Source organism: Croceicoccus sp. YJ47 (assembly GCF_016745095.1).
Taxonomy (GTDB): Bacteria; Pseudomonadota; Alphaproteobacteria; order Sphingomonadales; family Sphingomonadaceae; genus Croceicoccus.
The window spans coordinates 1,638,441-1,750,587 of record NZ_CP067087.1 but is presented as its reverse complement, the minus strand read 5'-3'; the positions used below and the strand labels follow the sequence as shown (position 1 = coordinate 1,750,587).

108 protein-coding genes, 1 tRNA gene and 13 pseudogenes (2 of these 122 only partly in view) are annotated in these 112,147 nt (G+C 65.5%); 67 read left to right on the top strand and 55 right to left on the bottom strand.

The window, feature by feature from the left end:
- Positions 1-582, top strand: the 3' portion of a protein-coding gene (locus JD971_RS08595; protein WP_202082620.1) for a glycerophosphoryl diester phosphodiesterase membrane domain-containing protein. Its footprint begins 267 nt before the window's first position; only the last 582 of its 849 coding nucleotides appear in the window; its start codon lies beyond the left edge, outside the window; its stop codon occupies positions 580-582.
- Between the two features lie 3 nt (positions 583-585).
- On the opposite strand, the gene JD971_RS08590 is transcribed toward JD971_RS08595, so the two are convergent.
- The 6 genes from JD971_RS08590 to galE form a co-directional block, all read right to left on the bottom strand.
- Positions 586-1,218, bottom strand: a complete 633-nt coding sequence (locus tag JD971_RS08590; protein WP_202082618.1) for a class I SAM-dependent methyltransferase — start codon at positions 1,216-1,218, stop codon at positions 586-588.
- A 102-nt stretch (positions 1,219-1,320) separates the two neighbouring features.
- Positions 1,321-1,665, bottom strand: coding sequence for an arsenate reductase (glutaredoxin) (gene arsC / locus JD971_RS08585; protein WP_202082616.1), 345 nt, complete (start codon positions 1,663-1,665; stop codon positions 1,321-1,323).
- A complete protein-coding gene (locus tag JD971_RS08580) occupies positions 1,662-2,231 on the bottom strand; it encodes a (2Fe-2S)-binding protein (RefSeq protein WP_202082615.1) in 570 nt (189 codons plus the stop codon). Before JD971_RS08580 ends, arsC begins: the two co-directional genes overlap by 4 nt.
- Positions 2,232-2,286: 55 nt before the next feature.
- A complete protein-coding gene (locus JD971_RS08575) occupies positions 2,287-2,865 on the bottom strand; it encodes an HAD family phosphatase (protein ID WP_202087492.1) in 579 nt (192 codons plus the stop codon).
- Between the two features lie 153 nt (positions 2,866-3,018).
- On the bottom strand, positions 3,019-3,144 hold the full coding sequence (gene ykgO, locus JD971_RS08570; protein ID WP_202082613.1) for a type B 50S ribosomal protein L36: 126 nt from the start codon (positions 3,142-3,144) through the stop codon (positions 3,019-3,021).
- Between the two features lie 177 nt (positions 3,145-3,321).
- On the bottom strand, positions 3,322-4,362 hold the full coding sequence (galE, locus tag JD971_RS08565; protein WP_202082611.1) for a UDP-glucose 4-epimerase GalE: 1,041 nt from the start codon (positions 4,360-4,362) through the stop codon (positions 3,322-3,324).
- A gap of 132 nt (positions 4,363-4,494) precedes the next feature.
- Between galE and JD971_RS08560 the strand changes: the two genes are divergently transcribed.
- The 5 genes from JD971_RS08560 (at position 4,495) to JD971_RS08540 (ending at position 8,971) form a co-directional block, all read left to right on the top strand.
- A complete protein-coding gene (locus JD971_RS08560) occupies positions 4,495-5,112 on the top strand; it encodes a DUF4136 domain-containing protein (RefSeq protein WP_236672007.1) in 618 nt (205 codons plus the stop codon).
- 9 nt (positions 5,113-5,121) lie between these two features.
- Positions 5,122-6,279: a M14-type cytosolic carboxypeptidase gene (locus JD971_RS08555; protein WP_202082609.1), complete on the top strand. Its 1,158-nt coding sequence runs from the start codon at positions 5,122-5,124 to the stop codon at positions 6,277-6,279.
- 41 nt (positions 6,280-6,320) lie between these two features.
- Complete coding sequence (locus tag JD971_RS08550) at positions 6,321-6,458, top strand: hypothetical protein (RefSeq protein ID WP_202082607.1); 138 nt, start codon at positions 6,321-6,323, stop codon at positions 6,456-6,458.
- Positions 6,459-6,519: 61 nt separating this feature from the next.
- Complete coding sequence (dapE, locus tag JD971_RS08545; protein WP_202082605.1) at positions 6,520-7,653, top strand: succinyl-diaminopimelate desuccinylase; 1,134 nt, start codon at positions 6,520-6,522, stop codon at positions 7,651-7,653.
- 79 nt (positions 7,654-7,732) lie between these two features.
- Positions 7,733-8,971, top strand: coding sequence for a dicarboxylate/amino acid:cation symporter (locus JD971_RS08540; RefSeq protein ID WP_202082602.1), 1,239 nt, complete (start codon positions 7,733-7,735; stop codon positions 8,969-8,971).
- A gap of 13 nt (positions 8,972-8,984) precedes the next feature.
- On the opposite strand, the gene JD971_RS08535 is transcribed toward JD971_RS08540, so the two are convergent.
- Both JD971_RS08535 and JD971_RS08530 read right to left on the bottom strand, forming a co-directional pair.
- Positions 8,985-9,287: a hypothetical protein gene (locus JD971_RS08535; protein ID WP_202082600.1), complete on the bottom strand. Its 303-nt coding sequence runs from the start codon at positions 9,285-9,287 to the stop codon at positions 8,985-8,987.
- A gap of 41 nt (positions 9,288-9,328) precedes the next feature.
- A complete protein-coding gene (locus JD971_RS08530; protein ID WP_202087490.1) occupies positions 9,329-10,036 on the bottom strand; it encodes an NAD-dependent deacylase in 708 nt (235 codons plus the stop codon).
- A gap of 60 nt (positions 10,037-10,096) precedes the next feature.
- On the opposite strand from JD971_RS08530, the gene dapB reads away from it, so the two are divergent.
- The 3 genes from dapB (at position 10,097) to JD971_RS08515 (ending at position 11,997) form a co-directional block, all read left to right on the top strand.
- Positions 10,097-10,828, top strand: coding sequence for a 4-hydroxy-tetrahydrodipicolinate reductase (dapB, locus tag JD971_RS08525; RefSeq protein WP_202082598.1), 732 nt, complete (start codon positions 10,097-10,099; stop codon positions 10,826-10,828).
- A gap of 4 nt (positions 10,829-10,832) precedes the next feature.
- The gene (gene nth / locus JD971_RS08520; protein ID WP_202082596.1) at positions 10,833-11,483 is read left to right on the top strand and encodes an endonuclease III; all 651 of its coding nucleotides are present in this window, start codon (positions 10,833-10,835) and stop codon (positions 11,481-11,483) included.
- Between the two features lie 64 nt (positions 11,484-11,547).
- Positions 11,548-11,997, top strand: a complete 450-nt coding sequence (locus JD971_RS08515; RefSeq protein WP_202082594.1) for a pyridoxamine 5'-phosphate oxidase family protein — start codon at positions 11,548-11,550, stop codon at positions 11,995-11,997.
- A gap of 48 nt (positions 11,998-12,045) precedes the next feature.
- Here JD971_RS08515 and JD971_RS08510 read toward each other — a convergent pair.
- Positions 12,046-14,315: pseudogene (locus tag JD971_RS08510) on the bottom strand (NADP-dependent malic enzyme).
- Positions 14,316-14,477: 162 nt separating this feature from the next.
- Between JD971_RS08510 and mutS the strand changes: the two are divergent.
- Complete coding sequence (gene mutS / locus JD971_RS08505) at positions 14,478-17,102, top strand: DNA mismatch repair protein MutS (RefSeq protein ID WP_202082592.1); 2,625 nt, start codon at positions 14,478-14,480, stop codon at positions 17,100-17,102.
- Positions 17,103-17,134: 32 nt separating this feature from the next.
- A complete protein-coding gene (locus JD971_RS08500) occupies positions 17,135-17,527 on the top strand; it encodes a YidH family protein (RefSeq protein ID WP_236672006.1) in 393 nt (130 codons plus the stop codon).
- Between the two features lie 6 nt (positions 17,528-17,533).
- On the opposite strand, the gene JD971_RS08495 is transcribed toward JD971_RS08500, so the two are convergent.
- The 4 genes from JD971_RS08495 to gluQRS all read right to left on the bottom strand — a co-directional run bounded on the left by JD971_RS08495 (position 17,534) and on the right by gluQRS (position 19,615).
- Complete coding sequence (locus tag JD971_RS08495; RefSeq protein WP_202082590.1) at positions 17,534-17,854, bottom strand: hypothetical protein; 321 nt, start codon at positions 17,852-17,854, stop codon at positions 17,534-17,536.
- 64 nt (positions 17,855-17,918) lie between these two features.
- Entirely contained in the window at positions 17,919-18,491 is a 573-nt protein-coding gene (locus JD971_RS08490) for a cob(I)yrinic acid a,c-diamide adenosyltransferase (RefSeq protein WP_202082588.1), read from the bottom strand.
- 6 nt (positions 18,492-18,497) lie between these two features.
- Entirely contained in the window at positions 18,498-18,725 is a 228-nt protein-coding gene (locus JD971_RS08485; protein ID WP_202082586.1) for a hypothetical protein, read from the bottom strand.
- 5 nt (positions 18,726-18,730) lie between these two features.
- A complete protein-coding gene (gluQRS, locus tag JD971_RS08480) occupies positions 18,731-19,615 on the bottom strand; it encodes a tRNA glutamyl-Q(34) synthetase GluQRS (protein ID WP_202082584.1) in 885 nt (294 codons plus the stop codon).
- 179 nt (positions 19,616-19,794) lie between these two features.
- Between gluQRS and JD971_RS08475 the strand changes: the two genes are divergently transcribed.
- Positions 19,795-20,403 (top strand): HNH endonuclease, encoded by a 609-nt coding sequence (locus JD971_RS08475; RefSeq protein WP_202082582.1) that lies wholly within the window; start codon positions 19,795-19,797, stop codon positions 20,401-20,403.
- On the opposite strand, the gene hemH is transcribed toward JD971_RS08475, so the two are convergent.
- The 3 genes from hemH to JD971_RS08460 are packed head-to-tail and all read right to left on the bottom strand — an operon-like array spanning position 20,400 to position 24,911.
- Complete coding sequence (gene hemH, locus JD971_RS08470; RefSeq protein WP_202087486.1) at positions 20,400-21,413, bottom strand: ferrochelatase; 1,014 nt, start codon at positions 21,411-21,413, stop codon at positions 20,400-20,402. The two genes, JD971_RS08475 and hemH, sit on opposite strands and share 4 nt — an antisense overlap.
- 32 nt (positions 21,414-21,445) lie before the next feature.
- The gene (locus JD971_RS08465; protein ID WP_236672005.1) at positions 21,446-23,908 is read right to left on the bottom strand and encodes a molybdopterin cofactor-binding domain-containing protein; all 2,463 of its coding nucleotides are present in this window, start codon (positions 23,906-23,908) and stop codon (positions 21,446-21,448) included.
- A complete protein-coding gene (locus tag JD971_RS08460) occupies positions 23,886-24,911 on the bottom strand; it encodes an Mrp/NBP35 family ATP-binding protein (protein WP_202082580.1) in 1,026 nt (341 codons plus the stop codon). The genes JD971_RS08465 and JD971_RS08460 overlap by 23 nt, the downstream gene beginning before the upstream one ends.
- A gap of 142 nt (positions 24,912-25,053) precedes the next feature.
- On the opposite strand from JD971_RS08460, the gene hflK reads away from it, so the two are divergent.
- The 3 genes from hflK (at position 25,054) to JD971_RS08445 (ending at position 28,737) form a co-directional block, all read left to right on the top strand.
- Positions 25,054-26,232 (top strand): protease modulator HflK, encoded by a 1,179-nt coding sequence (gene hflK / locus JD971_RS08455; protein ID WP_202082578.1) that lies wholly within the window; start codon positions 25,054-25,056, stop codon positions 26,230-26,232.
- On the top strand, positions 26,232-27,077 hold the full coding sequence (gene hflC, locus JD971_RS08450) for a protease modulator HflC (RefSeq protein ID WP_202082576.1): 846 nt from the start codon (positions 26,232-26,234) through the stop codon (positions 27,075-27,077). The genes hflK and hflC overlap by 1 nt, the downstream gene beginning before the upstream one ends.
- Before the next feature lie 121 nt (positions 27,078-27,198).
- Positions 27,199-28,737, top strand: coding sequence for a Do family serine endopeptidase (locus JD971_RS08445; RefSeq protein ID WP_236672004.1), 1,539 nt, complete (start codon positions 27,199-27,201; stop codon positions 28,735-28,737).
- An 80-nt stretch (positions 28,738-28,817) separates the two neighbouring features.
- Here the strand turns inward: JD971_RS08445 and JD971_RS08440 are convergent, their stop codons facing one another.
- The 5 genes from JD971_RS08440 to JD971_RS08420 form a co-directional block, all read right to left on the bottom strand.
- Positions 28,818-31,103, bottom strand: a complete 2,286-nt coding sequence (locus JD971_RS08440) for a transglycosylase domain-containing protein (RefSeq protein ID WP_202082572.1) — start codon at positions 31,101-31,103, stop codon at positions 28,818-28,820.
- Positions 31,104-31,235: 132 nt separating this feature from the next.
- Positions 31,236-31,637 (bottom strand): peptide-methionine (R)-S-oxide reductase MsrB, encoded by a 402-nt coding sequence (msrB, locus tag JD971_RS08435; RefSeq protein WP_202082570.1) that lies wholly within the window; start codon positions 31,635-31,637, stop codon positions 31,236-31,238.
- A 10-nt stretch (positions 31,638-31,647) separates the two neighbouring features.
- On the bottom strand, positions 31,648-32,130 hold the full coding sequence (locus JD971_RS08430; RefSeq protein WP_202082568.1) for an NfeD family protein: 483 nt from the start codon (positions 32,128-32,130) through the stop codon (positions 31,648-31,650).
- Complete coding sequence (locus tag JD971_RS08425) at positions 32,130-33,146, bottom strand: SPFH domain-containing protein (protein ID WP_202082554.1); 1,017 nt, start codon at positions 33,144-33,146, stop codon at positions 32,130-32,132. The genes JD971_RS08430 and JD971_RS08425 overlap by 1 nt, the downstream gene beginning before the upstream one ends.
- A gap of 56 nt (positions 33,147-33,202) precedes the next feature.
- The gene (locus JD971_RS08420; RefSeq protein ID WP_202082552.1) at positions 33,203-33,853 is read right to left on the bottom strand and encodes a hypothetical protein; all 651 of its coding nucleotides are present in this window, start codon (positions 33,851-33,853) and stop codon (positions 33,203-33,205) included.
- A gap of 108 nt (positions 33,854-33,961) precedes the next feature.
- Between JD971_RS08420 and JD971_RS08415 the strand changes: the two genes are divergently transcribed.
- Positions 33,962-35,476 carry a sensor histidine kinase gene (locus JD971_RS08415; RefSeq protein ID WP_202082550.1) on the top strand — a complete coding sequence of 505 codons (1,515 nt, stop codon included), beginning with the start codon at positions 33,962-33,964 and terminating at the stop codon, positions 35,474-35,476.
- A 4-nt stretch (positions 35,477-35,480) separates the two neighbouring features.
- On the opposite strand, the gene JD971_RS08410 is transcribed toward JD971_RS08415, so the two are convergent.
- Positions 35,481-36,989 carry a YifB family Mg chelatase-like AAA ATPase gene (locus JD971_RS08410; RefSeq protein WP_202082548.1) on the bottom strand — a complete coding sequence of 503 codons (1,509 nt, stop codon included), beginning with the start codon at positions 36,987-36,989 and terminating at the stop codon, positions 35,481-35,483.
- 215 nt (positions 36,990-37,204) lie between these two features.
- Here JD971_RS08410 and rpmH point away from each other — a divergent pair, with 215 nt between their 5' ends.
- The 7 genes from rpmH (at position 37,205) to JD971_RS08375 (ending at position 42,125) form a co-directional block, all read left to right on the top strand.
- Positions 37,205-37,339, top strand: coding sequence for a 50S ribosomal protein L34 (rpmH, locus tag JD971_RS08405; protein ID WP_202087482.1), 135 nt, complete (start codon positions 37,205-37,207; stop codon positions 37,337-37,339).
- Positions 37,340-37,348: 9 nt separating this feature from the next.
- Positions 37,349-37,795 (top strand): ribonuclease P protein component, encoded by a 447-nt coding sequence (gene rnpA / locus JD971_RS08400; protein ID WP_202082546.1) that lies wholly within the window; start codon positions 37,349-37,351, stop codon positions 37,793-37,795.
- Entirely contained in the window at positions 37,792-38,001 is a 210-nt protein-coding gene (yidD, locus tag JD971_RS08395) for a membrane protein insertion efficiency factor YidD (RefSeq protein ID WP_202082543.1), read from the top strand. The genes rnpA and yidD overlap by 4 nt, the downstream gene beginning before the upstream one ends.
- A 100-nt stretch (positions 38,002-38,101) precedes the next feature.
- Complete coding sequence (yidC, locus tag JD971_RS08390; protein WP_202082541.1) at positions 38,102-39,871, top strand: membrane protein insertase YidC; 1,770 nt, start codon at positions 38,102-38,104, stop codon at positions 39,869-39,871.
- Entirely contained in the window at positions 39,868-40,536 is a 669-nt protein-coding gene (gene yihA, locus JD971_RS08385; protein ID WP_202082539.1) for a ribosome biogenesis GTP-binding protein YihA/YsxC, read from the top strand. The genes yidC and yihA overlap by 4 nt, the downstream gene beginning before the upstream one ends.
- A 78-nt stretch (positions 40,537-40,614) precedes the next feature.
- Positions 40,615-41,280: a glutathione S-transferase family protein gene (locus JD971_RS08380; protein WP_202082537.1), complete on the top strand. Its 666-nt coding sequence runs from the start codon at positions 40,615-40,617 to the stop codon at positions 41,278-41,280.
- Entirely contained in the window at positions 41,277-42,125 is an 849-nt protein-coding gene (locus JD971_RS08375) for a S1/P1 nuclease (protein WP_371809514.1), read from the top strand. The genes JD971_RS08380 and JD971_RS08375 overlap by 4 nt, the downstream gene beginning before the upstream one ends.
- A gap of 15 nt (positions 42,126-42,140) precedes the next feature.
- Here the strand turns inward: JD971_RS08375 and thrS are convergent, their stop codons facing one another.
- Positions 42,141-44,147 (bottom strand): threonine--tRNA ligase, encoded by a 2,007-nt coding sequence (gene thrS / locus JD971_RS08370; RefSeq protein ID WP_202082535.1) that lies wholly within the window; start codon positions 44,145-44,147, stop codon positions 42,141-42,143.
- A 377-nt stretch (positions 44,148-44,524) separates the two neighbouring features.
- On the opposite strand from thrS, the gene JD971_RS08365 reads away from it, so the two are divergent.
- The 7 genes and pseudogenes from JD971_RS08365 to JD971_RS08335 all read left to right on the top strand — a co-directional run bounded on the left by JD971_RS08365 (position 44,525) and on the right by JD971_RS08335 (position 49,716).
- Positions 44,525-44,719: a hypothetical protein gene (locus JD971_RS08365; RefSeq protein ID WP_202082533.1), complete on the top strand. Its 195-nt coding sequence runs from the start codon at positions 44,525-44,527 to the stop codon at positions 44,717-44,719.
- Positions 44,716-45,333 carry a hypothetical protein gene (locus JD971_RS08360; RefSeq protein WP_202082531.1) on the top strand — a complete coding sequence of 206 codons (618 nt, stop codon included), beginning with the start codon at positions 44,716-44,718 and terminating at the stop codon, positions 45,331-45,333. Before JD971_RS08365 ends, JD971_RS08360 begins: the two co-directional genes overlap by 4 nt.
- A complete protein-coding gene (locus JD971_RS08355) occupies positions 45,330-45,527 on the top strand; it encodes a helix-turn-helix transcriptional regulator (protein ID WP_202082529.1) in 198 nt (65 codons plus the stop codon). Before JD971_RS08360 ends, JD971_RS08355 begins: the two co-directional genes overlap by 4 nt.
- A 49-nt stretch (positions 45,528-45,576) precedes the next feature.
- Entirely contained in the window at positions 45,577-46,362 is a 786-nt protein-coding gene (locus tag JD971_RS08350; RefSeq protein WP_202082527.1) for an alpha/beta fold hydrolase, read from the top strand.
- A gap of 58 nt (positions 46,363-46,420) precedes the next feature.
- Positions 46,421-47,314, top strand: a complete 894-nt coding sequence (locus tag JD971_RS08345; RefSeq protein WP_202082525.1) for a hypothetical protein — start codon at positions 46,421-46,423, stop codon at positions 47,312-47,314.
- Positions 47,311-48,296: pseudogene (locus tag JD971_RS08340) on the top strand (LLM class flavin-dependent oxidoreductase). The gene JD971_RS08345 and the pseudogene JD971_RS08340 overlap by 4 nt, the downstream one beginning before the upstream one ends.
- A 187-nt stretch (positions 48,297-48,483) precedes the next feature.
- On the top strand, positions 48,484-49,716 hold the full coding sequence (locus tag JD971_RS08335; protein WP_202082523.1) for an NAD(P)/FAD-dependent oxidoreductase: 1,233 nt from the start codon (positions 48,484-48,486) through the stop codon (positions 49,714-49,716).
- Here the strand turns inward: JD971_RS08335 and queG are convergent.
- Positions 49,694-50,791: a tRNA epoxyqueuosine(34) reductase QueG gene (queG, locus tag JD971_RS08330; RefSeq protein WP_202082521.1), complete on the bottom strand. Its 1,098-nt coding sequence runs from the start codon at positions 50,789-50,791 to the stop codon at positions 49,694-49,696. The genes JD971_RS08335 and queG overlap by 23 nt on opposite strands.
- A 92-nt stretch (positions 50,792-50,883) precedes the next feature.
- Here queG and msrB (JD971_RS08325) point away from each other — a divergent pair, with 92 nt between their 5' ends.
- Positions 50,884-51,384 carry a peptide-methionine (R)-S-oxide reductase MsrB gene (gene msrB / locus JD971_RS08325; protein ID WP_202082519.1) on the top strand — a complete coding sequence of 167 codons (501 nt, stop codon included), beginning with the start codon at positions 50,884-50,886 and terminating at the stop codon, positions 51,382-51,384.
- 83 nt (positions 51,385-51,467) lie between these two features.
- Entirely contained in the window at positions 51,468-53,390 is a 1,923-nt protein-coding gene (dxs, locus tag JD971_RS08320; protein WP_202082517.1) for a 1-deoxy-D-xylulose-5-phosphate synthase, read from the top strand.
- A 30-nt stretch (positions 53,391-53,420) separates the two neighbouring features.
- Here the strand turns inward: dxs and JD971_RS17160 are convergent, their stop codons facing one another.
- Both JD971_RS17160 and JD971_RS08310 read right to left on the bottom strand, forming a co-directional pair.
- Positions 53,421-54,113 (bottom strand): NnrU family protein, encoded by a 693-nt coding sequence (locus JD971_RS17160; RefSeq protein ID WP_371809513.1) that lies wholly within the window; start codon positions 54,111-54,113, stop codon positions 53,421-53,423.
- A gap of 75 nt (positions 54,114-54,188) precedes the next feature.
- Entirely contained in the window at positions 54,189-55,757 is a 1,569-nt protein-coding gene (locus tag JD971_RS08310; protein WP_202082515.1) for a peptide MFS transporter, read from the bottom strand.
- A 250-nt stretch (positions 55,758-56,007) separates the two neighbouring features.
- On the opposite strand from JD971_RS08310, the gene JD971_RS08305 reads away from it, so the two are divergent.
- The 4 genes from JD971_RS08305 (at position 56,008) to JD971_RS08290 (ending at position 57,817) form a co-directional block, all read left to right on the top strand.
- Positions 56,008-56,352 carry a GntR family transcriptional regulator gene (locus JD971_RS08305; protein ID WP_202087479.1) on the top strand — a complete coding sequence of 115 codons (345 nt, stop codon included), beginning with the start codon at positions 56,008-56,010 and terminating at the stop codon, positions 56,350-56,352.
- 164 nt (positions 56,353-56,516) lie between these two features.
- The gene (locus JD971_RS08300) at positions 56,517-56,801 is read left to right on the top strand and encodes an integration host factor subunit beta (RefSeq protein WP_202082512.1); all 285 of its coding nucleotides are present in this window, start codon (positions 56,517-56,519) and stop codon (positions 56,799-56,801) included.
- A gap of 148 nt (positions 56,802-56,949) precedes the next feature.
- Positions 56,950-57,034 (top strand) — tRNA-Leu (locus JD971_RS08295).
- A 105-nt stretch (positions 57,035-57,139) separates the two neighbouring features.
- Complete coding sequence (locus JD971_RS08290; protein ID WP_202082510.1) at positions 57,140-57,817, top strand: PilZ domain-containing protein; 678 nt, start codon at positions 57,140-57,142, stop codon at positions 57,815-57,817.
- 3 nt (positions 57,818-57,820) lie between these two features.
- On the opposite strand, the gene JD971_RS08285 is transcribed toward JD971_RS08290, so the two are convergent.
- The 6 genes from JD971_RS08285 to rpe form a co-directional block, all read right to left on the bottom strand.
- A complete protein-coding gene (locus JD971_RS08285) occupies positions 57,821-58,285 on the bottom strand; it encodes a Fur family transcriptional regulator (RefSeq protein WP_371809512.1) in 465 nt (154 codons plus the stop codon).
- Between the two features lie 46 nt (positions 58,286-58,331).
- Positions 58,332-59,012: a peptide-methionine (S)-S-oxide reductase MsrA gene (gene msrA / locus JD971_RS08280; RefSeq protein ID WP_371809511.1), complete on the bottom strand. Its 681-nt coding sequence runs from the start codon at positions 59,010-59,012 to the stop codon at positions 58,332-58,334.
- Complete coding sequence (locus tag JD971_RS08275; protein ID WP_202082507.1) at positions 59,009-59,149, bottom strand: hypothetical protein; 141 nt, start codon at positions 59,147-59,149, stop codon at positions 59,009-59,011. The genes msrA and JD971_RS08275 overlap by 4 nt, the downstream gene beginning before the upstream one ends.
- A gap of 66 nt (positions 59,150-59,215) precedes the next feature.
- Positions 59,216-60,802 carry a bifunctional phosphoribosylaminoimidazolecarboxamide formyltransferase/IMP cyclohydrolase gene (purH, locus tag JD971_RS08270; RefSeq protein WP_202082505.1) on the bottom strand — a complete coding sequence of 529 codons (1,587 nt, stop codon included), beginning with the start codon at positions 60,800-60,802 and terminating at the stop codon, positions 59,216-59,218.
- A 116-nt stretch (positions 60,803-60,918) separates the two neighbouring features.
- On the bottom strand, positions 60,919-62,838 hold the full coding sequence (locus JD971_RS08265) for a heparinase II/III family protein (RefSeq protein WP_202082503.1): 1,920 nt from the start codon (positions 62,836-62,838) through the stop codon (positions 60,919-60,921).
- Positions 62,831-63,493 carry a ribulose-phosphate 3-epimerase gene (gene rpe, locus JD971_RS08260; protein WP_202082501.1) on the bottom strand — a complete coding sequence of 221 codons (663 nt, stop codon included), beginning with the start codon at positions 63,491-63,493 and terminating at the stop codon, positions 62,831-62,833. The genes JD971_RS08265 and rpe overlap by 8 nt, the downstream gene beginning before the upstream one ends.
- 120 nt (positions 63,494-63,613) lie before the next feature.
- On the opposite strand from rpe, the gene JD971_RS08255 reads away from it, so the two are divergent.
- From JD971_RS08255 to JD971_RS08225, 8 genes are all read left to right on the top strand, one after another.
- The gene (locus JD971_RS08255; RefSeq protein WP_202082499.1) at positions 63,614-64,567 is read left to right on the top strand and encodes a hypothetical protein; all 954 of its coding nucleotides are present in this window, start codon (positions 63,614-63,616) and stop codon (positions 64,565-64,567) included.
- The gene (locus JD971_RS08250; RefSeq protein ID WP_202082497.1) at positions 64,567-64,842 is read left to right on the top strand and encodes a PqqD family protein; all 276 of its coding nucleotides are present in this window, start codon (positions 64,567-64,569) and stop codon (positions 64,840-64,842) included. Before JD971_RS08255 ends, JD971_RS08250 begins: the two co-directional genes overlap by 1 nt.
- Complete coding sequence (locus tag JD971_RS08245) at positions 64,839-65,282, top strand: lasso peptide biosynthesis B2 protein (protein ID WP_202082495.1); 444 nt, start codon at positions 64,839-64,841, stop codon at positions 65,280-65,282. The genes JD971_RS08250 and JD971_RS08245 overlap by 4 nt, the downstream gene beginning before the upstream one ends.
- Positions 65,283-65,382: 100 nt before the next feature.
- Positions 65,383-65,511, top strand: a complete 129-nt coding sequence (locus JD971_RS16860; protein ID WP_256435257.1) for a hypothetical protein — start codon at positions 65,383-65,385, stop codon at positions 65,509-65,511.
- Between the two features lie 64 nt (positions 65,512-65,575).
- Positions 65,576-67,462, top strand: a complete 1,887-nt coding sequence (locus JD971_RS08240) for an asparagine synthase-related protein (RefSeq protein ID WP_202082493.1) — start codon at positions 65,576-65,578, stop codon at positions 67,460-67,462.
- Positions 67,455-69,194: an ABC transporter ATP-binding protein gene (locus JD971_RS08235; protein WP_202082491.1), complete on the top strand. Its 1,740-nt coding sequence runs from the start codon at positions 67,455-67,457 to the stop codon at positions 69,192-69,194. The genes JD971_RS08240 and JD971_RS08235 overlap by 8 nt, the downstream gene beginning before the upstream one ends.
- Complete coding sequence (locus tag JD971_RS08230; protein WP_202082489.1) at positions 69,191-69,769, top strand: nucleotidyltransferase family protein; 579 nt, start codon at positions 69,191-69,193, stop codon at positions 69,767-69,769. The genes JD971_RS08235 and JD971_RS08230 overlap by 4 nt, the downstream gene beginning before the upstream one ends.
- A 39-nt stretch (positions 69,770-69,808) precedes the next feature.
- The gene (locus JD971_RS08225) at positions 69,809-70,573 is read left to right on the top strand and encodes an IS6-like element IS6100 family transposase (protein WP_001389365.1); all 765 of its coding nucleotides are present in this window, start codon (positions 69,809-69,811) and stop codon (positions 70,571-70,573) included.
- 52 nt (positions 70,574-70,625) lie between these two features.
- Here JD971_RS08225 and JD971_RS08220 read toward each other — a convergent pair.
- Both JD971_RS08220 and JD971_RS08215 read right to left on the bottom strand, forming a co-directional pair.
- A pseudogene (locus JD971_RS08220) lies at positions 70,626-71,456 on the bottom strand (acyl-CoA dehydrogenase family protein); the annotation flags it as partial.
- A gap of 64 nt (positions 71,457-71,520) precedes the next feature.
- Positions 71,521-73,659: a TonB-dependent receptor gene (locus JD971_RS08215; protein WP_202082486.1), complete on the bottom strand. Its 2,139-nt coding sequence runs from the start codon at positions 73,657-73,659 to the stop codon at positions 71,521-71,523.
- A 190-nt stretch (positions 73,660-73,849) separates the two neighbouring features.
- Between JD971_RS08215 and JD971_RS08210 the strand changes: the two genes are divergently transcribed.
- From JD971_RS08210 to JD971_RS08195, 4 genes are all read left to right on the top strand, one after another.
- A complete protein-coding gene (locus JD971_RS08210) occupies positions 73,850-74,914 on the top strand; it encodes a TetR/AcrR family transcriptional regulator (protein WP_202087173.1) in 1,065 nt (354 codons plus the stop codon).
- A gap of 32 nt (positions 74,915-74,946) precedes the next feature.
- Positions 74,947-75,711, top strand: a complete 765-nt coding sequence (locus JD971_RS08205) for an IS6-like element IS6100 family transposase (protein WP_001389365.1) — start codon at positions 74,947-74,949, stop codon at positions 75,709-75,711.
- A 66-nt stretch (positions 75,712-75,777) separates the two neighbouring features.
- The gene (locus JD971_RS08200; RefSeq protein ID WP_202087172.1) at positions 75,778-76,434 is read left to right on the top strand and encodes a nucleotidyltransferase family protein; all 657 of its coding nucleotides are present in this window, start codon (positions 75,778-75,780) and stop codon (positions 76,432-76,434) included.
- Positions 76,435-76,664: 230 nt separating this feature from the next.
- Positions 76,665-77,165, top strand: a complete 501-nt coding sequence (locus tag JD971_RS08195) for a DUF2141 domain-containing protein (RefSeq protein ID WP_202087171.1) — start codon at positions 76,665-76,667, stop codon at positions 77,163-77,165.
- Between the two features lie 75 nt (positions 77,166-77,240).
- Here the strand turns inward: JD971_RS08195 and JD971_RS08190 are convergent, their stop codons facing one another.
- The 8 genes from JD971_RS08190 to JD971_RS08155 form a co-directional block, all read right to left on the bottom strand.
- Positions 77,241-77,966: a sigma-70 family RNA polymerase sigma factor gene (locus JD971_RS08190; RefSeq protein ID WP_202087169.1), complete on the bottom strand. Its 726-nt coding sequence runs from the start codon at positions 77,964-77,966 to the stop codon at positions 77,241-77,243.
- Positions 77,963-80,083: a flagellar biosynthesis protein FlhA gene (locus tag JD971_RS08185; protein WP_202087475.1), complete on the bottom strand. Its 2,121-nt coding sequence runs from the start codon at positions 80,081-80,083 to the stop codon at positions 77,963-77,965. Before JD971_RS08185 ends, JD971_RS08190 begins: the two co-directional genes overlap by 4 nt.
- 2 nt (positions 80,084-80,085) lie before the next feature.
- Positions 80,086-80,994 carry a lytic transglycosylase domain-containing protein gene (locus tag JD971_RS08180; protein WP_236672351.1) on the bottom strand — a complete coding sequence of 303 codons (909 nt, stop codon included), beginning with the start codon at positions 80,992-80,994 and terminating at the stop codon, positions 80,086-80,088.
- Between the two features lie 80 nt (positions 80,995-81,074).
- Positions 81,075-81,389 (bottom strand): flagellar protein FlgN, encoded by a 315-nt coding sequence (locus JD971_RS08175; RefSeq protein ID WP_236672350.1) that lies wholly within the window; start codon positions 81,387-81,389, stop codon positions 81,075-81,077.
- 8 nt (positions 81,390-81,397) lie between these two features.
- Positions 81,398-81,646, bottom strand: a complete 249-nt coding sequence (locus JD971_RS08170; protein ID WP_202087164.1) for a flagellar biosynthesis anti-sigma factor FlgM — start codon at positions 81,644-81,646, stop codon at positions 81,398-81,400.
- Between the two features lie 139 nt (positions 81,647-81,785).
- Positions 81,786-82,298: a flagella basal body P-ring formation protein FlgA gene (locus JD971_RS08165; RefSeq protein WP_236672349.1), complete on the bottom strand. Its 513-nt coding sequence runs from the start codon at positions 82,296-82,298 to the stop codon at positions 81,786-81,788.
- A 44-nt stretch (positions 82,299-82,342) separates the two neighbouring features.
- Positions 82,343-82,807 (bottom strand): hypothetical protein, encoded by a 465-nt coding sequence (locus JD971_RS08160; protein ID WP_202087160.1) that lies wholly within the window; start codon positions 82,805-82,807, stop codon positions 82,343-82,345.
- Positions 82,804-83,541, bottom strand: a complete 738-nt coding sequence (locus tag JD971_RS08155) for a MotA/TolQ/ExbB proton channel family protein (protein ID WP_202087159.1) — start codon at positions 83,539-83,541, stop codon at positions 82,804-82,806. Before JD971_RS08155 ends, JD971_RS08160 begins: the two co-directional genes overlap by 4 nt.
- Before the next feature lie 265 nt (positions 83,542-83,806).
- Here JD971_RS08155 and flgB point away from each other — a divergent pair.
- The 9 genes and pseudogenes from flgB to JD971_RS08115 all read left to right on the top strand — a co-directional run bounded on the left by flgB (position 83,807) and on the right by JD971_RS08115 (position 89,032).
- Positions 83,807-84,153 (top strand): annotated as a pseudogene (gene flgB, locus JD971_RS08150) (flagellar basal body rod protein FlgB).
- On the top strand, positions 84,153-84,557 hold the full coding sequence (flgC, locus tag JD971_RS08145; protein ID WP_202087157.1) for a flagellar basal body rod protein FlgC: 405 nt from the start codon (positions 84,153-84,155) through the stop codon (positions 84,555-84,557). Before flgB ends, flgC begins: the two are co-directional and overlap by 1 nt.
- Positions 84,554-84,841 (top strand): flagellar hook assembly protein FlgD, encoded by a 288-nt coding sequence (locus tag JD971_RS08140; RefSeq protein ID WP_202087156.1) that lies wholly within the window; start codon positions 84,554-84,556, stop codon positions 84,839-84,841. Before flgC ends, JD971_RS08140 begins: the two co-directional genes overlap by 4 nt.
- Positions 84,842-84,867: 26 nt before the next feature.
- Positions 84,868-85,683 carry a flagellar hook-basal body complex protein gene (locus tag JD971_RS08135; RefSeq protein WP_202087155.1) on the top strand — a complete coding sequence of 272 codons (816 nt, stop codon included), beginning with the start codon at positions 84,868-84,870 and terminating at the stop codon, positions 85,681-85,683.
- 5 nt (positions 85,684-85,688) lie between these two features.
- Positions 85,689-86,279: a flagellar hook-basal body complex protein gene (locus JD971_RS08130; protein ID WP_371809730.1), complete on the top strand. Its 591-nt coding sequence runs from the start codon at positions 85,689-85,691 to the stop codon at positions 86,277-86,279.
- On the top strand, positions 86,246-86,428 hold the full coding sequence (locus JD971_RS17155; protein WP_371809729.1) for a flagellar basal body rod C-terminal domain-containing protein: 183 nt from the start codon (positions 86,246-86,248) through the stop codon (positions 86,426-86,428). Before JD971_RS08130 ends, JD971_RS17155 begins: the two co-directional genes overlap by 34 nt.
- 32 nt (positions 86,429-86,460) lie before the next feature.
- The gene (gene flgG / locus JD971_RS08125) at positions 86,461-87,249 is read left to right on the top strand and encodes a flagellar basal-body rod protein FlgG (RefSeq protein WP_202087154.1); all 789 of its coding nucleotides are present in this window, start codon (positions 86,461-86,463) and stop codon (positions 87,247-87,249) included.
- Positions 87,249-87,908 carry a flagellar basal body L-ring protein FlgH gene (locus tag JD971_RS08120; protein ID WP_202087153.1) on the top strand — a complete coding sequence of 220 codons (660 nt, stop codon included), beginning with the start codon at positions 87,249-87,251 and terminating at the stop codon, positions 87,906-87,908. Before flgG ends, JD971_RS08120 begins: the two co-directional genes overlap by 1 nt.
- 20 nt (positions 87,909-87,928) lie before the next feature.
- Complete coding sequence (locus JD971_RS08115) at positions 87,929-89,032, top strand: flagellar basal body P-ring protein FlgI (RefSeq protein ID WP_202087151.1); 1,104 nt, start codon at positions 87,929-87,931, stop codon at positions 89,030-89,032.
- Between the two features lie 148 nt (positions 89,033-89,180).
- Here JD971_RS08115 and JD971_RS08110 read toward each other — a convergent pair whose 3' ends face one another.
- From JD971_RS08110 to nylA (JD971_RS17145), 3 genes and pseudogenes are all read right to left on the bottom strand, one after another.
- Positions 89,181-89,945: an IS6-like element IS6100 family transposase gene (locus tag JD971_RS08110; RefSeq protein ID WP_001389365.1), complete on the bottom strand. Its 765-nt coding sequence runs from the start codon at positions 89,943-89,945 to the stop codon at positions 89,181-89,183.
- Positions 89,911-90,087 carry a hypothetical protein gene (locus tag JD971_RS17150; protein ID WP_371809728.1) on the bottom strand — a complete coding sequence of 59 codons (177 nt, stop codon included), beginning with the start codon at positions 90,085-90,087 and terminating at the stop codon, positions 89,911-89,913. Before JD971_RS17150 ends, JD971_RS08110 begins: the two co-directional genes overlap by 35 nt.
- A gap of 423 nt (positions 90,088-90,510) precedes the next feature.
- Positions 90,511-91,979 (bottom strand): annotated as a pseudogene (gene nylA / locus JD971_RS17145) (6-aminohexanoate-cyclic-dimer hydrolase).
- 192 nt (positions 91,980-92,171) lie between these two features.
- On the opposite strand from nylA (JD971_RS17145), the pseudogene JD971_RS08095 reads away from it, so the two are divergent.
- Positions 92,172-92,935, top strand: a pseudogene (locus JD971_RS08095) (IS6-like element IS6100 family transposase).
- Positions 92,936-93,261: 326 nt separating this feature from the next.
- Here JD971_RS08095 and nylA (JD971_RS17140) read toward each other — a convergent pair.
- Positions 93,262-94,729: pseudogene (gene nylA / locus JD971_RS17140) on the bottom strand (6-aminohexanoate-cyclic-dimer hydrolase).
- Between the two features lie 192 nt (positions 94,730-94,921).
- On the opposite strand from nylA (JD971_RS17140), the pseudogene JD971_RS08085 reads away from it, so the two are divergent.
- Positions 94,922-95,685 (top strand): annotated as a pseudogene (locus tag JD971_RS08085) (IS6-like element IS6100 family transposase).
- 324 nt (positions 95,686-96,009) lie between these two features.
- Here JD971_RS08085 and nylA (JD971_RS08080) read toward each other — a convergent pair.
- Positions 96,010-96,551 (bottom strand): annotated as a pseudogene (gene nylA / locus JD971_RS08080) (6-aminohexanoate-cyclic-dimer hydrolase); the annotation flags it as partial.
- A 63-nt stretch (positions 96,552-96,614) separates the two neighbouring features.
- On the opposite strand from nylA (JD971_RS08080), the gene JD971_RS08075 reads away from it, so the two are divergent.
- Positions 96,615-97,379: an IS6-like element IS6100 family transposase gene (locus JD971_RS08075; RefSeq protein WP_001389365.1), complete on the top strand. Its 765-nt coding sequence runs from the start codon at positions 96,615-96,617 to the stop codon at positions 97,377-97,379.
- A 324-nt stretch (positions 97,380-97,703) separates the two neighbouring features.
- Here JD971_RS08075 and nylA (JD971_RS08070) read toward each other — a convergent pair.
- Positions 97,704-99,170 (bottom strand): annotated as a pseudogene (gene nylA, locus JD971_RS08070) (6-aminohexanoate-cyclic-dimer hydrolase).
- Positions 99,171-99,362: 192 nt separating this feature from the next.
- On the opposite strand from nylA (JD971_RS08070), the pseudogene JD971_RS08065 reads away from it, so the two are divergent.
- Positions 99,363-100,126: pseudogene (locus JD971_RS08065) on the top strand (IS6-like element IS6100 family transposase).
- A gap of 319 nt (positions 100,127-100,445) precedes the next feature.
- On the opposite strand, the pseudogene nylA (JD971_RS17135) reads toward JD971_RS08065, so the two are convergent.
- Positions 100,446-101,917, bottom strand: a pseudogene (gene nylA / locus JD971_RS17135) (6-aminohexanoate-cyclic-dimer hydrolase).
- A 192-nt stretch (positions 101,918-102,109) separates the two neighbouring features.
- Here nylA (JD971_RS17135) and JD971_RS08055 point away from each other — a divergent pair.
- On the top strand, positions 102,110-102,874 hold the full coding sequence (locus JD971_RS08055) for an IS6-like element IS6100 family transposase (RefSeq protein WP_001389365.1): 765 nt from the start codon (positions 102,110-102,112) through the stop codon (positions 102,872-102,874).
- A gap of 324 nt (positions 102,875-103,198) precedes the next feature.
- On the opposite strand, the gene JD971_RS16850 is transcribed toward JD971_RS08055, so the two are convergent.
- Both JD971_RS16850 and JD971_RS16845 read right to left on the bottom strand, forming a co-directional pair.
- Positions 103,199-103,726, bottom strand: a complete 528-nt coding sequence (locus JD971_RS16850; RefSeq protein WP_256435302.1) for an amidase family protein — start codon at positions 103,724-103,726, stop codon at positions 103,199-103,201.
- Positions 103,727-103,915: 189 nt separating this feature from the next.
- Complete coding sequence (locus tag JD971_RS16845; RefSeq protein ID WP_256435301.1) at positions 103,916-104,665, bottom strand: amidase; 750 nt, start codon at positions 104,663-104,665, stop codon at positions 103,916-103,918.
- 192 nt (positions 104,666-104,857) lie between these two features.
- Between JD971_RS16845 and JD971_RS08045 the strand changes: the two genes are divergently transcribed.
- Positions 104,858-105,622: an IS6-like element IS6100 family transposase gene (locus JD971_RS08045; protein WP_001389365.1), complete on the top strand. Its 765-nt coding sequence runs from the start codon at positions 104,858-104,860 to the stop codon at positions 105,620-105,622.
- Positions 105,623-105,941: 319 nt separating this feature from the next.
- Here the strand turns inward: JD971_RS08045 and JD971_RS16575 are convergent, their stop codons facing one another.
- The 3 genes from JD971_RS16575 to JD971_RS16570 are packed head-to-tail and all read right to left on the bottom strand — an operon-like array spanning position 105,942 to position 107,414.
- Entirely contained in the window at positions 105,942-106,382 is a 441-nt protein-coding gene (locus tag JD971_RS16575; RefSeq protein ID WP_236672348.1) for an amidase family protein, read from the bottom strand.
- A gap of 22 nt (positions 106,383-106,404) precedes the next feature.
- Positions 106,405-106,641, bottom strand: coding sequence for a hypothetical protein (locus JD971_RS17130; protein ID WP_371809727.1), 237 nt, complete (start codon positions 106,639-106,641; stop codon positions 106,405-106,407).
- A gap of 23 nt (positions 106,642-106,664) precedes the next feature.
- Positions 106,665-107,414, bottom strand: a complete 750-nt coding sequence (locus tag JD971_RS16570) for an amidase (protein ID WP_256435301.1) — start codon at positions 107,412-107,414, stop codon at positions 106,665-106,667.
- A 192-nt stretch (positions 107,415-107,606) separates the two neighbouring features.
- Here JD971_RS16570 and JD971_RS08035 point away from each other — a divergent pair, with 192 nt between their 5' ends.
- From JD971_RS08035 to JD971_RS08020, 4 genes and pseudogenes are all read left to right on the top strand, one after another.
- A complete protein-coding gene (locus JD971_RS08035; RefSeq protein ID WP_001389365.1) occupies positions 107,607-108,371 on the top strand; it encodes an IS6-like element IS6100 family transposase in 765 nt (254 codons plus the stop codon).
- 56 nt (positions 108,372-108,427) lie between these two features.
- A pseudogene (locus JD971_RS08030) lies at positions 108,428-109,117 on the top strand (IS6-like element IS6100 family transposase); the annotation flags it as partial.
- 143 nt (positions 109,118-109,260) lie between these two features.
- A complete protein-coding gene (locus tag JD971_RS08025; RefSeq protein WP_202087144.1) occupies positions 109,261-110,127 on the top strand; it encodes an IclR family transcriptional regulator in 867 nt (288 codons plus the stop codon).
- Between the two features lie 161 nt (positions 110,128-110,288).
- Entirely contained in the window at positions 110,289-111,371 is a 1,083-nt protein-coding gene (locus tag JD971_RS08020) for an IS630 family transposase (protein ID WP_202087143.1), read from the top strand.
- 274 nt (positions 111,372-111,645) lie between these two features.
- On the opposite strand, the gene JD971_RS08015 is transcribed toward JD971_RS08020, so the two are convergent.
- Positions 111,646-112,147: the 3' portion of a CaiB/BaiF CoA-transferase family protein gene (locus tag JD971_RS08015; protein ID WP_202087142.1), read on the bottom strand. 722 nt of this gene lie beyond the right edge of the window; only the last 502 of its 1,224 coding nucleotides appear in the window; the start codon falls outside the window, past its right edge — the gene reads right to left on this strand; it ends in the stop codon at positions 111,646-111,648.

Below are 112,147 nucleotides of genomic sequence, written 5' to 3'. Positions count from 1 at the left end.
ATGCAGAGCGTGGGCGTGCTCGCCGTGATCGCGCTGCTCGCCGATCCGGCGCGGCCCACCGTGGGGGAGGCGATGAAGCAGGCGCTGCGCTATTTGCCGAGCTATGTCGCGGCGCAGCTCGTGCTTCTGTCGGGTATCGGCGTGGTCATGCTGCTCGTGCTGGTGCCGGTCGCGACGGCGGGGGCGGCGGCAGGCAGCGCCTCTTCGGCCGGGGCGTTCGGCACGCTCATTGCGCTGGCCATCGCGCTCTATCTCTTCATCCGGGCGGTGCTGACCGCGCCGGTCATGGTGGCACAGCGGGTGCGCAATCCGTTCGATGCCTTGCTGCGCGCGTGGCGGCTGACGCGGGGGAATGCGACGCGGCTGCTGTTCTTTCTCGCGCTGCTGACGCTGTCGGCGCTGATCGTCTATACGGTGGCGACGCTCATTCCGGGCCTGATCCTGCTCCCGCTCGTCGGGGCGGATGGCGCGGCGGTCGTCGTCGGCTTTATCGGGGCGCTGGTGGGCGCGGTCTATTCGCTGATCACGACGGCGGTGCTGACGGCGATCTGGGCACAGCTTGCGGCGACGCCCGGCGAGTGACGCTCAGCCCGCGTCTTTCCAGCCCCAGAACATCTTGCACGGCAGCACGTTGAGCGGTTCGAAATCGCTGTCGATCCGGCGGAACCGGCGGGCCATGAAATCGCGCGCCTTGGCCGAAAACTGATAGACGAGAAACGCGCCGCCGGGTCGCAACACGCGGTGGGTGGCGTCGACGATGGCCGGGCCCACCCCATCCGGAAGGGTCGAAAACGGCAGACCCGAAAGAACGTAATCCGCCCCGTCATGGCCATGCGCGGCGATGATCGCCTCCACATCCGCGGCGGAGCCGAGCACGGCGGTGAACCGGCTATCGGCGATCGTGCGGTTGAGGTAATCGATGTAGAGCGGGTTGGTGTCGATCACGATGAGCGCGGCATCCCGCTTCATCCGGTCGAGCACCGGTTGGCAGAACGTGCCGACGCCGGGGCCATATTCGACAAACAGATCGCACCGGCTCCAATCCGTGCGCGACAGCATGCGGTCGATGGTAAAGCGCGAGGACGGAATGATCGAACCGACCATTACCGGGTGCTGCACGAACCCTTTGAAGAACACGCCCCAGGGTCCAAGCGCCCGGGAAAGGCGGCGCTTTGCCCGGCGCGTGATGGTCTCGCGCGTCAATTCGGTACCCGCCATGAAATAATCGTCTCCGCCTCTTAACCGATCGTGGCGCGGGCGTGGCAAATCGCGGCCCGCTTTGCAAGCGCCGGGGCATACATCGGTGCAAACATCGGTAAGTTAAAGGATTTCGTGCACCGTATCCTGCGGCCGGCACAGACGGGCACCCTTTTCCGTCTCGACCAGCGGCCGCTCGATCAGCATCGGCTCGGCCGCCATCGCGTTGAGCACCGTATCATCGTCGGCATCGGGCAGGCCGCGTTCGGCCGCATCCGTGCCTCGCATGCGCAGGCCCTGCTGCGGCGTGATGCCCGCCTTTTCGTAGAGGCCGCGCAGGCGCGCCGCGCTCGGCGGGTTTTTCAGATATTCGACCACCTCGACCTCGACGCCTGGCGTGTCCTCCAGGATGGCGAGCGTCTTGCGCGAGGTGCCGCATTTCGGATTGTGCCAGATGGTGGCCTTCATTCGTCGTTCTCCTCACTTGCGATAGTCGGGTTGCCGGGCGCCATGGCGGGCACGTCGCGCGCGGCCTGCGCCGGGTCGATGCCGGGGGCGGGCACGTCGCCCGCAGGTTCGCGGCGGCGGAGCGACCGGCTCGCCCGTTCGAATGCCCGCACGATCCGCGGATGCGCGCCGCACGGGCACAGATTGCGGATCGCATCGTCGATCGCGGCGCGGCCCGGCGCCGGATCGCGGGCCAGCAGGGCCGCCCCCGCCATAACGATGCCCGGCGTGCAGAAGCCGCATTGAATTGCCCCCTCGGCCACCATCGCCTGTTGCAGCGGGTGCGAACGGTCGGGGGACAGCGCCTCGATCGTGGTGACATATCGCCCCTCCACCTCGGCCAGCGACACGAGGCAGGACCGGATCGCCTGCCCGTCGATGATGACCATGCACGCGCCGCAATCGCCATTGCCACAGCCATGCTTCGTACCGGTGAGATTCGCCGCATCGCGCAGCGCCCAGACCAGCGGCGTATCCCCATCCATCAGGAATTGGACCGGGCGATCGTTGACGGTCAGGCGAGTCATCGTGCGCCCGCCCTACCGCAAAGCACCCGCGCACGAAAGCACCCGACCCGCGCCATCACGAACCGAGCAGGCCCCGCCGCTCGAAATCGGCGCGCAGCGTGGGCGCATCGGTGAAATGATGCACCTGCCACCCGAGCGCGGCGGCGGCCTCGACATTGTCGCGGCGGTCGTCGATGAACAGGGCGGTCGCAGGCGCGATCCCGAAACGGCGCGCGGCAAGGTCGAAGATTTCCGGCTCCGGCTTGGCCAGCTTTTCCGTGCCGGACACGACGATGTCGCGAAACCGGTCGAAAACCGGCTGCGTCGCGCGGAACTGTTTCCAGAAGCTGTCGGCGAAATTGGTGATCGCCCAGAGCGGAACGCCGGCGGCGTCCAGCTCCTCGACCAGCTCGAGCGAGCCTGGAACCGGGCCGGGGATGGATTCCGTAAACCGCGTCGCATAGGCGTCGATGAGCGCGCCCTCGTCCGGGAACGCGGCCTTGCGCTCGGCGACCATCTCGGCGAGGTCACGCCCTTCGTCGTGGCCGTGGTGCCATTCGGGCGTCACCACATGGGTCACGAACCATTCGAGCCGCGCCGGATCGTCGATCATCGGGCGATAAAGATAGCGTAGGTCCCAGCGGAACAGCACCATGCCGACATCGAACACGACATGGTCGACCGTGCGATCATCTATCACCAGATCACTCCCGTCGCGCACGCATACGCGAAAGCGCCGCCCGGTCGCCCCGGCGGCGCATCTTCACGCAAGGCCACCGGGCCGGCAAACGGCCCGATACGCATGGGTTCAGCCCTGGCGGGCCTTGAACCGGCGATTGGTCTTGTTGATGACATAGACCCGGCCGCGACGGCGGATCACGCGGTTGTCGCGGTGACGGTTCTTCAGCGATTTGAGGCTGTTGCGAATCTTCATTGTCTCGTTCCCAATTGCCGGTGAGAGATCGACCCCACCGGGCGCATTCCGACAGATGACCGGGTGGGCATCCGTCTGTGGCGGGGGTGCGATCCATATGGACGCGAACCCGCCGAAATCAAGGTGGGGCGGATAGGTGCAGCCCAGCCTTGAGTCAAGGCACGTTTGGCGCGCGGGTTACCCGCCCTGCCCGCTACCTTGCCCCTCACGCAGGCCAGTCAGCCGCTTTTCCCATTGCAGCGCGTGACCGATGATCGTTTCCAGATCGTCGTGCCGCGGCTGCCATGGCACGGTGTCCATGATCCGGCTGTTGTCCGACACGAGCGAGGGCACGTCGCCCGCGCGGCGCCCCTCCATCACGCGCGGCACCGGCTGTCCCACCACCCGGTCCACCGCGTCGAGCACTTCGAGCACGGAAAAACCGCGGCCATACCCCACATTCATGGTCAGGCTGCGCTCCGGCTGCGCGATCAACGCCTCCAGCGCGAGGACATGCGCATCGGCGAGGTCGGACACGTGGATGTAATCGCGCACCCCGGTGCCGTCGGGGGTCGGATAATCGGTGCCGAACACGCCGACCGGCCCGCGCTTGCCCAAGGCCGATTCGACCGCCACCTTGATGAGATGGGTCGCCCCGATGCTGGACTGCCCGCTGCGCGCATCGGGATCGGCGCCCGCCACGTTGAAATAGCGCAGCACGCAATGGTTGAGGTCGTAGGCGCGCGAACAATCGGCAAGGATCCGCTCGGTCATGAGCTTCGACATGCCATAGGGATTGACCGGCGACAGCGGCAGATCCTCCTGCAGCGGTTTCAGGTCCGGCTCGCCATACACCGTGGCGGTGGAGGAGAAGATCATGTGCGGCACGCCATGTTCGACCGCCGCCGCGATCAGGGCGCGCCCTTTCACCGTGTTGTTGTCGTAATATTTCAGCGGGTCCGACACCGATTCCGGCACGATGATCGAGCCTGCGAAATGCATGATCGCGCGCGTGCCCTGCTCGGCAAAGATGCGGGACAGCAATTCGGCATCGGCGATGTCGCCTTGATAAAACGCGACCTCGTCCGGGATCGCCCAGCGAAAGCCGGTCGACAGATCGTCGATCACCGCGACGTCCCACCCCTTGTCGAGCAGGGCCAGCACGGCATGGCTCCCGATATATCCGGCCCCGCCGGTCACCAGCACCGGAACTTTTGCACTGTCGTCGGATTTCACCATCGCGGGCTCCTCGGCATTTGGTCCATAGTCGATGGGTGACCTATTCGAACCCGGCCTGCAAGTTAAGCGCGAATACACGATGCATCCCCTAATCGGACGCCTCACATTATTTCGCCGGTTCGGGAGACGATCATGACATTTCGCGCATTCACGCCAGGAACCCTGCCCATGCTGGCGCTCGCACTCGTGGCGCCGGCGATGCTGGGGGCGTGCGCCACGACGCCGCCCGTCGATGTCACGCGGTTCAGCGCGCCCGAACGATTGAACCTGGCCGACCGCGGCACGGTGGAGATCGTGACCCCCGACATGCCGGGCGGCTCGCTCATGCTGGAGCCGTGGCGCGCCGCGGTCGCGGCAGAGCTCGCCGAGGCGGGCTATACCCCGACGAACCGCGCCGACAGCGCGCAAGTCGCCGAAATTTTCGTGCGCCGCGACACGATGCGCCCCGAACGCCGCCGCGGCCCGGTCAGCGTCGGGGTCGGCGGATCGACCGGCGGATACGGTTCGGGCGTCGGCGTGGGCGTCGGCATCGACCTCAGCGGACCGCCGCCCGAGCAGGTGTCGAACGAGCTTTCGGTCGTGATCCGCGACCGGGCCAGCGGCGAATCGGTGTGGGAAGGCCGCGCCGATCAATATGTCGAGGCCAAATCCGGGCTTGCCGACGCGGCCACCGCCGCGCAAAGGCTGGCCGCCGCCCTGTTCGCCGATTTTCCGGGCGAACCCAGCGAAACCTACACCGTAAAGGACTGATCCGACCCCATGACCGATACCACCCACGAAAACGCCGATATTGCCATCAATGCCGCCTTCGATGCCGGCAATATCGCGGTGACGCGCGTTTCGGGGGCGGAGGCATGGCTGACCATCCGCAAGGACGAGCAGAGCGAATTTTTCCAGTGGTTCCATTTCCGCGTCGCCGGGGCGGCGGGGCGCGAACTGACGCTGCGGATCACCGGACTTGCGCAGTCTGCCTATCCGGATGGCTGGGCCGATTACAAGGCGTGCGTGTCGGAGGATCGCGCCGAATGGCTGCGCGCGGATACCGAATGGGCGCCGGGCGAGGATGGGGGCACGCTCACCATCCGCTACACGCCGATGGGCGATCTCGCGTGGTTCGCCTATTTCGCGCCCTATTCGATGGACCGGCACAACGATCTCGTTGCGCAGGCCGCGCTGACCGAAGGGGTTACCCATCGCACATTGGGCGAAACGCTCGACGGGCAGGCGATCGATTGCCTCGAAATGGGTGAGGGCGATACGCAAGTCTGGCTTTATGCCCGGCAGCATCCCGGCGAATCGATGGCGGAATGGTGGATGGAAGGGGCGATCGCCCTGCTCACCGATCCGTCCGACCCGGTGGGCCGCGCCCTGCGGCAGAAGGCGACATTCCATATCGTGCCCAACTGCAACCCGGACGGCAGCCGCCGCGGCCATCTGCGCACCAATGGCATTGGCACGAATCTCAACCGCGAATGGCAGGATCCTTCGCCCGAGAAATCGCCCGAAATCTTCGCCATCCGCAACGCGATGGATGAAACCGGCGTCGATTTCGCGATGGACGTGCACGGGGACGAAGCAATCGCCGCCGTCTTCCTCGCAGGGTTCGAAGGCATCGCCGACGCGAGCGAAGAGCAGGCGAAGGGCTACACCCTCTATTCCGACCTGCTGCTGGCGCAGACGCCCGATTTCCAGACCGACAAGGGCTACCCCCTCACCGCGAAGGGCAAGGCGAACATGGCGATCTCCACCAATCAGCTGGCCGGTCGGTTCGGCGCGGTGTCGATGACGCTGGAAATGCCGTTCAAGGATCACGCCCCGATGGCCGATGCGACCAACGGGTGGAGCCCGGACCGCTGTATCGAGCTCGGCCGGTCGTGCATGGCGGCGCTGTATCAATGGCTGATGCGGCGGGGCTGATTTTAACGAAGCGTTAGGAATTGGGCGCTACGTTCGGAGGCATGAACGCTTTCGTCTCCCGCGCCGATCATATTGTCCGGTCCCGCCTGGCCGCCACGCCCGGCGCCCTCGCGCGCAGCTGCGTCATCGCGGGCTGTGCCATGGCGCTGGCGGCGGCGGGGCCGTTTCTTCCGTTCTGATCCTGCGCTGCGTCCAACGACGCTGGCTTTTTCATGGGCGGCTGCGCTAACGCTGCGCGCCATGACCGATCTTTCCTCACCGCTCGACCTCGCCCGCCGTCTGATCGCATGCGAAAGCGTGACGCCGGCGCACGGCGCGGTATTCGATACGATGGCCGCGATGCTCGAACCGCTGGGCTTTGCCGTGACGCGCACCGTCGACGGCGCGGCGCCCGACGGGCCGGTGGAAAACCTCCTCGCCGTGCGCGAAGGGCCGGTGGGCAGCCGCCATTTCGCCTTTGCCGGCCATCTCGACGTGGTGCCGCCGGGCGAAGGGTGGTATTCCGATGCCTTCGCACCCGACATTCGCGGCGACCTCCTCTATGGCCGCGGGGCGGTGGACATGAAGGGGTCGATCGCCTGCATGATCGCGGCCGTCGCCGCCATCCCCGCCGATGCGGGCACGATCAGCTTCCTCATCACCGGCGACGAGGAAGGCCCCGCCGTCCACGGCACGCGCGCCATCATGGAACACATGGCGACTGCGAAGGTCGCGCCCGACCTGTGCCTCGTCGGGGAGCCGACCTCGGTCAACCGGCTCGGCGACATGATGAAGATCGGGCGGCGCGGTTCGGTCAATATCTTCCTCTCCGTCGCGGGGACGCAGGGGCACGTCGCCTATCCGCATCTCGCCGACAATCCGATCCCGCGGCTCGTCGCGATGCTCGCCGAACTCGATGCGCTGACGCTCGACGAGGGGACCGACTGGTTTCAGCCGTCGAACCTCGAAATCACCGAGCTGGAGGTTGGCAACCCCGCCCATAACGTCATCCCGGCACAGGCGAAGGCGCGCATCTCCATCCGCTTCAACGACATGCACACCGGCGCCGAACTGGGCGCGCGGGTGAAGGCGATCGCCGAAAGCCATGGCGGCACTGCGGTCCCGGTGATTTCGGGGGAGCCGTTCCTGACCCCGCCGGGCGAATTTTCGGCGCTGCTGGCCGAGGCGATCCGGGCCGAAACGGGGATCGACCCCGAATTGTCGACGAGCGGCGGCACGTCGGACGCGCGCTTCCTGCGCGCGCTGTGCCCGGTCATCGAATTCGGTTTGTGCAACGCCACCATGCACAAGCGGGACGAGGCGGTCGCGATGGCCGATCTCGACGTGCTGACGCGCATTTATGCGCGCACGGTCCGGGCCGCACTTAACGCATAACCGCCGCCGCCCACTTGCGGGCCGCGTCGGCGCAGGCCACAAGGGCCGCTTGCTCCAAGGCGCGAGAGGGATCGAGCCCATGTTCCGTATCTGGTTTAACATACCCTTGTGGCAGCGGGTGATCGCGGCGCTGATCCTCGGCGTGGCGGTCGGCATGTGGTGGGGGCCGGGTGCGGAAAGCATCAAGTGGATCGGCGATTTCTTCATCAAGTCGATCAAGATGCTCGTCGTGCCGCTCATCTTCTTCAGCCTGGTATCGGGCGTGGCGGCCATTGGCGACCTTCGCAAGCTGGGCGCGGTCGGCGGGCGCGCGATGCTGATCTTCGTGGTGACGGGGCAGATCGCGGTGTGGCTGGGGCTGTTCCTCGGCACGGTGCTGGCGCCGGGCGCAGGGGTCGATACCTCCGCCATCGAAATGGGCGCGGTGCCCGAACCGGTGCCGACGACGGCGGTGGACATGATCCTGTCCATCGTGCCCGAAAGCCCGGTGCAGGTGATGGCCGACGTCTCCGTGCTGCCGCTGATCGTGTTTTCGCTGCTCATCGGGATCGGCATCCTGATGGCCGCAGACGAAGGCACGCCGGTACAGAAGGTGTTCGATAGCGGCGCCGTCATCATGCAGAAGGTCACGATGGTGGTGATGGAACTCACCCCGTTCGGCGTATTCGCGCTGATGGCGTGGGTGGCCGGCACGCTGGGACTCGACGCGCTGATCGCTTTGTCGAAGCTGGTCGCACTCAATTACCTGGGCTGTCTGCTGATCATTTTCGTCATGTATTCGGCGATGATCAAGTTCCTCGCCCGGCTTCCGGTGCGCGATTTCTTTCGCGGGATCATCGATGCCATGGCGGTCAGCTATTCGACCGCATCGTCCAATGCGACGCTGCCGGTGACGATGCGCTGTGCCGAGCGTAATCTGGGCGTGTCGAATTCGGTGGCGAGCTTCGTCGTGTCACTGGGCGCGACGATCAACATGAACGGCACGGCGATGTATCTGGGGCTCGCCACCCTGTTCGGGGCGCAGATCTTCGGCGTGGATCTGAGCTGGGCCGATTATTTCCTGATTTCGATCCTCGCCACGCTGGGCGCAGTGGGGGCGGCGGGCATCCCGGGCGCGGGGCTCATCATGATGGCGCTGGTGTTCGGGGCGGTCGGCGTACCGCTGGAAACCATCGCCTTCGTCGCTGGCGTGGACCGGATCATGGACATGATGCGAACCACCACCAATGTGTCGGGCGATGCGGCGGTGGCGACCACCGTGGCGGTGATGACGGGCGAGATCGACCGGCGTGAGATGATCTCCGCCGACGACGTATAGGGCGCCGCGCCCCTTACCGGGTGGCGGAGCAATAGGCCGCGGCGGCGCCCGTCACCGCGATGACCTTCGGGTCGCCGACGCGGCGGGCGCGCTCGACATAATCGGCGATGGTCAGGTTTTCGGTCCGTTCACCATCGCGCGCCTTCGCCCGCGACAGTTTCCGCAATTGCGCGACCGACAGGCGATCGGCCATTTCCGCCGCCATGCACCGCGCGACCGGCGTGCGCACCCCCGCATCGGTGAGGCCCGACTGCACCGCCTGCTGCTTTACGCAGGCCGTGAGCGCGACGAACGAAAGAAGCAGTATCAGGCGCAAGCGTATCATCCTTTCATCAGGAAACCCTCGCGGTAAGGCGTCTATGCCCCGTGCGCCAGCACCGAATCCACCCATTCGGGCACGATGACCCCCGCCGGGCCAAGCCGGGTTTCGTCGAACCAGCCCGACCCCTGGCTGCGTTCGAGATTCAGCTCCAGCGTGGCCGCCCCCATCGCCTTTGCCTCCTGGACGAAGCCCGCGGCGGGATAGACCGCGCCCGACGTGCCGATCGACACGAACAGATCCGCCTCGCGCAGCGCGGCATAGATCCGCTCCATCTCATACGGCATTTCCCCGAACCACACGACATCGGGCCGGAGCGCCGCCTCCCCGCAGGCCGGGCACGCGGGCCGGTCGATCAGCGTCCCGGTCCACCGGCTCCGCACATCGCACGCGGTGCACCACGCATTGAGATGTTCGCCATGCATGTGGAGCACGCGGTTCGCGCCCGCCCGTTCGTGCAGATCGTCCACGTTCTGCGTCACGATCAGCAATTCGCCGTCGAATTCGCGGTCGAGCCGGGCCAGCGCATGGTGGGCCGGGTTCGGCTCCTTCGTCTGGATCGCTTCGCGCCGCATGTCGTAGAAGCGGAGGACGAGATCGGGGTCGCGGGCGAACCCTTCGGGCGTGGCGACATCCTCGACCCGGTGCTGCTCCCACAATCCGCCGGCGCTGCGGAACGTGTCGATGCCGCTTTCGGCGGACACGCCCGCGCCGGTGAGGATGACGATGTTCCGCAATGCGTTGATGTTGTCGTTCATGTCCCCCATGAAGCACGACAACACGCATCAAGGCAAAAGGCAAAACACATGGCACGGATCGGCATCGTCGGAATCAACGGCCGCATGGGGCAGGCACTGGCCAGCGCGATCGCCGCATCCGGCCACGAATGCACCGGCGGGGTCGATCGCGATACCGGCGACATCGCCGCCCTTTCCCGCGACAGCGACGCGCTCGTCGATTTTTCCTCGCCCGATGCGCTTGCCGCGACGCTCGATGCGGCAGTGGCGGGCGGGGCCGCCGTGCTGATCGGGACGACCGGCCTTGGCCATGCGCACCACGCCGCCATCGACGCTGCGGCGCGCGATATTGCGGTGCTGCAAACCGGCAATACCTCGCTCGGCGTGACGATGCTCGCCCATCTGGTGGAGGAGGCGGCCGCCCGGCTCGGCCCGGATTTCGATGTCGAGATCGTGGAAATGCACCATCGGAACAAGGTCGATGCGCCATCGGGCACCGCACTTTTGCTGGGCGAGGCGGCGGCGCGCGGGCGCGGCATCGACCTCGCGACGCAGAGCGAGCGCGGGCGCGACGGCCATACCGGCCGCCGGGCCGAGGGCGCCATCGGCTTTGCAGCCCTGCGCGGGGGAACGGTCGCGGGCGAGCATAGCGTGATCTTCGCCGGCGAGGAGGAGCGCATCACATTGTCGCATGGCGCGGAAAATCGCATGATCTTCGCGCGCGGTGCGGTGCGCGGGGCCGAATGGCTGATCGGGCGGGCCGCGGGACGCTATACCATGCCGGAGGTGCTGGACCTTTGATCCGATGACCAGGGACCAGATCTTCGAATTCTTCCGCCGCCTCGCCGAAGACAATCCCGATCCCGAAACCGAGCTGGAATATGGCAATGCCTTTCAACTCGTCGTCGCGGTCGCCCTGTCGGCGCAGGCCACCGATGTCGGGGTGAACAAGGCGACGCGCGCGCTTTTCGCAAAGGTGGAAACGCCGCAGCAGATGCTCGACCTCGGCGAGGACGGGCTGAAAGAGCATATCAAGACCATCGGCCTCTATAATTCCAAGGCGAAGAACGTCATCGCGCTCTCCCGTCTCCTGGTGGAGGACTATGGCGGCACGGTTCCCGATACGCGGGAGGATCTCGTCCGCCTGCCCGGCGTCGGGCGCAAGACCGCGAATGTGGTGCTCAATTGCTGGTTCGGGCAGGAAACCTTCGCCGTCGATACCCATATCTTCCGCGTCGGCAACCGCACCGGCCTTGCCAAGGGAAAAACCCCCGAAGCGGTCGAGGCAAAGCTTGAAAAGCGGGTGCCCGGCCCGTTCCGCATGGGTGCGCATCACTGGCTCATCCTGCATGGCCGCTATGTCTGCAAGGCGCGCACGCCCGAATGTTGGCGCTGCACCGTGGCGGATCTGTGCAGCTTTCGCGGCAAGGTGATGGAAAAACCGGCGAAGCGGTAGGCGCGCTGCGGAACGGGGCGCCCGTCCCGCCCGTTTCCACGGTCTATCCAGCAAAGGAACGACCATGGCGCAAACAGACACGGCACATCATCTCGACCATATCGCAAAGGCGATGAAGGACATCGATTTCGTCATGCTCAACACCCATACGAAGGGTGGCCGGATCGGCGCCCGTCCGATGAGCAACAACCGCCAGGTCGATTACGACGGCGACAGCTATTATTTCACCTGGGAAAAATCCCGCATGGTGGAGGATATCGAGGCCGATCCGAACGTCGGCCTGTCGCTCCAGGGCAAGGGATCGCCCGATGGCGCGCCCGGCATCTTCATCGCGATCGAGGGCGAGGCGAAGATCGTGCGCGACAAGGCCGCGTTTGCCGAACACTGGGTCGACGAACTCGATCGCTGGTTCGAGGACGGGATCGACACCGACGGCGTGGTCATGCTGCACGTGGCGGCCAGCCGCGCGGCCTATTGGGATGGCGAGGACGAAGGCGACTTCGAGATCGCATGAACGCGGGCGGCGGGGCGGGCGCGCAACGCCCCGCCCCGCCGGCCGCGATTACCCCACCACCTCGGCCGCGGCGAGCACAGCGAGGGTCAGCACTTCGGGCGCGATGCTGGTCATCGGCGCGATCTGCACCGGCTTTTCCATGCCGATCAGCATCGGGCCGATGGTCGACGCACCCGCCAGTTCGCGCAGCAGTTTCGCCGACAGGTTCGCCGATTGCAGCCCCGGCATGATGAGCACGTTGGTAGCGAGGACAGCCGGCTGAACGGATAAAGCTTCATGACGTCGGGGTTGAGCGCGGCATCGGGCGCCATTTCGCCTTCGTATTCGAAGCCGGGATCCTCCTCGTCGAGGATGTGCACCGCGTCGCGGATGTTCTCCAGCCATTTGCCCGACGGATTCCCGAAGGTGGAATAGGACAGGAACGCCACGCGCGGTTCATGGCCGAGCCGCCGGGCGACCTTGGCCGTTTCCTTCGCGATATGGGCGAGCATCTTCGCATCGGGACGTTCGTTGATCGTCGTATCGGCGAGGAACACGGTGTAATTCTTGCCCAGCATCAGGTGGACGCCGAATTGCACCTCGCCCGGCTTCGCATCGAGGACCAGCGCCACTTCGCGCGCGGTCTGTGCAAACGGGCGGGTGAGGCCCGTGATCATCGCATCGCCCTTGTCCAGCGCGAGCAGCAGCGAGGCGAACACGTTGCGGTCCTGGTTCACCATGCGGCGCACGTCGCGTTCGGTATAGCCGCGCCGCTGGAGCCGTTCGTACAGGAAATCGACCATGGCGGGCACATGCTCGCTATCGGCGGAATTCTGGATCTCGAAGCTTTCGGGATCGTCGACGCCCAGCTCGCGCAGCTTGTCGCACACCGCGCCGGTACGCCCTACCAGCACGGGTTCGCCATAGCCGAAATCGCGGAACTGAATCGCGGCGCGGATGACGACATCCTCCTCCGCCTCGGCAAAGACGACGCGTTTCGGGTTCTTCTGCAGGTTCTCGTACACCTTGGTCAGGACCGAGGTGGTGGGGTTGAGCCGCGCCTTGAGCGACATCTTGTAGGCGTCGAAATCCTCGATGCTGCCCTGCGCGACGCCCGAATCCATCGCCGCCTTCGCGACGGCGGCGGACACCCGCTCCATCAAGCGCGGATCGAACGGGGCGGGGATGATGTAATCCTCGCCGAACTGATGATCGACGCCATAGGCCGCGGCGACTTCTTCCGGCACGCGTTCGCGGGCGAGTTCCGCGATGGCCTCGGCGGCGGCGATCTTCATCTCCTCGTTGATGGCGGTTGCCCGCACGTCGAGCGCGCCGCGGAAGATGAAGGGGAAGCCGAGCACGTTGTTCACCTGGTTCGGATAATCCGAACGGCCGGTGGCGATGATGGCATTGGGCTTGACCGCACGCGCCAGTTCGGGGCGGATTTCGGGCTCCGGATTGGCCATGGCAAAGATGATCGGCCGGTCGTTCATCTTTGCCACCCATTCGGGCTTCAGTGCGCCCGCCGCCGACAGGCCGAGGAAGATGTCGGCCCCGACCAGCGCCTCTTCGAGGCTGCGCTTGTCGGTTTCGACGGCGTGGGCCGATTTCCATTGGTCCACATCGTCGCGGCCGGGATAGATCGGGCCGGAGCGGTCGCACATGATGACGTTTTCATGCCGCACGCCCATCGCCTTGATGAGAGCGGTACACGCGATGGCCGACGCGCCTGCGCCGTTCACGACCATCTTCACGTCCTCCATCCTGCGCCCGGTGAGGTGCAGCGCATTGATGAGTCCGGCGGGCGCGATGATCGCGGTGCCGTGCTGATCGTCGTGCATGACGGGAATGTTCATGCGTTCGCGAAGCGCCTGCTCGATGATGAAGCATTCGGGCGCCTTGATATCCTCAAGATTGATGCCGCCAAAGCTCGGCTCCATCAGCGCGACGGCGTTGATGAACGCCTCGGGATCCTCGGTCGCGAGCTCGATGTCGATGGAATCGACGTCGGCGAAACGCTTGAAGAGCACGGCCTTGCCCTCCATCACAGGCTTCGACGCCAGCGCGCCGAGATTGCCCATGCCGAGAATGGCCGTGCCGTTGGAAATCACCGCGACGAGGTTGGAGCGCGCGGTATAGATCGCCGCGGTCGACGGATCGTCGGCGATGGCCTGCACGGGTGCGGCGACGCCGGGGGAGTAGGCGAGGCTGAGATCACGCTGCGTCGCCATGGGCTTCGACGCGACGATCTCGATCTTTCCGGGTCGGATCGTGGAATGGTAGAACAGCGCCTCACGCTCGGTAAAGCTGCTGTTCCGATTGTCGCCGTCATTCGCCAAAATGGCCTCCCGTTGGAATTCACCTACTAATACGCCCTATCGCGCAAATCGCGTTCGGGATAGGGCGCGCGCCCAAGTTTTCGATTGTGCCGGCTTTTTCGGCGGGGGATAGCCAAACGCCCGGCTTTGGCGAATCGCGCATGCTGCGCTACGCGATGCGGCATGGCAGGCGGCCCCACCCCGATGATGGCGCAATATCTCGCGTTGAAGAGCCAGGCCGGCGATTGCCTGCTGTTCTATCGCATGGGCGATTTCTTCGAACTGTTTTTCGACGATGCGCGCCGCGCCGCCGCCGTGCTCGACATCGCCTTGACGAGCCGGGGCGAACACGATGGCGCGCCGGTGCCGATGTGCGGTGTGCCGGTGCATGCGGCGGAAAGCTATCTTGCCCGGCTGATCCGTGCAGGGTGCCGGGTCGCCATCGCCGAACAGGTCGAAACCCCGGCCGAAGCGAAAGAGCGCACCAAGCGCGAGGGTGGCGGCTCCAAGGTGCTGGTCCGGCGGGACATCGTGCGCTTCGTGACCGCCGGCACGCTGACCGAGGATAATCTGCTCGAATCGCGCAGGGCCAACATGCTGGTCGCGCTGGCGCCGCTGCGCGACCGGGTGGGTATCGCGGCGGTGGACATTTCGACAGGGTCGATGATCCTCGAAAGTCACGAGGCGGGCGGCGTCGCGGCGGCGCTGTCGCGGATCGGGGCGAGCGAGATCGTCGTGCCGGAAGGGTGGGAATTCGCACCCGATGGCGCGCCCGCCGATGCCACCGCGCGCCCGGCGGCGGAGTTTGCCTCCGACAGGGGGGAGGCGCGGCTGACATCGCTGCACGGGGTGTCGACGCTCGACGGGTTCGGCGCGTTCGACCGGGCGGCGCTGGCGGCGGCAGGCGGGCTGATTGCCTATCTCGACCATGTCGGACGCGGGCAATTGCCGCTGCTGCTGCCCCCACAGGCGCGGGCGGCGGACGGCCATCTCGCCATGGACGAGGCGACGCGGGCCAGTCTCGAAATTCTGCAATCGGCATCGGGCACGCGTTCGGGCAGCCTGATCGATTGCGTCGACAGGTGCCTGACCGGGGCGGGCGCGCGCCTGCTCGCCGAGGATCTGTCCGCCCCGCTGGCCGAGGCGGATGCGATCCGCGAACGGCTGGCGGCGGTGGACCGGCTTTACGGCGATGCCCTGCTGCGCGAGGATCTGCGCGGGTTGATGCGCGGCCTGCCCGATATTGCGCGCGCGCTCGGCCGGGTGGTCGCCGGGCGGGGCAGCCCGCGCGACCTCGGGCAAATTCGCGACGGGCTCGGCCTCGCCTACGATCTTCACCTGCTGCTGGAGGAAATGGGCGAGCGTCCGGCGCTGTTCGAACGGCTTCGCCCTGCGCTCACCGGCCATGGCGCCCTGGTGGAAACGCTTCTGCGCGCGCTGATCGAAACGCCGCCGACCGAGCGGGCACAGGGCGGCTATATCGCGAAGGGTTACGATGCCGCGCTCGACGAATTGCGCGACATCGCAAAGAACGGGCGGCAGGCCATCGCCGCGCTCGAACAGGATTACCGCGATACGACCGGCATCGCCGCGCTCAGGATCAAGCACAATGGCGTGCTCGGCTATTTCATCGAGGTGCCTTCGCGCCATGCCGATGCACTGATGGCGGCGGACAGCGGCTTTACCCATCGGCAGACGATGCAGAGCGCGGTCCGCTTCAACGCGCTGGCCCTCCACGAACAGGCGAGCCGCATTGCCGAGGCCGGCGGACGCGCGCTCGCCGCCGAGGATGCGCATTTCGAGGAGCTGGTCGCGATGACCGCCGCCCTTGCCGGCGAGATCGCCGCCACGGCCCATGCGCTCGCCCGGATCGACGTGTGCGCAGGACAGGCGGAGCGCGCCGCGGAGGGCGGATGGGTGCGGCCCGACATCGCCGATGCCCCCTGCCTCGACATTCGCGGCGGGCGGCACCCGGTGGTGGAGGCCGCGCTGGCCAAGGGGCGGGACCGTTTCGTCGCCAATGATTGCGCGCTGTCGGACACGGACCGGCTCTGGCTCATCGGCGGGCCGAACATGGGCGGCAAATCGACATTCCTGCGGCAAAACGCGCTGATCGTCCTGCTCGCGCAGGCGGGCGGTTTCGTGCCGGCCGAGAGCGCGACGATCGGCCTCGTCGACCGGTTGTTCAGCCGGGTCGGCGCGTCGGACAATCTGGCGAAGGGGCGCTCCACCTTCATGGTCGAAATGGTGGAAACCGCCGCCATCCTGTCGCAGGCGACCGACCGCAGCTTCGTCATCCTCGACGAGGTCGGGCGCGGGACCTCCACCTATGACGGGCTGGCGCTGGCGTGGGCGGTGGCGGAAAGCATGCATGGCATGGTGGGGTGCCGGTGCCTGTTCGCGACGCATTACCATGAACTTTCGCGCCTTGCCGAAACATGCGAGGCATTGTCGCTCCACCATGTCCGCGCGCGGGAGTGGAAGGGCGATCTCGTCCTCCTGCACGAGCTGGCGGAGGGGCCGGCGGATCGCAGCTACGGGCTTGCGGTTGCGCGGCTGGCGGGTGTGCCCGCGCCCGTCATCGCGCGGGCGAAAAAAGTGCTGGAAAAGCTGGAGAAAGGACGCGCGGAAACGGGCGGGCTCGCGGCGGGGCTGGGCGAATTGCCGCTGTTCGCTGCCGCCGCCGAAGCGGAGGAGCAGCAGTGCGACACGCTGCGCGACACGCTCGCCGCGCTCGACGTCGATGCGCTGTCGCCGCGCGATGCGCTCGACATGCTCTACCGGTTGAAGCGCGAGGCCGCCGATTGACCCTTGCGGCGGGGGCCGTCATGCTCTCGCCCATGACAGAGGACGAGATCAAGTCGCAGGACGCCTCCAGCCGGACCCATCTCGCCGAGGACCGCACGATCATGGCGGTGGAACGCACCTTTAACGGCTGGATGCGCACCGCCTTTGCCGCGATAGGAATCGGCATCGCGTTTCGCGCCCTGTTCGGGGAGCTGGACCCGCCATGGCTTGCCCGCGTGATCGCGACGATGTTCATGGTGCTGGCCGCGATGTTCGCCATCGGGGCGGAACGGCGGGCGTGCAGGGCGCTGACCCGGATGAACCCGCACGAGGTGGATTCGCCCGATATGCCGCGCCTGAAATGGATTGCCTATGCGGTGGCCGCCGGCGCGATCATCCTCGCCATCGCGATATGGCTGGCGCGGGACATCGGGGTCGGCGGCTGAGCCGGATCAGCTGTCGGAATTGCCCGGCTCGTCCTTCATGATGTTGGACTTGCCGTATTTCTTCTCGTTATCGTCGTGGTTCGGCTCGCCGCGATAGGCGCTCATGTCGATGCCGCCGGTGTCCATCTGCTTCATCTTGTCGACGAGATCGCCTTGCGTGCTTTCGTCGAGCGGGCCTTTTTCGGGCTTCTCGCTATCCTCGTCGAGCGAGTAGCTCGATACGCGGCGGCCCTGCGCCTGGCGCGAAACGGTCTGCGCCTGCGTATCCTTGTCGCGCTGTTCGGTGTTGAGATTTTCGTGGGCGTTGTCGTTGGTGGGGTCTGCCATGGTTCAATTCCTGTTTGCGTTTGCCTACAGGAACGGGCGGCAAGCCTCCCCGGTTCCGACGCGATCAGCCGCGATTGGCCCCCGGCACCCACAAAACGTCCGACCGCCCCTCGTCATTGAGCGCGCGTGCGGCCACGAACAGGTAATCCGACAGCCGATTGACATAGGACAGCGCCGCGGGATTGACGGCATCCTCGCGGCTCAGCGCCACGCATGCCCGCTCCGCCGAACGCACCGATGCCCGCGCCACATGCACCCGCGCCGCGGCTTCGCTCCCGCCCGGCAGGATGAAGCTCTTTAACGGCTCCAGTTTTTCATTGAGCGCATCGATCCGCGCCTCCAGCCAGGAGGATTGCGCGTCCGTCATGCGAAGCTGCATCTCACCCGGCGTGAAATCGTCGCCCGGCGTGGCGAGATCGGCGCCAAGATCGAAAAGGTCGTTCTGTATCCGGCGCAGATCGCCCGCAATATCGCCATCCGGCAGGGCGCAGACCGCGACCCCGATGGCGCAGTTGGCCTCATCCACGGTGCCGATCGCGGCCATGCGCGCCGCGTTCTTCGCGACGCGCGACCCATCGACCAGCCCCGTCGTGCCGTCGTCGCCGGTGCGCGTGTAGATCCTGTTGAGCCGGACCAAGTGCGATCAGCTATTGATGACGAGCAGCAGCGCCACGACGATGATCGCGGCGCCCTGATACTTGATGCGCGCGAACATGGCCTTGTTCTGGCGGATCTGCATCATCTCGATCCGTTCATCGCCGCCTTCGAGATCGAGTTTCGTCGTTTGCAGGAACGCGACGATCCCCTTCACGAGCGAGACGACGACCATGATGGCCAGGATGGCGATGACGATGGCGAGAATGGTGTTCATGCCATTCAAGATAGGGGCACCGACGGCGTATTTCCAGCCCCCGTTCCCTCGCCTCTTCCATCGCCCCAGAACAACCCGTCGCCAAGGCGCCCTGCCCGCAAATCCGCCGCCAGTGCGCACCCGTCCACCCCGGCATCCCGCATGTCGGCGAGCGAGGGCGAACCGCGCCGCTTCGCCAGCTTGCGCCCGTCCCCTTGCACGATCAGCGCATGGTGATGCCACACCGGCACCGGCAGGCCCAGCAAGCCTTGCAGCAGGCGGTGCACATGGGTCGCGGCGAACAGGTCCATGCCGCGCGTGACGCAGGTGACGCCGTCCGCCGCATCGTCGCACGTCACGGCGAGGTGATAGCTGCCCGGCGCATCCTTGCGCGCGAGCACGATGTCGCCGAAGATTTCCGGCGTCGCGCGTATTTCGCCGCGCCGCTCGTCATGCCAGGTGAGCGGCCCTGCGCGGTCCAGCGCCGCCGCCATGTCGATCCGCCACGCCGCCGCGCCATCGCCGGCCTCGTGGTCGCGGCCCCTGCACGTGCCGGGATAGAGCGGGCCGTCGGGACCGTGCGCCGTCGCCGCCGCCGCGATCTGCGCGCGGGTGCAGCGGCACGCATAGACGAGCCCCATCGCGCGCAGGCGGGCGAGCGCGTCGGCATGCGCGCCGATCCGCGCCGATTGCCGGATGACCGCCCCGTCCCACCCGAGCCCGAGCCAGCGCAGATCGGCGAGCGCCCCTTCGGCGAATTCCTCCCGGCTGCGCGCGCCGTCGATATCCTCGATCCGGAGCAGGAACCGCCCCCCATCCGCCCGCGCCCGGTCATGCGCGACGATGGCCGCATGGGCATGGCCGAGATGCAGGGGGCCATTCGGGCTTGGCGCGAAGCGGGTGACGATCATCGCTGTGCAGCATAGCGCCGGTGCGCCCTTGCGAAAGGGGCGATCATGCGTCCGTTACGCATATGGTCTTGACGGGATCGCCGCTTGCGGGCAGCAATGGCACTTACGATGCGTCATCAACCTGTCACGCCTCACTGCGATAGCGTCCCGGCACTCATTGGAGGAGGCCGGATAACGGCATGTTCAGCAACGCGCTGATCGAACAACGCGTCACGCTCGCCAGCGCAAGGGAGGATCCGACCCGCGCGCTCGGCCAATGTCCTGCCCTTGTCCTCAACGCCGATTATTCGCCGCTGTCCTATTACCCGCTGTCGCTTTGGCCGTGGCAGACCGCGATCAAGGCCGTGTTCCTCGACCGCGTCGATATCGTCGCAAGCTATGAACGGCAGGTGCATTCGCCCTCGCTCGACATGCAGATCCCGTCGGTCATTGCGCTTCGCGAATATGTGAAACCGTCGGAATTTCCTGCCTTCACCCGCTTCAACGTGTTCCTGCGCGACCGGTTCGAGTGTCAGTTCTGCGGCAGCCCGAAACAGCTGACCTTCGACCATGTCGTGCCCCGGCGGCTGGGCGGAAAGACGAGCTGGGAAAACATCGTCGCCGCCTGCGCGCCCTGCAACATGAGGAAGGGCGGACGCACGCCGAAACAGGCCGGCATGCAACTGAAACTCGCACCGATCCGCCCGACCAACTGGCAATTGCAGCAGCGCGGCCGGGAATTTCCGCCGCATTACCTGCACGAAACCTGGCGCGACTGGCTCTATTGGGACATCGAGCTGGAAGCCTAGATCCAGCCGGACAATTCCCGCCGGATCAGCGTTTCGAGCATCGCCATCCCCGGCTCCCCGTCGTTGAGGCAGGACAGCGCATCGAATTGCGTGCCGCCATTGCCGACAAAGCTTTCCCGCCCCCGGATCGCCAGTTCTTCGAGCGTTTCGAGGCAATCGGCGGAAAACCCCGGCGCCGCGATGGCAAGCCGCTTCGTCCCCCGCTTCGCCTCCTGCTCCAGCACCGTGTCGGTCGCCGGCTCAAGCCATTTGGCCCGGCCGAAGCGCGATTGAAACGTGGTGTCGATGCGCAGGTCCGGAAACGCGGGCGCCAGCGCCGCGGCCAGCAATCGCGCGGTTTTCCGGCAATGGCAGTGATAGGGATCGCCCAGATGCAGCGTGCGTTCGGGCATCCCGTGAAAGCTGAGCAGCAACACCTCCGGCATTTCGGCGAGCGCCGCGATCTGCCGCGCAAGATCCTCCGCCAGCGCCGCGATATAGGCCGCATCGTCGTGATAGGGCGGCAGGGTGCGGATCGCCGGCTGCCAGCGCATGTCGGCCAGCACGCGGCCAAGTTCGTCCACCGCCGTCGCCGTCGTCGCGCCGGAATATTGCGGATAAAGCGGCGCGAAAAGAATGCGGTCGTGGTCGGCATCCTTCAAGGCCTGCACCCGCGCGGGGATCGACGGATTGCCATAGCGCATTGCCCAGTCGACCGTGACCCCCTCGCCCAGCCGGTCCTGCAACCGCTCGGCCTGACGCTTCGTGATCGCGGCGAGCGGCGACCCGTCCTCCCCCCACACCTGCGCATAGGCGTGGGCGGATTTCGCGGGCCGCGTGTTGAGGATGATCCCGCGCAGGATCGGCTGCCACGCGATGGCGGGAATTTCGACGACGCGGCGATCGGACAGGAATTGCTTGAGGTAACGCTTCACCGCGCCCTTCTCCGCCGCATCGGGCGTGCCGAGATTGGTCAGCAGCACCGCAATGCGTGCCGTCGGCGCCGCCGGGTGATCGGCGGGGCGCGGCATGGGGGTTGCGGGCGTGGCGTCGTGGGTATCGGTCATGTGATGCTTTCATTCGAAAGGGCGGGATCGGCGCCAGAATCTTCGGGTGGGTCAACCGGCGGGGGGCCATCGCCCGGCTCTGCCGCGCCGGCATCGGTGGGGGCTGCCATCGGCGGCGGCGGCACCAGCGGTTCGGCAACCATCGGCAGGCGGCGGAACCGTTCACCCGTCGCGGCGTGCAGCGCATTGGCGATGGCGGGCGCAATGACCACGGTGCCCAGTTCGCCGGGATCGAAAGGCGGGAAATCGTTGCGGGCAAAGCCCACGGTAATCTCCGGCGCGCGCGACAATGGCGGCAGGTTCAGTGCGCCCATCGTCTCCTCCCGCGGCAATCCGCGCGCGTAGCTGGCGCGGGAGCTGAGCGCGAGGCCCATGCCATACAGCAATCCGCCCTCGATCTGTTGCAGCGCGAGTTCGAGATCGACGACGCGCCCGATGTCGCAGAAGGCCGCGATGCTGGCGACCTCGACGCCCATCGGGCCACGCCGGGCGCGAACGATGGCGGCAATCCGCCCGCCGCCATCGGCCCGGCCCGCAGGGTCGCGCATGTGCCAGCAGGCAATCCCCTGCCCCGATCCGGCGACGCCGCCGTCCCATTCGCCGATCTGCGCCGCGCCTTGAAGGCATTCGGCCAGCCGCACGTCCCCGCCCAGCATCGCCACGCGGTAGGACAACGGCTCCGCCCCCGCGGCGCCCGCCATCTCGTCCATGAAACTCTCGGTGATGAAACAGCATGCCGCATCGCCATTGCCGCGGATCCGCCCGACCGGAAGGCCGACCGCGGCGGGCACCGCCTCCACCCGCATGGCGGGAATGCGATAGGGCGGGGCCGCACCGAACAGCGCCGGCGGATCGACCGCGTCGTCGTTCGCCGCCATCGCCGCACCGGGTGCCATGCGCGCGAACAGCCGGTCGTGCATCTGCCGCGCCGGTGCCGGGGTGGCGATGCGCGACTGCCACGCCGCGATCAGCCCGTTGCGCCCCGGCACGGCGCGGACCTGCGCCGCGACCGGCGCGCGCGGCATTTCGGTCAGCATCTCCTGCCATCGCGAATAGCTCAGCTGTACCGGTCGCCCGGCCGCCCGCGCGATCAGCGCCGCCTCCCGCGCGATGCGAATGTCGAGCCGCGCATCGAAGCTCCCGCCCGCACCCACCGGATAGACGACGACATCGCGCGCCCCCATGCCGAGCGCGCCCGCCGCCGCGCGCCGCGCCTGCTCCGGCGCCTGCGACGCGATCCAAAGCTCCAGCCTGCCATCGGCGAGCCGCGCCGTCGCGCTCGCGGTTTCGAGGGTGCCGTGCCATGCCGGCGCAATGTCGTAGCGCGCCGCGATCGCGTCGGGCCGGTCGAGCAAAGGCACCGGATCGCCGGTTTCATGGACCGCGACCGCCTCACCCCTGGTCAGCGCGGTCTGCAACGCTGCCTCGATGCGAATATCCTCGGACAACTCCGCAGTCGGGGCAAAGCGGGGGGCGAGCGCCTTCACTGCCTTTTCCGCCGCCCACGTGCTGCGCGCCAGAGCGGCGATCCATTCGTCGTGGACCACCCGCCCTTCATATCCGGTGATGCGCCGCGCCGCCTCATGATCGAAACCCGTCAACCGCGCACCCGGCAATGGCCCGTGCGCGATGGCAGCAAACAGCATGCCGGGCAGGCGTATGTCCGCGGCAAAGGGAAAGCTGCCATCGACCTTGGACGGCGCGTCGAGCCGGGGGTAGCTTTCCTGCGGTCCGGTAAAGACCGGCGCGGCCGTCTCGCTCGCCGGGGTGGGGTTGAGTAGCGGGGGATCGGGCGCCTCGAACCCGGCGGCGTCATCGACCAGATCGGCGAAACGCACGCGCTTGTCGCCGTGGATGATGAAGCCGCCCTCGGCCCGGCATTCCTCGAACGCGACGTCCCACCGCTCCGCCGCGGCCATCGACAGCACCGCACGCAGCCCCGCCGCCGCCTCGCGCAGCGGCGTTTCATACGCGGCAAGCGCCGTACCGTCCGCCGTCGCCATCAGCGTCTCACGCTGTGCATGGAGTTTCGCCAGCGTATCGCCGGGCGTGTCCGCGATCCTTGCGAACCATCCCGCCCAGAGCTGCGCCCAATGCGCGGCGAGCACCGGATCGGCATAGGTCGCGCTGATCGCGGCGGGCTCCACCGCGATCTGCCGCCAATCCGCGCCCAGCTCCTGTGCCGCGATCCGGGGCAGCAGCGTCGTCGCCCCCTGCCCCATTTCGAGCACGGGCACCGCGATCGACACCACGCCATCGCGCGACAGCTTGATCCAGCTGCCGAAGGCGCGCTGCCCCTCGGCAGGCGGGATCGGCACCGGGTAGTCGCGCGGGATGAACGTCCACGCCGCGATCAGCCCGCCGCCCGCCGCCGCCCCGATGAGCAGGCCGCGCCGCGTCACGCGCACACGGCGCCCGCCGGAGCGCGATGCGGGATCAGGCTTTGGCGGTGTCGGCATCGGCGTCCACGCTGTCGGCAAAGGCCATGACCTGCCCGGCGAGGTCGGCGAACAGGTCCGAAATCTCGCCCGACCCTGCGGCGGGCGGCGTGCCCGCGTCGCTTTCCTCGCGCAGCGTCATGGTGAGCGGTATGCGCCCGAGGAAGCGGCGGCCGAGTTCGCGCGCCGCCGCCTCCGCCCCGCCGGCGCCGAACGGGTCGCTCACCTCCCCGCAATGGGGGCAGGCGAAACCGGCCATGTTCTCGACAATACCGATGGTGGGCACCGCCGCCTTGTCGAAGAACGCGATGGCGCGGCGTGCGTCCATCAAGGCGAGATCCTGCGGCGTGGACACGATCACCGCGCCAATGGGCTTGAACTTCTGGATCATGGTGAGCTGCACGTCGCCGGTGCCGGGGGGCAAGTCGATGACGAGATCGGTGACGTCGCCCCAATCCGCCTCGATCAGCTGCGCCAGCGCATTGCCCGCCATCGGCCCGCGCCATGCGATCGCCTGATCCGGCGTGGCGAGATGACCCATCGACAGCATCGGAATGTCGAGCACGCCGGTCACGGGGATGAGCTGCTTGTCCTTCGCCTGCGGCTTCTTGTCCTCGCTATGCATCAGGCGCGGCTGCGAAGGGCCGTAGATGTCCGCATCGACGAGGCCGACGCGGCGCCCGGCCCGCTTCATCGCCACGGCGAGATTGGCCGACACCGTGGATTTGCCGACGCCGCCCTTGCCCGAACCCACCGCGATGAGGCGCGGTTTCGGCTTTTCAGGGCCGCGCTCCGCCGTCATCGCAATGCGCAGCGGCGGCAGATCCATGCCCGCCAGCGCGGCGCGCATGCGATCTTCGAGCGAGGCGCGCGCGCCATCGTCCAGTCCGCCCACCTCGACGACCAGCGTCACGGCATTTTCGGTCAGGCGCACGCCTTCGACACGGTCGCCGGCCACCGGCGCGAGTGCGGCACGGATGGCGGCCTCGCGCCCCTGGTCAGCGCCTTGTTGGGCGTCATTCATGGTGTTTCCTTTACGATCATTCGCACCGGTTCGCATTTAACAGCGCAAAAAGCCACCGACAGCCCCTGTTTTTGCGCCTCTCAATAGCTATAAGGACATCATGGATAAAACGGGCGGGTCCCTGAAGGACAGGATTTTGGCAATGGCCGGGCGCAACCCCTGGGGGGGATCGTCGGGCGACGACGATTCGGATCGCGGCCCGGGCGGCGATCCGGACACCATGCCGACGGGCGATGGCAGCAAGCCGAAAAACCCCTGGCTGCCGGGCGGCGACCCCACGGGGCCAGGCGGCCCGGACGGTCGTGCGCCAGGTCGCAAGGCGTCGAATATCGAGGATATCTTCCGCGCCCGCCAACGGCGCGGCGGCGGCGGTGGCGGCGGTTCGCCGCAGTTTCCCCGCGCGCCGGGCGGCAGGAGCTGGACCCCCTACATCATCGTGGCGGTGGTACTCCTGTGGCTGTTCCTGAGTTCGGTTCACCAGATCAACGCCAAGGAACAGGGCATCGTCACCACGGCGGGCAAATATACCCGCACGCTGAACCCCGGCCTGCACCTTACCCTGCCATGGCCGATTCAAAGCGTGTCGGACATGGACGTCACCTCGATCCGGCGGGACAATATCCCCGACGGGACGGAGGAGAAGCTGATGCTGACCGGCGATCAGAATCTGGTCGACCTGTCCTATCTCGTGCGCTGGAACATCAAGGATCTGAAGCTCTACAGCTTCCAGCTCGCCGAACCCGATGAAACCGTGCGCGAGGTGGCCGAGGCCGCGATGCGCGCCAGCGTCGCCGAGGTGAAGCTCGACGATGCGCTGTCGGGTGCGGGCCGCGCACAGATCGAACAGGCCGTGCGCGCCCGAATGCAGCAATTGCTCGACGCCTATCGTTCGGGCGTCGCGGTGCAGGGTGTCGAGATCAAGAAGGCCGATCCGCCGACCCGCGTGATCGACGCGTTCAAGGAAGTGCTCGCCGCGCAGCAGGACGCGCAGTCCGACATCAACCGCGCCCGCGCCTGGGCCGAGCAGGTCACCGCCCGCGCCGAAGGCGAGGCCGAGGCCTTCAACCAGGTGTATAGCGAATACCGCCTCGCGCCCGAGGTCACGCGCCGCCGGATGTATTACGAAACCATGGAACGCGTGTTGAGCCAGACCCCGAAGACCATCGTGGAGGCCGACGGCGTCGTGCCCTACCTCCCCCTCCCCGAAGTGAGCCGCAGGCGCAGCGGCGGCGATGCCGCGCCGAACGCCGCCACGCCGGGTGCCTCCGCCCCGTCGCGGGGACCGGCCGCCAATGGCAACAATGCCGCGGGAGGCCAGTGATGGAACACATCTGGAACCGGTACAAGGCGCTCATCATCGCGGTGATCGTGCTCGCGCTGATTGCCGCCGCGTCGATCGTGGTGGTGCCCGAGACGCAGCAGGCCGTGATCATCCGCAATGGTAAGCCCGAACGGGTCGCGAACCGTTTCCGCCCCAATCTCGACTATGGTCAGACGGGCGCGGGCATCGTGTTCCGCATTCCGCTCATCGAACGGGTGGTGATGGTCGACAAGCGCGTGCTCGACGTCGACATGCAGCGCCAGGAAGTCCTGAGCCGGGATCAGCGCAGGCTCGAGGTCGATGCCTATGCCCGGTTCCGCATCATCGATCCCACGCTCATGGTGGAAACCGCCGGCAGCACCGAGCGCGTCGCCGAACAATTGCAGCCGATCCTGAACTCGGTCCTGCGCCAAAGGCTCGGCACGCGCAGTTTCCAGGCGCTGCTGACCGCCGAACGCGGCGAAGCGATGGAGGAGATCCAGCAAGGGCTCGACCGGCAGGCGCGCGAATATGGCGCGCAGGTGATCGACGTGCAGATCAAGCGCGCCGATCTTCCGCCGGGCCGTCCGCTCGAAACCGCGTTCACCCGGATGGAATCCGCGCGTAAGCAGGAATCCGACACGATCCGCGCACAGGGTCAGAAAGCGGCGCAGATCATCCGCGCCGGCGCCGAGGCCGAAGCGGCCAGCACCTATGCCGACAGCTTCAACCAGGATCCGGAATTCTACGATTTCTACCGCGCGATGCAGAGTTACGATGCGGTGTTTGCCGGCGACAATGAAAACAGTTCGATCATCCTGTCGCCCAACAACGAATATCTGCGGCAGTTTCGCGGCGGCCGCTGACGTTGAAATCGGGCCATTCAATGGCCATTCATGGGATGCGGTGTGAAATCACGCCCGACCGGGGATGGGACTACCGGACCTCACAGGTCCGGTGCAACAGAAACGAACGAGGATAGAACCTTTGCGCTACGCCTATTCGCTTACCACCGCGCTGCTGCTGGGCGGCGCCGCGGTTTCCCTCGCCACCGGCTATCCCGCCGGGGCGCAGATCGCGCAGAACGACGACGCCACGATGAGCCGGGTCGTCCCGCGCAGCGGTGCGCCCGCAAGCTTTGCCGATCTTACCGAACAGCTCGCCCCCGCGGTCGTGAACATCTCCACCCGTCAGCGGGTCGAGGTGCAGGAACAGAACCCGTTTGCCGGCACCCCCTTCGAAGGGATGTTCGGCCGGCGCGGCGGCGGCGGGGCACAGCCGCAGACGCGCGAGGCGCAATCGCTGGGTTCGGGCTTCATCATCTCGGAAGACGGCTATGTCGTGACGAACAATCACGTCGTCACCGCACAGGGCCGCGCCACGATCGAGGAAATCACCGTCACCCTGCCCGACGGGCGGGAATATGAGGCGGAGCTGGTCGGCGCGGATCCCGAATCCGACCTCGCCGTGCTCAAGGTCAATCGCGACGATCCGTTCCCCTTCGTCAATTTCGGCGATTCGCGCCAGGCCCGCGTCGGCGACTGGGTCATTGCCATCGGCAACCCGTTCGGCCTGGGCGGTACGGTCACGTCGGGCATCATCTCGTCCGTGTATCGCGCGACGGGCGGCGGCGGCGCCTATGACCGGTATCTGCAGACCGACGCGGCCATCAACCGGGGCAATTCCGGCGGGCCGATGTTCGACATGCAGGGCAATGTGATCGGCATCAACAACGCCATCTTCTCCCCCACCGGGGGCAGCGTCGGCATCGGCTTTGCAATTCCCGCCGAAACCGCCGCGCCCATCGTGCGCCAGCTCATCAGCGGCGAGGAGATCGAACGCGGCTATCTCGGCATCCAGATTCAGGCCGTCGACGACGATCTTGCCTCCTCGCTCGGCATTCGCCGCAACCGGGGCGAATTCGTGCAATCGGTGGTGCCCGGCGGCGCCGAGGCCGTAGCGGGCCTGCGCGCAGGCGACGTTGTGATCGAAATCAACGGCAAGGAAATAACGCCCGAACAGACCCTGTCCTTCGTGGTGTCGAATATCGAGCCGGGCACGCGCGTGCCTATCATCGCGATCCGCAATGGCGAGCGCGTGCGCCTGACCGCCCAGATCGCACAGCGCCCCACTGCCGAGGAGCTGGCGCAGCAGAACCAGTTCATGGCGCCGGAGGAAAACGGCGACAGCCTGGACCAGAGTGAGCCGAGCGGCGAGGATTCCTCCATCGGCGAGGCGCTCGGCCTGTCGACCACGCCTCTCACGCCGCAGATCGCGCGTCAGCTCGGCGTGTCCGACGACACCGGCGGGCTTGTCGTCGCAGGGGTCGCGCGCTCGTCCGACGCCGCGGCAAAGGGTCTTCGCCGCGGGGACATCATCCTCAGCGCCAATTACCGTTCGGTCAGCAGCAATGCCGATCTGGAGGCGGTGATCCGCATGGCACAGGACGAAGGCCGCGAGGCCGTTCTGGTGCGGGTGCAGCGCCGCGGACAGCAGGCGGTCTATATCCCGCTCCGCATTCGCTAAACCACCGTCCGCCTATAAAGAAAGGGCCGCTTCCCCATCGGGAGGCGGCCCTTTTTTCATGCATGGCCCTTGGCGGGTGATCAGGGCGACTGCGGCGCAATCGGGGTCCGGGTCGGGACAGGGGTGGGCGTCGGCAAGGGACGGGCCCGCGGCGGGGCGGCGGCAGTGCCGGACGACGCCCCGCCCTGCGTCCCCGATGCACCGCCATCGCCGCGTCCGGTCGCCCGGTTCAGGAAATCCTCATTCGCGGCGGGCGGCGGCGGCGGGGTGGACGGCAAGCGATCCCCTTCGTCCCGGTTCCGGCCGCGATACTCGTCGCGCGGGCGCACGACGCGCGGCTCATCCGGCTCGCTCCCGCGATACCGGTAATCCTCGTCATATTCGTCGCCGTAACCCTGCCCGTAACCCTGATCATAACGGCCCCAGCCATCGCCGCGCACGGGGTCGACCGGATTGCCGTCCTCGTCCATGAAATAATAATCGTCGGGATTGCCGAACCACGTCTCGTCATCGGGTTCGAGCTGCCATTCGGGAAGCTGCAATTCGGTCTGGAACTGTTCGACCGGACGTTTCGCAACGGCGCGCCGCATGAAATCGGCAAAGGCGCGGGCCGGCGCGGCGCCGCCCTGCAACCCGCTCACCGCCTTTGCATCGTCGCGGCCCATCCACACGCCGGTGGTGATCCCGCTCGAAAAGCCGAGGAACCAGCCATCCTTGTTCGAGCTTGTCGTGCCGGTCTTGCCCGCGACGGGTAGGCCGATCTGCGCCGCGCGGCCGGTGCCCGTGCTCACCGCGGTCTGCAACAGATCGGTCATCGCCGCCGCGACATAGGGCGCGACGAGCATCTGTTCGCGTTCCGGCTGACGGCGATAGAGGAGCGATCCATCGGCCCCCGTCACCTTCGTAATGCCATAGGGGGTGACCGAACGCCCCTGCGCCGACACGGCGGCAAAAGCGCGGGTCATGTCGATCAGCCGCGTTTCCGACGCGCCCAGCACCATTGACGGAAACGTCGAAATCGGCGTGGTGATGCCGAACCGCCGTGCCATGCTGGCGACCGTGCCGAAGCCGACCTCCTCGCCCAGTTGCGCCGCGACGGTGTTCTTCGAATAGGCGAAGGCGCTGCGCAGGTCGATCTGTCCGGCATAGCGGCCGCCGGAATTGCGCGGGCTCCACCCCTCGATCGTGACGGGCTTGTCGACCACCGCGGAATCGGGGGTGTAGCCGGCCTCCAGCGCGGCGAGATAGACGAACAGCTTCCACGCGGAGCCGGGCTGCCGCACCGCCTGCGTCGCGCGGTTATAGTTCGATTTGACGTAATCCGCACCGCCGACCAGCGCGAGCACGGCGCCGTCGCGGTCCATGCTGACCAATGCGCCCTGCGCGCCCGAGGGGGCGTTGTTGCGGATCGCGGCGGTGGCGGCGTCCTGCAATCCGGGGTCGAGCGTGGTCCACACCTCGATCGGCTCGAACGTATTGGGGAGCAGCATGTCGAGCTGCGGCAGCGCCCAGTCGGTGAAATAGCGGACCGAATTCTGTCCGTGGTCCTTTTTCAGTCGGACCGTTTCGGGGTCGACATTGCGCGCCTCATACGGGCTGATGACGCCTTCCTGCGCCATGAGGCGGAGCACGATGCTCGCCCGCGAAACGGCGGCCTCGGCATCGGCGGTGGGGGAATATTGCGACGGCGCCTTGACCAAGCCTGCGATGATCGCGGCTTCCGGCGTGGACAGCTCGGTCGCAGGATGGCTGAAGAACAGCCGGCTCGCCGAATCGATGCCATAGGCGCCGCCGCCGAAATACACCTTGTTGAGGTAGAGTTCGAGAATCTCCTCCTTGGTGAATTTCTGCTCCAGCGCGAGGGCGAGGATCGCCTCGCGCGCCTTGCGCTCGAACGTGCGATTGTTGTTGAGGAAGATGTTGCGCGCGAGCTGCTGCGTGATGGTGGAGCCGCCCTGCCGCCAGCGCCCTTCGCGCGCGCGGACCCAGAGCGAGCGCAGCACGCCGACCGGATCGACCCCGTAGTGCGAGTAGAACCGCCGGTCCTCGACCGCGATCATCGCCCCCTTCATCACCTGCGGAATTTCGCGGGAATTGAGCCATTCGCCATAGCTGGGGCCGAGCTGGACGATCTCCGTCCCGTCGCGCGCCCGCACGACGATCATCTGCCCATGCTCGCTCGCGCGCAGGGCGGCGTAGCTCGGCAGGGACCGCGCGGTAAACGCCACGGCAAGGAACAGGCCCACCGCGGCCAGAACCACGAGCGCGGTCCCCCAGCCCAGCACCCGGCCAAGCCAGCGCCGTTTCCGCTTTTCGGGTTTGCGCGGCCGGCGCGGAGTGGGTCGCCGCCTGCTGTCGTTCGCCATTCTGATCCGTCAATCTGCCGCGGGAAGGCCCCGCTTCGCGCCTGTGTCTAGCGACAGATGCACAGGCGTGCCACAACCTTCGATGAACGCAAGGCAGGAAGCGGGCGACGGGCGAAACGGGGTGCGCCGCGCTCAATCGTCCTTCGGTTCGAAGTCCAGGCTCGCGCTGTTCATGCAATAGCGCAGGCCGGTCGGGTTCGGCCCGTCGGGAAACACGTGGCCCAGATGCCCTTCGCACGTGGCGCAGCGCGCCTCGGTCCGGACCATGCCGTGCGAGGTATCGGTCTTTTCCTCGACCGCACTCTCGTCCAGCGGGGCGTAGAAGCTGGGCCAGCCGGAACCGCTGTCATATTTGGTGTCGGACGGGAACAAGGGCGTGCCGCAGCCCGCGCATTTGTAGATGCCGGGTTCCTTCTTGGCATTATATTCACCGGTAAAGGCCCGCTCGGTCCCGCCTTCGCGCAGGACGTGATATTCCTCTGGCGTGAGCCGGTCACGCCATTCCGCGTCGGAGAGGTTCATCTTGTCGGCCATCGTCAATTCCTTACGGCATGATTTCGCTGTTGCTGCCGATATGGGGAGCCTTCGGCGGTCCGACAACAAGCGTGGTGCCATCGTGCCCGATGACGGTAAGCCGCGTGCCCACCGGCGCATCGGGACCGCGTGCGGACCATTCGCTGTCCCCGTGGCGCACGCGCCCCTCGCCGCTTTCGATCGGTTGCGTGACGATGACGCCCTGGCCGATCAACCGCCCGCCGCGATCGTTCATCAACGGATCGGACGATTCGATGGGATAGGAATTGAGCCAGTTCTTCGCCGCCGCCACCGAGAATACGGAAAACACCGCAAAGCTGAGCAGCTGTATCTCGATCCCCACCGCCGTCACCGCCGCGATCAGCGCGGTGGCCAGCGCGGCGGCGGCCATCCAGATCAGGAAATAGCCCGGCACGATCAGTTCCGCCGTCGCCAGCACGATGCCGATCACGACCCATGCCCATTCCCCATCGAGTTCGCCGAGCCAGTCCATTACGCGCGATCGTCCCGGGTGGCGGGAACGGTGGGCCGCGGCGGGAACGGCGTGCCATTGTCGGAAGGCGCGGGCTGGGCGCGCGGCGCATCCGCCTTGGCCGCGCCGGCGGGCGGGGTCACCGCATCGCGCACCAGCTCGCCGATCCCGCCGAGCGAGCCGATGAGCTGCGTCGCCTCGACCGGGAACAGGATCGTCTTCGCATTGGGCGAGCGGGCGAATTCCTCCACCGCCGACACATATTTCTGCGCCACGAAATAGTTCAGCGCCTGCGTCCCCGACGACGCGATGGCATCGGACACGACCTGTGTCGCGCGGGCCTCGGCCTCGGCCTCGCGTTCGCGCGCCTCGGCATCGCGGAATGCGGATTCGCGGCGCCCCTCGGCATCCAGGATGCGGGCCTGCTTCTCCCCCTCCGCGCGCAGGATTTCTGCGGCCCGGCTTCCTTCTGCATCGAGGATCTGCGCGCGTTTCAGCCGCTCGGCCTTCATCTGCCGGGCCATGGCGTCGGAAATATCCTTGGGCGGGCGGATGTCCATGATCTCGACCCGCGTCACCTTCAGCCCCCAGGGCGAGGTCGCATGATCCACGACCGACAGCAGCCGGGCATTGATCTCGTCCCGCTTCGACAAGGTTTCATCGAGGTCCATCGACCCCATGACCGTGCGCAGATTGGTGGTGGTGAGCGCCTGTATCGCATTGTGCAGGCCGGAGATTTCATAGGCCGCCTTGCCCGCGTCGAGCACCTGGAAAAACACCACCGCATCGACGCCGACCATGGCGTTGTCCTTGGTGATGATCTCCTGCCCCGGAATGTCGAGCACCTGCTCCATCATGTTGATCTTCTGACCGACGCGATCGACGAACGGCACGATCACATGGAGGCCGGGATGCGCAGGCTTGGTAAACCGGCCCAGCCGCTCGATCGTGTAGACATAGCCCTGCCGGACCACGCGCACGCTGGAAAACAGGATGACGATCGCCAGCACGACGATCAGGATGAGAGCGATATACATGGCGGTTCCCGGTCCTCGCGCATCCCCTTCGATACGCGTTCGCCATCATGCGCGCTTCAATCCGGTTTGACCAGTTCCAAACCGGGCGCAGCGCCGCCCCCGTCGCAATCCGCGGGGAGCGAACCCGCACGGCCGTTCAACATGCCCTCACGCGCGGCGGCGATGGCGCGCTCGGCGGTTTCGGCCCCTTCGTCCCGGCGCAGCGTTTCGCCCAGCCGGGCCGCACGCGCGCGCAAACGTTCCGCCTCCGCGCCCGTCGTTGCGGCGGCGGCGATCTGCAACGATGCGACGCACCGGGCGCGGCTCGCGGTTTGCACAGGCGGCACCTCGGCATCGAGCAGCGCATTGCACGCCGGGGCCAGTTGCGGCAATTGGTAGGCCACCTGCCCCGCCGCATCGCGCATGGCGGCGGCGACATCGGCGCGGCTCCATCCCGCGGCGGTCAGGCGCGCGCCGGTGCGCACCATATATTCGCGCCCCCGCTCGCCGATTCCAGCATAGCCGGGCACGGGTTCGCCGCGCGCATCCGCCCCCGACGCCAGCGCAAACGCCGCGGCACAGCGCAAGGCCGCGCGGTCCTCCGCCACGGGCACGGCCACAGCGTCCGTATCCTGCGCCAGCGGAGCCGTGATGGCGGGGACGAGGAACGCGGCGCCGACCGCCATTCCGATCGCCTTTCGTGCAGAAAACTTGATACGAAGCAGCATGGCTATGCTATGGACCTGCCCCGTGGATAGCGTCAATTGCCTTGATAACCGCCGCGTCGGCTCCCGTGCCCATGCCGCCCGCCCACCATGTTACGATCGCCTTGCATCATGAGTTATACCGCAGACCCCTCCCGCGACGACGCGACCTCCGATACCGCCGACACGGCGCAGACCCCGCCGCCCGCACGGGACCGCGCGGCACGCAAGCGCCGGCGTGCGCTCGACGATTATCGCGTGCTCGACACCGCGGCCGAGGATGCGTTCGACGAGATCGTCTTTATCGCGTCACAGCTTTGCGACGCGCCGGTCGCCCTCATCAGCCTGGTCGAGGCGGACCGGCAGTGGTTCAAGGCACGCATCGGGTTCGAGGCGTGCGAAACCCCGATCAGCCAGTCGGTCTGCCGCCATGGCATGGACAGCGACCGGATGCTCATCATCGAGGATCTGACGAAGGATGCGCGCACCGCGCAAAACCCGCTCGTCCTGCATGATCCGCAGATCCGTTTCTATGCCGGCGCGCCGCTCATCACGCCCGACGGGACGATCATCGGCATGCTCTGCGTGATCGACACCGCGCCCCGCCCCGGCGGATTGACCCGCGAACAGCAACGCATGATGACGGGCCTCGCGAAACAGGTCGTCACCAGCCTGGAACTCCGGCGCGAGGTCGCCGATGCCGAGCGCGAAACCGCGATCATGCGCCGCACGGTGGAGCGCATGCGCCTTGCCGAGGAAGCCGGCCATGTCGGCGCCTTCGAAGTGGATCTGACAACCGGAATCGCCGAAACGACGCGCGAATTTCGCCGAATCTACGGCCTCGACGATGTGAGCGCGGTCGACGTGGCGATGCTGTCGGCGATGCAGCTTGGCGATGCGATGCCATTCGATGCGGTGGACGATGCCGACGATCTGCGCGTTTCGGAATATGAGATCGAGCAACCGGGCGGCGCGCGCCGATGGGTGCAAAGACGCGCGGAACTGGCGCCGGGCAAGAAGGGCGAGCCCGACCGGCTTTACGGCGTGATCACCGATGTCACGGAACAGCGCGCGATCAATCAGGAAATGTCCCACCGGCTGAAGAATTCGCTGGCGCTGGTGCAGGCGATCGCGAGCCATACGCTGCGCGGCGTGGCGGATGCGGAACCGGTGATGGAATTCAACCGGCGCATCGCCGCATTGTCGTCGGCGCACGACATATTGTTGAGCCGGACGCATGCGGCAGGCTCGCTCCGCGCGGTGGTGGAGGCGGTGCTGTCGCGGCTCGGCATGGAGGAGCGGATCGTGTGGTCGGGGGCGGATTTCAACCTTGCCTCGCGCCCCACGCTGCTGCTCTCCATCCTCGTGCACGAGCTGGCGACGAATGCGATGAAATATGGCGCGTTGTCCGTCGAAGGGGGCCGCGCCGAAATCGCGAGCCATGTCGAGGATCACGCCGATGAGCCGCAGCTCGTCATCGTCTGGCGCGAAATCGGCGGTCCGCCCGCCACCGAACCGGAGAAAAAGGGGCTGGGCATGCGGCTCGTGCAGAGCGGGCTCGACCCCGCCGGAAGCGCGAAGGTCGATTTCGGCGAGGAGGGCATGACCGTCCGCTTTACCGCGCCCGTCGCGCGCGTCGCGGGATAAGCGTTTACGCGCGCGGCGCCTGCCGGCGGTAGGACAGCGCCTCGGCCACGTGCACCCGCCCGATGTCGCGCGCGCCGGCAAGATCGGCAATGGTGCGCGCGACGCGCAGGATCCGGGTATAGCCGCGCGCCGAAAGACGCATCGCATAGGCCGCCTTGAACAGCAATTCGCGGCCCGCCTCGTCCGGCGTGGCGAACCGGTCCAGCGCCTCGCCATTGAGTTGTGCATTGGTGCGCGCGCCGGTCTGTGCCAGGCGTTCGGCCTGTATCCGGCGGGCTGCGGCGACGCGCGCGGCGACCTCTGCGCTGCCCTCCGCCGCGGGCGGCAGCGCCAGATCGCGCGCGGAGACCGGGTCGACCTCGATATGCAGATCGATCCGGTCGAGCAGCGGTCCCGAAATCTTGCCCTGATAATCGGCGGCGCATTTCGGCGCGCGCGAACAGGCCAGTGCTGGATCGCCCAGATGCCCGCAGCGGCATGGGTTCATCGCCGCCACAAGCTGTACGTCGGCGGGAAAGGTCACGTGGCCATTGGCGCGCGCAACGCTGACCTCGCCGGTTTCCAGCGGCTGTCGCAGCGAATCGAGCACCGCGCGCTGAAACTCCGGCAATTCGTCGAGAAACAGCACGCCGAGATGGGCGAGGCTGATCTCGCCCGGCTTCACCTTGTGCCCGCCGCCGGTGAGCGCGGCCATCGAGGCGGAATGGTGCGGGGTCCGGAACGGGCGGGCGCGGCGGATACGGCCATCCTCCAGCATGCCGGCGACCGATTGCACCATCGAGCTTTCGAGCGCCTCTGTCGAGGTCATCGGCGGCAATATGCCGGGCAGGCAGCTCGCAAGGAGCGATTTTCCCGCGCCCGGCGGCCCGATCATCAACAGGTTATGCCCGCCCGCCGCCGCAATTTCGAGCGCGCGTTTTGCCGTTTCCTGCCCCTTTACCTGCCGCATGTCGGGACCGGGCACCGGCTCCTCCACCATGCCGGGGGCGGGCACCGGCAATTGCTGCGTGCCTTTCAGATGGTTGAGCAGGCTGACCAGATCGGGCGCGGCGACGACCGATGCGCCGCCCGCCCATTGCGCCTCGGCGCCCTGCACGGCGGGGCAGATGAGCGCCTTGCCCGCCTGCGCCGCGTGGATCGCGGCGAGCAGCACGCCGGGCGAGCCGACGATCCGCCCGTCGAGCGCGAGTTCGCCGACGGCGACATAGTCGGACAATTGCTCGGCATCGGCCACCTCCATCGCAGCCAGGAGCGCGAGCGCAACCGGCAAATCGAAATGCGAGCCTTCCTTCGGCAGGTCGGCGGGCGACATGTTGATCGTGATCCGCTTGGCCGGAAGCGCCAGCCCCATCGCGGCCAGCGCGGCGCGCACGCGTTCGCGGCTTTCGCCCACCGCCTTGTCGGCGAGGCCCACGATATTGAACGCGGGCAATCCGGCGGCAAGCTGGCACTGCACCTCGACCCGGCGCGCGTCGAGCCCGAGATAGGCAACCGTAGATACCAGTGCGACCATATCGCTTCGTGCCCTTTTTCGCGCCGTCCCCCGGGCTTGTGACGCGCATCCCTGCCAATGTCGAGAGCGGCCTCGCCCTTGCTTCGCGCTTGACTCCGCGCCGCGCGGACCGTAACGGCAGCCCATCACGCGGTCGCCATTGTCTGGCGGCCCTGTTTATTCGTGCCGGTTTCGCGCCATTGCATCCCGGCCAACCAGAGATACAGGATTTCGCCATGAAGCGCACTTTTCAGCCGAGCAATCTCGTGCGTCAGCGTCGCCACGGTTTCCGCAGCCGCATGGCCACCCCCGGTGGCCGCAAGGTTCTGCGTGCCCGCCGCGCCCGCGGCCGCAAGAAGCTGTCGGCCTAAACCACTCTTATGCCGAATCGCCCGTCCGGATTGTCCCGGCGGGCCGACTATCTGGCCGCCAACCGGGGCGTGCGTGTCGCGCGGCCCGGTTTTGTGCTGCTTGCGCGGCCCAACGGGCTCGACCCGCAAACCATGCGCTATGGCATTACCGTCACGAAGAAGATCGGCAATGCCGTGGTGCGCAACCGGATGAAGCGCCGGTTTCGTGAATTGCTCTGGGCGATCCTGCCCGAATGCGGGCTGGCCGGGCACGATCATGTCCTGATCGGGCGCGACGGCGGGGTCGAACGGGATTTCGAGACGCTTGCCGGTGAATTGCGCGCCGCGCTGAAACGTGCGCGCGATGGCAAGGGCGATCCCCCGCGGGGGCGCAATCCACGCGGCAATGCGCGCGGACGCCGCAAACCTGCGACCAGCGGGCGGCACGGCGATGCACCGAAGGACGCGGGCCGATGAAATACCTGCTCATTGCCATTGCCCGGCTGTGGCAGATCGGCCCGTCGGCAATCCTGCCGCCGTCGTGCCGGTTCACGCCGTCCTGTTCCGAATATGCGATACAGGCGCTTCGCCGGCATGGCGCGATTAAGGGTGGCTGGCTGGCGGGCAAGCGGCTATTGCGCTGCCATCCGTGGGGCGGATGCGGCCACGATCCCGTGCCATGAGGCATGCGGACACCGGCAGGGCGGCCCCGCCACGACCGACGACGACAGGCGCAGACGGCCCGGCCGGTCCGCCTTTGCCATTGCGAATTAGGGAATTGACGTGAACGAGCAGCGCAACCTCCTCCTGGCCGTGGTGCTAGTCGCCGCGCTGCTGTTCGGCTGGGATGCCGCGACAGGCTATTTCTATCCGCAGCCGCGCGGCGAGGTGATCGAGAATGCCGAACCCGGCGATGCCCCGGTCAAGCGCACGCGCGAAGGCGGGCTGACCAATCCCGTCGCCATTGCCGAGGAGCAACGCGACCTCGCCACCGAACTGACGCAGGCGGACCGCATCCGCATCGACGGGCCGGAAATCGCCGGCTCGATCAATCCCGTCGGCGCGAAGATCGACGACGTCACGCTGAAAACCCATCGGCAGACCATCGAGAAGGACAGCGGCCCCGTTCGCCTGTTCTCCCCCGCCGGCACGCCCGCGCAATATTATGCGCAATTCGGCTTTCTGGGCGAAGGGGTGCCGACCCCCGGCCCCGATACGGTGTGGCAGGCCGATGGCGAGGTTCTCACCGCCGACAATCCCGTCACGCTGCGCTGGAACAACGGGCAGGGGCAGGTTTTCCAGATCCGCTTCGCCATCGACGATCATTACATGATCACCGCGACGCAGACGGTCGCCAACACCGGCGGCGGGTCGGTCGCGGTGCAGCCCTATGGCTTCATCAATCGCACGTCGACGACGGCGAGCACCGATACCTGGACCGTGCATTCCGGCCCCATTGGCGCGTTCGATGGGTCGGTCGCGTTCGACAATGATTACGACGATATCGACGAGGACCGGTTGATCGAGCCTGCGGGCCGGGCCGACTGGATCGGGTTCACCGACATTTACTGGCTGTCCTCGCTCGTGCCCGACGATGGCGCGCAGGCGGAGGCGGCGTTTCGCGCGCTGGGCGGCGAGAGCTATCGCGCCGACGTGATCTACGACCCCGTCACCGTGTCCGGCGGGCGGCAGTATTCCACCACCACCCGGCTGTTCGCGGGCGCGAAGGAAAGCAATGTGCTCGACGCTTACGAGGCGCAGGGCATTGCCAATTTCGGCCTCGCGATCGACTGGGGCTGGTTCCGCTGGTTCGAGAAACCGATTTTCTGGCTGCTGAAGCAATTGTTCGCGCTGGTCGGGAATTTCGGCGTGGCGATCATCCTGCTGACGCTGCTCGTGCGGCTGGTGATGTTCCCCGTCGCGCAGAAGCAGTTCAAGTCCATGGCCGCGATGAAGGCGTTGCAGCCCAAGATGAAGGCGCTGCAGGAACGCTATAAAGAGGACAAGCCCAAGCTGCAGCAGGAGATGATGGAGCTGTACAAGCGGGAGAAGGTCAATCCGCTCGCCGGCTGTCTCCCGATGTTCCTGCAGATTCCGGTGTTCTTTGCGCTGTACAAGGTGCTGATGCTGGCGATCGAGATGCGGCATCAGCCGTTTGCGCTGTGGATTCGCGACCTGTCCGCGCCCGATCCGGCGACGATCCTCAACCTGTTCGGCCTGCTCGATTTTCAGCCGCCGGGCTTCCTCGCCATCGGCGTGCTCGCGCTCCTGCTCGGCTTCTCCATGTGGCTGCAGTTCCGGTTGAACCCGGCGCAGATGGACCCGCAGCAGCAGCAGATCTTCATGTTCATGCCGTGGATCCTGATGTTCGTGATGGCGCCGTTCGCGGCCGGCTTGCTGATCTACTGGATCACGTCCAACACGCTCACCATCGCGCAGCAGAAATGGCTCTATTCCCGCCATCCGCAGCTTCAGGCGCAGGCGGAGGAAGCCAAATCGCCCGCCGCGCAGGTGGTCGAAAACGGTGCGTCCAAGCGAAAGCCGAAAAAATGAGCAATGCCACCGGTCCCGACGCCGAAGGGCTCCGCCTCGCCGAGATGGAAGAGCGCGCGCGGCGGCTTTTCGCAGGGCCGGTCGAATTCGTGAAATCGGCGCCCGCGCTGCATTTCCTGCCCGAACCGACGGTGCCGGAGATCGCCTTTGCCGGACGCTCGAACGTGGGCAAATCCTCGCTGCTGAACGCGCTCACCGGGCGCAAGGCGATCGCGCGCACCTCGGTCACGCCGGGCCGGACGCAGGAGCTCAACTATTTCGACGTGGGCGATCCCGCCGTCTTGCGGCTGGTCGACATGCCGGGATACGGTTTCGCCAAGGCGCCGCCGTCCGTGGTCAAGAAATGGCGGTTCCTGGTGAACGATTTCCTGCGCGGACGCGTGGTGCTCAAACGCACCTTGCTGCTGATCGATGCGCGCCACGGGATCAAGCCGGTGGACGCCGACATCATGGAAATGCTCGACGCGGCGGCGGTGTCCTATCGCATCTGCCTGACCAAGGCGGACAAGATCAAGGCGAGCGAGCTTGCCGCCGTTGCCGACCGCACCCGTGCGGAAATCCGCAAGCGTCCCGCCGCCCATCCCGAAATTTCGATCACCAGCGCGGAAAAGGGCATGGGCATTGCCGCCCTGCGCGGTTTCGTCCTCGACAGCGCCGAAGGCTGAACCGCAGAGCGCGAGGCCACTCTCGACTTGCCCGCCGCCAGCCGTTACCTCCGCCCCTGCAAACAGCGGGGCACATGCATGAAACTGGTCATCGGCAACAAGAACTATTCGAGCTGGAGCCTGCGCGGCTGGCTCGCGGCGAAGCAATCGGGGCTTTCGTTCGAGGAGCTGACCGTCAATATTTCGGGCGAGGATTGGGAAGCGCAGAAGAAGGAATGGGGCGACGTGCAGCCCTCCTCCGGCAAGGTGCCGATCCTGTGGGACGGCGATGCGGTGATCTGGGACAGCCTCGCGATCCTCGAATACCTCGGCGACAAGGTCGGGCGCGACCGCTTCTGGCCCAAGGATGACGTCGCGCGCGGCATGGCCCGCGCGATGGTCGCCGAAATGCACAGCTCCTACCTGCCGCTACGCCGCGAAATGCCGATGAACGTGCGCCGCCGCATCGAAGGGCACCGTATATCCGACGACGCGACCGGCAATATCGTGCGCATTCTCTCCCTATGGGCGGAGGCGCGTTCGCGATTCGGCGGGGGCGGGCCTTTCCTGTTCGGGGCGTTCTGCGCGGCGGACATCTTCTATGCGCCGGTGGTGTCGCGCTTCATGACCTATGGCGTGGGCGTGCCCGGTTTCGCGCAGGCCTATATGCAGGCGGTGTGGGAGCATGACTGGATGCAGCAATGGATCAATGCCGCCGAAGACGAGGATTGGGTGATCGAAAGCTTCGAGATGGAGGAGGCATGATGCGCGCCCTCGCACTGATGGCGGCTGCGATGGCGGCGATGGTCGCGGCCCCGGCCTCCGCGTGGAGCGGGTTCGGCCATCGCACCGTTGCCGACATCGCGATGGAAAATGTCGCGCCCCCCACACGCGCAAAGATCGACGCGCTGTTCCGCCAAGCCGATGGCGACGTCGGCGCCGGCTGCGACCTTTCCACCATGGACGATGCCGCGACATGGCCCGATTGCATCCGCCGCGTGGACGGGTTCCGGAACACCGCGGCCTGGCATTATCAGACGCATGACGTGTGCCTCCCCTACGCCCCCGACGACAATTGCGAGGATGGCGATTGCGTCAATGCCGCGATCGGGACGCAGGCGGCTCGGCTCGCCGACCGGACGCTCCCCGCGAACGAGCGTCTGCGCGCCTTGTCCTATGTCGTGCACATGACCGGCGACGTGCATCAACCGCTGCACTCCGGCGATCACGAGGATCGCGGCGGCAACGATGTCGAGGCGAGCTATGGCATCGTGCCCGGCTTCAACCTGCATGCCGTGTGGGACGGCCCGTTGGCCGAACGCGCGATCAGTGCGGGCGGGCGCGATCTCGTGCGCCGCTACAGCCCGGCGGAACGGCGCGCCATTGCCACGGGCGGGCCGGGCGACTGGGGCCGGGAAAGTTGGGAAATCGGGCGCGGGCTGATCTACCCGCGCGCCGCCGACGGTGCTCCGTGCTCGCAAGACGGCCCGATCCCCGCAACCGCATGGACCGAGGCCGACATCGAGGCCAGCGTGCCGGTCGTGCAGGACCGCATCCGTCAGGCCGGCCTGCGTCTCGCCCGATTGCTGGACGAGACGCAGGCGGACTGAACCGCGCGCCGCCCGTCAGGCGAGATCGGGCGGCGTCGCCTTCGCTTTCAGCACGGCGATGGCCTCGTCGAGTGTCATCATCTGCTGCGCCTGCTCGCCCAGCGTGCGGACGGCGACGGTGCCTTCCTCCGCCTCCCGCTTGCCGACGACGAGGATGTGCGGAACCTTCGCGTGGCTGTGTTCGCGCACCTTGTAATTGATCTTTTCGTTGCGCAGGTCCGATTCGACCCGGATGCCCGCGGCCTGCAATTTCGCCGTGGCCTCCTTCGCATAATCGTCGGCATCGGACACGATGGTCGCCACGACCGCCTGCACCGGGGCGAGCCATACCGGCAGGCGCCCGGCGAAATGCTCGATCAATATGCCGATGAAACGTTCGTAGCTGCCGAAGATCGCACGGTGCAGCATGACCGGGCGATGGCGCGCGCCATCCTCCCCGACATAGCTCGCGTCGAGCCGTTCGGGCAGCACGCGGTCCCCCTGTATCGTGCCGACCTGCCAGGTGCGGCCGATCGCGTCGGTGAGATGCCATTCCAGCTTCGGGGCATAGAACGCCCCCTCGCCCGGCAATTCTTCCCAGCCATAATCGTCATTCGCCATGCCGGCCTCGGCCACGGCGTCGCGCAATTCCTGCTCCGCCTTGTCCCAGTCGGCGTCGCTGCCGAACCGTTTTTCCGGGCGCAACGCGAGCTTTACATGATAGCTGAACCCGAAATCGCGATAGACTTCGTCCGCCAGCTTGCAGAAGGCGCGGACCTCGTCGACGACCTGTGCCTCGGTACAGAAGATATGCGCGTCGTCCTGCGTGAACTGCCGCACCCGCATCAGCCCGTGGAGTGCGCCATGCGGTTCGTTGCGATGACAGCATCCCATCTCGCCCAGCCGGATCGGCAGGTCGCGATAGGAGGTGATGCCCTGCTTGAACACCAGCACGTGGGCCGGGCAGTTCATCGGCTTGATCGCCATCCAGTCGGCATCCTTCGCCACGCTGGGATGCGATCCTGCGCCGCTGTCGTCCACTTCGGGCACCATGTCGGGCACGGCGAACATGTTCTCCGCATATTTGCCCCAGTGGCCCGATTGCTCCCACTGGCGCACGTCCATGAGCTGCGGCGTCTTGATCTCGCTATAGCCGGCGCCGTCCATCTTGCGGCGCATGTACGATTCCAGCTCGCGCCAGATGCGGTATCCCTTGGGGTGCCAGAACACGCTGCCCTGCGCCTCGGCCTGAAGGTGGAACAGGTCCATTTCATTGCCAAGCTTGCGGTGGTCGCGCTTCGCCGCCTCCTCCAGCCGGACGAGATGCGCGTTCAGCTGCTTCTTATTCAGCCAGCCGGTGCCGTAGATGCGGCTGAGCATGGCGTTCGACTGATCCCCGCGCCAGTATGCGCCCGACACGCGGGTCAGCTTGAACGCGGCCGGATCGAGCTTCCCCGTGCTGGCCAGATGCGGCCCGCGGCACAGGTCGAGCCAGTCTTCGCCCGAATGATAGACGGTGAGCGCCTCGCCCTCGGGCAGTTCGCCGGCCCATTCGGCCTTGAACGTCTCGCCATGGTCGCGAAACCACACGATGAGCCGGTCGCGGTCCCATTCCTCGCGGCGGAGCGGCTTGTCCGCCTTGATGATCTCCCGCATCTTGTCCTCGATGACGGGCAGGTCCTCATCGGTGAACGGGCCGCGTTCGCCCGGCGCGAAATCATAGTAGAACCCGTCGTCGGTCGAGGGGCCAAAGGTGATCTGCGTATCGGGCCAGAGCGCCTGCACCGCCTCGGCCAGGACATGCGCGTAATCGTGGCGGGCAAGATCGAGCGCGTCGGCCTCGTCCTTTGCGGTGACGAGCGCGAGTTGCGCATCGCCGTCGAAGGGCCGCATGATGTCGCGCAATTCGCCATCGACGCGCGCGGCGATCGCCGCCTTGGCCAGCCCCGGCCCGATGGCGGCGGCGATGTCGGCAGGCGTGCTGCCGGGCGCGACCTCACGCACCGAACCGTCGGGCAGGCTGATCTTCAAAAGCTCACTCATGACACAGGATCTCTCATTCCGGCCCGTTCGGGTCCGCGTTCGCGATGCCCATGACACAGGCGCGCGGCAACCGAAAGGTGCGGCATCGCTAGGGTAGAATCGAATCGGTCGCGAAACGGATGGGGATGCCGTCCACCCGCAACGCCGGGCGGCGGTATCGCGCCGGCTTTCAGGCCGGGCGGACCGTGCCCGGACGGATCCGGGTGGTAGTCGTAAAAGGTGCAAACATCCGCATGCGCCAAGCGTTTAGCAGCACGGATCGCCGCTGTCATCCGGGATCGGAAAGACAAGCGATCGCTTCCTTTTGTAAACCACGCTTGACACCAATTTTGCCGGTTGTTAAGTAGGCTTTACACAACAGCAAGGGAACTTGTCCTATGTCACATTGCCCGATCCCGAAAAAGCCGGTGCCGAAACATATCGCCATGGCCTGGGGCCTCGCCGTCATTCTCGTCGCGCTTCTCAACATTCTCGACGTGCTGCCCGACTGGGCCACCTTCGCCGCCATTCTGACGATGCCGTTCTTCACCGCGCGCCGTTGCGGGGCGATCCGCCGGGACGCGCGGCCATGAACCGCGCCGGACGCTTGCGCGACGAATCCCCGCGCGATCCGGCAAGGCCGGGCCTGTGGCTCGGCCTGATGATGGGGTGCATCGGCATCGTGGCCGGCCTTCGGTTGAGCGGCGTGATCGGGGCACCTGTCGGTTTCATCCTGCTCGCCCTCAGCTTTACCCTGCTCATCCCCGCGACCCGCGCCATGAACCGCAGCCGCAATTGCACGACGAGCACGGCGGGCCGGCGCTACAACACGGGCATCATGGTCGCCGCGCTCGCCTATGTCGCAGGGCTGGGCATCGCAGTGCGCATCCATGACCAGATGACGCTGAGTCCGTCGGTGATGTTCTTCGTCGCCTTGCTGCCGACCATTCCGACGCTGGCCGTCATCTATGTCATGGGGCGATACGTGGTGGAGGAGCAGGACGAATATCTGCGCCACCGGGCGATACAGGCCTCTCTGATCGGGCTGGGCGCGGTGCTCGCGGTCGGGTCGTTCTGGGGCTTTCTCGAAACCTTCGAACTGGTGCCGCATGTGCCGGGCTGGTGGACCGTTCCCGTCTACGCGATGGGAATGGGCCTTGCGCAATGCTGGATGTCGCTGCGCAATCGCGCGGACGGCGAATCATGAAGAACCGGCTGAAAGTGCTCCGCGCCGAGCGTGACTGGAGCCAGCAGGATCTCGCCGACCGGCTGGAGGTCAGCCGGCAGAGCGTGAACGCGATCGAGAAGGGCCGCTACGACCCGTCCCTCCCGCTGGCCTTCCGCATCGCCGACCTGTTCGCCATGCGGATCGAGGAGATTTTCCTGCGCGAGGCGGATTGAACCCGTGCCGCGCATTGCCAGCCGTGCGGCCCCGCCCTATCCCACACCCATGACCCAGACCGCCGAAACCGCCCTGCCCCCCGTCCGCCATTTCACCGTACCGAATGCGGATGACATCGCCTATCGCCACCATCCGGGCGATGGGCCGACGATCGTGTTCCTGCCCGGTTACATGTCCGACATGGAGGGCGGCAAGGCGACCCGCGTCATGGCCGATGCCATGGCGAAGGGCCGCGCCTGCCTGCTGCTCGATTACGCAGGCTGCGGGCAGAGCGGGGGCGATTTCGCCGATGGCACGTTGTCGCGCTGGTGTGCGGAGACGATCGCCCTGCTCGACCATGTGGCGGGCGGGGCGCGGTCGGGGCCGGTGCTGCTCGTCGGCTCGTCGATGGGGGGATGGCTCATGCTGATGATCGCGCGCGCATTGGTGAGCCGGGGCGGCGATGCGGCGGTCGCGGGCATGGTGGGCATCGCCGCCGCGCCCGATTTCACCGACTGGGGTTTCGACGACGCGCAAAAGGCCGCGCTGGCCGCCGGTGAAACCGTGTTCGAGGAGAACAATTACGGCTACGATCCGATGCCGACCCATGCGCGGTTCTGGCGTGACGGACAGGCGCAGCGCATGCTTGGCGACACCATTGCGCTGTACTGCCCCACCCGCCTGCTCCATGGACAGGACGATCCCGAGGTGCCGGTGGGCATCGCGCTGCGGCTGGCGGAACGGCTGGAGGGCGGCGATGTCCGCATCACGCTGGTGAAGGGCGGCGACCATCGTCTTTCGCGCGAATCGGATATCGCGCTGCTGCTCGCCACGCTCGACGAACTCGCCGGCTGATCCCGCGCGGGACGGCGCCGACACTTGGGGTTCAGCGCAGGCTCCCTAAATAGGGGGCATGACCATTCTTCCCCTGCTTTCGCCGCTGCTGCTCTTGATGCAGGGCGCGCCCGCCGAACCGCCAGCCGCCAATCCGCCCGCCAATCCGCCTCAGGCCATGACGCTGGCCGATGCGCGGCTGTCGGGCTGTCTTGCGCAGGCGCGCAGCGATTCCGCCGCCGCCATGGCCGAGGCGGATCAATGGCGGGCCGAGATCACGTCCGGCTCGCGGGCGCTTCCGCTGCAATGCCTCGGCACTGCCTATGCCAACCGGTCGATGTGGGCCGAGGCCGAGGCCGCCTTTGCCGAGGCCGCCGCCGATCTTGCCGCGCGCCCCGCCCCCGATCCGCGCCGCCTGTCCGCGCTGCATGCGCAGGCGGGCAATGCCGCGCTCGCCAATGGCGATGCGGCCGGCGCGCTCGCCCGCTTTAACGCAGGGCTTGGCGCGCTTGCCGGGACGGCGGTTCCGGGGCGCGTGGCCGCGGGGCTGCACGTCGACCGCGCCCGCGCGCTCGTCGCCCTGTCGCGCGATGACGACGCGGCGCAGGCGTTGATCTTCGCGCAGGAAGGCAATCCGCAGGATGCGACGGCGTTCCTCCTCGGCGCGACGCTCGCCCGGCGCACGGGCAGGCTGGCCGATGCCGCGCGCGCCATCGCGGTTGCCGACGCGCTTTCACCGGGCAATCCGGACATCATGCTCGAAGGCGGGCTGATCGCGGCGCTGGCGGGCGACGACATGACCGCGGCCAGTGCGTGGCGCCGCATCGTGGAAAGCACGCCCGGCAGCGAAACCGCCGCACGCGCGCAATTCTATCTGCAACAGCTCGACGCGATGCGGGCAGACGAACCCGCCGCCCCCGCGACACAGGCGACCTCGCCACAGGCGCCGGATTCCCAGGAGATTGGTCGATGACCGTCCTTTCCATACTCGATTTCGCATCCATCACCGAAGACGGCAGCGTGGCCCAGTCGCTCGACGACAGCGTGGCGCTTGCAAAAAAGGCAGAGGACGCCGGCTTTCACCGGTTCTGGATGGCGGAGCATCACGCCATGCCCGGCATCGCCAGCGCGGCGGTCTCGGTCTGTCTCGCCCATGTGGGCAAGGCGACCTCGACCATCCGGCTCGGCGCGGGGGGGATCATGCTGCCCAATCACAACCCGTTCGTCATTGCCGAGCAATTCGGCACGCTCGACGCGATCTATCCGGGGCGCATCGATCTCGGGCTGGGACGCGCGCCGGGGCCGACGGCCGCATCGCCCGTGCCCTGCGCAAGGATCTCCACCGCAGTGCCGAGGCGTTCCCGCAGGATGTCGTCGAATTGCGCGCCCTGTTCGAAGGCGACCCGCAATTGCCGTTGCAGGCCACGCCCGGCGCCGGCGCGAAGGTGGAAATGTGGATGCTCGGAAGCAGCCTGTTCGGCGCGCAGCTCGCCGCCATTCTCGGCCTGCCCTACGCCTTTGCCGCGCATTTCGCGCCCGCCGCGCTGGACGAGGCGCTCGCCACCTATCGCGAACGGTTCGAGCCGTCCGAAACGCTCGACCAGCCGCGCGTGATGGTCGCGGTCAATGCCTATGCCGCCGATACGCGGGAGGATGCGTTCTATCATGCATCCTCGATGGATCAGTCTTTCGTGGCCTTGCGCACCGGGAACCCCGGACGGCTGCCGAAACCGGTGCGCGGCTACCGCGACGACCTGCCCCCGCAGGCGCATGCCATGTTGCAGGCCACCCGTTCGGTCAGCGCCATCGGCACGCCGGACGAGGTGCGCGAATCGCTGCAATCCATCATTCAGCGCACCGGCGCGGACGAGCTGATGCTGTCGGGTTCGACCTATGATCCGCAGGCGCGGCATCGGTCGCTCGACATCATCGCCGGGCTGGCAGGCGCGCTGTAACCTTGGGTGTCCGGGGGCGGGCATGCGGCGTTTCGGGACCAACCAACCATGCGTCGCCCTGCCCCCTGATCCCCTTATAGTCGTCGCCGCACGTTCGCGGGCGCGGGCATGAAAATCATCCCGCACTCTTGCCCCTTTCCCGCCCGCGCCCTAGCAATCGGCACAAACAGGGAGAGAGAGGGCTCTTATGGATCATGCAAATGTCATCATCGTCGGCGGGGGCCACGGCGGCGCCGCGGCGGCACTCGCGCTGCGTCAGAACGGTTTTGAGGGGACCATCACGCTGATCGGGCGCGAACAGGAACCGCCCTACGAACGGCCGCCCCTGTCGAAGGAATATCTCGCGCGGGAGAAGGAATTCGAACGGCTCTATATCCGCCCGCCCTCCTTCTGGGACGACAAGGACGTGACGCTCATGCTCGGGCGCGAGGTGACCGCCATCGATCCGCAGGCAAAGCGCGTGACCGTCTCCGACGGGAGCGAGATGGGCTATGATCACCTGATCTGGGCGGCGGGCGGCGATGCGCGGCGGCTGTCGTGCGCGGGCGCCGAGCTTGCCGGGGTGCATTCGGTGCGCAATCGGGCCGATGTCGACCGGATGATGGCGGAAATCGACGCGGGCGCGCGCCGTGCGGTGATCATCGGCGGCGGCTATATTGGGCTGGAAGCAGCCGCCGTCCTGCGCAAGCTCGGCGTCGAGGTCGTGCTGCTCGAAATGCTGGACCGCGTGCTGGCGCGCGTCGCGGGCGAGGATCTGTCCCGCTTCTACGAAGAGGAGCATCGCAAGCATGGCGTCGATCTCCGCCTCGAAGCGGCGGTCGATTGCATCGAGGGCGATGGAGAGAAGCTCAACGGCGTGAAGATGGCGGACGGGTCCATCGTGCCCGCCGACATGGTCATCGTCGGCATCGGCATCGTGCCGTGCATCGGCCCGCTCATCGTGGCGGGCGCGGCGGGCGCGAACGGGGTCGAGGTGGACGAATTCTGCCGCACGAGCCTGCCCGACGTCTACGCCATCGGCGATTGCGCCGCGCATGGCAACGATTTCGCCGATGGCGCGGTCATCCGGCTCGAATCGGTGCAGAACGCGAATGACATGGCCACGGTCGCGGCCAAGGCGATCTGCGGCGAGGAAGCGCCTTATGCCGCGACGCCGTGGTTCTGGTCGAATCAGTACGATCTGAAATTGCAGACGGTCGGCCTGTCGATGGACCATGATCGGACCGTGCTGCGCGGCGATCCGGCGGACCGCAGCTTTTCGGTGATCTACCTGAAGGACGGTCGGATCATCGCGCTCGATTGCGTGAACAAGATCAAGGATTACGTGCAGGGGCGCAAGCTGGTCGAACGCCGCGCGGTGATCGACCCCGACCTGCTGGCCGACAATGATGTCGCGCTCAAGGAGATGAAGGCGAGCTGAGTTCCTCCCATGCCCAGCGCGCCGCGTCGGCCACCACCGGGTCGGCATCGGCGCGCAGGGCATCGATCTTCTCTAGCAAGGCCGGATCGCCTGAATTTCCCGCCGCGATCAGGCAGTTGCGCACGAACCGACCCCGCCCGATCCGCTTGATCGGAGAGCCGGAAAACAGCGCCCGGAACCCCGCATCGTCAAGGTCGAGCAACGCATCGAGCGGTGGCGCGGACAGTTCGGCGCGCGGCAGGAAGGCCCGGTTCGCCGCCGCCGCATCGGCAAAGCCGTTCCACGGACAGACGGCGAGACAATCGTCGCAGCCATAGATGCGATTGCCGATGGCTTTGCGAAATTCGGTCGAGATCGGGCCCTTGTGCTCGATCGTGAGATAGGAAATGCAGCGGCGCGCATCGACCGTGCGGGGCGTGGGAAACGCGTCGGTCGGACATGCGTCGAGACAGCGGCGGCACGATCCGCAATTGTCGGCATGGGCGGCGTCGGGCGCGAAGGGCAGGTTGGTATAGATCGCGCCGAGGAACAGCCAGCTCCCGTGGCGGCGGCTCACCATGTTGGAATGCTTGCCCTGCCAGCCGATCCCGGCGGCGGCGCCAAGCGGCTTTTCCATGACCGGCGCGGTATCGACGAACACCTTCACCTGAGGGTCGGGATACCCGTGTTTCGGCGCCTCCGCGACCAGCCACCGCGCCAGCCGTTTCAGCGCCTTTTTCACCGTATCGTGGTAATCGCGCCCCTGCGAATAGACCGAGATCCGCCCGGTATCGCCCGCATCCGCCAGCGCGAGCGGATCGCGGCCGGGGGCGTAGCTCATGCCGAGCGCGATGACCCGCTGCGCATCGGGCCACAGGGCTTGCGGGTCGGCGCGCTGTTCGCGGCGTTCCTCCATCCAGGCCATCGTCGCGTGGTGACCATCGGCGAGCCATTGCGCGAAACGGGCGCTGCGTTCGGGGTTGGCGGCGGCATCGGCGATCCCGACGCTGGCGAACCCTTCCTCCGCGGCCTGCGCCAGCAATCGCGTGCGCAGATCGGCGAGCGTGGCGGTTTGGGCGTGGGCGGTGTCGGTCATGCGGCCTCCTATGCCGCATTGCCCGGCGCGGCGCGACCCCGCAAGCCTGCCTCGACGCTGAAGGTTCATGGACGGGTCAGCCGCCCTCCTCTATGCTCATCCCCATGAAAAACAGTTCACGACGCAGCGTTCTTTCCTGGCTTTCGGCCTGTGCGGCGGCGCCATTCGTATCGGCATGTGGCGGCGGCCCGGCCCAGGCAAAGGATTTCCCCGTTTCGATGAGCGAGGACCGCTGGCGCGCGAAGCTGTCCGCCTCGGAGTTCCGCATCCTGCGCAAGGCGGGGACGGAGCGGCCCTATTCCTCGCCGCTGAACGCGGAGAAGCGCGCCGGCACCTATATTTGCGCAGGGTGCGACAATCGCCTGTTCGCGAGCGAGACGAAATTCGAAAGCGGCACCGGCTGGCCGAGCTTCTATCGCCCGCTGCCGGGCGGGGTCGGCACGTCCACCGATTACAAGATCGGCATGCCCCGAACGGAGGTCCATTGCGCGCGCTGCGGCGGACATCTCGGCCATGTGTTCAACGACGGGCCCAAGCCCACCGGCAAGCGTTATTGCATGAACGGCGCGGCGATGGACTTCCGTCCGGCGTGATGCGGCGCGAAAACTGCAACCTTTGCCGCCGCCGATCCACTTACCCATTCGACAAGCGTGAATTGGCCGTATAGGACAGGGGGATGACTGCCGAACCGGCCACGCCTCTTCTCGATACCGTCGACACGCCTGCTGACCTGCGCAAGCTGAAGCCTGCGCAAATGCGCCAACTCGCCGATGAGCTGCGGAGCGAGATGATCGCCGCGGTGGGTCAGACCGGCGGGCATCTCGGCTCCGGCCTCGGCGTGGTCGAGCTGACCGCCGCGATCCATTACGTATTCGACACGCCGCGCGACCGGCTGATCTTCGACGTCGGGCACCAGGCCTATCCGCACAAGATCCTGACCGGACGCCGGGACCGCATCCGCACCCTGCGGCAGGGCGGCGGGCTGTCCGGATTTACCAAGCGCAGCGAGAGCGAATACGACCCGTTCGGCGCCGCGCATTCGAGCACGTCGATCTCCGCCGCGCTGGGCTTTGCCACCGCGAACAGGATTTCGGGCGCGCCGGGCAAGGCGATTGCCGTCATCGGCGATGGCGCGATGAGCGCGGGCATGGCCTACGAGGCGATGAACAATGCGGAGGCGGCGGGCAATCGCCTCGTCGTGATCCTCAACGACAATGACATGTCCATCGCGCCGCCGGTCGGCGGATTGTCGAGCTATCTGGCGCGGCTGGTGTCGAGCGGGCGCTTCCTCGGCTTTCGCGAGCTGGCGCGCAGGTTCGCGCGCAAATTGCCCCGCCCGTTGCAGAATGCGGCGCGCAAGACCGACGAATACGCCCGCGGCATGGCGATGGGCGGCACATTGTTCGAGGAGCTGGGCTTCTATTACGTCGGGCCGATCGACGGGCACGACATGGACGCGCTCATCCCCGTGCTCGAAAACGTGCGCGACGCGGGCGAGGGTCCGTGCCTCGTCCATGTGGTCACGCAGAAGGGCAAGGGATACGGCCCGGCCGAAAAATCCGCCGACAAATATCACGGCGTGCAGAAATTCGACGTCGTCACCGGCGAACAGAAGAAATCCGCCGGCGGTCCGCCCAGCTATACCAACATTTTTGCCAGGGCGCTGATCGCCGAGGCGGAGAGCGACAACCGCATCTGCGCGATCACCGCCGCGATGCCGTCGGGCACCGGACTGGACAAATTCGCGGAGAAATTCCCCGAGCGCAGCTTTGACGTGGGTATCGCCGAGCAGCATGCGGTGACCTTCGCCGCGGGCCTCGCGGCGCAGGGAATGCGCCCGTTCTGCGCGATCTATTCGACCTTCCTGCAACGCGCCTACGATCAGGTCGTGCACGATGTCGCGATACAGAATCTGCCGGTGCGCTTTGCCATCGACCGGGCCGGGCTGGTCGGGGCCGACGGGGCGACCCATGCGGGCAGCTTCGACGTGACCTATCTCGCCTCGCTCCCCAACATGGTGGTGATGGCTGCCGCGGACGAGGTCGAACTCACCCACATGGTCCACACCGCCGCGCAATATGACGACGGACCGATCGCCTTTCGCTATCCGCGCGGTTCGGGCGTGGGGCTGGACCTGCCCGAAGTGCCGGAGCGGCTCGAAATCGGGAAGGGCCGCATCGTGCGCGAAGGGTCGAAGGTCGCGATCCTGTCGCTGGGCACCCGTCTCGGCGAGGCGCGCAAGGCGGCGGACGAGCTGGAGGCGAAGGGGCTTTCGACCACCATCGCCGACATGCGCTTTGCCAAGCCGCTGGACGAGGATCTCATCCGCAAGCTGATCGCCTCCCACGAGGTCGTCGTCACGGTCGAGGAAGGCAGCATCGGCGGGCTGGGTGCGCATGTGCTCACCATGGCGAGCGACGAGGGGCTGACCGATGGCGGGCTGAAGATCCGGACGATGCGCCTGCCCGACGCGTTCCTCGACCATGATGCGCCGGACAGGCAGTATGACATCGCCGGGTTGAACGCGCCGCAGATCGTCGACACGGTGTTGAAAGCGCTGCGCCACAACAGCGCCGGCATCGCGGAAGCCAGCGCGTAGGCGGCCCTCTCCCGCGTGAGAGGCGGCGCATTAAGGCCGCCTCACAACCAGCGCCAGAGCCCGGCGGGAATCCCGCCGACCGGCCCGTGCGCCCGAGTAATGGCGAGCCAGAGCACCGCCGCCCCCACCCAGAACGGCCAGCGCACCGAACCCAGCCGCGATAGCCGGGGCCAGAAGGTCGTGCGCGCCCGCCATGCCGCCCATGTCTTGCCCATGTGGCGCGCCTTGCGCCCGTCCTGAAGCGCGGGAGCCGGCGAGGGCGAGAAACCCGAGCGCGCCGGCAAGGACCAGCGTGCGCGGATTGGGCGCGACCACGATATGCGCCGCGGCCCACAGGGCGATGCCCCACATCATCGGATGGCGGGTGACGGCAAAGATGCCGGTCGCCTCGCGCGCCTGTGCCACGGCCTCCGCCTCCGGGTGCGGGAGGGCCGGATTGCGCACCACGCTGCCGAGGAGGAAGACCAGCGCCAGCAGCGTCAGCACGCTCCCCGCAAGCCAGCTTGCGATATGCCACCCGTCCCACAGCATCGGCGCGGCGGGCGCATGACGGAACGCGCGCACCATCCAGCCCAGCGTGACGAGCGCGATGAGCGAGTAGGCGATGGCAAAGCCGCGCTCCCCCAGCCACCCGGCCACAAGCGGGCGAAGCGGGCCGGAGAGCAGGATATGCGTGCCCACGAACACGATCGCGGCGGAGAGCAGGAGAGAAATATCGGTCATGGCCGGTCCTTGTAGCAAAACGCCCCCCGGCGCGCGGGGCGGCGGGGGCGTCGTGGTTCGGCAGGGCGGCCGGGTTTAGCTGGGCCGGGTTTCGGGGTGAACCCCGGCGGCCTGCTGCTCGCCGACTTCGGCCTGACCCAGGAGGTCGTCGCCGACATTGTTATCGGCCAGCGTGTCGAGGTGCATCAGCTTCTTGATCAGCGGCGAAATCACCAGCACGACCACGCCGACGCCGATGGAGATCCAGCCGATCTGGCTGTACACGCCCATCACCGTTTCGCGCGCCGCACCTTCGCCGCTCGCCGCCTCGGATCCGGTCGCCGCCGCGATCAGGCCGGCGACGAAATTGCCGGTCGCCGATGCGAAGAACCAGGTCCCCATGATGAGCGAGGCCATGTGCGCCGGGGCCAGACGGTTCATCGCCGACAGACCGACCGGCGACAGGCAAAGCTCACCCGTGGTGTGCAGCAGATAGATGAGGAAGATGAACAGGACCGGCACCAATGCCGGCCCCGCCGCCGCCGCACCCGCGACCAGCACGAGGAAACCCGCGCCTAGTTGCAACAGCGCTAGGCCGAACTTGGCCGGAGCCGAGGGTTCGAGCCCCTTGCGGCCGAGTAGCGTCCACAGACCCGCGAACACCGGGCCGAGCAGCACGATATAGATCGCATTGATCGACTGGAACATGGAGGCCGGAACGCCGCCGCGATCGACATGGCGGTCGGTGAACAGGTTGAGCGAGGAGCCCGCCTGCTCGAACAGGGCCCAGAACAGGATCGACCCGATGATGAGGAACATCGCGGCAAAAATCCGGTCGCGATCATGCCGCTCCAGCTTCGTCACCGCCACGATCAACACGTAGCCCACGAGGATGACGCCCGCCACCATGAGCAGCCAGCCGACCATTTCCTGATACTGGATCAGTGCCCACAGGACCGCGATGCCCGCGACCGAAACGGCGTAGATGGTAAGTTCGCGCGCCTTCGACAAAGCGATCGGCGGTTCGCCGCGGCCCAGCAGCAGGGGGCGGAAAATGGTGAACACGATGAGGCCGGCCAGCATGCCGACACCCGCCGCGCCAAAGCCATAGGCCCAGCCATAGGTCTGACCCAGATAGCCGCAGAGCAGCGAACCGAACGCCGCGCCGAGGTTAATGCCGACGTAGAAGATCGTATACGCGCCGTCGCGGCGCACGTCGGTGCGGGGATAAAGCTGCCCCACCATGACCGAGATGTTCGCCTTCAGAAAGCCGGTGCCCATGATGATGAAGCTGAGCGCGAGCCAGAAGATGTTGATCGTTGCATCGTCCTGGCCGCCGGTCCCTTCGAACGCCATCAGGAAATGACCGAAAGTCAGCAGCATCGCCCCGAACGCGGTCGCCTTGCGCTGCCCGATATATTTGTCGGCGAGATAGCCGCCCAGAACCGGGGTGATGTAGACGAGCGCGGTATAGGCGCCGTAGATGACGCCGGACTGGCTATCGGAAAAGAGCCAGTGCTGGGTGAGGTAGAAAATGAGCAGGGCGCGCATTCCGTAATAGGAAAAACGCTCCCACATCTCGGCGAAGAACAGCACGAAAAGGCCTTTGGGATGGCCGAGAAACGTGCCGGCTGCGTCGCCGTCCTGCGCGTATTGGGTCGCCATGAGCGATCGATCCCCCGATTATATTTTCACAAGCGCGCGACCCTAAAGCATATTGCGTTGATGTGAAGCGCATTTGTTTCGTCCGAAACCGGGTTGATCGCGAAGCCGCAGCGCACGAAGCGTCACCTGCGCAATTGACCGACTCGCTGTGTTATGGCACTATACCACCATGCCCGATCGAGCCGCCACGACCGCAAACCGCCCCGCCGGTACCCGGTCCGTGGCGCCCTTGCCGGGTGCGGGGGCTGGTATGGCAAAGCCTGTCTACATGCGCCTGCGCGAAATCATCGCGGCCGCCATTATCGACGGGACGTTCTGCGAAGGGGAGATGCTGCCATCGGTGCGCGCCTTCGCCGCGGATCAGGGCGCCAATCCGCTCACCGTTGCCAAGGCCTATCAGCAGTTTCAGGACGACGGCCTGATCGAGGTGCAGCGCGGCATCGGCATTCGCGTGCTCGAAGGGGCACGGCAACGTTTGAAGCAGGCAGAACGCCGCCAGTTCCTGAACGCCGAATGGCCTGATATCGCCGCACGGATGCGGTTGCTCGACATCGATATTGCGGATCTTACCGCATCCGACGCCTTTGCGGATTGATATTGCGGGATCTATGGAAGTAAGGGCGTTTCTGTTCTAGGTAGAAATCCCTAGGAGCAGGGCATTCAGGATCTTTCGATCCATCGGCCATGGAGGGGGGCTCCACCTGCCATGACACAAATCGAATCTCGCGGGTCGCGCACAAACCATACCCAAGGAATACGATGATACGGTCCGAACTTGTTCAAGAACTAAGCGCCGAGAATCCGGAGCTTCGTCCCGACGAAGTCGATGCGATCGTGACCGTGTTCTTCGACGCCATCAGCGATCAGCTGGCCAAGGACGGGCGGGTCGAACTGCGCGGGTTCGGCGCCTTCTCCACACGGCAGCGCGACGGCCGCACGGGGCGCAATCCGCGCACCGGCGAAGCGGTGGACGTCCCGGCAAAGCGCGTCCCCTATTTCAAGCCGGGCAAGGAAATGCGCGAACGGCTCAACGACACCGATTGACGCGCGCCAGGCCCCGGGATTGCCGCGAGGCAGGCGTTTTCCCGATGCTCCGGCCTCGCTGGTTCTCCGCGAAAAGAGCCCGAAACCCTCACTCGAAGTCACCGATTGCGGCGCGGCTGGCGGGCGGCTAACACGGGGCGCGCAGCGTGCGGGCGTGGCGGAATGGTAGACGCCGGGGACTTAAAATCCCCTGAGCTGTGCTCGTGCGGGTTCGAGTCCCGCCGCCCGCACCATGCGCATCCCATACCCGGTTCCGGACCGATCTTTAGGATTTGCAAACGCCTCCTTAACCAATTCCCCTTACCCCCGATGGAGGATGGGTTTCGCTCTTCGGTGCGATGAGCCTGTCGACGGGGCGCGAACAGGGGCAATGCGAAACCATGCAGCAGACGAACAGCTTTACCCGGCCCGCCCCCTTCGACGGCGGCGGGGACGGCCGGACCACGATCATCCGCTTTGCCAAGCTCGTCGGCGAGGGCGGCGAATTTCCCTGCGTCCTGCGCGAAGTGGGGGAGGACCGGCTTCGGGTGCGGCTGTTCGGGCCCTTGCCGATGCGCGTATCGCCGATGGAGCTGGCGTTCGGCGACGGGGAGACGATCGCCGTCATGCTGATCTGGCAACGCGGGACCGAAGCGGGGTTTCGCCTTTGCGAGCAGGCCGACCGGCAGAGGTTGCTGTGTCCGCAGGGGCCTTATGAAAAACGTGCGATCCGCGTCGCCGTTGCGGTTCCGAGCCATGTCCACGCACTCAGCGGGACGCAGGACGTCACCATCCGCAATCTCTCGCACGAGGGGGCCTGCATCCTATGCGCCGCCCATTTCGCGATCGATCAGCGGCTCAAACTCGCCATTCCCGAACTGGGCGATGTCGTCGCGACCGTGCGCTGGCGCAAGCAAAGGGAATATGGCCTCGCCTTCGTGGAGACTTTCCGGTTCGAAGCGATGGCGCGCGCCGTGCGCGTGATGCAACAGCAGGCAGGCGGAGACGCGGGCGAAAATTACGGCGAAGACGCGTAGCGCCTAGTTGCAGGCCGCGCACGTCCCGCGCAGCTCGACGACCGGGCGCACATCGGAAAAACCCGCCTTGTCCGCCGCCTCGCGAAGCGAATGGGTCAGCCGGTCGTCATCGACATGCTCGGCCCGCCCGCAATGATCGCAGATCAGGAAGATGCAATCGTGCCGGCAACCGGGATGGCTGTTCACCAGATAGGCGTTGGCGCTTTCAATCCGATTAGCCAGATTGGTTCGTACGAACAGGTCGAGAATGCGATACACGCTATTGGCCGCAACGCGTCGCCCCTCCGATGCGGAGAGTGTTTCCGCAATGTCGTAAGCCGATGCCGGCGCATCGCGATTCGCCAGCGCGTCGAACACCCGCGCCCGCATGTCGGTCCATTGTTCGCCCGCGTCGGTCAGCACGCCGCGCGCCTCGGTCACGAGGGCGGTTCCATGGTGTTCGACATGCGCGTGGGCGGAGCAGGACATGCCCTCCATATAGGTGGCCCGGCGCGCGCTGGCAAATGGGGCGCGCTTATCCGGTGACGAAACGGACCCGGTAATCGTCGGGGTACATCGCCTTCAGATTGCGCACCTTCGGCGCATCCCACCGCACGATATAGCCATGGCGCGGGTTCTTGAGCGCGAAATCCTGATGATAGGTTTCCGCCGGGTAGAAGGTCTGCAACCGCTCCAGCCGCGTCACGATGGGACGGTCCCACAACCCCACCTTGTCGAGCTGCGCGATATAGCCGCGGGCGATCTTGGCCTGATGGCGGCTCGTCGGGACGATGGCGCTGCGATATTGCGGCCCGCGGTCGGGGCCCTGCCGGTTGAGCAGGGTCGGGTCGGCCACGACCGAAAAATAGATCCGCAGCAATTCGTCGTAGCGCACGACGGCCGGGTCGTAGGTGACCTTGACCGCCTCAGCATGGCGGGTGCCGCCTGCGCTGACCGCGCTGTAATCGGCGTCGGCCTTCGTCCCGCCGTGATAGCCGGAAACCGCGCTCTTCACGCCGTTTACATGGCTGAACACCGCCTCCACGCCCCAGAAACAGCCGCCGGCAAATATCGCCGTCTGCGTGCCATGCTCGCTCGCCGGGGCGGTCGCGGCCGGTGCATTCACCGGTTCCTCCGCCGCCATCGCCGGGGTCATGCACGACGCCAGCACCGATGCTGACACGCCGAGCGCGACGCCTCGTGCCCAACCCATCATGACGCCACCATCGCCGCGACGGGCGCAATGAAGGCATGGCCGTTGATGAAGGACAGCAAGCCCGCGCCAAGGCCGAAGCCGAGCGCAAGGCGGGACACAAGGGCGGTATCGGACAGGGAAGGGTTTTCGGTTTTCATGGCGACCGTTCTACACAAGTCGCCATGAGCGCGCGCTGAATGCCGCCCTGCCCCAACCCGTTTCCATCAGTGGCGAAAATGCCGCATGCCGGTGAACACCATGGCGAGCCCGGCCGCGTCCGCGGCGGCGATCACCTCGTCGTCGCGGATCGAACCGCCTGGCTGAATCACCGCGGTGGCGCCTGCCTCCGACGCGGCGAGAAGCCCGTCGGCAAAGGGGAAGAACGCATCCGACGCCACCGCGCTGCCGACCGTCTTCGCCTCGCTCCAGCCGTAGGTTTCGGCGGCCTCGGCGGCTTTCATTGCGGCGATGCGCGCGCTGTCGCGGCGGTTCATCTGTCCCGCGCCGATACCGGCGGTCTGCCCGTCCTTGGCATAGACGATGGCGTTCGATTTCACGTGGCGGGCGACCGTCCATGCGAACAGGCAATCCTTCAGCTCCGCATCGGTCGGCGCGCGCTTCGTCACGACTTTCAGATCGGCCGGGCTGACATGGGCCGCGTCGCGGTCCTGCACCAGCAATCCGCCCGCTATCACGACCTGCGTCACGCCGGCGCGGCGCGCATCGGGCAGACCGTCGGTGAGCAGCAGGCGCAGGTTCTTCTTTTTCGCGAACACGGCGCGGGCGTCGTCATCGGCGCCGGGGGCCACGACCACCTCGGTAAAGATTTTCGCGATACGCTCCGCCGTCGCCACGTCGAGCGGGCGATTGACCGCGACGATGCCGCCGAATGCCGACACCGAATCGCAGGCCAGCGCCCGTTCCCACGCCTCGGCCAGCGTATCGGCGGTGGCGACGCCGCACGGGTTGGCATGCTTCACGATGACGACGGTCGGCGGGCCGCCCGCGAATTCCGCCACCAGTTCGAGCGCCGCATTGGCATCGTTGTAATTGTTGTAGGACAAGGCCTTGCCCTGCACCTGCTCGGCCTGCGGCAGGCCGGCGACATGCGGCCCCTCCGGCACATAGAGCGCGGCCTTCTGATGCGGGTTTTCGCCATAGCGGAGCGAGGTGACGAGCCGGCTCGCCATCGCGCGTCGGGGGGGAAAGCGTTCCTCCTGATCGACATAGGCGAACCACTGGCTGATCGCGGCGTCATAGGCGGCGGTGGCGGCGAACGCCTTGGCGGCCATGCGCTTGCGGAACGACAGCTTCGTGCCGCCCGCATCGATCTGGTTCAGCAATTCATCGTAATCGGCAGGATCGGTGAGCATCGCGACATAGGCATGGTTCTTGGCCGCGGAACGCACCATCGACGGGCCGCCGATGTCGATATTCTCGATCACCGTGTCGCGGTCCGCCCCGCTCTTCACCGTTTCGGCAAAGGGGTAGAGATTGACGACGACGAGATCGATGGCGCCAATGCCGTGCTCTTCCATCGCGGCGGCATGCTCGGGATTGTCCCGCACGGCGAGCAAACCGCCATGCACCATGGGGTGCAACGTCTTCACCCGCCCGTCCATCATTTCGGGGAAGCCGGTGATGTCGGACACGTCCTTCACGGTCAGTCCCGCCTCGCGCAGCGTGCGCGCGGTGCCGCCCGTCGACACCAGCTCCACCCCCCGCTCGGCAAGCGCCTGGCCAAGATCGGCGAGGCCCGTCTTGTCCGATACGGACAGGAGAGCGCGGCGGACGGGGACGAGATCGGTCATGGGGCTTGCGGTTCCTCTGGCGTCGGGACGGGGGGTCACGCTGCGCCCATAAACCCCGCCGCCCACAGGTCAAGCGCCCGGTCGCGCGGGGCGCGGCTTTGACCTGTGGGCCGCGTTCACTTCATCCGTTCAAAGCTCCAGCGGATCGCACCGCCCTTGCCATCGACGGTTTCGGACAGGACGAGCTGCTGCACGTTCTGCGGACGGCCATCGGCATCGACCCAGAGGCTTTCTTCCACCGCGACCGGTACGTCCGGACTGTGAAAGCGCCAGAAGCTGCCGTCGGGTAGCGACAATGTCATGCCCCCGCCGTGCAGCGCATGGTCGACCCCGACGCCGGGGCCGAGGTGAAAGCGGATGTCGAACGGGTGCGTGCCCTTGCGCGCGCGGCGGTTTTTCGGCGTCAATATGTCGATGCCTTCGAACAGGAGCCCGGTCTTCGCCAGCGACAATTGCCGTTCGTGGACCAGCCCCCACCGCGCGAGATAGCCGTCGTGGATGCCGCACATCGCCTCGCCCGCCTCGGCGCGGTCGCGTTCGAGCTGCACCTCGCGCACGCCCGCGCCCATGGTGCCGTCCTCGCGAAGCTCGGTCGAATCGGCATCGTGAAGGACGAGCGTCGAATGCGCGGCGGTGGAGCGCAGCCCGTCGCGGATGCGCATCGGCACGGCCCCGCCCACGACCGCCGCGCCGCCGCAATTGACGACGATACGCTGGTCCCGGTGGCTGAATTCGATGGCGAGGGTGGAGGCGCAGGCCGCCGCCGTTTCCTGCCCATGCCCCGTCCGACCGGCGGGCGGCGGCGCGCTGTCGAACTGCACCACGGCCTGTCCGGCGGCCATGCGCTGATACCCCCAGGGCCCGGCATCGCGCAGCGGCCGGTTGCGCAGGTTCGCGGCATTGAGCAGCTGCCCGATGCGGCCCGCGGCGACCGGGAGCGCGCCCTGCCAGCTGCCGAGCGAACCGTCGGCATGGGTCAGCGCGAGCAGCGCGCGCATCATCATGGTGAGGAACGCCTCCATCTGCGGCGGCGGTTCCATCCGGCACGCGCGATAGCAGGCCATCACGCGCAGCAGCAGGACGATCGTTTCCAGCTGATCGGTGGGGCGACGCGACAGCATGCCGCCATCCTCGCCCACCGCGTCGCCCAACGCGGAAATCAGCCCCGCCTCGGCATAAAGCCGGCGCGGCTTGCCTTCGGGCAGGAGCAACCCCGCCGCGGTCAGCCCGGCCCAGGCGGGAATGGCATCGGCCGCGGGGAGCGAGCGGCCCGTCTGCCGGTCGAGCCACGACGCCGTCGCCGCGACATGGCGCAGCAGGCTGGCGCGGAACATCTTGTCCCCGCCCGACAGCAGCAGCGGCGCATGCACGAGCCAGTTCATCAGCCGGTGCCCCGTATCGGCCACGCCCCATGCCGGCGTTTCGCCGATTTCGTGATGGACCAGCAGCCAGCGGCGCAGGATCTCCTCCGCCACCTCGGTAATGCGGTCGCGCGGGCCCGCCGCCTCCAGATCGGGCAACCACGCGAAACGATGGACGTAGGCCGCGGCCAGCGGCGTCAACGCGCGCCCGGTAAAACCGTCGATGGCAACACGCTTTCCCGCGACGAGGAAATGCCCGGCACGAAGCGCCATGCCCGCGGCGCGTTCGCCCGGCACCGGTTCCGCCACCGTGGCAAGCAGGCGCAGCCGCGCAGGTTTACGAAACGGATGGGTCAGCGTGCGGGCCGACACCCCCTGCGCATAGGCAAAACGGATGGCCCGGTCGATCGCGCCGAGCTGCGGCGGACGCAGATCGGGCAGCGCCGGTTCCCCCCGCATGTCGCGCGGCGCGGCCTGCGCCGGGGCATGCTCGGTATCGTGCGGGGTGTGAGGCGCGATGGGGGCGGATGCGCGTTCGTCCTGCGTCATGCGCGCGGCCCGTGGGTCGGGGCGTGGGTCGGGGCGCCGGTCCGCTCCGCCGGACAGCGACGGACGGTCCTCACCCGCGGTGCGCACCGGATCGTTGGGGTCGCCACCGGTCCACACCTTACCCATGATTCTTGAGCGCCGCGATATTCGCCGCGTAGTGATCGGCCCCGCCCTTGAAGGTGGCGGACCCGGCGACGAGCACGTCCGCGCCCGCATCGACGCATTGACGCGCGGTTTCGGCATTGACGCCGCCGTCGACCTCCAGCCTGATGTCGCGGCCCGATTTATCGATCATGCGGCGCACCGCCTCGATCTTCTTCAATTGCGAGGCGATGAAGCTCTGCCCCCCGAATCCAGGATTGACGCTCATGACGAGGACGAGGTCGATCTCGTCGATGAGATAGTCGAGCATCTTTGCCGGCGTCGCGGGATTGAGCGAAATGCCGGCCTTCTTGTCCAGCGCCTTGATCGCCTGCACCGTGCGATGGGTGTGCGGCCCGGCCTCGGGATGGACGGTGATGATGTCTGCGCCAGCCTCGGCAAACGCTTCGAGATAGGCGTCCACCGGGCTGATCATCAGATGCACGTCGAAGGGTTTGTCGCTGTGCGGGCGCAACGCCTTTACCACGGCGGGTCCGATGGTGATGTTGGGCACGAAATGCCCGTCCATCACATCGACATGGATCCAGTCGGCACCGGCGGCGTCGATGGCGCGCACCTCCTCGCCCAGGCGGGCGAAATCGGCGGACAGAATCGACGGGGAAATCAAGGGAATCGGCATGGCCTGCCCTTACCCCCCCACGGTTGAAAGGCACAAGCGGGATCATCGCGTTTTGAACACGGTTCGCGCCGCGTGCAGGGCGTCCGGTCGCAGCGCATCGCCGAACCCGTCCCGTGCGCCATGTCCCGCTTGCCTCGTGCCGCCGGGCGGGATAGCGCATCGGGCATGGCAGGATCGGGTTCGCAAGGTCGGGGACAACGCGCCGCCGCGCTGATGCGGCGGGAAACGCGCGTCCGCCGCGGCGCCGTCCCCGACACCATCGGCGGCGAGCGCGTCGCGGACGGGCAATGGGCGCTGATCGGGGAGGAATTCCTGCTCCGCGCGGGCGGCTGCACGATCTATTACCGCACGGGCCACGGCATTTGCGTGGATGTCGCGAGTGCCGACGCCGAGCGCAGGCTCGACCTCTATCTTTCGGGCACTACCCATGCGGCGATCGCGTGCATGAACGGGCTGTATCCGGTGCATGCCTCCGCCGTGGTGGCGAACGGCCGGGCGATCGGCATCACCGGGCCGTCAGGTGCGGGGAAATCCACGTTGAGCGCCGGGCTGGCATCGCGGGGGATGGGCCTTCTTGCCGATGATACGCTGATCCTCGCCATGCCGGATGGCGGGGCCGACGATGCCGGCATTGACGATGGCGGGGCAAAACCCGCGCCGGTCTGCTTGCCGGGGCACAAGCGGATGAAGCTGTGGCCCGATGCGGTCGCCATGACCGGGGCGCAGGCCGGGGACATCGTATCGCCCGATTATCGCAAGCATTATGTGGCGCAGGCGGGACCGGCACACGACGAACCCTGCCCGCTTGCCGGGATCGTCGTGCTCGCACAGGGGGAGGATTTCGCGTTCGAACCGCTCCATGGCGGGGAAAAGATCGCGGCGCTCAACGACGATCATTATATCGCCCGGCTGCACGAGGTCGCATCGGGCGACGGCCCGGCGGGGCGGTTGCGGGCACTGGTCACGCTGGCGTCGGCGGTGCCGTGCTGGCGGCTCACCCGGCCGATGGACAGCGATCGCTTCGCACAAATGCTTGATTTTACGCAGCGAAACCTTGAAGAACAGCTGTTGTGATGATCGTGACCGAAAAATGCCCCTCCGCCTATGTCGAAACCGAGATCGACGGCGAATCCGTGTTGATGAAGCTTTCGGACGGGAAGTTCTATTCCCTGCGCGACAGCGGACTGGCGATCTGGACCGCGATCGACGGGGTGCGTGACCGGGACGCGATCGTCACCGTGGTCGCGGACGATTACGACGTCGCGCCGGGGGACGTCGAAGCCGACGTGCTGGCCTTCATTAATTCGCTGACGGATGCCGGGCTCATTGCGGAGCGACGCCTTTCGTGATTCGCCACCGGCTGAGGGTCGCCGAGGCGATCGCGCTCCTCGCCGCGGCTCGTCTCTTCATCGGCCTGGTGCCTTTTGCGAACTGGAAAACGATGCTCGGCACGCCCGTCGCGCATGATCGCGAGGTCGCGCGCCCGGCGCGATCCGATGCCGACGAACGGATGCACGGGTGCCGCACCGCGATTCGGCGCGGCGCCCGCTACGTGCCCGGCGCGATCTGCCTGCCGCAGGCGATGGCGCTGCAATGGATGCTTTCGCGCCGAAAACTGCCGTCGGTACTGACCATCGGGTTCCTTCCGGGCGCCGCTGTCGATACCGAGGACAGGCTCCACGCCTGGATCAGGAGCTGGCGCGGAATCGAAATCGGCGACAGCGGCAAAAGGCATGTTCCCCTCATTTCAATGGCGTCCCGAATTGGAACAGGAATTTCAGGACGATAGCGCCAGCATTGCTGCAAAGCGGCAAAGCGGCAAAGCATGCATCTTGGGTTTAACGCTTTGTAAACCAAAGCCTGAGGCGTTTTATTTGAGGAATATTGCTATGACCAAGACCACGACGAAAGCATGGACCCGCCCCGAACTGCGCGTGCTCGGCACGATGGCCGATGTTGCCGGTAACGGCACCGTCCAGAACCAGGGCCGGAGCACGGGTTCGGTCGCGAACAGCTGATCGCCACGAAAAGGTTTCGGTACGCCCTGGTTGGGTCTATCGACCGGCAATGATTGCAATTGGAATGAGCTGGGGCGATTCGTCCTGGCTACAGCCGGAGCGCATTGCCCGATCGCTGGGACTCTTTGCCGGATGCGAATCCGATAGCCAGGTCACCGAAGGGGCGATTTTCGCCCAGTTAAAGACGCCACGCGGACGGCCCCGAAAGGGCTGGCGCGTGGCTCTTTCCTTGTCGGGTAGGCCGGTTCTGTTCGATGGCTGGATCGACAATGCCGATTCGCTGAAGGCCGAACTCGGTTTCGCGGGCGGTGACGATGCCGCGCTCTATGGCGCCGCGCTCGACACGTGGGGCGACCGTGCGGAACGCCGGATCGTCGGCAGCTATGTGGCGATCGTCGTGGAGCCGGACCGATCGCTCCGCCTCTCCCGTTCGCCGTGGAGCCAGCAGGCGCTGTTCTGGGCCGCGGACCGCGATGCCGCCGCCGCCGCGTCAATTCCCCGGCCGATCTTCGCCGCCGGCTTTCCCAAGGTGCTGCTGCCCGATCGCATGGCGGAAATGCTCCACGGGCCGGACCATGATATTGGCCGCACCGAATATTTCTATCGCGGCCTGAACCGCGTGCCCTTGGGCAGTATCGTCACCGTGTCGCCCGATGGTGCGACGATCGGCCGGTGGTACGATCCCCATGACATTCCGGCGATCCGCCTCAACAGCGATGCCGATTACGTCGATGCGGTCGCCGAAAAGCTTGGCGAGGCCTGTGCGGCCGCGCTGCGCCCTGCGAAAAAGCCGGGGATCATGCTGTCGGGCGGGCTCGATTCGGGGACGGTCGCCGATGCGATGATGGCGCAAATGCCCGAAAGCGCGCGGCTGGCGTCGTTCACTTTCACCACGCTCCCCGAATGGGACGGCCATGTGCCGGCGGGCAGTTTTGCCGACGAACGCCCGCTGGTCGAGGCCTATGCCGCGATGCATCCCCGGCTCGACCCGCATTTTACCGACAATCGCGACATCGGTTTCGACAGCAGGCTCGACCGATTGTTCATCGCGGCGGATACCGCGCACCGGCACATGAACCTGACGGCGGCCTATCACGGGCCGATGCAGGCGGCGGCGGACCATGGATGCGACTGGCTGTTTTCCGCCGATTTCGGAAACCAGACATTCAGCATTGACGGACGCTGGGCCTTTAGCGAGTTTCTGCGCACCGGCGAGTGGGGCGAGCTGTGGCAGATGCTGCGCGATCATCCGGGCGACAGCCGCCCGATGGCGCGCCGCGTGCTGGCCCGTTCGGTGATGCCGCAATTGCCGGCCCGCCTGCGCAAAACGCTGCGCAGGCTGGTGCATGACACGCCGCATGCCGATCATCTGATCCGGCCAGAGCTTGCCGAAACGCTCCGCCTGCGTGAACGGCGGGAGCAATCGCGCGGGCGGCTCGACGACGAATGGTTCCGTTCCCGCCGCGAATTCATCGACCATTGCTGGCAAATGGCCGACCTGGGCACCGAAATGGGCGCCGCGCACGAGCAGGTCTTCGGCATTCGCCTGCGCAGCATCCCGCGTCACCGCCCGCTGATCGAGCTGTGCCATGGGCTGCCCACCACGCAATATGTGCGCGGCGGAACGCAGAGATATCTCGGCCGGCGCCTGGCCAAGGGGCGAATGCCGGCGCGACAGGCGGAGATGCGCGATTACGGCCTGCATCACGCCGACTGGCACGCGCGCATGACCCCGCGCCTTTCCGAATTGCGCGCCGAGATCGACCGGATCGGCGACCATCCCGATCTGGCGCAGATCATCGACGTGGACCGTGCGCGCGCCCTTCTCGCCGACTGGCCGGAGAGCGAGCCGGTGACGGACACCGCGCGCAGCGATCTGTTCAACGCGATCAGCGCGGCGGTGGTCACCGCACGATTTGCCAATTACGTCGACGGGCGCAACGATGTCTGAGCCTTCACCGGATGCGGCGCGCGGGCTCGGGCCGCTCGCTTTCGTCTGGCGGATGGTGCCGCACGGGTCCGTCGTGCTGGTCTTCGCAGCGATCGTCGCGGCATCGCTGACCGAGGGGCTTGGCATCGTGATGCTCGTCCCGCTGCTCGCCATCATGGCCGATGGCCCGGCGCCGGGGGGGATCGTGGCGCATATTTCCGATGCCATCGCGGCGGTCGGCATACCGCTGCGCATCGGTCCGCTGCTGCTCGCGTTCGTGGCGCTCGTCGCTCTTCGTGCCGCGCTCAAATACGCGCAGGGGATGCAGGCGGCGCGGCTGGAACTCACGCTGGTCGACGGGTTGCGGGACCGGATCTACCGCGCCTTGCTGAACGCGGACCTGCGCTTTGCGGCCAGCCTTCGCCTCGCGGACAACAGCAGCCTTATCCTCGACCATGTGAACATGCTGGGCTTCGGCTTTCGCAGCCTGGTGCAGACCGTGTCGGCGCTCGTGGCGTTCGGCGCGCTCGGTCTCGCGGCGCTGCTGCTTTCGCCGTTGCTCGCGCTGGGCATCGGTGGGGGCGGGCTGCTCGTGCTCGCGTTCTATGCGCGCTTGCGGTGCCGGGCGCGCATGATGGGCAAGGAACTCAACCTCGCGCATCAGGCCGTCCACGCCCGCCTTGGCGAAGGGCTGGGCGCGCTGCGTCTGATCAAGAGCTTCGGGCAGGAGGAGGCGAGCGCCCACGCCCTCACCCACGGGTTCCGCTCCGTCCGCGAAACGCAGATCGCGTTTCAACGCATGGCAGGGCTGGGCCAGGCGATGCTCCATATCGGCGCGGCGAGCGTGCTCGCGCTGGTCGCGGGGATCGCGCTGTCCCGCGGGGTGGAGGCGGCCGTGCTGATCCCGCTGGTCGCGCTTTTCGCGCGCGCGGTTCCCCTGCTCGACACGTTGCAGACGAGCTGGGCGAACTGGTCCCATGCCATTCCCGCGGCGCAGGAGGCACAGCAGCTCATCGCCCGTGCCGATGCGACCGCGGAACCCGACGATGGCACCGTCGTCGCGCGGCCCGCACACACCATCGCGGTGCGGGGCGTGACGGTGCGGCACGACGGGCGCGATGCCGCCGCGCTGCACGATGCCGACCTTGCCGTCCGATCGGACGAAACGGTCGCGCTCGTCGGCGCGTCGGGTGCGGGCAAGACCACGCTCGCCGACATGCTGGGCGGATTGACGCGGCCGGACGCAGGCGCGCTCCTGCTCGACGGGCAGCCGGTCGGCCATGCGGAACGGCGGGCGTGGCGCCGACACGTCGCCTATGTCCATCAGGAAGCCGTGCTCTTCAACGCGAGCGTGCGGGACAATCTGCGCTGGGCCGAGCCGGATGCCGACGATGCGCATCTGGAACGCGCGCTGCGCATGGCCGCGGCGGAATTCGTGCTCGACCTGCCGATGGGCATGGACACTCCGGTCGGCGATGCGGGGCGGCAGCTTTCGGGCGGCGAGCGGCAGCGGATCGCGCTCGCCCGCGCGTTGCTGCGCAATCCGGCGCTGCTCATCCTCGACGAGGCGACGAGCGCGCTGGATACAGGGAGCGAGGCGGCGATCGCGCGCGCCATTCGCCAGGTGCGCGGAAGCCGTGCAATCGTCATCATCGGCCATCGCGGATCGCTGATCAAAAATGTCGACCGCATCGTCGAACTGTCCGAAGGGCGGATCGTCGACATACGAAGCGGCAGGGAGGATGCGGCATGAAACGCCCGATCGAGGAGCTCAAGGCGCTGTTGATGGCATTGATGGCCCTAGCCGTCGCCGATCCGGACCCTGCGACCCTGTCCGACCTGTCCGATGGCGACTGGCACGCGATCGACGCCATGGCGTTTCAGCACCGGCTCTATCCCTGGCTCCACATGCGGGCGGAGCATGCCGATCCGCAATGGCCGATGCCCGACGCCCTGCGCGAACGATGGCGGCGCGCGTATCAGGCAGGGGTGATCGGCGCGCTGACCGCGAAGGCGGCGATCGTGCGGCTGGCAAGCGGCTTTGCCGACGCGGGCGTGCCGATGGTGGCGCTCAAAGGCGCGCAGCTCGCCTTCTTCGACTATCCGAACGAGGCTCTGCGCCCGATGCGCGATGTCGACATACTGGTCGCGCCCGACGACCTGCCGGCGGCATTGTCGGTCATGGGCGCGCTGGGCTGCGTCATTCCCGACGATCGGGATGCGGCCATCGCGCGCGCGCTGCGGGAAAAACATGTCGATCCGATCTATTTTCCCGCCTTCGACCGCCATATCGAACTGCACCACCGGGCTCTGTTGCAAAAATCGTGAAGCTTGAGCATGCTTGGCGGAGATTGGACGGACGGAACGATGACGGATTTCAAGTGGCGCCATTTCCAGGGTGATGTGATCCTGTGGGCGGTGCGCTGGTATTGTCGCTATCCGATCAGCTATCGCGACCTTGAGGAAATGCTGGCGGAACGCGGCATTTCGGTCGACCATACGACGATCTATCGCTGGGTCCAGTGCTACGCCCCGGAGATGGAGAAGCGGCTGCGCTGGTTCTGGCGGCGTGGCTTTGATCCGAGCTGGCGCCTGGATGAAACCTACGTCAAGGTGCGGGGCAAGTGGACCTACCTGTACCGGGCAGTCGACAAGCGGGGCGACACGATCGATTTCTACCTGTCGCCGACCCGCAGCGCCAAGGCAGCGAAGCGGTTCCTGGGCAAGGCCCTGCGAGGCCTGAAGCACTGGGAAAAGCCTGCCACGCTCAATACCGACAAAGCGCCGAGCTATGGTGCAGCGATCACCGAATTGAAGCGCGAAGGAAAGCTGGACCGGGAGACGGCCCACCGGCAGGTGAAGTATCTCAATAACGTGATCGAGGCCGATCACGGAAAGCTCAAGATACTGATCAAGCCGGTGCGCGGTTTCAAATCGATCCCCACGGCCTATGCCACGATCAAGGGATTCGAAGTCATGCGAGCCCTGCGCAAAGGACAGGCTCGCCCCTGGTGCCTGCAGCCCGGCATCAGGGGCGAGGTGCGCCTTGTGGAGAGAGCTTTTGGCATTGGGCCCTCGGCGCTGACGGAGGCCATGGGCATGCTCAACCACCATTTCGCAGCAGCCGCCTGATCGGCGCAGAGCGACAGCCTACCTCTGACTGCCGCCAATCTTTGCAACAGAGCCGTTCGAGGCCATATCGGCGCGCGGCGGCATAGCAGGCTTCGGCTGCGCCGACCGCGCCCCAGGCGATCCCGAACCGGGCCCGGTTAAGGCAGCCGAACGGCCCCGCGAGGCCGCTCACGCCGGGGAGCAGCGCGTCATTGCTCACCTCGACCCCGTCGAAATGAATGCTGCCAGTGATCGATGTGCGGAGGCTGAGCTTCCCCTCGATCTTGGCGGTCGACAGGCCCTTGGCGCCGCGATCAAGGACGAAGCCGCGAATAACGTTCGTCTCGCTACACTTTGCCCAAACAATGAAGACATCGGCTATCGGTGCGTTGCTGATCCATGTCTTGCTGCCATTCAGGATATAGCCGCCATCGACCCGATCGGCACGCGTTCGCATCTGCGACGGGTTCGACCCTGCATCGGGCTCGGTGAGGCCGAAACAGCCGATCCATTCGCCGGTCGCAAGTTTCGGGAGATAGCGCCGCTTCTGCGCTTCCGTGCCGTAAGCGAGGATCGGGTGCATCACCAGGCTCGACTGCACCGAGAACATTGATCGATAGCCGGAGTCGATCCGCTCGATTTCGCGCGCGATCAGTCCATATCCGACATAGGAAGCGCCCGCTCCGCCATATTCGACTGGGACGGTGGGGCCGAGCAGGCCGAGCGCTCCCAGCTCCCGAAATATCCCGCTGTCGGACGTTTCGTTGGCGAAAGCGTCGACCACGCGAGGCAGCAGCCGATTTTGGGCATAGTCCTGTGCCACCTCGCGCATCATGCGCTCTTCGCTTGAGAGCTGTGCATCAAAGCCGAACGGGTCGGCCCAGTCGAAGGCTGCTGTCGTCATTTGTTTGAGATCGTCCGATTGGCTACCAGGGAGCTCACCGCTCCCCGGCAGGAGGGAGCAGGGATCAGAAATTGGTGCGCAGTTCGACGCCATATTGGCGCGGCGCGTTCCACGAGATGAATCGCGCGCCAAAATTGTCGGACGAGTCCATTCGCGCGATATAGGCCTTGTTGGTCAGGTTGTTGACGAACAGCCGAACGCGGAAACGCTCGTCGGGGCTGTCCCAAATGAGTCCGGCATTGATCAGCGCGAAGGCTTCCTGCGTGTCGAGCGGGCCGTTGAACTCGCGGAGATAATATCGGCTGCGATAGCTGAGGTCGGTTCGGATCGTGAAACGGCCCAAATCGCTCGCGGCGGTACGGTAGGCGATGCCCAAGTTGCCTGAGAATTTCGGCGCTTCATTGAGCCGATTGCCGTCAAGCAGCTGAACTCCGGCAGCCGGATCGAGTCCGTCGGTGTTCGAGAAGCGCTTGTAGGTCGCATCGAGATAGGTCGCGTTGGCGTTGATCGACCAATGCTCGTCCGGCTGCCAGTCGGCTTCGAACTCGGCGCCTTTGATCCTTGCCGCCGCCGCGTTGGTGATGAAGCGGGCAAGCCCGACGACCTGGCTGATCTGGAGATCGGTATAATCGTAGTAAAAGGCCGACAGGTTGAGCGTCAGCGTGCGATTCAGAAGCCGCGTCTTGAGCCCGACCTCATAGGAATCAAGTTTTTCGGGATTGAACTGGTTGCTGCACGCGTTGAGATTGAAACCGCCCGCCTTGTAGCCTTTCGAGAAGGTCGCATAGGCGTTCGCCGCGGGCGAAAATTCATAGCGCGCTCCGATGCGGGGCGTCGTCGAGGTGAATTTTGCTTCGTTGGTCGTCAGTGGGCAGGTTTCGATCGTCGCGATTTTGCCGATTGAGATGGTATTGCGCTGGACCTGCGTCTGCTTTTCCTCGGAGTAGCGGATACCGGCAATCAGGCTGAGATCGCCGATCGCGCGGACCGTGACGTCGGCGAATGCGGCCTTGACGCTCGTATCATAGTCGCGAACGTCGAACACGAGGTCGCTTCCGGGCGGCAGGCCGAGCGGCGACAGTGGCGCCACGCCTTCGAGTAGGTCATAGTCGAGGATGTGCTTGTAGCTGTCCTTGAGATAGTAAATTCCGGCAACGACATCGGCAGCGTCGAAGCTCGCGCCGACATTCAGTTCCTGCGAAAAACTCTTCGAGTCATAGAAGCGGCGGGCCGGGAAGATCGAGACGTTGATCCCGTCGTCATCGGCGAGCGAGTCGTCGCGAAGCGTCGTGTAGGCGCTGATCGATTTCAGTGTAACGTCGCCGAGCGACCAGGTCGCGGTCGCCGAACTCATCGACAGCCGTCGCTCGGTGTTGACCGGATCATTGGCGGCCGTGCGCCAAGGCTCGAACGAATAGGAGGCGGAGGCGAGCGCCGGATTGACCGACACCACCGGCGCCGTCGGAGGGTTGCTCAGCACGAAATATTGCGTCGGGCCCGTGCCGTCGAGAAAGGTTGTAGCGAGGCTCAGCTCGAAGTTGGGCGTGATATCCATGTCGAAGCGCAGGCGGCCCGAAAAGGTGCGTCCGCGATCAAGATCCTGCCCGCCCGCGATGATATTCTTGACGAAGCCATCACCGCGGCGGTTCCAGTCGAGCACAACGCGGCCTCGGATATTCTCGCCAAGCGGGACGTTGACCATTCCCTGCACGCGCGCCTCGTCATAGTTGGCGTAGCTTGCGAGCAGATAGCCTTCATATTCGTCGGTCGGCGCCTTGGTGATGAAATTGACCGCGCCGCCATTGGCGTTGCGTCCGTAGAGCGTTCCTTGGGGCCCGCGCAAAACTTCGACCCGCTCGAGATCGATCTGGAGGAGGTCCCCCATCGAAGGCCGCGGCTGATAGACACCATCGACGTGGATCGCCACGCCGGGCGCGCCCTGATTGAGGCCGACACCGCGGATCGTCACCGATGTCTGGCCAAGCAGATTGCCAATCTGGGTGCTGGGCACGCTGAATTGCAGACCTGCGGCGGTTGAAATGCCGCGCTCTTCCAGCATCTCCGAGTTCAGCGCCGAAATGGCGACGGGGACTTGCTGGATGGACTGTGAGCGCTTCTGCGCCGTGACGACGATTTCGCCTGCGTTGACCTCTTCGGCTCCGGTGTCCGCCTCCTGCGCGAGGACGGGGAAGGGGAGCGCCATCGCAGCGGCGGCGCACAAAAGGCGGTTGCGGTAATTTGGCATGGTCGAATTTTCCTCACCCGATGTGCCGGATGATGATCGCATCCCCGACTTTTTACATTTGAGGGCACTCCTACATCATAACGCAAAATCCGAGTCAAGAAAATTTACAAATGAGTTCCATGTGAGCGATTGACGTAAAAGCACACCTATGGTGAAAAGGAACATGTCCACCCCATCTGCCAAGGTTCGCATAGCCAAGGGTTCGAAGCGCAAGCGCGTCATGGAAGAAGCGGCGCGCACGCTGAATAGCCATGGCGTTTCAAACGCCTCGCTTCCGATGGTCGCGACCCGCCTCGGGGTATCGCGCGCCGCCCTCTATTATTATTTCGAAGATCAGGAAGATCTCGTATTCCAAAGCTATCAGCGCACGTGCGAGACAATGGCGACGGAACTTGCCGCTGCGGAGGCGGCTGGCGGCGATGCCATGGCCAAGCTGCTACGCTTAGTCGATTCGCTGCTGGCAGATGACGCGCCTGAGCTCGCGGCGCTCAGCGATCTCGCCTATCTCGCACCCGAACGACGCGCGATCATCAGCAGCCGTTTCCAAGCCGTCAAAGCCGGCATTGCGGGTCTGCTGGCGGCGGGCGCGGCACGCGGGGAACTGCGCGAAAGCCGCGCCAGCATCATCGCCCCCGCCATATTGGGGCTTGTGTTGTGGGTTCCGATCGCGCGCCAGTGGCGGAGCAACGAGAGCCTCTCTCACCGCGATCTTGTCGAGGCGCTGAAAGCCATTCTTCGCGAGGGCGTTGCGACCGATCGCCGCTCGAATGTTGAATTTCGCCCGATCGACATCGCTCTCGGTCACATCTCTGACGTGAATTTGTTCGACGGGCAGGCCGTGGCGGCGGCGAAGCAGGAGGCGCTGCTGGGCGCAGCATCGTGGCTCTTCAATCTGAAGGGGGTCGATGCAACCTCGCTCGATGAGATAGCAACGCGCGTCGGGGTGACCAAGAAGGTAATCTATCATAATCTGGGCGATAAGGAGACGCTGGTTGCTGAATGCTATCGCCGATCCTTCCGTCATTACGAGGCGGTGATGCGCGCGGCGCGCGACTATGACGGCCCGAGGATCGCGGCCATCATGGCAGCCAACTATGCCTTCGCCGAAGCAAGCCTGATGGAAGGCAGCGCTCCCTTGTCGCCGCTGACCGGTATCCAGGCTCTCCCCGCCAGTGTACGCGAAGGGCTCTGTTGCAAAAATCGTGAAGCTTGAGCATGCTTGGCGGAGATTGGACGGACGGAACGATGACGGATTTCAAGTGGCGCCATTTCCAGGGTGATGTGATCCTGTGGGCGGTGCGCTGGTATTGTCGCTATCCGATCAGCTATCGCGACCTTGAGGAAATGCTGGCGGAACGCGGCATTTCGGTCGACCATACGACGATCTATCGCTGGGTCCAGTGCTACGCCCCGGAGATGGAGAAGCGGCTGCGCTGGTTCTGGCGGCGTGGCTTTGATCCGAGCTGGCGCCTGGATGAAACCTACGTCAAGGTGCGGGGCAAGTGGACCTACCTGTACCGGGCAGTCGACAAGCGGGGCGACACGATCGATTTCTACCTGTCGCCGACCCGCAGCGCCAAGGCAGCGAAGCGGTTCCTGGGCAAGGCCCTGCGAGGCCTGAAGCACTGGGAAAAGCCTGCCACGCTCAATACCGACAAAGCGCCGAGCTATGGTGCAGCGATCACCGAATTGAAGCGCGAAGGAAAGCTGGACCGGGAGACGGCCCACCGGCAGGTGAAGTATCTCAATAACGTGATCGAGGCCGATCACGGAAAGCTCAAGATACTGATCAAGCCGGTGCGCGGTTTCAAATCGATCCCCACGGCCTATGCCACGATCAAGGGATTCGAAGTCATGCGAGCCCTGCGCAAAGGACAGGCTCGCCCCTGGTGCCTGCAGCCCGGCATCAGGGGCGAGGTGCGCCTTGTGGAGAGAGCTTTTGGCATTGGGCCCTCGGCGCTGACGGAGGCCATGGGCATGCTCAACCACCATTTCGCAGCAGCCGCCTGATCGGCGCAGAGCGACAGCCTACCTCTGACTGCCGCCAATCTTTGCAACAGAGCCCACCACCGCATCATGGAGCCGCAAAAGCCGCGCGGCCCGTTCGTCCCCCATATCGCGACCGAGGACATCCTCGCCGAGGCGCGGACCCGGATGCTGAGCGGGCAGGCGGTCCGCTACCCCAGCGCGCAGCACATGCTCGCCCATCAGGTCGTGCATGCCGCCTATAATCATCGTTTCGATTGCGGTCCGCTCGCCCTGTCGGATATCGCGATGCTCTGTCGGGACAGCACGATCGACTGGGCCGAATTCACCGCCCGTGCGCAGGAGGCCGGCTACGAATCGGGCGCAATGCTCGTTCTTGCGCTGGTCGAACGCTATTTCGGGGCGATTGAGGGCAGAGATGCCGCCGCCACCGTTCCGGACGACGTGATGGCATGGGGCGAGAACCTGATCCTTCAGGATTTCGAGACGCGCGACCAGGTGAAGCTCGCGGTCGAGGCGGCGCAGGGCGGCGGCATGGTTTCGACCATGTTCGAACGGTTGAGCGCCGGTTTCGCGGAACCTGCGCCCGAAGGACGGCTGCGCTGGCTCGGCAATCGCGCGATCCGCACCATCGCGCAGGCCAGCACCTCGCGCGCCCGGTCCGAGGCGCAGGCCGGCGGCGATCTCGCGCGATGGCTTTCCGATAGCGACGAGAATGGCGAAAAGACGGACCGCCCCAACCGTTGATGGCCGACATCGCCGGGCCGTATTGCGCAGCAGCGCGGGCCTAAGCAAATTCAGGGACTATTCACCGTGTAACCGCCATTACGGCAACAAGGATCGAGCCGTATTCAAACACGGCCATGCGATCCATTGCGCTTCTGCCTTTCGAAAAACCTTGCGTCGCGCAGGGTCGCAGCCCAGCTTTTGCCGATGCATCATGGAATCAGGACTGACCGGACATTATGACCGAGACGATGAAAACCAAGTTTAGCCAATGGGGCAAGGCGGCCATGGCCGCGGCGGCCGTCGGTGTCGGCGGCCTCGCGCTGGGCGCCGCACCGGCCCATGCCGCCCCCGCCGGATGCAACGGCGATACCAGCGGGAAAAGCTGGATCTATGTCGAGGTGGCGGGCGTCAAGAATTCGAACGGCTATGTCACGCTGACGCTGTATGACGACGATCGCAGCAAGTTTCTGGCAAGTGGCGGATCGCGCGACGTCGAACGCATTCCGGCGCAGGCAGGCACGACGAAGGCCTGCCTCAAGCTGCCGTCGAACGGGGTCTGGGCGATCGCGGTCTATCATGACGAGAACGCCAACCGGAAGATCGACCGCAGCACGTTCGGCCTCCCGACCGAAGGGTTCGGCTTCACCAATAATCCCAGCACGGTGGCCGGCCTGCCCGCCTTCCGCTCGGTACGGCTGAACGTGGCGAAGCCGGGGCTCGCGACGCGCATCAACATGCGCTACCCGTGATGGACGGCGAGCGCTGACCGGACCGGACAGGAATTGCCCCGCCCGCCCCCGTGGCCGGCGGGGCTTTTCATGCGCTCAGGCCGCCTCGTCCTGTTCCAGCAAGCTTCGCAGCGATTTGAGGGCCGCGGCCTTGATCTGATGCACGCGGGGGACCGATACCTCCAGCACGGCGGCGATCTCGGTCAGGTTCAATTCCTCGGTGAAATAGAGCTGCAGGACGAGCTGCTGCCGTTCGGGCAACTGCGTAATCGCCACGATCAGCGCGCTGCGGTCCTGGGCGCCCGAAAGGAGGTCGAAGGCATCGGGCGTATCGTCCGCGAACCGCCCGTCGCCATCGTCGTAATCCGCATCGAGCGAGGTCAGCCGCACCGGCATTTCGTCCGCCCCATGCCCGCCCGGCATATGGTCGAGCGCGGCATTCAGCTCGGCCCGGTCGGGCTCGCGGCCGAGCTCGCCGGTAAGCTTCTGCCGCATTTCCTCGCGCTGACGGCGGCGGCGGACCGCGCCGCGCGAATCGGGAAGGGTGCGGCGGATCGCATCGAACATCGCGCCGCGCACCCGGATACGGGCATAGGCGGCAAAACCATCCTCCGTCGGGCCGTCATGCCGCCGCGCGCATTCGGTGAGCGCGACCATCCCGGCCTGCACCAGATCGTCGATTTCCAGCCCGGCCCGCCCCGACCCGTTGATGTGCCAGGCGGCGCGATGCACCATGGGCAGGAACCGGCGGATCCGGTCCTCCGCCCCGTCGCGCGCGCCATAGGCGCTGGCGGCGCGGAACTGTCGATGGTCCAACTTCATGCTGCAAGCTCCTCTTGCCGGGCGTTTTGCGGTTCGGCCTGTTCCTCTTCGGCGCCGATGACGGCGATGACCTCGACGGCCTGCGAGGTGGGCAATTCGGCCAGCGCCATCACCACGCAATCGGGCGCCCGCGCACGCACCAGCGCGTTGAGCGCGCGGCGGGCCGGCGGCTGCACCACAAGCGCGGGCGTATTGGCGGGCGTGTCGCGCTGCGCGAGATCCGCGCTGATCCGGGCGAGGCGTTCGCCGATCATGCCGGCAAGGTCGGGCTCGATGATCGGTTGCCCGGTCGCGGGGTCGCGCATGCCTTGCAGGATCGCGCTTTCCAGCCGCGCATCCAGCGTCACGACCGGCAGCACCTCGCCATAAGGGCAGATCTTGCCGACGATCCAGCCGCCCATGTCGATCCGCACCCGGTCGATGAGCGCCTCGAAATCCTGCGTCTGCTGCAAGGCGAGCGCGAGCGAGGACAGCACGGGGAGCGGATGGGCCAGCGATATGCCATCGGCAAGCAGCGCCCGCAGCACGCGGGTCAGTTTGGACAGCGACAGCGGGTCGGGATGGATCGCCTCAATGAGGCCCGGCGAATCCTCCTTCACCGTGTCGAGCAAGGCGCGCACCTCTTCCGGCCCGAGCAGCGCATCGGGGCGCCGCGACAGCAGCTGATCGAGATGGGTGGCGATCACGGTGGAGGGATCGACGGTCAGGAACCCTTCGGCCGTGGCATGGTCGCGCTCGCTCTCCTCGATCCAGAGCGCGGGACAGCCAAAGCTCGGATCGAAGGTGGGTTCCCCTTCGATCGCGTGGCCTTCGCGCACGTCGCCGATGTCGATGGCGAGCACGCGCGCGTTGCGGATCGTGGCGCCGCCGATATGCACCCCGCCCAGCAGGACGCGATAGGCATTGGCGTCGATGTCGAGCGAATCGCGCACGCGGAATTGCGGCACGATAAAGCCGAAGGTCTGCGACAGCTGGCGCCGTACGCCGGTGATCCGCGCGACCAGCGGCGCCCCCTTCGCCTTGTCGACGAGATGGACGAGGCCATAGCCCATCTCGATGGTGATGAGCGTGCGGTCGCTCACATCCTCCATCGTGATGCGGTCGGGCGACACCGGCGGCGCCTCCGCCACGGGTTCGGGCTGCGCAGCGCGTTTCTTAAGGTGCCAGGCCAGATAGCCGGCGATGGCCGCGGCGGGCAGGAACACGCTTTGCGGCATGGCGGGGATCATGCCCAGCGCGCCCATGACGACGGCAACCGGCATCCAGCTGCGCGGGTCCGAAAACTGTCCGCCGATATGGCCGGCAAGGTCGCTCTTGTCCGTGACGCGGGTGACGATCACGGCCGCCGCGATGGACAGCAGCAGCGCAGGCACCTGCGCGACGAGCGCGTCGCCAACGGCAAGGGTGATGTAGCTTTCCGCAGCCTCCGCCGCGGTCAGCCCGTGGCTGATCATGCCGAGGCAGAAACCGGCGATGATATTGACGGCGAGGATGAGCAGGGCCGCGATCGCGTCGCCCTTCACGAACTTGCTCGCGCCGTCCATCGCGCCGTAGAAATCGGCCTCGGTCGCGACTTCGGCACGGCGGGCCTTCGCCTCGTCCGAGGTCATCAGCCCGGCGGCGATGTCGCTGTCGATGGCCATCTGCTTGCCCGGCAGCGCGTCGAGCGTGAAGCGCGCGCTGACCTCGGACACGCGCCCCGCGCCCTTCGTGATGACGATCATGTTGATGATGAGCAGGATGACGAAGACGAAAATGCCGACCGCGAAATTGCCGCCGACGAGGAACTGTCCGAAGCTTTCGATGACATCGCCTGCCGCGCCCGCGCCCTCGTGCCCGCTCACCAGAACGACGCGGGTGGACGCGACATTGAGCGCGAGCCGCAGCAAGGTCGCGAACAGCAACACGGATGGAAATGAGGAGAAGTCGAGCGGCTTCATCGCATTCATCGCCGCCATCAGCACCGCCACCGAAAGCGCGATATTGAGGACGAAGAAGACATCGAGCATCACCGCCGGGATCGGCAGCACCATCAATGTGATCAGCGTCAGGATACCGACCGGCAAGGCCATGCTCGCCGCCCGGAATGCAGGCGCCTTCGACGCAGCGGTCTGCATCGTCAAAGCCCCGCCGCCCGCAGGCGCGCATAGGCCCGTCGCACATGGGCACCGCCCGGTCCGTCATTGGCGTCGAGCGCGAAATTGGTGCGCAGCATGTCGGATACCGGCGCGGCATGATGCGCGGGCGCCGCCATCGGTGCAGGCGTTTGCGCGGAGCGGGCGGGATGATCCGCTGCCCAGCGCGCCGCCTCCATCCGCCAGGGTTGCCCCGGACCGGCGGCAGCGGACGGATCGAACGGCGCAAATTGCGGCACGGCGCCGTCGTCGCGCATCGCGTGCTCCATCTTGCCCCGGATCACGCCCATCACTTCACCGAGCGAACGGGCCCGACCGCCATCGTAGAAGATCGCCCGATTGGCACCGGCCGCCTGCGGCATTACGGCGGCGGCGGACTGTTCCGGCGCCGCATTGAGCGCGGTCAGGAAACGCGACGCCCCGCCCGCCCCCAGGAAATGGGCGAGATACAGCTCCGCCGAATCCGGCTCCCGCCCCAGCACCGGGGTCAGCGCCGCGCGATTGTCATTGGCCAGCGCGCCGGCCATCAGCGCATTCGCCTGCGGATCGTAGCGCAGCGCCATGATCGCGGCATGCTGCGCAGGGTCGGTGACGACCGCGCGCCCGCCGCGCATTGCGATGGCGCGCGCGGCGGCGCCATACCCCAGCGCCTCCCCATGCCGGTCGAGCGTGGCGAGCCAGGTGCTGTCGATGAATTGATAGAGGCCGGTGGCCGAGGATGTCCGCGCGCGGGCGGAGGGATTGAGCCCCGATTCGATACGGGCCTGCGCCATCATGAAGTGGAAATCGGTGCCGGTGGCCTGCGCCGCACCGGCAATGGCGGCGCGGGTGCGATCGGCCGGGATGCCGGGCATGGCGACCGGCGATAGCGCGATTGGGTTCTGACCGCTCATATGCGAAATCCTCGAAGACTGTCTTCGAGGATTGTTTCAGCAAGAGCCGTGCCAGATGCGCGCCTGTCCGCGCAAGATTATCAGCGCGGCCGGTAAAGCCCGCTCGTGCCGCCGATCATTTCGAGGCGCATCGCGACATTCGCCGCCAGAAGGTTGCGGATCCTGCGGTTGACCTCGTTCATCTGGCGCGCCGATTCCGCCAGGCTGCGGCATTCTTCGGGCAGGGTGGCGGGCGTGATGCGATCAAGCGCGCTGCACAGCGACTGCTTCTCTTCCGCCGAGCCGACCAGTCCGTTGAGGTCGAGATCGGCAAGCGCCTGCCGCTCCTTGTGCAGAACGGCAATCATTTGCCGCAATGCCGCCTCGGGTCCGTTCGGCCGTGGCGCGGGTTTCACGCGCCTGCTCATTGCGGGATGCTCAACAAAAGGCGCCCCGCGATCATCGCGTCGGCGATCTTGGCCGGCTGGATCGGGTAGGTTCCGTCGCGCAGCGCGTTGCGAATGATCGAAACCCGGTCGGCATCGAAGGGCGCACCGGTCGTCGGGGTCGCGCTGGTCTCGACGCGAACCGCATCGTTGCGCCCCTGGGGCAGGGACCGTGCCACGTCCGCTTGCGCAGAAACCGAGGTCTGGCCCATGTCGCGCGCCGACACCGCACCAGTGCGGGCAGAGGAATTGACGGCGGAAATATCGAAGGGTGACACAAGAGGTCTCCTATGGATCATGCGTTCGTGGTTCAGAACGGCGCGCGGGCGATTTTATTAATCGCGCCCCCACCGATTTTTCATAATCTCAGGACAGCGCCGGAATGACGAGCGTTCCGGCGCGCTCGACGCGGGCCTGCACCTCTTCGCGCGAACCGTCCATGCGCACCGTGATCCATTCGCCGGCGGCGCCATTGGCGGTCGCCTCGCCCCCCTGCGACACGGTAAAGCCGCGTCCGCGCACCATCACGGTCACGCGGTCGCCGCGCTTTACCACCGGGGCGGCGGCGACCTTGGCCGCGGTGGAGCGGACCGGATCGACGGCGACGAACACGTGCCACCCGGCATCCGGACAGGCCACGCGCACCGTATCCTGCCGGCGGCCATGCCATTCCAGGGCGAGCGGAACGCCGCAGCGCGCGAGTTTCAGGCGTCGGTCGACCGGCCCGCGTGCGCCGCGCGGTTCGCCAATGGATGCGCCGGTAAAGCCGGCGACGGCGGCGTCGATCGCCGCGGGATCCGTGAACGCCTGCGCCAGCGCCGCACCCGGCGCGGCCAGCGCCAGCGTCGCGGCCAGCATGGCGGCGGTGTGAAATGTCATGGGTCTGCCTCTTGAAACGCGTGTCATGCGCGATTCAATGCAAGCTATGTGCCAAGCGGCGTATTGAGCGATACCGCGAGTTCCTTGTTGCCTGTCATGACCGGTCCCGGCAATGCCGCCCCGCGCCGGTCGAACGCGAACACGGCGACCACCGCGTCCCCGCTTTCGGGTTCCAGCACGATGCGCGTCGCCACGCCCCGCGCCGCGGCAATGGCGACGAGCGCCGCCGCCCGCGCCAGTGCGGCATCATAGCGCCCCTCCCGCGGTCCGCCCCGTATGGTCAGCGTTTCGCGCGCGTCCGCCGACCGGCTGTCGAGCCAGCGGGCAAAGCGTTCGTCCTCCCCGTTGTCGCGGAACACGGCGCTCGGCTCGCCCGCGACGGCAGGCTCGGCCAGAACGACGGCGGCGGGCAGGATGTCGCGCGCCGGCACGGCGGATGCCGCGACCAGGAACAGGATCATCGCCAGATCGGCGAGCATCACCTGCCAGCTTTTGCCGATGCCGCTCATGCCGCCTCGCGCTCGACCGGACGCGTCAGCTCTTCGTGCGGGACGGCCTCGGCGAGCTGCTCGCTCAACCAGTGGACCAGCCGGTCGCGATCCTCGTCCTCCCGCTTGCCCCGCCGCTCGATATAGCGGGCAAGCGGCATCAGCACGAGATGCGCCAGCAGCAGGCCGTAAAGCGTGGTCAGGACCGCGCGCGCCACCGCGCCCGCCATGGCGCCCGCGACATAACCCCCCTGCGGCACCTGCGCGAGCGCGACGAGCGTGCCGGCCATGCCGAACACCGGCGCGAGCTCCGCCCCCTGCTGCAACACGCGCAAGGCCCCGTTGCGAAGGACGCGCCGCCTGCGCGCGGAGGCATCGTGCACCGCGCCGAGCGCATCGAGCGAGCGCGTCGTCACCAGCGCGTCGAGCGCCTCCGCCGTTTCGGCATCGTCGCGCGGCAGATCGCCGGGGCGATAGAGCCCGTCATGGCGCAGATCCTCCACCGCATGCGCGACCTGCGCGCGCGCATCGTCGTAGGAAAACGCCCGCGCGCGCAGCCCCGCCAGCGCCCGTCCCGTCGCGGCGAGATCCGCCCGCCCGGACCGCAGCACGGTCGCCAGCAGCGTCCCGCCGATGACGATGGCCGCACTGCTCCAGTCGAACAGCGCAAATTCGCCCGGCATCGCGGCGAGCGACAGCCAGCCATCCGACACGGAACCGGGGAGCGATGGATCGGATGGGACGGATGCGGGCATCGAACGGGGTTCTCCTTCTCCCCGGCAAGAACGGCAGGACGCTCGCCGTTTTCAGGGCGCGGCGTTCATTTGCCGGATGCGGCAAACGCTTGCCGCCCCCGCGTCCGGCCCGCCCGGCACCGCCGCGAACGCCCCGCAAATCGGGCCGCGGGGCAAAACTGGCACGCACCTTGCTGATACCCCGGCACAGCCAGTCATACGATCCGGCATTCACACGATCAGGGACACGTCCGATGGGCACGAACACACAGAAAGGCACCCGCACATGAGCGAAGGTCTTTTCGGCATTCACGGCGCCGCGCTCGAACTGCGCTCGCAGCGTCTTGGCATGCTGACCTCCAACATCGCCAATGCCGCGACGCCGGGGTACAAGGCGAAGGACATCGATTTCGCCACCGCCCTCGTCATGCGCGAAGGGGGAGCGACACCGGCCGCGCCATTGCCGGCGCCACGCGGTACCGCATTCCGGTGATGCCCTCGCTCGACGGGAACACGGTGGAGCTTGCCAACGAGCAGATGGCCTTTGCCGAGAACGCAGTCGCCTATTCGGCCACGCTGTCCTTCGTCGAAGGGCGCGTCAACACCGTCAACCGCGCATTGAAGGGCGAGTGATGGCCGATAATCTCAACCTGTTTTCCGTCGTTCAACGCGGCATGTCGGCACAGCTCGTGCGCATGAACGCCGCGGCGTCCAACCTTGCCAATGCCGGCGCCGTCGCGGGGAGCGAGCAGGACGCCTACCGCCCGCTGCGCCCGGTGTTCAGCGAAAATCTCGACCGTGCCTCGGGCCTGTCCACCGTGCAGGTCAACGGCGTCTACCGCAGCGACGATACCCCCATCCGCCGCCACGACCCCGGTCACCCGATGGCCGACGAAAACGGCGATGTGTGGGACAGCTCCGTCGATGAGACGGCCGAGATGGTCGAGATCATGGAAAGCAGCCGACAGTACCAGAACCTGGTCGAGGCGATGCAGACCGCCAAGCAATTGATGATCGATACGATGAGGATGAAATGACCGTAACCAGCCTGAATCAGTTGACCGCCGCCAATAATGTCAGCGCGGCGACCACCTCGCCGGCCGGCGGCGGTTTCGCACAGCTCGGCCATGCCGATTTCCTGCGCCTGCTCATGACACAGCTGCAGCAGCAGGACCCCACCGATCCCGCCGACAACAAGGACATGCTGGCCCAGATGGCCCAGTTTTCCAGCCTCGCCGGCACCAATGAAACCAACGAACGCCTGTCGGACATTTCCGGCAAGCTGGATGCGCTGATCGCGGCGCAGACCGCGGCGTCCTGACCCTTTTACCAAGCGGAGAATAACCGATGTCCTTCTACACCTCGCTGAGCGGCCTTCGAAATGCGCAGACCGATCTTGGCGTGATCGCGCACAACATCGCCAATGCCGAGACGACCGGCTTCAAGAAAAGCGATACCGAATTTTCCGACCTCGTCGCAGGCGGCCGGAGCGCGGACCCGCGCCTCACCGTCGGCATTGGCGCGCAGGTCAGCTCGATCAAGCAGAACTTCAAGCTGGGCGCCACCGAACAGACCGGCGCGACCACCGACCTTGCCATCAACGGCGACGGTTTCTTTGCCATTCGCGGCGCCGAAAACAACAAGACCGCCTTTACCCGCAATGGCGCCTTTGCCGTCGACGGGCAGGGTTTCATGCATGACGGCTTCAACAACCGGCTGCAGCTTTACGCGGTCGATGCCAATGGCGACGTCATCGACACGACCACCACCATCGACGCCCAAATCCCGCAGGCGAACGGCGCCGGCGCCGAACTGTCGGGCATCTCGATCGGCAAGAACGGCGTTCTGACCGCGTCCTATGTCGATGGTTCGATCGAACCGGTCGGCCGCGTCGCACTCGTCAGCTTCATCGCGCCGACGGGCCTGCGCCAGCTCGGCAATTCGCAGTGGGAATCGACCGGCCTTTCGGGCGATCCGACCTATGGCATGCCGGGGATCGGGCGTTACGGCAATGTGCTGTCGGGCGCCCTGGAACGGTCGAACGTCGATCTGGCCGAGGAAATGGTCGGTCTCATCACCGCACAGCGCAACTTCCAGGCCAATGCGAAGGCGGTCGATACCGCGACGCAGCTTTCGCAGACGATCCTGAACCTGCGGAGCTAAGACCCATGGACCGCATGATCTACACCGCGCTCACCGGCATGGATTCGGCCATGGTGCGTCAACGCGCCGTCGCCAGCAATCTCGCCAATGCGCAGACGCCGGGCTTTCGCGCCGAAACCTTCGCCGTCCAGACCAAGACGCTGAAGGGTCCGGCACTCGAAGCACGCGCGCAGACGCAGGGCACGGTGCGCGGCGCCGACATGACGGCGGGCGAGATCGTGCGGAGCAGCCAGCCACTCGACGTGGCGGTGTCGGGCGAGGCGCTCATCACCTTGCAGGCCGCCGACGGGGCAGAGGTCTATTCGCGCCGCGGCGATCTGTCCGTGGGCGTGGGCGGCGTGTTGCAGAATGGCGACCGCCGCCCCGTCATGGGCGAGGCCGGACCGATCACCGTGCCCCCGGGCCGCATCGTCACGATCAGCGACGACGGCACCGTCCGCGCCGCCGACCCGGCACAGCCCGAGGAACCCCCGAGGATATCGGCCGCATCAAGCTCGCCAATCCCGTCGGCAGCCGGATCGAGAAGGATCTCGACGGGTTCATGCGGGTCGTGGGCGGCGGCGTGCTGCCGGCCGACCCGACCGCAGAACTGCTGACCGGCGCGCTGGAGCAGAGCAATGTCGATCCCTCGCAGGTGCTGGTCGACATCATCGAGGCGCAGCGCAGCTTCGATCGCCGGTCCAAACTGTTTTCCACCGCGAGCGAGCTGGACCAGTCCACCGCCCGCCTGATGTCGCTGCGCTGATCCGCGCGCGCATTTGCCAAGGAGTATAATCCATGCCCGTTTCCGCTCTCCACGTCGCCCGCACCGGGCTTGAGGCGCAGGACGCCCGCATGCGCGTCATCGCCAACAACCTCGCCAATATCGGCACCACCGGGTTCAAGCGCGACCGCGCCGATTTCGCCACGCTCGCCTATCAGGATGCCCGCGTCGCCGGTCAGCAATCGGGCGAGAACACCGCCTATGCGGTCGGCATCAACCTCGGCACCGGCGTCGCGATCCAGGGGACCAGCCGGATCAACTCGCAGGGCACGCTCAACGGCACGGGCAATGCCCTCGACGTGGCGCTCAACGGCGATGGCTTCTTTGAAATCGAGATGCCCGACGGCACGACCGGCTACACCCGCGCGGGCAATTTCACCCTGTCGGGCGAGGGGCAACTCGTCACCTCGCACGGCTATCCGGTGCAGCCCGGCATCGACATTCCCGAAGGCGCGCAATCCATCTCCATCGCCGAAGACGGCTCGGTCTCCGCAGTGCTCGCCGACGACGCGGCGCCGGTGCAGCTGGGGCAGATCACCGTCACCAGCTTCGTCAATCCCAACGGATTGCAGGCCATGGGCAACAATTTGCTGCGCGCCACCGCGGCGAGCGGCGACCCGCAGCAGGGCGTCGCCGGACAGGAAGGCCGCGGCGCCATCCGCCAGGGCATGCTGGAATCGAGCAATGTGAACGTCGTCGAGGAGCTGGTCGAGATGATCGAGGCGCAGCGGGCCTACGAAATCAATTCCAAGATGGTCAGCGCCGTCGACGAAATGCTGCGCAACGCGAACCAGACGCTGTGATGCGTACCCTCGCCCCCCTCTCGCTCGGTATCGTGGCGCTCACGCTGTCGGCCTGCGCCACGACGCAGCCGCAGCCCGGTTATCAGGCCGCCCTGCCCGCGCCCCCGCCGGTCTATGCACCGCGCGACGGGGCGATCTTTCACGTGGCGGACGGCTATGCCGGGCTGCATTCGGGCACGCGGGCGGCGCGGGTCGGCGATCCCGTCACCGTGCTGCTCGTGGAATTCATCGACGCCACGAAGAACGCCGATGCCCGCACGCAGCGCAACGGCAGCGCGTCGATCACTCCGCCCGCATCCGGCCCGCTCGATTTCCTCAACCCAGAGGCTCTTAAGGCCGCGGCCCAATCGTCGTTCAATGGCCGGGGCGACGCGGCGCAGGGTTCTGCGCTGAGCGGCGCGATCGCCGTCACCATCGCGGAGGTGCGGCCCAATGGCACCGCGCTGATCAAGGGAGAACGACAGATGTTGCTGAGCCAGGGGACCGAATGGGTGCAGTTTTCCGGCATCATCCGGCTCGTCGACATCGATTACAACAATCAGATTCCGTCGACCGCCGTCGCCGATGCGCGGATCATCTACGCCGGCGACGGCGCGGTGCAGCAGGCGAGCCGCCCCGGCTGGCTCAGCCGTTTCTTCGGCCTCATCAGCCCGTTTTGACCCTTGAGAAAGTGCCCGTGATGTTCCGCAAATTCCTTCTCGCCATGATGGCCGCCTGTTTGGGCATGGTCGCAACGGTTCCCGCGCATGCGGAACGCGTGCGCGATCTCGGCGAGTTTCAGGGCGTGCGTCCCAACCAGCTCACCGGATATGGCGTGGTGGTGGGCCTTCCCGGCACCGGCGACAACAATCTGGAATATGTGACGCAGGCGATGCGCGGCGTGTCGGGCCGGCTCGGCATGCCGTTGCCGCCGGGCGTCGAGCCTGGCCTGAAAAATGCGGCTGCCGTCATCATCACCGCCGAACTGCCCGCCTTTGCCAAGCCGGGGCAGCGGATCGACGTGACCGTGTCCACCATCGGGCAGGCGAAATCGCTGCGCGGCGGGGCGCTCATCCTCACCCCGCTGATCGGGTCGGACGGGCAGATCTACGCCATGGCGCAGGGCAATCTCGCCGTCGGCGGGCTCGACGCGACGGGCCGCGACGGGTCCAGCCTGACCATCAACGTGCCGACCGTGGGGCGCATCGCCGCCGGCGCCACGGTGGAACGCGGCGTCGCCACCGGTTTCGATTCCGAAGGTTCGTTGCGCTTCAATCTCCACGATGCCGATTTCCTGACCGCGCGGCGGCTGCGCGATGCGATCAATTCGCGCTTTCCCGGCTGTGCCAGCATCGTCGATGGCGTCACGCTGTCGCTCGTCCTGCCGCATGGCGCCGACATCCGCTCGGCGATGATGGCGGAGATCGAAACGATCGAGGTGAACCCGGCGCAAACCGCCGCCAAGGTCATCGTCAACAGCCGTTCGGGCACCGTCGTCATCAACCAGGCCGTCCGCCTGTCGCCCGCCGCGATCAGCCATGGCCGCCTCGTCGTGCGGGTGGAGGAAAACCCGATGGTGGTGCAGCCCGCCCCGTTCAGCGATGGCCGCACCGCGCTCGAACCCTCCAGCAACGTCAGCGCCGAAGACTATGGCGGAAAGGTGAGCCTGATGCCCGGCGGCGCCGATCTTGCCGAGATCGTCGATGCGCTCAACATGCTGGGCGTGGGCGCGTCCGACCTCGTCGTCATCCTCGAAGCGCTGAAACAGGCCGGCGCGCTCAAGGCCGAGATGGTGGTGCTGTGATGCCGCAGATCCTTCCCATGGCCGCCGCACCCGCCCCCGCCCTGCGCATCACCGGCGCGGCGGAGGGCACCACGCCGCCGCGCGCCACCGGGACGGCTCTGTTGCAAAGATTGGCGGCAGTCAGAGGTAGGCTGTCGCTCTGCGCCGATCAGGCGGCTGCTGCGAAATGGTGGTTGAGCATGCCCATGGCCTCCGTCAGCGCCGAGGGCCCAATGCCAAAAGCTCTCTCCACAAGGCGCACCTCGCCCCTGATGCCGGGCTGCAGGCACCAGGGGCGAGCCTGTCCTTTGCGCAGGGCTCGCATGACTTCGAATCCCTTGATCGTGGCATAGGCCGTGGGGATCGATTTGAAACCGCGCACCGGCTTGATCAGTATCTTGAGCTTTCCGTGATCGGCCTCGATCACGTTATTGAGATACTTCACCTGCCGGTGGGCCGTCTCCCGGTCCAGCTTTCCTTCGCGCTTCAATTCGGTGATCGCTGCACCATAGCTCGGCGCTTTGTCGGTATTGAGCGTGGCAGGCTTTTCCCAGTGCTTCAGGCCTCGCAGGGCCTTGCCCAGGAACCGCTTCGCTGCCTTGGCGCTGCGGGTCGGCGACAGGTAGAAATCGATCGTGTCGCCCCGCTTGTCGACTGCCCGGTACAGGTAGGTCCACTTGCCCCGCACCTTGACGTAGGTTTCATCCAGGCGCCAGCTCGGATCAAAGCCACGCCGCCAGAACCAGCGCAGCCGCTTCTCCATCTCCGGGGCGTAGCACTGGACCCAGCGATAGATCGTCGTATGGTCGACCGAAATGCCGCGTTCCGCCAGCATTTCCTCAAGGTCGCGATAGCTGATCGGATAGCGACAATACCAGCGCACCGCCCACAGGATCACATCACCCTGGAAATGGCGCCACTTGAAATCCGTCATCGTTCCGTCCGTCCAATCTCCGCCAAGCATGCTCAAGCTTCACGATTTTTGCAACAGAGCCGCTGATCGGATAGCGACAATACCAGCGCACCGCCCACAGGATCACATCACCCTGGAAATGGCGCCACTTGAAATCCGTCATCGTTCCGTCCGTCCAATCTCCGCCAAGCATGCTCAAGCTTCACGATTTTTGCAACAGAGCCCTCTTGCCTGCCGTCGACTGGAAGAGCCCCACGACCGGCTCGATCTGGTAAGCGCATGCTCGAGCGGTACGGCAAGTGGAATACGGCAAGCTCTTCAGTCGGTGGGCGGCGGCCGGGTGTGGGAGCGTCTGATCGACGAACTGACGAAGGATTGAGACACTCAGTACCTGATGCTAAGCTCGACCGTGGTGCGAGCTCACAAGCAGGCGACGACAGGCCGGGGTTCCAGCACAGAAAAGAGTGGCCTCAATCCGGCTGTGGGGCGTCCCCGAGGCGGACCTTCACTAAGGCGGTGTGGGGTGCCAGTTGGGGACGAAACCTGGGCCCGGCCCGTATCTGTCGGACCCCATCTCCCGCAAGCATCAGGCCGCTGGGATCTTCCGCGACGGGTTCAGCAATTGGGGCCGCCGAGCGACCCATGGCAGCGCCCCTTCCAACTGCGCGGCCACCTGAAGGAGGAGGTCCTCGCGTCCATAGGCCGCGACGATCTGCACCCCAATCGGCATCCCATCGCTAGACATGCCGATGGGGAGGGAGATAGCTGCCCCGAAACGTTGAAGGGAACGGTGAAGGCCAGCATCCGCAGACTGCCCGAGATAAGGGCGGTGTGACGCCCTTCCAAGTCGGTTCCCTTGGCGGGCATGAGTTCCCCAATTTCCGGCGTCTGACGCGTTACAGTCGGCAAGATCAGGAGGTCCCAACCCGCCTCCCACCAACGCTCCACCTTCCCAGCGTAGTATCGAAGCTCGTCCACGCACGCGGCGAAGGCGCGCCCCGTGACTTGGTCTGCGCGTTTGACCATTTCCCAACTGGTCCACTCAACGTCATCCTCCGTCAGTACCGATCAGTTCTCCGTTGCGTTCGATCTCTCGCGCGATCGCGACGTCGCAAATCGTCAAGTAGTCCTTGAGGAAGGACCGATCGCCGAGCGCCTCTGGGTAGGCGTCGTTCACGTCATGGCCGAGCGCGGCAAGCGCCGCAGCGGCGCCCCGTGCCGCCGCGGCGCATTCCGGATCCAGAGCGAAGTCGCCAACGGGGTTGTGGGTCAGGACCCCCACGCGGAGACTGCCCGGATTCTCGCTTATGCCCTGGGCGTAGGGCCGTGACGCTGTCGGTGCGCAGAACGTGTCGCCCGATGGCCGCTGACGACGTCCAGTAACGCCGCGATGTCCCGCACGCTTCGCGCAAAGAGGCCTTCATGGGCGGTTCCTGCGACGTTGTCTGAATCAGTGACCAAGGGGCCTGAGGATATCCGCCCACGCGTCGGCTTGAGGCCGACGACGCCGCAGACGCTGGCAGGTATGCGCACGGAACCTGCCGAGTCATTGCCGTGCGCAACCGGTGACAGAGCCGCGGCTACCGCAGCCCCTGAGCCGCCGCTGGATCCGCCAACCGACCGTCCGAGGTTCCAAGGGTTCCGAGTGGCGCCCCACGCTTCGGGCTCCGTCGTTACCTGCGTGCCCATCTCCGGTGTATTCGTTTTGCCGAGCAAAACGAACCCCGCCGCGCGCATCCGCTGCACGAAATAGGCATCGTGGTCGGCTCTGTAGCCGGACTCTTTCATGCCTTTGATGCTGGACGTGTTGATATCGCCTTGGCTCACGACGGTGAGGTCCTTCAGAAGATAGGGCACGCCAGCGAAGGGCCCGGAGGCCAACTCGCTCTCACGCCGCGCCTTCTCAAAGAGCGGGATGATGACGGCATTGATCTCTGGGTTCACAGCTTGGACATGAGCGATCGTCGCCTCCAGCAGTTCGGTCCGGCTTATCTCTCCCGAGCGCACGAGTTCGGCCTGGGCCGTCGCATCCTGCCAAAGGTCCACCTTGCTCACTGTCGCGCTCCTTCTGCTGGTCTAAGCCGCGTGGACAATAACCTACCGCGACAGCTCCGGCGCATGCCCTGACGACACCGCCGACAGCCGAAATATTATGCATATGTCCTAGATTGTCTAGTGACCGTGTGGGCTCTGTTGCAAAAATCGTGAAGCTTGAGCATGCTTGGCGGAGATTGGACGGACGGAACGATGACGGATTTCAAGTGGCGCCATTTCCAGGGTGATGTGATCCTGTGGGCGGTGCGCTGGTATTGTCGCTATCCGATCAGCTATCGCGACCTTGAGGAAATGCTGGCGGAACGCGGCATTTCGGTCGACCATACGACGATCTATCGCTGGGTCCAGTGCTACGCCCCGGAGATGGAGAAGCGGCTGCGCTGGTTCTGGCGGCGTGGCTTTGATCCGAGCTGGCGCCTGGATGAAACCTACGTCAAGGTGCGGGGCAAGTGGACCTACCTGTACCGGGCAGTCGACAAGCGGGGCGACACGATCGATTTCTACCTGTCGCCGACCCGCAGCGCCAAGGCAGCGAAGCGGTTCCTGGGCAAGGCCCTGCGAGGCCTGAAGCACTGGGAAAAGCCTGCCACGCTCAATACCGACAAAGCGCCGAGCTATGGTGCAGCGATCACCGAATTGAAGCGCGAAGGAAAGCTGGACCGGGAGACGGCCCACCGGCAGGTGAAGTATCTCAATAACGTGATCGAGGCCGATCACGGAAAGCTCAAGATACTGATCAAGCCGGTGCGCGGTTTCAAATCGATCCCCACGGCCTATGCCACGATCAAGGGATTCGAAGTCATGCGAGCCCTGCGCAAAGGACAGGCTCGCCCCTGGTGCCTGCAGCCCGGCATCAGGGGCGAGGTGCGCCTTGTGGAGAGAGCTTTGGCATTGGGCCCTCGGCGCTGACGGAGGCCATGGGCATGCTCAACCACCATTTCGCAGCAGCCGCCTGATCGGCGCAGAGCGACAGCCTACCTCTGACTGCCGCCAATCTTTGCAACAGAGCCCTTCAGTCGGTGGGCGGCGGTAGGGTGTGGGAGCGTCTGATCGACGAACTGACGAAGGATTGAGACACTCAGTACCTGATGCTAAGCTCGACCGTGGTGCGAGCTCACAAGCAGGCGACGACAGGCCGGGGTTCCAGCACAGAAAAGAGTGGCCTCAATCCGGCTGTGGGGCGTCCCCGAGGCGGACCTTCACTAAGGCGGTGTGGGGTGCCAGTTGGGGACGAAACCTGGGCCCGGCCCGTATCTGTACCGGACCCCATCTCCCGCAAGCATCAGGCCGCTGGGATCTTCCGCGACGGGTTCAGCAATTGGGGCCGCCGAGCGACCCATGGCAGCGCCCCTTCCAACTGCGCGGCCACCTGAAGGAGGAGGTCCTCGCGTCCATAGGCCGCGACGATCTGCACCCCAATCGGCATCCCATCGCTAGACATGCCGATGGGGAGGGAGATAAGCTGCCCCGAAACGTTGAAGGGAACGGTGAAGGCCAGCATCCGCAGACTGCCCGAGATAAAGGCGGTGTGACGCCCTTCCAAGTCGGTTCCCTTGGCGGGCATGAGTTCCCCAATTTCCGGCGTCTGACGCGTTACAGTCGGCAAGATCAGGAGGTCCCAACCCGCCTCCCACCAACGCTCCACCTTCCCAGCGTAGTATCGAAGCTCGTCCACGCACGCGGCGAAGGCGCGCCCCGTGACTTGGTCTGCGCGTTTGACCATTTCCCAACTGGTCCACTCAACGTCATCCTCCGTCAGCCGATCAGTTCTCCGTTGCGTTCGATCTCTCGCGCGATCGCGACGTCGCAAATCGTCAAGTAGTCCTTGAGGAAGGACCGATCGCCGAGCGCCTCTGGGTAGGCGTCGTTCACGTCATGGCCGAGCGCGGCAAGCGCCGCAGCGGCGCCCCGTGCCGCCGCGGCGCATTCCGGATCCAGAGCGAAGTCGCCAACGGGGTTGTGGGTCAGGACCCCCACGCGGAGACTGCCCGGATTCTCGCTTATGCCCTGGGCGTAGGGCCGTGACGCTGTCGGTGCGCAGAACGTGTCGCCCGATGGCCGCTGACGACGTCCAGTAACGCCGCGATGTCCCGCACGCTTCGCGCAAAGAGGCCTTCATGGGCGGTTCCTGCGACGTTGTCTGAATCAGTGACCAAGGGGCCTGAGGATATCCGCCCACGCGTCGGCTTGAGGCCGACGACGCCGCAGACGCTGGCAGGTATGCGCACGGAACCTGCCGAGTCATTGCCGTGCGCAACCGGTGACAGAGCCGCGGCTACCGCAGCCCCTGAGCCGCCGCTGGATCCGCCAACCGACCGTCCGAGGTTCCAAGGGTTCCGAGTGGCGCCCCACGCTTCGGGCTCCGTCGTTACCTGCGTGCCCATCTCCGGTGTATTCGTTTTGCCGAGCAAAACGAACCCCGCCGCGCGCATCCGCTGCACGAAATAGGCATCGTGGTCGGCTCTGTAGCCGGACTCTTTCATGCCTTTGATGCTGGACGTGTTGATATCGCCTTGGCTCACGACGGTGAGGTCCTTCAGAAGATAGGGCACGCCAGCGAAGGGCCCGGAGGCCAACTCGCTCTCACGCCGCGCCTTCTCAAAGAGCGGGATGATGACGGCATTGATCTCTGGGTTCACAGCTTGGACATGAGCGATCGTCGCCTCCAGCAGTTCGGTCCGGCTTATCTCTCCCGAGCGCACGAGTTCGGCCTGGGCCGTCGCATCCTGCCAAAGGTCCACCTTGCTCACTGTCGCGCTCCTTCTGCTGGTCTAAGCCGCGTGGACAATAACCTACCGCGACAGCTCCGGCGCATGCCCTGACGACACCGCCGACAGCCGAAATATTATGCATATGTCCTAGATTGTCAAGTGACCGTGTGGGCTCTGTTGCAAAAATCGTGAAGCTTGAGCATGCTTGGCGGAGATTGGACGGACGGAACGATGACGGATTTCAAGTGGCGCCATTTCCAGGGTGATGTGATCCTGTGGGCGGTGCGCTGGTATTGTCGCTATCCGATCAGCTATCGCGACCTTGAGGAAATGCTGGCGGAACGCGGCATTTCGGTCGACCATACGACGATCTATCGCTGGGTCCAGTGCTACGCCCCGGAGATGGAGAAGCGGCTGCGCTGGTTCTGGCGGCGTGGCTTTGATCCGAGCTGGCGCCTGGATGAAACCTACGTCAAGGTGCGGGGCAAGTGGACCTACCTGTACCGGGCAGTCGACAAGCGGGGCGACACGATCGATTTCTACCTGTCGCCGACCCGCAGCGCCAAGGCAGCGAAGCGGTTCCTGGGCAAGGCCCTGCGAGGCCTGAAGCACTGGGAAAAGCCTGCCACGCTCAATACCGACAAAGCGCCGAGCTATGGTGCAGCGATCACCGAATTGAAGCGCGAAGGAAAGCTGGACCGGGAGACGGCCCACCGGCAGGTGAAGTATCTCAATAACGTGATCGAGGCCGATCACGGAAAGCTCAAGATACTGATCAAGCCGGTGCGCGGTTTCAAATCGATCCCCACGGCCTATGCCACGATCAAGGGATTCGAAGTCATGCGAGCCCTGCGCAAGGACAGGCTCGCCCCTGGTGCCTGCAGCCCGGCATCAGGGGCGAGGTGCGCCTTGTGGAGAGAGCTTTTGGCATTGGGCCCTCGGCGCTGACGGAGGCCATGGGCATGCTCAACCACCATTTCGCAGCAGCCGCCTGATCGGCGCAGAGCGACAGCCTACCTCTGACTGCCGCCAATCTTTGCAACAGAGCCCTTCAGTCGGTGGGCGGCGGTAGGGTGTGGGAGCGTCTGATCGACGAACTGACGAAGGATTGAGACACTCAGTACCTGATGCTAAGCTCGACCGTGGTGCGAGCTCACAAGCAGGCGACGACAGGCCGGGGTTCCAGCACAGAAAAGAGTGGCCTCAATCCGGCTGTGGGGCGTCCCCGAGGCGGACCTTCACTAAGGCGGTGTGGGGTGCCAGTTGGGGACGAAACCTGGGCCCGGCCCGTATCTGTCGGACCCCATCTCCCGCAAGCATCAGGCCGCTGGGATCTTCCGCGACGGGTTCAGCAATTGGGGCCGCCGAGCGACCCATGGCAGCGCCCCTTCCAACTGCGCGGCCACCTGAAGGAGGAGGTCCTCGCGTCCATAGGCCGCGACGATCTGCACCCCAATCGGCATCCCATCGCTAGACATGCCGATGGGGAGGGAGATAGCTGCCCCGAAACGTTGAAGGGAACGGTGAAGGCCAGCATCCGCAGACTGCCCGAGATAAGGGCGGTGTGACGCCCTTCCAAGTCGGTTCCCTTGGCGGGCATGAGTTCCCCAATTTCCGGCGTCTGACGCGTTACAGTCGGCAAGATCAGGAGGTCCCAACCCGCCTCCCACCAACGCTCCACCTTCCCAGCGTAGTATCGAAGCTCGTCCACGCACGCGGCGAAGGCGCGCCCCGTGACTTGGTCTGCGCGTTTGACCATTTCCCAACTGGTCCACTCAACGTCATCCTCCGTCAGCGGTCGGCAGATCAGTTCTCCGTTGCGTTCGATCTCTCGCGCGATCGCGACGTCGCAAATCGTCAAGTGGCTCTGTTGCAAAAATCGTGAAGCTTGAGCATGCTTGGCGGAGATTGGACGGACGGAACGATGACGGATTTCAAGTGGCGCCATTTCCAGGGTGATGTGATCCTGTGGGCGGTGCGCTGGTATTGTCGCTATCCGATCAGCTATCGCGACCTTGAGGAAATGCTGGCGGAACGCGGCATTTCGGTCGACCATACGACGATCTATCGCTGGGTCCAGTGCTACGCCCCGGAGATGGAGAAGCGGCTGCGCTGGTTCTGGCGGCGTGGCTTTGATCCGAGCTGGCGCCTGGATGAAACCTACGTCAAGGTGCGGGGCAAGTGGACCTACCTGTACCGGGCAGTCGACAAGCGGGGCGACACGATCGATTTCTACCTGTCGCCGACCCGCAGCGCCAAGGCAGCGAAGCGGTTCCTGGGCAAGGCCCTGCGAGGCCTGAAGCACTGGGAAAAGCCTGCCACGCTCAATACCGACAAAGCGCCGAGCTATGGTGCAGCGATCACCGAATTGAAGCGCGAAGGAAAGCTGGACCGGGAGACGGCCCACCGGCAGGTGAAGTATCTCAATAACGTGATCGAGGCCGATCACGGAAAGCTCAAGATACTGATCAAGCCGGTGCGCGGTTTCAAATCGATCCCCACGGCCTATGCCACGATCAAGGGATTCGAAGTCATGCGAGCCCTGCGCAAAGGACAGGCTCGCCCCTGGTGCCTGCAGCCCGGCATCAGGGGCGAGGTGCGCCTTGTGGAGAGAGCTTTTGGCATTGGGCCCTCGGCGCTGACGGAGGCCATGGGCATGCTCAACCACCATTTCGCAGCAGCCGCCTGATCGGCGCAGAGCGACAGCCTACCTCTGACTGCCGCCAATCTTTGCAACAGAGCCCTTCAGTCGGTGGGCGGCGGTAGGGTGTGGGAGCGTCTGATCGACGAACTGACGAAGGATTGAGACACTCAGTACCTGATGCTAAGCTCGACCGTGGTGCGAGCTCACAAGCAGGCGACGACAGGCCGGGGTTCCAGCACAGAAAAGAGTGGCCTCAATCCGGCTGTGGGGCGTCCCCGAGGCGGACCTTCACTAAGGCGGTGTGGGGTGCCAGTTGGGGACGAAACCTGGGCCCGGCCCGTATCTGTCGGACCCCATCTCCCGCAAGCATCAGGCCGCTGGGATCTTCCGCGACGGGTTCAGCAATTGGGGCCGCCGAGCGACCCATGGCAGCGCCCCTTCCAACTGCGCGGCCACCTGAAGGAGGAGGTCCTCGCGTCCATAGGCCGCGACGATCTGCACCCCAATCGGCATCCCATCGCTAGACATGCCGATGGGGAGGAGATAGGCTGCCCCGAAACGTTGAAGGGAACGGTGAAGGCCAGCATCCGCAGACTGCCCGAGATAAAGGCGGTGTGACGCCCTTCCAAGTCGGTTCCCTTGGCGGGCATGAGTTCCCCAATTTCCGGCGTCTGACGCGTTACAGTCGGCAAGATCAGGAGGTCCCAACCCGCCTCCCACCAACGCTCCACCTTCCCAGCGTAGTATCGAAGCTCGTCCACGCACGCGGCGAAGGCGCGCCCCGTGACTTGGTCTGCGCGTTTGACCATTTCCCAACTGGTCCACTCAACGTCATCCTCCGTCAGCGATCAGTTCTCCGTTGCGTTCGATCTCTCGCGCGATCGCGACGTCGCAAATCGTCAAGTAGTCCTTGAGGAAGGACCGATCGCCGAGCGCCTCTGGGTAGGCGTCGTTCACGTCATGGCCGAGCGCGGCAAGCGCCGCAGCGGCGCCCCGTGCCGCCGCGGCGCATTCCGGATCCAGAGCGAAGTCGCCAACGGGGTTGTGGGTCAGGACCCCCACGCGGAGACTGCCCGGATTCTCGCTTATGCCCTGGGCGTAGGGCCGTGACGCTGTCGGTGCGCAGAACGTGTCGCCCCGATGGCCGCTGACGACGTCCAGTAACGCCGCGATGTCCCGCACGCTTCGCGCAAAGAGGCCTTCATGGGCGGTTCCTGCGACGTTGTCTGAATCAGTGACCAAGGGGCCTGAGGATATCCGCCCACGCGTCGGCTTGAGGCCGACGACGCCGCAGACGCTGGCAGGTATGCGCACGGAACCTGCCGAGTCATTGCCGTGCGCAACCGGTGACAGAGCCGCGGCTACCGCAGCCCCTGAGCCGCCGCTGGATCCGCCAACCGACCGTCCGAGGTTCCAAGGGTTCCGAGTGGCGCCCCACGCTTCGGGCTCCGTCGTTACCTGCGTGCCCATCTCCGGTGTATTCGTTTTGCCGAGCAAAACGAACCCCGCCGCGCGCATCCGCTGCACGAAATAGGCATCGTGGTCGGCTCTGTAGCCGGACTCTTTCATGCCTTTGATGCTGGACGTGTTGATATCGCCTTGGCTCACGACGGTGAGGTCCTTCAGAAGATAGGGCACGCCAGCGAAGGGCCCGGAGGCCAACTCGCTCTCACGCCGCGCCTTCTCAAAGAGCGGGATGATGACGGCATTGATCTCTGGGTTCACAGCTTGGACATGAGCGATCGTCGCCTCCAGCAGTTCGGTCCGGCTTATCTCTCCCGAGCGCACGAGTTCGGCCTGGGCCGTCGCATCCTGCCAAAGGTCCACCTTGCTCACTGTCGCGCTCCTTCTGCTGGTCTAAGCCGCGTGGACAATAACCTACCGCGACAGCTCCGGCGCATGCCCTGACGACACCGCCGACAGCCGAAATATTATGCATATGTCCTAGATTGTCAAGTGACCGTGTGGGCTCTGTTGCAAAAATCGTGAAGCTTGAGCATGCTTGGCGGAGATTGGACGGACGGAACGATGACGGATTTCAAGTGGCGCCATTTCCAGGGTGATGTGATCCTGTGGGCGGTGCGCTGGTATTGTCGCTATCCGATCAGCTATCGCGACCTTGAGGAAATGCTGGCGGAACGCGGCATTTCGGTCGACCATACGACGATCTATCGCTGGGTCCAGTGCTACGCCCCGGAGATGGAGAAGCGGCTGCGCTGGTTCTGGCGGCGTGGCTTTGATCCGAGCTGGCGCCTGGATGAAACCTACGTCAAGGTGCGGGGCAAGTGGACCTACCTGTACCGGGCAGTCGACAAGCGGGGCGACACGATCGATTTCTACCTGTCGCCGACCCGCAGCGCCAAGGCAGCGAAGCGGTTCCTGGGCAAGGCCCTGCGAGGCCTGAAGCACTGGGAAAAGCCTGCCACGCTCAATACCGACAAAGCGCCGAGCTATGGTGCAGCGATCACCGAATTGAAGCGCGAAGGAAAGCTGGACCGGGAGACGGCCCACCGGCAGGTGAAGTATCTCAATAACGTGATCGAGGCCGATCACGGAAAGCTCAAGATACTGATCAAGCCGGTGCGCGGTTTCAAATCGATCCCCACGGCCTATGCCACGATCAAGGGATTCGAAGTCATGCGAGCCCTGCGCAAGGACAGGCTCGCCCCTGGTGCCTGCAGCCCGGCATCAGGGGCGAGGTGCGCCTTGTGGAGAGAGCTTTTGGCATTGGGCCCTCGGCGCTGACGGAGGCCATGGGCATGCTCAACCACCATTTCGCAGCAGCCGCCTGATCGGCGCAGAGCGACAGCCTACCTCTGACTGCCGCCAATCTTTGCAACAGAGCCCTTCAGTCGGTGGGCGGCGGTGTGGGAGCGTCTGATCGACGAACTGACGAAGGATTGAGACACTCAGTACCTGATGCTAAGCTCGACCGTGGTGCGAGCTCACAAGCAGGCGACGACAGGCCGGGGTTCCAGCACAGAAAAGAGTGGCCTCAATCCGGCTGTGGGGCGTCCCCGAGGCGGACCTTCACTAAGGCGGTGTGGGGTGCCAGTTGGGGACGAAACCTGGGCCCGGCCCGTATCTGTCGGACCCCATCTCCCGCAAGCATCAGGCCGCTGGGATCTTCCGCGACGGGTTCAGCAATTGGGGCCGCCGAGCGACCCATGGCAGCGCCCCTTCCAACTGCGCGGCCACCTGAAGGAGGAGGTCCTCGCGTCCATAGGCCGCGACGATCTGCACCCCAATCGGCATCCCATCGCTAGACATGCCGATGGGGAGGGAGATAGCTGCCCCGAAACGTTGAAGGGAACGGTGAAGGCCAGCATCCGCAGACTGCCCGAGATAAAGGCGGTGTGACGCCCTTCCAAGTCGGTTCCCTTGGCGGGCATGAGTTCCCCAATTTCCGGCGTCTGACGCGTTACAGTCGGCAAGATCAGGAGGTCCCAACCCGCCTCCCACCAACGCTCCACCTTCCCAGCGTAGTATCGAAGCTCGTCCACGCACGCGGCGAAGGCGCGCCCCGTGACTTGGTCTGCGCGTTTGACCATTTCCCAACTGGTCCACTCAACGTCATCCTCCGTCAGCGGTACCGATCAGTTCTCCGTTGCGTTCGATCTCTCGCGCGATCGCGACGTCGCAAATCGTCAAGTAGTCCTTGAGGAAGGACCGATCGCCGAGCGCCTCTGGGTAGGCGTCGTTCACGTCATGGCCGAGCGCGGCAAGCGCCGCAGCGGCGCCCCGTGCCGCCGCGGCGCATTCCGGATCCAGAGCGAAGTCGCCAACGGGGTTGTGGGTCAGGACCCCCACGCGGAGACTGCCCGGATTCTCGCTTATGCCCTGGGCGTAGGGCCGTGACGCTGTCGGTGCGCAGAACGTGTCGCCCGATGGCCGCTGACGACGTCCAGTAACGCCGCGATGTCCCGCACGCTTCGCGCAAAGAGGCCTTCATGGGCGGTTCCTGCGACGTTGTCTGAATCAGTGACCAAGGGGCCTGAGGATATCCGCCCACGCGTCGGCTTGAGGCCGACGACGCCGCAGACGCTGGCAGGTATGCGCACGGAACCTGCCGAGTCATTGCCGTGCGCAACCGGTGACAGAGCCGCGGCTACCGCAGCCCCTGAGCCGCCGCTGGATCCGCCAACCGACCGTCCGAGGTTCCAAGGGTTCCGAGTGGCGCCCCACGCTTCGGGCTCCGTCGTTACCTGCGTGCCCATCTCCGGTGTATTCGTTTTGCCGAGCAAAACGAACCCCGCCGCGCGCATCCGCTGCACGAAATAGGCATCGTGGTCGGCTCTGTAGCCGGACTCTTTCATGCCTTTGATGCTGGACGTGTTGATATCGCCTTGGCTCACGACGGTGAGGTCCTTCAGAAGATAGGGCACGCCAGCGAAGGGCCCGGAGGCCAACTCGCTCTCACGCCGCGCCTTCTCAAAGAGCGGGATGATGACGGCATTGATCTCTGGGTTCACAGCTTGGACATGAGCGATCGTCGCCTCCAGCAGTTCGGTCCGGCTTATCTCTCCCGAGCGCACGAGTTCGGCCTGGGCCGTCGCATCCTGCCAAAGGTCCACCTTGCTCACTGTCGCGCTCCTTCTGCTGGTCTAAGCCGCGTGGACAATAACCTACCGCGACAGCTCCGGCGCATGCCCTGACGACACCGCCGACAGCCGAAATATTATGCATATGTCCTAGATTGTCAAGTGACCGTGTGGGCTCTGTTGCAAAAATCGTGAAGCTTGAGCATGCTTGGCGGAGATTGGACGGACGGAACGATGACGGATTTCAAGTGGCGCCATTTCCAGGGTGATGTGATCCTGTGGGCGGTGCGCTGGTATTGTCGCTATCCGATCAGCTATCGCGACCTTGAGGAAATGCTGGCGGAACGCGGCATTTCGGTCGACCATACGACGATCTATCGCTGGGTCCAGTGCTACGCCCCGGAGATGGAGAAGCGGCTGCGCTGGTTCTGGCGGCGTGGCTTTGATCCGAGCTGGCGCCTGGATGAAACCTACGTCAAGGTGCGGGGCAAGTGGACCTACCTGTACCGGGCAGTCGACAAGCGGGGCGACACGATCGATTTCTACCTGTCGCCGACCCGCAGCGCCAAGGCAGCGAAGCGGTTCCTGGGCAAGGCCCTGCGAGGCCTGAAGCACTGGGAAAAGCCTGCCACGCTCAATACCGACAAAGCGCCGAGCTATGGTGCAGCGATCACCGAATTGAAGCGCGAAGGAAAGCTGGACCGGGAGACGGCCCACCGGCAGGTGAAGTATCTCAATAACGTGATCGAGGCCGATCACGGAAAGCTCAAGATACTGATCAAGCCGGTGCGCGGTTTCAAATCGATCCCCACGGCCTATGCCACGATCAAGGGATTCGAAGTCATGCGAGCCCTGCGCAAAGGACAGGCTCGCCCCTGGTGCCTGCAGCCCGGCATCAGGGGCGAGGTGCGCCTTGTGGAGAGAGCTTTTGGCATTGGGCCCTCGGCGCTGACGGAGGCCATGGGCATGCTCAACCACCATTTCGCAGCAGCCGCCTGATCGGCGCAGAGCGACAGCCTACCTCTGACTGCCGCCAATCTTTGCAACAGAGCCCTTCAGTCGGTGGGCGGCGGTAGGGTGTGGGAGCGTCTGATCGACGAACTGACGAAGGATTGAGACACTCAGTACCTGATGCTAAGCTCGACCGTGGTGCGAGCTCACAAGCAGGCGACGACAGGCCGGGGTTCCAGCACAGAAAAGAGTGGCCTCAATCCGGCTGTGGGGCGTCCCCGAGGCGGACCTTCACTAAGGCGGTGTGGGGTGCCAGTTGGGGACGAAACCTGGGCCCGGCCCGTATCTGTCGGACCCCATCTCCCGCAAGCATCAGGCCGCTGGGATCTTCCGCGACGGGTTCAGCAATTGGGGCCGCCGAGCGACCCATGGCAGCGCCCCTTCCAACTGCGCGGCCACCTGAAGGAGGAGGTCCTCGCGTCCATAGGCCGCGACGATCTGCACCCCAATCGGCATCCCATCGCTAGACATGCCGATGGGGAGGGAGATAAGCTGCCCCGAAACGTTGAAGGGAACGGTGAAGGCCAGCATCCGCAGACTGCCCGAGATAAAGGCGGTGTGACGCCCTTCCAAGTCGGTTCCCTTGGCGGGCATGAGTTCCCCAATTTCCGGCGTCTGACGCGTTACAGTCGGCAAGATCAGGAGGTCCCAACCCGCCTCCCACCAACGCTCCACCTTCCCAGCGTAGTATCGAAGCTCGTCCACGCACGCGGCGAAGGCGCGCCCCGTGACTTGGTCTGCGCGTTTGACCATTTCCCAACTGGTCCACTCAACGTCATCCTCCGTCAGCCGATCAGTTCTCCGTTGCGTTCGATCTCTCGCGCGATCGCGACGTCGCAAATCGTCAAGTAGTCCTTGAGGAAGGACCGATCGCCGAGCGCCTCTGGGTAGGCGTCGTTCACGTCATGGCCGAGCGCGGCAAGCGCCGCAGCGGCGCCCCGTGCCGCCGCGGCGCATTCCGGATCCAGAGCGAAGTCGCCAACGGGGTTGTGGGTCAGGACCCCACGCGGAGACTGCCCGGATTCTCGCTTATGCCCTGGGCGTAGGGCCGTGACGCTGTCGGTGCGCAGAACGTGTCGCCCGATGGCCGCTGACGACGTCCAGTAACGCCGCGATGTCCCGCACGCTTCGCGCAAAGAGGCCTTCATGGGCGGTTCCTGCGACGTTGTCTGAATCAGTGACCAAGGGGCCTGAGGATATCCGCCCACGCGTCGGCTTGAGGCCGACGACGCCGCAGACGCTGGCAGGTATGCGCACGGAACCTGCCGAGTCATTGCCGTGCGCAACCGGTGACAGAGCCGCGGCTACCGCAGCCCCTGAGCCGCCGCTGGATCCGCCAACCGACCGTCCGAGGTTCCAAGGGTTCCGAGTGGCGCCCCACGCTTCGGGCTCCGTCGTTACCTGCGTGCCCATCTCCGGTGTATTCGTTTTGCCGAGCAAAACGAACCCCGCCGCGCGCATCCGCTGCACGAAATAGGCATCGTGGTCGGCTCTGTAGCCGGACTCTTTCATGCCTTTGATGCTGGACGTGTTGATATCGCCTTGGCTCACGACGGTGAGGTCCTTCAGAAGATAGGGCACGCCAGCGAAGGGCCCGGAGGCCAACTCGCTCTCACGCCGCGCCTTCTCAAAGAGCGGGATGATGACGGCATTGATCTCTGGGTTCACAGCTTGGACATGAGCGATCGTCGCCTCCAGCAGTTCGGTCCGGCTTATCTCTCCCGAGCGCACGAGTTCGGCCTGGGCCGTCGCATCCTGCCAAAGGTCCACCTTGCTCACTGTCGCGCTCCTTCTGCTGGTCTAAGCCGCGTGGACAATAACCTACCGCGACAGCTCCGGCGCATGCCCTGACGACACCGCCGACAGCCGAAATATTATGCATATGTCCTAGATTGTCAAGTGACCGTGTGGGCTCTGTTGCAAAAATCGTGAAGCTTGAGCATGCTTGGCGGAGATTGGACGGACGGAACGATGACGGATTTCAAGTGGCGCCATTTCCAGGGTGATGTGATCCTGTGGGCGGTGCGCTGGTATTGTCGCTATCCGATCAGCTATCGCGACCTTGAGGAAATGCTGGCGGAACGCGGCATTTCGGTCGACCATACGACGATCTATCGCTGGGTCCAGTGCTACGCCCCGGAGATGGAGAAGCGGCTGCGCTGGTTCTGGCGGCGTGGCTTTGATCCGAGCTGGCGCCTGGATGAAACCTACGTCAAGGTGCGGGGCAAGTGGACCTACCTGTACCGGGCAGTCGACAAGCGGGGCGACACGATCGATTTCTACCTGTCGCCGACCCGCAGCGCCAAGGCAGCGAAGCGGTTCCTGGGCAAGGCCCTGCGAGGCCTGAAGCACTGGGAAAAGCCTGCCACGCTCAATACCGACAAAGCGCCGAGCTATGGTGCAGCGATCACCGAATTGAAGCGCGAAGGAAAGCTGGACCGGGAGACGGCCCACCGGCAGGTGAAGTATCTCAATAACGTGATCGAGGCCGATCACGGAAAGCTCAAGATACTGATCAAGCCGGTGCGCGGTTTCAAATCGATCCCCACGGCCTATGCCACGATCAAGGGATTCGAAGTCATGCGAGCCCTGCGCAAAGGACAGGCTCGCCCCTGGTGCCTGCAGCCCGGCATCAGGGGCGAGGTGCGCCTTGTGGAGAGAGCTTTTGGCATTGGGCCCTCGGCGCTGACGGAGGCCATGGGCATGCTCAACCACCATTTCGCAGCAGCCGCCTGATCGGCGCAGAGCGACAGCCTACCTCTGACTGCCGCCAATCTTTGCAACAGAGCCCTTCAGTCGGTGGGCGGCGGTGTGGGAGCGTCTGATCGACGAACTGACGAAGGATTGAGACACTCAGTACCTGATGCTAAGCTCGACCGTGGTGCGAGCTCACAAGCAGGCGACGACAGGCCGGGGTTCCAGCACAGAAAAGAGTGGCCTCAATCCGGCTGTGGGGCGTCCCCGAGGCGGACCTTCACTAAGGCGGTGTGGGGTGCCAGTTGGGGACGAAACCTGGGCCCGGCCCGTATCTGTCGGACCCCATCTCCCGCAAGCATCAGGCCGCTGGGATCTTCCGCGACGGGTTCAGCAATTGGGGCCGCCGAGCGACCCATGGCAGCGCCCCTTCCAACTGCGCGGCCACCTGAAGGAGGAGGTCCTCGCGTCCATAGGCCGCGACGATCTGCACCCCAATCGGCATCCCATCGCTAGACATGCCGATGGGGAGGGAGATAAGCTGCCCCGAAACGTTGAAGGGAACGGTGAAGGCCAGCATCCGCAGACTGCCCGAGATAAAGGCGGTGTGACGCCCTTCCAAGTCGGTTCCCTTGGCGGGCATGAGTTCCCCAATTTCCGGCGTCTGACGCGTTACAGTCGGCAAGATCAGGAGGTCCCAACCCGCCTCCCACCAACGCTCCACCTTCCCAGCGTAGTATCGAAGCTCGTCCACGCACGCGGCGAAGGCGCGCCCCGTGACTTGGTCTGCGCGTTTGACCATTTCCCAACTGGTCCACTCAACGTCATCCTCCGTCAGCGGTACCGATCAGTTCTCCGTTGCGTTCGATCTCTCGCGCGATCGCGACGTCGCAAATCGTCAAGTAGTCCTTGAGGAAGGACCGATCGCCGAGCGCCTCTGGGTAGGCGTCGTTCACGTCATGGCCGAGCGCGGCAAGCGCCGCAGCGGCGCCCCGTGCCGCCGCGGCGCATTCCGGATCCAGAGCGAAGTCGCCAACGGGGTTGTGGGTCAGGACCCCCACGCGGAGACTGCCCGGATTCTCGCTTATGCCCTGGGCGTAGGGCCGTGACGCTGTCGGTGCGCAGAACGTGTCGCCCGATGGCCGCTGACGACGTCCAGTAACGCCGCGATGTCCCGCACGCTTCGCGCAAAGAGGCCTTCATGGGCGGTTCCTGCGACGTTGTCTGAATCAGTGACCAAGGGGCCTGAGGATATCCGCCCACGCGTCGGCTTGAGGCCGACGACGCCGCAGACGCTGGCAGGTATGCGCACGGAACCTGCCGAGTCATTGCCGTGCGCAACCGGTGACAGAGCCGCGGCTACCGCAGCCCCTGAGCCGCCGCTGGATCCGCCAACCGACCGTCCGAGGTTCCAAGGGTTCCGAGTGGCGCCCCACGCTTCGGGCTCCGTCGTTACCTGCGTGCCCATCTCCGGTGTATTCGTTTTGCCGAGCAAAACGAACCCCGCCGCGCGCATCCGCTGCACGAAATAGGCATCGTGGTCGGCTCTGTAGCCGGACTCTTTCATGCCTTTGATGCTGGACGTGTTGATATCGCCTTGGCTCACGACGGTGAGGTCCTTCAGAAGATAGGGCACGCCAGCGAAGGGCCCGGAGGCCAACTCGCTCTCACGCCGCGCCTTCTCAAAGAGCGGGATGATGACGGCATTGATCTCTGGGTTCACAGCTTGGACATGAGCGATCGTCGCCTCCAGCAGTTCGGTCCGGCTTATCTCTCCCGAGCGCACGAGTTCGGCCTGGGCCGTCGCATCCTGCCAAAGGTCCACCTTGCTCACTGTCGCGCTCCTTCTGCTGGTCTAAGCCGCGTGGACAATAACCTACCGCGACAGCTCCGGCGCATGCCCTGACGACACCGCCGACAGCCGAAATATTATGCATATGTCCTAGATTGTCAAGTGACCGTGTGGGCTCTGTTGCAAAAATCGTGAAGCTTGAGCATGCTTGGCGGAGATTGGACGGACGGAACGATGACGGATTTCAAGTGGCGCCATTTCCAGGGTGATGTGATCCTGTGGGCGGTGCGCTGGTATTGTCGCTATCCGATCAGCTATCGCGACCTTGAGGAAATGCTGGCGGAACGCGGCATTTCGGTCGACCATACGACGATCTATCGCTGGGTCCAGTGCTACGCCCCGGAGATGGAGAAGCGGCTGCGCTGGTTCTGGCGGCGTGGCTTTGATCCGAGCTGGCGCCTGGATGAAACCTACGTCAAGGTGCGGGGCAAGTGGACCTACCTGTACCGGGCAGTCGACAAGCGGGGCGACACGATCGATTTCTACCTGTCGCCGACCCGCAGCGCCAAGGCAGCGAAGCGGTTCCTGGGCAAGGCCCTGCGAGGCCTGAAGCACTGGGAAAAGCCTGCCACGCTCAATACCGACAAAGCGCCGAGCTATGGTGCAGCGATCACCGAATTGAAGCGCGAAGGAAAGCTGGACCGGGAGACGGCCCACCGGCAGGTGAAGTATCTCAATAACGTGATCGAGGCCGATCACGGAAAGCTCAAGATACTGATCAAGCCGGTGCGCGGTTTCAAATCGATCCCCACGGCCTATGCCACGATCAAGGGATTCGAAGTCATGCGAGCCCTGCGCAAAGGACAGGCTCGCCCCTGGTGCCTGCAGCCCGGCATCAGGGGCGAGGTGCGCCTTGTGGAGAGAGCTTTTGGCATTGGGCCCTCGGCGCTGACGGAGGCCATGGGCATGCTCAACCACCATTTCGCAGCAGCCGCCTGATCGGCGCAGAGCGACAGCCTACCTCTGACTGCCGCCAATCTTTGCAACAGAGCCCGATCAGCTATCGCGACCTTGAGGAAATGCTGGCGGAACGCGGCATTTCGGTCGACCATACGACGATCTATCGCTGGGTCCAGTGCTACGCCCCGGAGATGGAGAAGCGGCTGCGCTGGTTCTGGCGGCGTGGCTTTGATCCGAGCTGGCGCCTGGATGAAACCTACGTCAAGGTGCGGGGCAAGTGGACCTACCTGTACCGGGCAGTCGACAAGCGGGGCGACACGATCGATTTCTACCTGTCGCCGACCCGCAGCGCCAAGGCAGCGAAGCGGTTCCTGGGCAAGGCCCTGCGAGGCCTGAAGCACTGGGAAAAGCCTGCCACGCTCAATACCGACAAAGCGCCGAGCTATGGTGCAGCGATCACCGAATTGAAGCGCGAAGGAAAGCTGGACCGGGAGACGGCCCACCGGCAGGTGAAGTATCTCAATAACGTGATCGAGGCCGATCACGGAAAGCTCAAGATACTGATCAAGCCGGTGCGCGGTTTCAAATCGATCCCCACGGCCTATGCCACGATCAAGGGATTCGAAGTCATGCGAGCCCTGCGCAAAGGACAGGCTCGCCCCTGGTGCCTGCAGCCCGGCATCAGGGGCGAGGTGCGCCTTGTGGAGAGAGCTTTTGGCATTGGGCCCTCGGCGCTGACGGAGGCCATGGGCATGCTCAACCACCATTTCGCAGCAGCCGCCTGATCGGCGCAGAGCGACAGCCTACCTCTGACTGCCGCCAATCTTTGCAACAGAGCCGAAATTGGCACTACCACCTGAGATTGCTATAATTTCGCCATACGAAAATATATTTTATTTTCTAAATTTTTCAAAAGAGATGCACCACCATGCACCAAAACAAGACTGACCCGGACCACAGAGGGATCACCACTGACAGCAGTGAACTAGCGCTGCTGGAGAAGGGGTTACTCGATCCAGCAACGGCAATGAGTGAGGAAGAGAATAGTGGTCAGTTCGTCACAGCACTGGCCCGGGGACTCGAATTGCTTCGCTGCTTCAACCCAAACGAAAGCGTACTCAGTAACCAGGACCTGGCCCGCAAGACCGGCCTGCCCAAGCCCACCGTGACGCGCCTGACCAACACGCTGATGCGTGTGGGCTGCCTGAAACGCGAGGTGCACTCGGGTAAGTACCAGTTGGATGTAGGTGTACTCGGCTTCGGCTATGCGATGTTGTCGAACCTGTCGATTTGCTCCGTCGCACACCCGCTGATGGAAGAACTGGCCAACTATGCTCAGGCCGCCGTCGCCATGGCCGCTCGTGATCGTCTGCAGATGGTCTATCTGGATGTAGTGCAGGGCCAGGGGAACATGACCATGCGCCGGCAAATCGGCAGTTACCTGCCACTAGCCCAAAGTTCTGTGGGTCGGGCATGCCTGGCGGCGATGCCTGAGAACGAGCGCGAATTCCTACTCGAGCACATCCGTCAACGCGAAGGCGAAAAGTGGCCAACCGTGCGCAAGGGGCTGGAGCGCGCCTTCAGGGACTACGCCGATTATGGCTATTGCCTGTCGATCGGAGAATGGCATCGCGACGTGAATTCCGTTGCCGTACCCATGTTACATCCGCAGTACGGGTTGCTGGCCTTCAACTGCGGCGGACCGAGCTTTCAGCTGCCACGTGAGAAGCTCGAGGACGATATCGGGCCCCACCTGATCAACATGGTGAACAATATTCGCACCGCCGCTCGCTGATCCCATGGGGTGACGGCGGCCTGCCATTCCGCCCCACTCCAGGGCCTTAAGAGAGCAATGATCCGGATCTCAAATCCCTGCAGCCCCTTCTAGCGTAGTGCGCCGTAATTAATTGAACTTATCTGTCGGGGCACACTCGAACGTTCCAGGAGGCTAGAGCTATGCGAGTTGCCGACAAGATCGAACTGGATGCGCAAGCCGAGCGTGAGTTGCGCATTCTGTCCAAGCGCAGGCGCGTCGAAGCCCGCGTGCAGCAACGTGCCAGCGCGATTCTGCTAGCCGCCCGGGGCTGGCAGAACAAGGACATCGCCGCTGAGATCAAGCTCGATCGGCGGCAAGTGGCGCTGTGGCGCCGGCGCTTTCTGGACGGGGGCATCAAGGCGCTGCTGCAAGACGCCTCGCGCTCAGGGCGCACCCCGAGCGTGACGCCGGAGATCGAATCACGCATCGTCCACACGACGCTACACGACAAGCCCGCCGCAGCTACGCACTGGAGCACGCGCACGCTGGGTGCGCACCTGGGCCTGAGCGCCACTACCATCCGCCGCGTGTGGCAGCGCAACGGGCTAAAGCCGCACCTGCAGGACACCTTCAAACTCTCACGCGATCCGCGCTTCGAGGACAAGCTGATCGACGTCGTGGGCCTATATCCCAATCCGCCCGAGCACGCCATCGTGCTCAGCTGTGATGAGAAGAGCCAGATCCAGGCGCTCAACCGCACCCAGCCGGGCTTGCCAATGAAGCCCGGGCGCGCCGGCACTGTGACACACGATTACAAGCGCAACGGCACCACCACGCTGTTTGCCGCACTCAACACGCTGGACGGCACGGTGATCTCGATGTGCCAGGATCGCCATCGGCATGAGGAGTGGCTAAAGTTCCTGCGCCTGATCGATCGCAAGACGCCCAAGCACCTTCAGTTGCACCTGATCGTGGACAACTACGCCACCCACAAGCATCCCGACGTCCAGCGGTGGCTGACCAAGCACCCGCGCTTCGTCATGCACTTCACGCCCACCAGCGCTTCGTGGTTGAACATGGTCGAGCGATTCTTCCGCGACATCTCCGAGAACCGAATCAAGCGCGACAGTTTCACCAGTGTGGCCGATCTCGAGCAAGCCATTGCGCAGTACATTGAGAATCACAACACGGACCCCAAGCCGTTTATCTGGGCCGCCAGCGCTGCCGACATCCTCGCCAAAGTCACCCGGGCCAAGACCGCGCTCGCACGCGTGGGGCGATAAGTGCAGAACAAATCGGCGCACCACACTAGATCCAATCTGCTAGTGTGGCGCAGAGGACAGCTCTGCACTTACTCGACACTGTTTGGAGCCCTGAGTACGGCCCCAACCTCGGCCGAGCGTGATCAATCAGAGATGAGGAACGATACTGTACAGCCTGATCACTCTCGACTCTCAGCATCGCCCCACATAACGCTTTCCCTGCCATCGATCCCCTAGGCCGCAGCTTCCTCGCCATCAACGTATGACCCGCAGAAATTTCTGCTTGCTCTATAGGTCAAATAATTCCTTTTTCAATCAATTGGCGAATCTCAGATTCAGAGAGCCCCCCAATACTCGACAGGACATGTTTAGTGTGTTGACCCAAGGTTGGCGGAGCCTTCGTATATTCGATTGGTGTCCCAGAGAACTTGATTGGGTTGGCCACCGACGGCGTGCTGCCAGCGACTGGATGAGGCAGATCAATCCGCATACCACGATGACGTACCTGCGGGTGCTCGAAAACCTGCCCAATATTATTGATAGGGCCACAAGGCACGCCCTCCGGTTCAATAAGGGCGATCCATTCGGCAACACGCCGCCTGGATAAGATTTCCTGCAAGAGCGGAATCAACACTTCACGATTGCGAACCCGGTTGGCGTTGGTAGCGTAGAGCTCGTCGGCAGCCATTTCCGGGCAACCAATCACCTCACACAATTTGGCGAACTGGCTGTCATTACCGGCTGCGATGATTAGTTCGCCATCCTTCGCATCGAACACCTGGTAAGGCACAATGTTG

Coding starts and splice junctions, on each gene's coding strand:
- msrB (WP_202082519.1), top strand. CDS start 50,884: ATGCTCATCCCCATGAAAAACAGTTCACGACGCAGCGTTCTTTCCTGG.
- JD971_RS17150 (WP_371809728.1), bottom strand. CDS start 90,087: ATGACGGATTTCAAGTGGCGCCATTTCCAGGGTGATGTGATCCTGTGG.
- JD971_RS08180 (WP_236672351.1), bottom strand. CDS start 80,994: ATGAGCGGTCAGAACCCAATCGCGCTATCGCCGGTCGCCATGCCCGGC.
- JD971_RS08045 (WP_001389365.1), top strand. CDS start 104,858: ATGACGGATTTCAAGTGGCGCCATTTCCAGGGTGATGTGATCCTGTGG.
- JD971_RS08110 (WP_001389365.1), bottom strand. CDS start 89,945: ATGACGGATTTCAAGTGGCGCCATTTCCAGGGTGATGTGATCCTGTGG.
- JD971_RS08025 (WP_202087144.1), top strand. CDS start 109,261: ATGCACCAAAACAAGACTGACCCGGACCACAGAGGGATCACCACTGAC.
- queG (WP_202082521.1), bottom strand. CDS start 50,791: ATGACCGACACCGCCCACGCCCAAACCGCCACGCTCGCCGATCTGCGC.
- JD971_RS08165 (WP_236672349.1), bottom strand. CDS start 82,298: ATGACATTTCACACCGCCGCCATGCTGGCCGCGACGCTGGCGCTGGCC.
- JD971_RS08410 (WP_202082548.1), bottom strand. CDS start 36,989: ATGGTCGCACTGGTATCTACGGTTGCCTATCTCGGGCTCGACGCGCGC.
- dapB (WP_202082598.1), top strand. CDS start 10,097: ATGGCACGGATCGGCATCGTCGGAATCAACGGCCGCATGGGGCAGGCA.
- JD971_RS08560 (WP_236672007.1), top strand. CDS start 4,495: ATGACATTTCGCGCATTCACGCCAGGAACCCTGCCCATGCTGGCGCTC.
- ykgO (WP_202082613.1), bottom strand. CDS start 3,144: ATGAAGATTCGCAACAGCCTCAAATCGCTGAAGAACCGTCACCGCGAC.
- JD971_RS08210 (WP_202087173.1), top strand. CDS start 73,850: ATGGTGAAAAGGAACATGTCCACCCCATCTGCCAAGGTTCGCATAGCC.
- JD971_RS08380 (WP_202082537.1), top strand. CDS start 40,615: ATGAAACTGGTCATCGGCAACAAGAACTATTCGAGCTGGAGCCTGCGC.
- JD971_RS08235 (WP_202082491.1), top strand. CDS start 67,455: ATGTCTGAGCCTTCACCGGATGCGGCGCGCGGGCTCGGGCCGCTCGCT.
- JD971_RS08335 (WP_202082523.1), top strand. CDS start 48,484: ATGGATCATGCAAATGTCATCATCGTCGGCGGGGGCCACGGCGGCGCC.
- purH (WP_202082505.1), bottom strand. CDS start 60,802: ATGACCGATCTCGTCCCCGTCCGCCGCGCTCTCCTGTCCGTATCGGAC.
- arsC (WP_202082616.1), bottom strand. CDS start 1,665: ATGAAGGCCACCATCTGGCACAATCCGAAATGCGGCACCTCGCGCAAG.
- JD971_RS08515 (WP_202082594.1), top strand. CDS start 11,548: ATGGCGCAAACAGACACGGCACATCATCTCGACCATATCGCAAAGGCG.
- JD971_RS08255 (WP_202082499.1), top strand. CDS start 63,614: ATGTCCCGCTTGCCTCGTGCCGCCGGGCGGGATAGCGCATCGGGCATG.
- JD971_RS08250 (WP_202082497.1), top strand. CDS start 64,567: ATGATCGTGACCGAAAAATGCCCCTCCGCCTATGTCGAAACCGAGATC.
- JD971_RS08155 (WP_202087159.1), bottom strand. CDS start 83,541: ATGCCCGCATCCGTCCCATCCGATCCATCGCTCCCCGGTTCCGTGTCG.
- JD971_RS08485 (WP_202082586.1), bottom strand. CDS start 18,725: ATGAACACCATTCTCGCCATCGTCATCGCCATCCTGGCCATCATGGTC.
- hflK (WP_202082578.1), top strand. CDS start 25,054: ATGGCCGGGCGCAACCCCTGGGGGGGATCGTCGGGCGACGACGATTCG.
- JD971_RS08205 (WP_001389365.1), top strand. CDS start 74,947: ATGACGGATTTCAAGTGGCGCCATTTCCAGGGTGATGTGATCCTGTGG.
- rnpA (WP_202082546.1), top strand. CDS start 37,349: ATGCCGAATCGCCCGTCCGGATTGTCCCGGCGGGCCGACTATCTGGCC.
- rpe (WP_202082501.1), bottom strand. CDS start 63,493: ATGCCGATTCCCTTGATTTCCCCGTCGATTCTGTCCGCCGATTTCGCC.
- JD971_RS08415 (WP_202082550.1), top strand. CDS start 33,962: ATGAGTTATACCGCAGACCCCTCCCGCGACGACGCGACCTCCGATACC.
- JD971_RS08540 (WP_202082602.1), top strand. CDS start 7,733: ATGTTCCGTATCTGGTTTAACATACCCTTGTGGCAGCGGGTGATCGCG.
- JD971_RS08035 (WP_001389365.1), top strand. CDS start 107,607: ATGACGGATTTCAAGTGGCGCCATTTCCAGGGTGATGTGATCCTGTGG.
- JD971_RS08495 (WP_202082590.1), bottom strand. CDS start 17,854: ATGGCAGACCCCACCAACGACAACGCCCACGAAAATCTCAACACCGAA.
- rpmH (WP_202087482.1), top strand. CDS start 37,205: ATGAAGCGCACTTTTCAGCCGAGCAATCTCGTGCGTCAGCGTCGCCAC.
- JD971_RS08575 (WP_202087492.1), bottom strand. CDS start 2,865: ATGGTGCTGTTCCGCTGGGACCTACGCTATCTTTATCGCCCGATGATC.
- flgG (WP_202087154.1), top strand. CDS start 86,461: ATGCCCGTTTCCGCTCTCCACGTCGCCCGCACCGGGCTTGAGGCGCAG.
- JD971_RS08310 (WP_202082515.1), bottom strand. CDS start 55,757: ATGGCGACCCAATACGCGCAGGACGGCGACGCAGCCGGCACGTTTCTC.
- JD971_RS08345 (WP_202082525.1), top strand. CDS start 46,421: ATGACCATTCTTCCCCTGCTTTCGCCGCTGCTGCTCTTGATGCAGGGC.
- yihA (WP_202082539.1), top strand. CDS start 39,868: ATGAGCAATGCCACCGGTCCCGACGCCGAAGGGCTCCGCCTCGCCGAG.
- JD971_RS08075 (WP_001389365.1), top strand. CDS start 96,615: ATGACGGATTTCAAGTGGCGCCATTTCCAGGGTGATGTGATCCTGTGG.
- msrA (WP_371809511.1), bottom strand. CDS start 59,012: ATGATGGGTTGGGCACGAGGCGTCGCGCTCGGCGTGTCAGCATCGGTG.
- JD971_RS08285 (WP_371809512.1), bottom strand. CDS start 58,285: ATGTCCTGCTCCGCCCACGCGCATGTCGAACACCATGGAACCGCCCTC.
- JD971_RS08305 (WP_202087479.1), top strand. CDS start 56,008: ATGGCAAAGCCTGTCTACATGCGCCTGCGCGAAATCATCGCGGCCGCC.
- JD971_RS08115 (WP_202087151.1), top strand. CDS start 87,929: ATGTTCCGCAAATTCCTTCTCGCCATGATGGCCGCCTGTTTGGGCATG.
- JD971_RS08375 (WP_371809514.1), top strand. CDS start 41,277: ATGATGCGCGCCCTCGCACTGATGGCGGCTGCGATGGCGGCGATGGTC.
- JD971_RS17160 (WP_371809513.1), bottom strand. CDS start 54,113: ATGACCGATATTTCTCTCCTGCTCTCCGCCGCGATCGTGTTCGTGGGC.
- JD971_RS16860 (WP_256435257.1), top strand. CDS start 65,383: ATGACCAAGACCACGACGAAAGCATGGACCCGCCCCGAACTGCGCGTG.
- dxs (WP_202082517.1), top strand. CDS start 51,468: ATGACTGCCGAACCGGCCACGCCTCTTCTCGATACCGTCGACACGCCT.
- JD971_RS08160 (WP_202087160.1), bottom strand. CDS start 82,807: ATGAGCGGCATCGGCAAAAGCTGGCAGGTGATGCTCGCCGATCTGGCG.
- JD971_RS08350 (WP_202082527.1), top strand. CDS start 45,577: ATGACCCAGACCGCCGAAACCGCCCTGCCCCCCGTCCGCCATTTCACC.
- JD971_RS08120 (WP_202087153.1), top strand. CDS start 87,249: ATGCGTACCCTCGCCCCCCTCTCGCTCGGTATCGTGGCGCTCACGCTG.
- JD971_RS08590 (WP_202082618.1), bottom strand. CDS start 1,218: ATGGCGGGTACCGAATTGACGCGCGAGACCATCACGCGCCGGGCAAAG.
- JD971_RS08360 (WP_202082531.1), top strand. CDS start 44,716: ATGAACCGCGCCGGACGCTTGCGCGACGAATCCCCGCGCGATCCGGCA.
- JD971_RS08440 (WP_202082572.1), bottom strand. CDS start 31,103: ATGGCGAACGACAGCAGGCGGCGACCCACTCCGCGCCGGCCGCGCAAA.
- JD971_RS08055 (WP_001389365.1), top strand. CDS start 102,110: ATGACGGATTTCAAGTGGCGCCATTTCCAGGGTGATGTGATCCTGTGG.
- JD971_RS08355 (WP_202082529.1), top strand. CDS start 45,330: ATGAAGAACCGGCTGAAAGTGCTCCGCGCCGAGCGTGACTGGAGCCAG.
- JD971_RS08475 (WP_202082582.1), top strand. CDS start 19,795: ATGTTCAGCAACGCGCTGATCGAACAACGCGTCACGCTCGCCAGCGCA.
- JD971_RS08020 (WP_202087143.1), top strand. CDS start 110,289: ATGCGAGTTGCCGACAAGATCGAACTGGATGCGCAAGCCGAGCGTGAG.
- JD971_RS08185 (WP_202087475.1), bottom strand. CDS start 80,083: ATGCAGACCGCTGCGTCGAAGGCGCCTGCATTCCGGGCGGCGAGCATG.
- hflC (WP_202082576.1), top strand. CDS start 26,232: ATGGAACACATCTGGAACCGGTACAAGGCGCTCATCATCGCGGTGATC.
- JD971_RS08420 (WP_202082552.1), bottom strand. CDS start 33,853: ATGCTGCTTCGTATCAAGTTTTCTGCACGAAAGGCGATCGGAATGGCG.
- JD971_RS08200 (WP_202087172.1), top strand. CDS start 75,778: ATGGAGCCGCAAAAGCCGCGCGGCCCGTTCGTCCCCCATATCGCGACC.
- JD971_RS08275 (WP_202082507.1), bottom strand. CDS start 59,149: ATGAAAACCGAAAACCCTTCCCTGTCCGATACCGCCCTTGTGTCCCGC.
- JD971_RS08580 (WP_202082615.1), bottom strand. CDS start 2,231: ATGACTCGCCTGACCGTCAACGATCGCCCGGTCCAATTCCTGATGGAT.
- JD971_RS08140 (WP_202087156.1), top strand. CDS start 84,554: ATGACCGTAACCAGCCTGAATCAGTTGACCGCCGCCAATAATGTCAGC.
- JD971_RS08230 (WP_202082489.1), top strand. CDS start 69,191: ATGAAACGCCCGATCGAGGAGCTCAAGGCGCTGTTGATGGCATTGATG.
- flgC (WP_202087157.1), top strand. CDS start 84,153: ATGGCCGATAATCTCAACCTGTTTTCCGTCGTTCAACGCGGCATGTCG.
- nth (WP_202082596.1), top strand. CDS start 10,833: ATGACCAGGGACCAGATCTTCGAATTCTTCCGCCGCCTCGCCGAAGAC.
- JD971_RS08265 (WP_202082503.1), bottom strand. CDS start 62,838: ATGGGTAAGGTGTGGACCGGTGGCGACCCCAACGATCCGGTGCGCACC.
- JD971_RS08130 (WP_371809730.1), top strand. CDS start 85,689: ATGGACCGCATGATCTACACCGCGCTCACCGGCATGGATTCGGCCATG.
- mutS (WP_202082592.1), top strand. CDS start 14,478: ATGGCAGGCGGCCCCACCCCGATGATGGCGCAATATCTCGCGTTGAAG.
- thrS (WP_202082535.1), bottom strand. CDS start 44,147: ATGAGTGAGCTTTTGAAGATCAGCCTGCCCGACGGTTCGGTGCGTGAG.
- JD971_RS08190 (WP_202087169.1), bottom strand. CDS start 77,966: ATGAAGTTGGACCATCGACAGTTCCGCGCCGCCAGCGCCTATGGCGCG.
- JD971_RS08240 (WP_202082493.1), top strand. CDS start 65,576: ATGAGCTGGGGCGATTCGTCCTGGCTACAGCCGGAGCGCATTGCCCGA.
- JD971_RS08135 (WP_202087155.1), top strand. CDS start 84,868: ATGTCCTTCTACACCTCGCTGAGCGGCCTTCGAAATGCGCAGACCGAT.
- dapE (WP_202082605.1), top strand. CDS start 6,520: ATGACCGATCTTTCCTCACCGCTCGACCTCGCCCGCCGTCTGATCGCA.
- JD971_RS08555 (WP_202082609.1), top strand. CDS start 5,122: ATGACCGATACCACCCACGAAAACGCCGATATTGCCATCAATGCCGCC.
- JD971_RS08300 (WP_202082512.1), top strand. CDS start 56,517: ATGATACGGTCCGAACTTGTTCAAGAACTAAGCGCCGAGAATCCGGAG.
- JD971_RS08365 (WP_202082533.1), top strand. CDS start 44,525: ATGTCACATTGCCCGATCCCGAAAAAGCCGGTGCCGAAACATATCGCC.
- JD971_RS08500 (WP_236672006.1), top strand. CDS start 17,135: ATGACAGAGGACGAGATCAAGTCGCAGGACGCCTCCAGCCGGACCCAT.
- hemH (WP_202087486.1), bottom strand. CDS start 21,413: ATGCCGCGCCCCGCCGATCACCCGGCGGCGCCGACGGCACGCATTGCG.
- JD971_RS08460 (WP_202082580.1), bottom strand. CDS start 24,911: ATGAATGACGCCCAACAAGGCGCTGACCAGGGGCGCGAGGCCGCCATC.
- JD971_RS08465 (WP_236672005.1), bottom strand. CDS start 23,908: ATGCCGACACCGCCAAAGCCTGATCCCGCATCGCGCTCCGGCGGGCGC.
- JD971_RS16575 (WP_236672348.1), bottom strand. CDS start 106,382: ATGGTCAAACGCGCAGACCAAGTCACGGGGCGCGCCTTCGCCGCGTGC.
- JD971_RS08425 (WP_202082554.1), bottom strand. CDS start 33,146: ATGTATATCGCTCTCATCCTGATCGTCGTGCTGGCGATCGTCATCCTG.
- gluQRS (WP_202082584.1), bottom strand. CDS start 19,615: ATGATCGTCACCCGCTTCGCGCCAAGCCCGAATGGCCCCCTGCATCTC.
- JD971_RS08195 (WP_202087171.1), top strand. CDS start 76,665: ATGAAAACCAAGTTTAGCCAATGGGGCAAGGCGGCCATGGCCGCGGCG.
- JD971_RS08430 (WP_202082568.1), bottom strand. CDS start 32,130: ATGGACTGGCTCGGCGAACTCGATGGGGAATGGGCATGGGTCGTGATC.
- galE (WP_202082611.1), bottom strand. CDS start 4,362: ATGGTGAAATCCGACGACAGTGCAAAAGTTCCGGTGCTGGTGACCGGC.
- JD971_RS08215 (WP_202082486.1), bottom strand. CDS start 73,659: ATGGCGCTCCCCTTCCCCGTCCTCGCGCAGGAGGCGGACACCGGAGCC.
- JD971_RS08290 (WP_202082510.1), top strand. CDS start 57,140: ATGAGCCTGTCGACGGGGCGCGAACAGGGGCAATGCGAAACCATGCAG.
- JD971_RS08225 (WP_001389365.1), top strand. CDS start 69,809: ATGACGGATTTCAAGTGGCGCCATTTCCAGGGTGATGTGATCCTGTGG.
- JD971_RS08550 (WP_202082607.1), top strand. CDS start 6,321: ATGAACGCTTTCGTCTCCCGCGCCGATCATATTGTCCGGTCCCGCCTG.
- msrB (WP_202082570.1), bottom strand. CDS start 31,637: ATGGCCGACAAGATGAACCTCTCCGACGCGGAATGGCGTGACCGGCTC.
- yidD (WP_202082543.1), top strand. CDS start 37,792: ATGAAATACCTGCTCATTGCCATTGCCCGGCTGTGGCAGATCGGCCCG.